Source organism: Microbacterium sp. LWO13-1.2 (assembly GCF_038397725.1).
GTDB lineage: Bacteria > Actinomycetota > Actinomycetes > Actinomycetales > Microbacteriaceae > Microbacterium.
The window spans coordinates 2,936,344-3,047,130 of the sequence record NZ_CP151634.1 but is presented as its reverse complement, the minus strand read 5'-3'; the positions used below and the strand labels follow the sequence as shown (position 1 = coordinate 3,047,130).

The 110,787-nt window shown below is 67.1% G+C and carries 111 protein-coding genes, 4 tRNA genes and 1 pseudogene (2 of these 116 cut by a window edge); 45 read left to right on the top strand and 71 right to left on the bottom strand.

All coding sequences use genetic code 11. From position 1 onward, the window contains the following. The 8 genes from MRBLWO13_RS14520 to MRBLWO13_RS14485 all read right to left on the bottom strand — a co-directional run. Positions 1-729, bottom strand: partial view of a molybdopterin oxidoreductase family protein gene (locus MRBLWO13_RS14520; protein WP_341974749.1) — the beginning only. It extends 1,380 nt beyond the left edge of the window; the window shows 729 of its 2,109 coding nt (coding positions 1-729); the start codon lies at positions 727-729; the stop codon falls past the left edge of the window. Further along, the gene (locus MRBLWO13_RS14515) at positions 726-2,348 is read right to left on the bottom strand and encodes an FAD-dependent oxidoreductase (protein WP_341974747.1); all 1,623 of its coding nucleotides are present in this window, start codon (positions 2,346-2,348) and stop codon (positions 726-728) included. The genes MRBLWO13_RS14520 and MRBLWO13_RS14515 overlap by 4 nt, the downstream gene beginning before the upstream one ends. Before the next feature lie 2 nt (positions 2,349-2,350). Continuing rightward, a complete protein-coding gene (locus MRBLWO13_RS14510) occupies positions 2,351-3,754 on the bottom strand; it encodes a nitrate/nitrite transporter (RefSeq protein WP_341974746.1) in 1,404 nt (467 codons plus the stop codon). 205 nt (positions 3,755-3,959) lie between these two features. Next, entirely contained in the window at positions 3,960-7,235 is a 3,276-nt protein-coding gene (locus MRBLWO13_RS14505; protein WP_341974744.1) for a DEAD/DEAH box helicase, read from the bottom strand. 47 nt (positions 7,236-7,282) lie between these two features. Then, positions 7,283-7,693 carry a transcription antitermination factor NusB gene (gene nusB, locus MRBLWO13_RS14500; RefSeq protein WP_341974742.1) on the bottom strand — a complete coding sequence of 137 codons (411 nt, stop codon included), beginning with the start codon at positions 7,691-7,693 and terminating at the stop codon, positions 7,283-7,285. 3 nt (positions 7,694-7,696) lie between these two features. Then, positions 7,697-8,257 carry an elongation factor P gene (gene efp / locus MRBLWO13_RS14495; protein WP_341974740.1) on the bottom strand — a complete coding sequence of 187 codons (561 nt, stop codon included), beginning with the start codon at positions 8,255-8,257 and terminating at the stop codon, positions 7,697-7,699. 221 nt (positions 8,258-8,478) lie between these two features. Further along, a complete protein-coding gene (gene aroQ, locus MRBLWO13_RS14490) occupies positions 8,479-8,913 on the bottom strand; it encodes a type II 3-dehydroquinate dehydratase (RefSeq protein WP_341978422.1) in 435 nt (144 codons plus the stop codon). 19 nt (positions 8,914-8,932) lie between these two features. After that, entirely contained in the window at positions 8,933-9,943 is a 1,011-nt protein-coding gene (locus tag MRBLWO13_RS14485) for an alpha/beta hydrolase (RefSeq protein WP_341974736.1), read from the bottom strand. A 38-nt stretch (positions 9,944-9,981) separates the two neighbouring features. Between MRBLWO13_RS14485 and MRBLWO13_RS14480 the strand changes: the two genes are divergently transcribed. Next, entirely contained in the window at positions 9,982-10,572 is a 591-nt protein-coding gene (locus MRBLWO13_RS14480) for a GNAT family N-acetyltransferase (RefSeq protein ID WP_341974735.1), read from the top strand. Beyond that, complete coding sequence (locus tag MRBLWO13_RS14475) at positions 10,569-11,357, top strand: PaaX family transcriptional regulator (protein WP_341974734.1); 789 nt, start codon at positions 10,569-10,571, stop codon at positions 11,355-11,357. Before MRBLWO13_RS14480 ends, MRBLWO13_RS14475 begins: the two co-directional genes overlap by 4 nt. Here the strand turns inward: MRBLWO13_RS14475 and MRBLWO13_RS14470 are convergent. From MRBLWO13_RS14470 to MRBLWO13_RS14415, 12 genes are all read right to left on the bottom strand, one after another. Continuing rightward, on the bottom strand, positions 11,347-12,306 hold the full coding sequence (locus MRBLWO13_RS14470) for a squalene cyclase (RefSeq protein WP_341974732.1): 960 nt from the start codon (positions 12,304-12,306) through the stop codon (positions 11,347-11,349). The genes MRBLWO13_RS14475 and MRBLWO13_RS14470 overlap by 11 nt on opposite strands. A 104-nt stretch (positions 12,307-12,410) precedes the next feature. Next, positions 12,411-12,941 (bottom strand): GNAT family N-acetyltransferase, encoded by a 531-nt coding sequence (locus tag MRBLWO13_RS14465; RefSeq protein WP_341974729.1) that lies wholly within the window; start codon positions 12,939-12,941, stop codon positions 12,411-12,413. Next, entirely contained in the window at positions 12,938-14,026 is a 1,089-nt protein-coding gene (gene aroB / locus MRBLWO13_RS14460; protein WP_341974727.1) for a 3-dehydroquinate synthase, read from the bottom strand. Before aroB ends, MRBLWO13_RS14465 begins: the two co-directional genes overlap by 4 nt. Then, positions 14,023-14,538, bottom strand: a complete 516-nt coding sequence (locus MRBLWO13_RS14455) for a shikimate kinase (RefSeq protein ID WP_341974726.1) — start codon at positions 14,536-14,538, stop codon at positions 14,023-14,025. The genes aroB and MRBLWO13_RS14455 overlap by 4 nt, the downstream gene beginning before the upstream one ends. Then, positions 14,525-15,754 carry a chorismate synthase gene (aroC, locus tag MRBLWO13_RS14450; protein WP_341974725.1) on the bottom strand — a complete coding sequence of 410 codons (1,230 nt, stop codon included), beginning with the start codon at positions 15,752-15,754 and terminating at the stop codon, positions 14,525-14,527. The genes MRBLWO13_RS14455 and aroC overlap by 14 nt, the downstream gene beginning before the upstream one ends. Before the next feature lie 60 nt (positions 15,755-15,814). Continuing rightward, on the bottom strand, positions 15,815-16,645 hold the full coding sequence (locus MRBLWO13_RS14445) for a shikimate dehydrogenase (protein ID WP_341974724.1): 831 nt from the start codon (positions 16,643-16,645) through the stop codon (positions 15,815-15,817). 15 nt (positions 16,646-16,660) lie between these two features. Further along, on the bottom strand, positions 16,661-18,064 hold the full coding sequence (mltG, locus tag MRBLWO13_RS14440; RefSeq protein ID WP_341974723.1) for an endolytic transglycosylase MltG: 1,404 nt from the start codon (positions 18,062-18,064) through the stop codon (positions 16,661-16,663). Positions 18,065-18,066: 2 nt separating this feature from the next. After that, a complete protein-coding gene (gene ruvX, locus MRBLWO13_RS14435; protein ID WP_341974720.1) occupies positions 18,067-18,540 on the bottom strand; it encodes a Holliday junction resolvase RuvX in 474 nt (157 codons plus the stop codon). Beyond that, entirely contained in the window at positions 18,537-21,197 is a 2,661-nt protein-coding gene (alaS, locus tag MRBLWO13_RS14430; RefSeq protein ID WP_341974718.1) for an alanine--tRNA ligase, read from the bottom strand. Before alaS ends, ruvX begins: the two co-directional genes overlap by 4 nt. Before the next feature lie 57 nt (positions 21,198-21,254). Beyond that, positions 21,255-21,443 (bottom strand): hypothetical protein, encoded by a 189-nt coding sequence (locus tag MRBLWO13_RS14425; RefSeq protein WP_102192160.1) that lies wholly within the window; start codon positions 21,441-21,443, stop codon positions 21,255-21,257. A 105-nt stretch (positions 21,444-21,548) separates the two neighbouring features. Then, on the bottom strand, positions 21,549-22,178 hold the full coding sequence (rpsD, locus tag MRBLWO13_RS14420) for a 30S ribosomal protein S4 (RefSeq protein WP_341974715.1): 630 nt from the start codon (positions 22,176-22,178) through the stop codon (positions 21,549-21,551). A gap of 182 nt (positions 22,179-22,360) precedes the next feature. Then, positions 22,361-23,707, bottom strand: a complete 1,347-nt coding sequence (locus MRBLWO13_RS14415) for a replication-associated recombination protein A (RefSeq protein WP_341974713.1) — start codon at positions 23,705-23,707, stop codon at positions 22,361-22,363. An 88-nt stretch (positions 23,708-23,795) separates the two neighbouring features. Here MRBLWO13_RS14415 and MRBLWO13_RS14410 point away from each other — a divergent pair, with 88 nt between their 5' ends. Both MRBLWO13_RS14410 and MRBLWO13_RS14405 read left to right on the top strand, forming a co-directional pair. Further along, a complete protein-coding gene (locus MRBLWO13_RS14410; RefSeq protein ID WP_341974712.1) occupies positions 23,796-24,101 on the top strand; it encodes a hypothetical protein in 306 nt (101 codons plus the stop codon). A gap of 144 nt (positions 24,102-24,245) precedes the next feature. Then, positions 24,246-25,160 (top strand): formate/nitrite transporter family protein, encoded by a 915-nt coding sequence (locus MRBLWO13_RS14405; protein WP_341974711.1) that lies wholly within the window; start codon positions 24,246-24,248, stop codon positions 25,158-25,160. A gap of 58 nt (positions 25,161-25,218) precedes the next feature. Here MRBLWO13_RS14405 and MRBLWO13_RS14400 read toward each other — a convergent pair whose 3' ends face one another. From MRBLWO13_RS14400 to nirB, 4 genes are read right to left on the bottom strand one after another with little or no spacing between them, the layout of a single operon-like run. Beyond that, entirely contained in the window at positions 25,219-26,358 is a 1,140-nt protein-coding gene (locus MRBLWO13_RS14400) for a uroporphyrinogen-III synthase (RefSeq protein WP_341974710.1), read from the bottom strand. Next, positions 26,355-27,590, bottom strand: a complete 1,236-nt coding sequence (gene cobA, locus MRBLWO13_RS14395; protein ID WP_341974709.1) for a uroporphyrinogen-III C-methyltransferase — start codon at positions 27,588-27,590, stop codon at positions 26,355-26,357. The genes MRBLWO13_RS14400 and cobA overlap by 4 nt, the downstream gene beginning before the upstream one ends. Then, a complete protein-coding gene (gene nirD / locus MRBLWO13_RS14390; RefSeq protein WP_341974708.1) occupies positions 27,587-27,949 on the bottom strand; it encodes a nitrite reductase small subunit NirD in 363 nt (120 codons plus the stop codon). Before nirD ends, cobA begins: the two co-directional genes overlap by 4 nt. Continuing rightward, positions 27,946-30,528: a nitrite reductase large subunit NirB gene (gene nirB / locus MRBLWO13_RS14385; RefSeq protein ID WP_341974706.1), complete on the bottom strand. Its 2,583-nt coding sequence runs from the start codon at positions 30,526-30,528 to the stop codon at positions 27,946-27,948. The genes nirD and nirB overlap by 4 nt, the downstream gene beginning before the upstream one ends. A gap of 219 nt (positions 30,529-30,747) precedes the next feature. On the opposite strand from nirB, the gene MRBLWO13_RS14380 reads away from it, so the two are divergent. Together MRBLWO13_RS14380 and MRBLWO13_RS14375 are read left to right on the top strand one after the other, a co-directional pair. Then, positions 30,748-32,100 (top strand): DUF349 domain-containing protein, encoded by a 1,353-nt coding sequence (locus MRBLWO13_RS14380; RefSeq protein ID WP_341974704.1) that lies wholly within the window; start codon positions 30,748-30,750, stop codon positions 32,098-32,100. A 62-nt stretch (positions 32,101-32,162) separates the two neighbouring features. Continuing rightward, positions 32,163-32,702, top strand: a complete 540-nt coding sequence (locus tag MRBLWO13_RS14375; RefSeq protein WP_341974702.1) for an SAM-dependent methyltransferase — start codon at positions 32,163-32,165, stop codon at positions 32,700-32,702. An 8-nt stretch (positions 32,703-32,710) separates the two neighbouring features. Here MRBLWO13_RS14375 and MRBLWO13_RS14370 read toward each other — a convergent pair whose 3' ends face one another. From MRBLWO13_RS14370 to MRBLWO13_RS14335, 8 genes are all read right to left on the bottom strand, one after another. Then, a complete protein-coding gene (locus MRBLWO13_RS14370; RefSeq protein WP_341974700.1) occupies positions 32,711-34,960 on the bottom strand; it encodes a bifunctional (p)ppGpp synthetase/guanosine-3',5'-bis(diphosphate) 3'-pyrophosphohydrolase in 2,250 nt (749 codons plus the stop codon). 69 nt (positions 34,961-35,029) lie between these two features. Further along, positions 35,030-36,019 carry a protein translocase subunit SecF gene (gene secF, locus MRBLWO13_RS14365; protein ID WP_341974698.1) on the bottom strand — a complete coding sequence of 330 codons (990 nt, stop codon included), beginning with the start codon at positions 36,017-36,019 and terminating at the stop codon, positions 35,030-35,032. Further along, entirely contained in the window at positions 36,019-37,749 is a 1,731-nt protein-coding gene (secD, locus tag MRBLWO13_RS14360; RefSeq protein ID WP_341974697.1) for a protein translocase subunit SecD, read from the bottom strand. Before secD ends, secF begins: the two co-directional genes overlap by 1 nt. A 64-nt stretch (positions 37,750-37,813) precedes the next feature. After that, positions 37,814-38,221 carry a preprotein translocase subunit YajC gene (locus MRBLWO13_RS14355; RefSeq protein ID WP_341974696.1) on the bottom strand — a complete coding sequence of 136 codons (408 nt, stop codon included), beginning with the start codon at positions 38,219-38,221 and terminating at the stop codon, positions 37,814-37,816. Between the two features lie 74 nt (positions 38,222-38,295). Further along, positions 38,296-39,324 carry a Holliday junction branch migration DNA helicase RuvB gene (gene ruvB, locus MRBLWO13_RS14350; RefSeq protein ID WP_341974694.1) on the bottom strand — a complete coding sequence of 343 codons (1,029 nt, stop codon included), beginning with the start codon at positions 39,322-39,324 and terminating at the stop codon, positions 38,296-38,298. Then, on the bottom strand, positions 39,317-39,937 hold the full coding sequence (gene ruvA, locus MRBLWO13_RS14345) for a Holliday junction branch migration protein RuvA (protein WP_341974693.1): 621 nt from the start codon (positions 39,935-39,937) through the stop codon (positions 39,317-39,319). The genes ruvB and ruvA overlap by 8 nt, the downstream gene beginning before the upstream one ends. Before the next feature lie 9 nt (positions 39,938-39,946). Further along, positions 39,947-40,531: a crossover junction endodeoxyribonuclease RuvC gene (gene ruvC, locus MRBLWO13_RS14340; RefSeq protein ID WP_341974691.1), complete on the bottom strand. Its 585-nt coding sequence runs from the start codon at positions 40,529-40,531 to the stop codon at positions 39,947-39,949. 46 nt (positions 40,532-40,577) lie between these two features. Beyond that, entirely contained in the window at positions 40,578-41,336 is a 759-nt protein-coding gene (locus MRBLWO13_RS14335) for a YebC/PmpR family DNA-binding transcriptional regulator (RefSeq protein ID WP_341978420.1), read from the bottom strand. Positions 41,337-41,461: 125 nt separating this feature from the next. Between MRBLWO13_RS14335 and MRBLWO13_RS14330 the strand changes: the two genes are divergently transcribed. Next, positions 41,462-42,826 (top strand): aminotransferase class V-fold PLP-dependent enzyme, encoded by a 1,365-nt coding sequence (locus MRBLWO13_RS14330; protein WP_341974689.1) that lies wholly within the window; start codon positions 41,462-41,464, stop codon positions 42,824-42,826. On the opposite strand, the gene pdxT is transcribed toward MRBLWO13_RS14330, so the two are convergent. Together pdxT and pdxS are read right to left on the bottom strand one after the other, a co-directional pair. Further along, a complete protein-coding gene (gene pdxT, locus MRBLWO13_RS14325; protein WP_341974687.1) occupies positions 42,823-43,440 on the bottom strand; it encodes a pyridoxal 5'-phosphate synthase glutaminase subunit PdxT in 618 nt (205 codons plus the stop codon). The two genes, MRBLWO13_RS14330 and pdxT, sit on opposite strands and share 4 nt — an antisense overlap. Next, positions 43,430-44,326: a pyridoxal 5'-phosphate synthase lyase subunit PdxS gene (gene pdxS, locus MRBLWO13_RS14320; protein WP_341974686.1), complete on the bottom strand. Its 897-nt coding sequence runs from the start codon at positions 44,324-44,326 to the stop codon at positions 43,430-43,432. The genes pdxT and pdxS overlap by 11 nt, the downstream gene beginning before the upstream one ends. Positions 44,327-44,420: 94 nt before the next feature. On the opposite strand from pdxS, the gene MRBLWO13_RS14315 reads away from it, so the two are divergent. Next, positions 44,421-45,728 (top strand): aminotransferase class I/II-fold pyridoxal phosphate-dependent enzyme, encoded by a 1,308-nt coding sequence (locus MRBLWO13_RS14315; RefSeq protein WP_341974685.1) that lies wholly within the window; start codon positions 44,421-44,423, stop codon positions 45,726-45,728. A 35-nt stretch (positions 45,729-45,763) separates the two neighbouring features. After that, positions 45,764-46,615 carry a pyridoxal kinase PdxY gene (gene pdxY / locus MRBLWO13_RS14310; protein WP_341974684.1) on the top strand — a complete coding sequence of 284 codons (852 nt, stop codon included), beginning with the start codon at positions 45,764-45,766 and terminating at the stop codon, positions 46,613-46,615. A 2-nt stretch (positions 46,616-46,617) separates the two neighbouring features. Here pdxY and MRBLWO13_RS14305 read toward each other — a convergent pair whose 3' ends face one another. The 4 genes from MRBLWO13_RS14305 to MRBLWO13_RS14290 form a co-directional block, all read right to left on the bottom strand. After that, a complete protein-coding gene (locus MRBLWO13_RS14305) occupies positions 46,618-47,166 on the bottom strand; it encodes an HIT domain-containing protein (RefSeq protein ID WP_341974683.1) in 549 nt (182 codons plus the stop codon). Further along, positions 47,163-49,088, bottom strand: a complete 1,926-nt coding sequence (thrS, locus tag MRBLWO13_RS14300) for a threonine--tRNA ligase (protein WP_341978418.1) — start codon at positions 49,086-49,088, stop codon at positions 47,163-47,165. Before thrS ends, MRBLWO13_RS14305 begins: the two co-directional genes overlap by 4 nt. A gap of 136 nt (positions 49,089-49,224) precedes the next feature. Continuing rightward, positions 49,225-49,989: a DUF2807 domain-containing protein gene (locus MRBLWO13_RS14295; protein ID WP_341974681.1), complete on the bottom strand. Its 765-nt coding sequence runs from the start codon at positions 49,987-49,989 to the stop codon at positions 49,225-49,227. A gap of 118 nt (positions 49,990-50,107) precedes the next feature. Continuing rightward, positions 50,108-50,797, bottom strand: a complete 690-nt coding sequence (locus MRBLWO13_RS14290) for an alpha/beta hydrolase (protein WP_341974680.1) — start codon at positions 50,795-50,797, stop codon at positions 50,108-50,110. 124 nt (positions 50,798-50,921) lie between these two features. Between MRBLWO13_RS14290 and MRBLWO13_RS14285 the strand changes: the two genes are divergently transcribed. From MRBLWO13_RS14285 to MRBLWO13_RS14275, 3 genes are read left to right on the top strand one after another with little or no spacing between them, the layout of a single operon-like run. Beyond that, the gene (locus MRBLWO13_RS14285) at positions 50,922-51,347 is read left to right on the top strand and encodes a hypothetical protein (RefSeq protein ID WP_341974679.1); all 426 of its coding nucleotides are present in this window, start codon (positions 50,922-50,924) and stop codon (positions 51,345-51,347) included. Continuing rightward, positions 51,344-52,693: a deoxyribodipyrimidine photo-lyase gene (locus tag MRBLWO13_RS14280; protein WP_341974678.1), complete on the top strand. Its 1,350-nt coding sequence runs from the start codon at positions 51,344-51,346 to the stop codon at positions 52,691-52,693. The genes MRBLWO13_RS14285 and MRBLWO13_RS14280 overlap by 4 nt, the downstream gene beginning before the upstream one ends. A 44-nt stretch (positions 52,694-52,737) precedes the next feature. After that, a complete protein-coding gene (locus MRBLWO13_RS14275; RefSeq protein ID WP_341974677.1) occupies positions 52,738-52,920 on the top strand; it encodes a hypothetical protein in 183 nt (60 codons plus the stop codon). Positions 52,921-52,982: 62 nt separating this feature from the next. Here the strand turns inward: MRBLWO13_RS14275 and MRBLWO13_RS14270 are convergent. The 3 genes from MRBLWO13_RS14270 to MRBLWO13_RS14260 all read right to left on the bottom strand — a co-directional run bounded on the left by MRBLWO13_RS14270 (position 52,983) and on the right by MRBLWO13_RS14260 (position 53,277). Then, positions 52,983-53,054 (bottom strand) — tRNA-Val (locus MRBLWO13_RS14270). A 27-nt stretch (positions 53,055-53,081) separates the two neighbouring features. Beyond that, positions 53,082-53,152: transfer RNA gene (locus tag MRBLWO13_RS14265), tRNA-Cys, on the bottom strand. Positions 53,153-53,205: 53 nt separating this feature from the next. After that, positions 53,206-53,277: transfer RNA gene (locus tag MRBLWO13_RS14260), tRNA-Gly, on the bottom strand. Between the two features lie 151 nt (positions 53,278-53,428). On the opposite strand from MRBLWO13_RS14260, the gene MRBLWO13_RS14255 reads away from it, so the two are divergent. Beyond that, positions 53,429-53,504: transfer RNA gene (locus MRBLWO13_RS14255), tRNA-Val, on the top strand. Positions 53,505-53,610: 106 nt separating this feature from the next. On the opposite strand, the gene MRBLWO13_RS14250 is transcribed toward MRBLWO13_RS14255, so the two are convergent. Continuing rightward, positions 53,611-53,736, bottom strand: a complete 126-nt coding sequence (locus tag MRBLWO13_RS14250) for a hypothetical protein (protein ID WP_341974676.1) — start codon at positions 53,734-53,736, stop codon at positions 53,611-53,613. A 152-nt stretch (positions 53,737-53,888) separates the two neighbouring features. Between MRBLWO13_RS14250 and MRBLWO13_RS14245 the strand changes: the two genes are divergently transcribed. From MRBLWO13_RS14245 to MRBLWO13_RS14200, 10 genes and pseudogenes are all read left to right on the top strand, one after another. Continuing rightward, positions 53,889-54,056 (top strand): hypothetical protein, encoded by a 168-nt coding sequence (locus MRBLWO13_RS14245; protein ID WP_341974675.1) that lies wholly within the window; start codon positions 53,889-53,891, stop codon positions 54,054-54,056. Between the two features lie 27 nt (positions 54,057-54,083). Next, positions 54,084-54,230, top strand: coding sequence for a hypothetical protein (locus tag MRBLWO13_RS14240; protein ID WP_341974674.1), 147 nt, complete (start codon positions 54,084-54,086; stop codon positions 54,228-54,230). A 240-nt stretch (positions 54,231-54,470) separates the two neighbouring features. Next, the gene (locus tag MRBLWO13_RS14235; protein ID WP_341974673.1) at positions 54,471-56,018 is read left to right on the top strand and encodes a right-handed parallel beta-helix repeat-containing protein; all 1,548 of its coding nucleotides are present in this window, start codon (positions 54,471-54,473) and stop codon (positions 56,016-56,018) included. Positions 56,019-56,135: 117 nt separating this feature from the next. Beyond that, positions 56,136-56,468 carry a hypothetical protein gene (locus MRBLWO13_RS14230; RefSeq protein ID WP_341974671.1) on the top strand — a complete coding sequence of 111 codons (333 nt, stop codon included), beginning with the start codon at positions 56,136-56,138 and terminating at the stop codon, positions 56,466-56,468. Between the two features lie 110 nt (positions 56,469-56,578). Continuing rightward, positions 56,579-57,376, top strand: a complete 798-nt coding sequence (locus MRBLWO13_RS14225) for a M23 family metallopeptidase (protein ID WP_341974669.1) — start codon at positions 56,579-56,581, stop codon at positions 57,374-57,376. A 63-nt stretch (positions 57,377-57,439) separates the two neighbouring features. Continuing rightward, a pseudogene (locus MRBLWO13_RS14220) lies at positions 57,440-58,147 on the top strand (SOS response-associated peptidase). A 9-nt stretch (positions 58,148-58,156) separates the two neighbouring features. Continuing rightward, positions 58,157-58,402, top strand: a complete 246-nt coding sequence (locus tag MRBLWO13_RS14215) for a hypothetical protein (RefSeq protein WP_341974668.1) — start codon at positions 58,157-58,159, stop codon at positions 58,400-58,402. A gap of 159 nt (positions 58,403-58,561) precedes the next feature. Continuing rightward, complete coding sequence (locus MRBLWO13_RS14210; RefSeq protein WP_341974667.1) at positions 58,562-58,816, top strand: hypothetical protein; 255 nt, start codon at positions 58,562-58,564, stop codon at positions 58,814-58,816. 72 nt (positions 58,817-58,888) lie between these two features. After that, positions 58,889-59,692, top strand: coding sequence for a serine protease (locus tag MRBLWO13_RS14205; protein WP_341974666.1), 804 nt, complete (start codon positions 58,889-58,891; stop codon positions 59,690-59,692). A 114-nt stretch (positions 59,693-59,806) separates the two neighbouring features. Then, positions 59,807-60,640: a hypothetical protein gene (locus tag MRBLWO13_RS14200; protein ID WP_341974665.1), complete on the top strand. Its 834-nt coding sequence runs from the start codon at positions 59,807-59,809 to the stop codon at positions 60,638-60,640. Here MRBLWO13_RS14200 and MRBLWO13_RS14195 read toward each other — a convergent pair whose 3' ends face one another. Then, entirely contained in the window at positions 60,641-60,958 is a 318-nt protein-coding gene (locus MRBLWO13_RS14195; RefSeq protein WP_341974663.1) for a hypothetical protein, read from the bottom strand. It abuts the gene before it with no gap. Next, the gene (locus MRBLWO13_RS14190; RefSeq protein WP_341974659.1) at positions 60,955-61,197 is read right to left on the bottom strand and encodes a hypothetical protein; all 243 of its coding nucleotides are present in this window, start codon (positions 61,195-61,197) and stop codon (positions 60,955-60,957) included. Before MRBLWO13_RS14190 ends, MRBLWO13_RS14195 begins: the two co-directional genes overlap by 4 nt. A gap of 100 nt (positions 61,198-61,297) precedes the next feature. On the opposite strand from MRBLWO13_RS14190, the gene MRBLWO13_RS14185 reads away from it, so the two are divergent. Beyond that, the gene (locus MRBLWO13_RS14185) at positions 61,298-61,423 is read left to right on the top strand and encodes a hypothetical protein (protein ID WP_341974658.1); all 126 of its coding nucleotides are present in this window, start codon (positions 61,298-61,300) and stop codon (positions 61,421-61,423) included. A gap of 153 nt (positions 61,424-61,576) precedes the next feature. On the opposite strand, the gene MRBLWO13_RS14180 is transcribed toward MRBLWO13_RS14185, so the two are convergent. Then, entirely contained in the window at positions 61,577-61,819 is a 243-nt protein-coding gene (locus MRBLWO13_RS14180; RefSeq protein ID WP_341974657.1) for a hypothetical protein, read from the bottom strand. 49 nt (positions 61,820-61,868) lie between these two features. On the opposite strand from MRBLWO13_RS14180, the gene MRBLWO13_RS14175 reads away from it, so the two are divergent. Further along, the gene (locus tag MRBLWO13_RS14175; RefSeq protein ID WP_341974656.1) at positions 61,869-62,081 is read left to right on the top strand and encodes a hypothetical protein; all 213 of its coding nucleotides are present in this window, start codon (positions 61,869-61,871) and stop codon (positions 62,079-62,081) included. Between the two features lie 364 nt (positions 62,082-62,445). On the opposite strand, the gene MRBLWO13_RS14170 is transcribed toward MRBLWO13_RS14175, so the two are convergent. Continuing rightward, positions 62,446-63,006 (bottom strand): hypothetical protein, encoded by a 561-nt coding sequence (locus MRBLWO13_RS14170; RefSeq protein ID WP_341974655.1) that lies wholly within the window; start codon positions 63,004-63,006, stop codon positions 62,446-62,448. Positions 63,007-63,291: 285 nt separating this feature from the next. Between MRBLWO13_RS14170 and MRBLWO13_RS14165 the strand changes: the two genes are divergently transcribed. Next, on the top strand, positions 63,292-63,579 hold the full coding sequence (locus MRBLWO13_RS14165; protein ID WP_341974654.1) for a GIY-YIG nuclease family protein: 288 nt from the start codon (positions 63,292-63,294) through the stop codon (positions 63,577-63,579). A 68-nt stretch (positions 63,580-63,647) separates the two neighbouring features. On the opposite strand, the gene MRBLWO13_RS14160 is transcribed toward MRBLWO13_RS14165, so the two are convergent. Then, entirely contained in the window at positions 63,648-64,034 is a 387-nt protein-coding gene (locus MRBLWO13_RS14160; protein ID WP_341974652.1) for an SPW repeat protein, read from the bottom strand. A 234-nt stretch (positions 64,035-64,268) separates the two neighbouring features. On the opposite strand from MRBLWO13_RS14160, the gene MRBLWO13_RS14155 reads away from it, so the two are divergent. Then, a complete protein-coding gene (locus MRBLWO13_RS14155) occupies positions 64,269-65,411 on the top strand; it encodes a DUF1611 domain-containing protein (protein ID WP_341974651.1) in 1,143 nt (380 codons plus the stop codon). A 24-nt stretch (positions 65,412-65,435) separates the two neighbouring features. On the opposite strand, the gene MRBLWO13_RS14150 is transcribed toward MRBLWO13_RS14155, so the two are convergent. The 3 genes from MRBLWO13_RS14150 to zapE all read right to left on the bottom strand — a co-directional run bounded on the left by MRBLWO13_RS14150 (position 65,436) and on the right by zapE (position 68,434). Then, complete coding sequence (locus tag MRBLWO13_RS14150; RefSeq protein ID WP_341974649.1) at positions 65,436-66,005, bottom strand: type II toxin-antitoxin system PemK/MazF family toxin; 570 nt, start codon at positions 66,003-66,005, stop codon at positions 65,436-65,438. A 20-nt stretch (positions 66,006-66,025) separates the two neighbouring features. Beyond that, positions 66,026-67,264 carry an ammonium transporter gene (locus tag MRBLWO13_RS14145; protein WP_341974648.1) on the bottom strand — a complete coding sequence of 413 codons (1,239 nt, stop codon included), beginning with the start codon at positions 67,262-67,264 and terminating at the stop codon, positions 66,026-66,028. A 114-nt stretch (positions 67,265-67,378) separates the two neighbouring features. Then, complete coding sequence (gene zapE, locus MRBLWO13_RS14140; RefSeq protein ID WP_341974647.1) at positions 67,379-68,434, bottom strand: cell division protein ZapE; 1,056 nt, start codon at positions 68,432-68,434, stop codon at positions 67,379-67,381. 147 nt (positions 68,435-68,581) lie between these two features. Here zapE and MRBLWO13_RS14135 point away from each other — a divergent pair, with 147 nt between their 5' ends. Together MRBLWO13_RS14135 and MRBLWO13_RS14130 are read left to right on the top strand one after the other, a co-directional pair. Continuing rightward, on the top strand, positions 68,582-69,475 hold the full coding sequence (locus MRBLWO13_RS14135) for a sulfurtransferase (protein ID WP_341974645.1): 894 nt from the start codon (positions 68,582-68,584) through the stop codon (positions 69,473-69,475). A 35-nt stretch (positions 69,476-69,510) separates the two neighbouring features. After that, the gene (locus MRBLWO13_RS14130; protein ID WP_341974643.1) at positions 69,511-69,942 is read left to right on the top strand and encodes a SufE family protein; all 432 of its coding nucleotides are present in this window, start codon (positions 69,511-69,513) and stop codon (positions 69,940-69,942) included. On the opposite strand, the gene MRBLWO13_RS14125 is transcribed toward MRBLWO13_RS14130, so the two are convergent. After that, positions 69,926-71,080, bottom strand: a complete 1,155-nt coding sequence (locus MRBLWO13_RS14125; protein ID WP_341974641.1) for an alpha/beta fold hydrolase — start codon at positions 71,078-71,080, stop codon at positions 69,926-69,928. The two genes, MRBLWO13_RS14130 and MRBLWO13_RS14125, sit on opposite strands and share 17 nt — an antisense overlap. 25 nt (positions 71,081-71,105) lie before the next feature. Between MRBLWO13_RS14125 and MRBLWO13_RS14120 the strand changes: the two genes are divergently transcribed. The 4 genes from MRBLWO13_RS14120 to MRBLWO13_RS14105 all read left to right on the top strand — a co-directional run bounded on the left by MRBLWO13_RS14120 (position 71,106) and on the right by MRBLWO13_RS14105 (position 76,303). Further along, positions 71,106-71,687: a DUF3000 domain-containing protein gene (locus MRBLWO13_RS14120; RefSeq protein WP_341974640.1), complete on the top strand. Its 582-nt coding sequence runs from the start codon at positions 71,106-71,108 to the stop codon at positions 71,685-71,687. After that, positions 71,680-72,873, top strand: a complete 1,194-nt coding sequence (locus tag MRBLWO13_RS14115; RefSeq protein WP_341974639.1) for a ribonuclease D — start codon at positions 71,680-71,682, stop codon at positions 72,871-72,873. Before MRBLWO13_RS14120 ends, MRBLWO13_RS14115 begins: the two co-directional genes overlap by 8 nt. A gap of 74 nt (positions 72,874-72,947) precedes the next feature. Then, positions 72,948-74,153, top strand: coding sequence for a thiolase family protein (locus tag MRBLWO13_RS14110; RefSeq protein ID WP_341974637.1), 1,206 nt, complete (start codon positions 72,948-72,950; stop codon positions 74,151-74,153). Between the two features lie 5 nt (positions 74,154-74,158). Further along, positions 74,159-76,303 (top strand): 3-hydroxyacyl-CoA dehydrogenase NAD-binding domain-containing protein, encoded by a 2,145-nt coding sequence (locus tag MRBLWO13_RS14105; RefSeq protein ID WP_341974635.1) that lies wholly within the window; start codon positions 74,159-74,161, stop codon positions 76,301-76,303. 49 nt (positions 76,304-76,352) lie between these two features. Here the strand turns inward: MRBLWO13_RS14105 and MRBLWO13_RS14100 are convergent, their stop codons facing one another. From MRBLWO13_RS14100 to MRBLWO13_RS14090, 3 genes are read right to left on the bottom strand one after another with little or no spacing between them, the layout of a single operon-like run. Continuing rightward, positions 76,353-77,975, bottom strand: a complete 1,623-nt coding sequence (locus MRBLWO13_RS14100; RefSeq protein WP_341974634.1) for a GMC family oxidoreductase — start codon at positions 77,973-77,975, stop codon at positions 76,353-76,355. Then, positions 77,972-78,883 carry a YegS/Rv2252/BmrU family lipid kinase gene (locus tag MRBLWO13_RS14095; protein ID WP_341974633.1) on the bottom strand — a complete coding sequence of 304 codons (912 nt, stop codon included), beginning with the start codon at positions 78,881-78,883 and terminating at the stop codon, positions 77,972-77,974. The genes MRBLWO13_RS14100 and MRBLWO13_RS14095 overlap by 4 nt, the downstream gene beginning before the upstream one ends. A gap of 1 nt (position 78,884) precedes the next feature. After that, a complete protein-coding gene (locus tag MRBLWO13_RS14090; protein ID WP_341974632.1) occupies positions 78,885-80,507 on the bottom strand; it encodes an FAD-binding oxidoreductase in 1,623 nt (540 codons plus the stop codon). Positions 80,508-80,527: 20 nt separating this feature from the next. On the opposite strand from MRBLWO13_RS14090, the gene MRBLWO13_RS14085 reads away from it, so the two are divergent. The 5 genes from MRBLWO13_RS14085 to MRBLWO13_RS14065 all read left to right on the top strand — a co-directional run bounded on the left by MRBLWO13_RS14085 (position 80,528) and on the right by MRBLWO13_RS14065 (position 84,694). Further along, positions 80,528-81,136 (top strand): helix-turn-helix domain-containing protein, encoded by a 609-nt coding sequence (locus tag MRBLWO13_RS14085; protein WP_341974631.1) that lies wholly within the window; start codon positions 80,528-80,530, stop codon positions 81,134-81,136. Beyond that, complete coding sequence (locus tag MRBLWO13_RS14080; RefSeq protein ID WP_341974629.1) at positions 81,133-82,581, top strand: glycerol-3-phosphate dehydrogenase/oxidase; 1,449 nt, start codon at positions 81,133-81,135, stop codon at positions 82,579-82,581. The genes MRBLWO13_RS14085 and MRBLWO13_RS14080 overlap by 4 nt, the downstream gene beginning before the upstream one ends. Positions 82,582-82,719: 138 nt before the next feature. Further along, positions 82,720-83,415, top strand: coding sequence for an SPFH domain-containing protein (locus MRBLWO13_RS14075; RefSeq protein WP_341974627.1), 696 nt, complete (start codon positions 82,720-82,722; stop codon positions 83,413-83,415). Positions 83,416-83,459: 44 nt separating this feature from the next. Next, positions 83,460-84,134 carry a TetR family transcriptional regulator gene (locus MRBLWO13_RS14070; RefSeq protein ID WP_341974626.1) on the top strand — a complete coding sequence of 225 codons (675 nt, stop codon included), beginning with the start codon at positions 83,460-83,462 and terminating at the stop codon, positions 84,132-84,134. After that, positions 84,131-84,694, top strand: a complete 564-nt coding sequence (locus MRBLWO13_RS14065) for a hypothetical protein (protein ID WP_341974624.1) — start codon at positions 84,131-84,133, stop codon at positions 84,692-84,694. The genes MRBLWO13_RS14070 and MRBLWO13_RS14065 overlap by 4 nt, the downstream gene beginning before the upstream one ends. 287 nt (positions 84,695-84,981) lie before the next feature. Here the strand turns inward: MRBLWO13_RS14065 and dxs are convergent, their stop codons facing one another. Then, positions 84,982-86,922: a 1-deoxy-D-xylulose-5-phosphate synthase gene (gene dxs / locus MRBLWO13_RS14060; RefSeq protein WP_341974623.1), complete on the bottom strand. Its 1,941-nt coding sequence runs from the start codon at positions 86,920-86,922 to the stop codon at positions 84,982-84,984. 383 nt (positions 86,923-87,305) lie between these two features. Between dxs and MRBLWO13_RS14055 the strand changes: the two genes are divergently transcribed. Then, positions 87,306-87,785: a hypothetical protein gene (locus tag MRBLWO13_RS14055; protein ID WP_341974622.1), complete on the top strand. Its 480-nt coding sequence runs from the start codon at positions 87,306-87,308 to the stop codon at positions 87,783-87,785. A gap of 395 nt (positions 87,786-88,180) precedes the next feature. Here the strand turns inward: MRBLWO13_RS14055 and MRBLWO13_RS14050 are convergent, their stop codons facing one another. The 4 genes from MRBLWO13_RS14050 to dut form a co-directional block, all read right to left on the bottom strand. Beyond that, a complete protein-coding gene (locus tag MRBLWO13_RS14050; protein WP_341978416.1) occupies positions 88,181-91,015 on the bottom strand; it encodes an aconitate hydratase in 2,835 nt (944 codons plus the stop codon). Positions 91,016-91,168: 153 nt separating this feature from the next. Then, on the bottom strand, positions 91,169-91,903 hold the full coding sequence (locus tag MRBLWO13_RS14045; protein WP_341978414.1) for a DUF3159 domain-containing protein: 735 nt from the start codon (positions 91,901-91,903) through the stop codon (positions 91,169-91,171). Between the two features lie 2 nt (positions 91,904-91,905). Further along, a complete protein-coding gene (locus tag MRBLWO13_RS14040; protein WP_341974620.1) occupies positions 91,906-92,493 on the bottom strand; it encodes a DUF3710 domain-containing protein in 588 nt (195 codons plus the stop codon). After that, positions 92,486-92,977 (bottom strand): dUTP diphosphatase, encoded by a 492-nt coding sequence (dut, locus tag MRBLWO13_RS14035; RefSeq protein ID WP_341974618.1) that lies wholly within the window; start codon positions 92,975-92,977, stop codon positions 92,486-92,488. The genes MRBLWO13_RS14040 and dut overlap by 8 nt, the downstream gene beginning before the upstream one ends. A 3-nt stretch (positions 92,978-92,980) precedes the next feature. Here dut and MRBLWO13_RS14030 point away from each other — a divergent pair, with 3 nt between their 5' ends. After that, positions 92,981-93,454, top strand: coding sequence for a DUF3093 family protein (locus tag MRBLWO13_RS14030; protein ID WP_341974617.1), 474 nt, complete (start codon positions 92,981-92,983; stop codon positions 93,452-93,454). 97 nt (positions 93,455-93,551) lie between these two features. Here MRBLWO13_RS14030 and MRBLWO13_RS14025 read toward each other — a convergent pair whose 3' ends face one another. Then, positions 93,552-93,845 carry a DUF4193 domain-containing protein gene (locus tag MRBLWO13_RS14025; protein ID WP_102192284.1) on the bottom strand — a complete coding sequence of 98 codons (294 nt, stop codon included), beginning with the start codon at positions 93,843-93,845 and terminating at the stop codon, positions 93,552-93,554. A gap of 196 nt (positions 93,846-94,041) precedes the next feature. On the opposite strand from MRBLWO13_RS14025, the gene sepH reads away from it, so the two are divergent. After that, a complete protein-coding gene (sepH, locus tag MRBLWO13_RS14020; RefSeq protein ID WP_341974615.1) occupies positions 94,042-95,106 on the top strand; it encodes a septation protein SepH in 1,065 nt (354 codons plus the stop codon). A gap of 16 nt (positions 95,107-95,122) precedes the next feature. Here sepH and MRBLWO13_RS14015 read toward each other — a convergent pair whose 3' ends face one another. Next, complete coding sequence (locus MRBLWO13_RS14015) at positions 95,123-96,250, bottom strand: nucleotide pyrophosphatase/phosphodiesterase family protein (protein WP_341974613.1); 1,128 nt, start codon at positions 96,248-96,250, stop codon at positions 95,123-95,125. A gap of 45 nt (positions 96,251-96,295) precedes the next feature. On the opposite strand from MRBLWO13_RS14015, the gene MRBLWO13_RS14010 reads away from it, so the two are divergent. Then, positions 96,296-98,737: a DNA topoisomerase IV subunit A gene (locus MRBLWO13_RS14010; protein WP_341974612.1), complete on the top strand. Its 2,442-nt coding sequence runs from the start codon at positions 96,296-96,298 to the stop codon at positions 98,735-98,737. Next, a complete protein-coding gene (locus MRBLWO13_RS14005; RefSeq protein ID WP_341974611.1) occupies positions 98,737-99,279 on the top strand; it encodes an AAA family ATPase in 543 nt (180 codons plus the stop codon). Before MRBLWO13_RS14010 ends, MRBLWO13_RS14005 begins: the two co-directional genes overlap by 1 nt. Here MRBLWO13_RS14005 and MRBLWO13_RS14000 read toward each other — a convergent pair. The 5 genes from MRBLWO13_RS14000 to MRBLWO13_RS13980 are packed head-to-tail and all read right to left on the bottom strand — an operon-like array spanning position 99,276 to position 104,223. After that, positions 99,276-100,193: an arginase family protein gene (locus tag MRBLWO13_RS14000; protein WP_341974610.1), complete on the bottom strand. Its 918-nt coding sequence runs from the start codon at positions 100,191-100,193 to the stop codon at positions 99,276-99,278. The genes MRBLWO13_RS14005 and MRBLWO13_RS14000 overlap by 4 nt on opposite strands. Positions 100,194-100,219: 26 nt before the next feature. Further along, a complete protein-coding gene (locus MRBLWO13_RS13995; RefSeq protein WP_341974609.1) occupies positions 100,220-101,155 on the bottom strand; it encodes a 3-oxoacyl-[acyl-carrier-protein] synthase III C-terminal domain-containing protein in 936 nt (311 codons plus the stop codon). After that, positions 101,139-102,443: a F390 synthetase-related protein gene (locus MRBLWO13_RS13990; RefSeq protein WP_341974607.1), complete on the bottom strand. Its 1,305-nt coding sequence runs from the start codon at positions 102,441-102,443 to the stop codon at positions 101,139-101,141. Before MRBLWO13_RS13990 ends, MRBLWO13_RS13995 begins: the two co-directional genes overlap by 17 nt. Further along, the gene (locus tag MRBLWO13_RS13985; RefSeq protein ID WP_341974605.1) at positions 102,443-103,237 is read right to left on the bottom strand and encodes an MBL fold metallo-hydrolase; all 795 of its coding nucleotides are present in this window, start codon (positions 103,235-103,237) and stop codon (positions 102,443-102,445) included. Before MRBLWO13_RS13985 ends, MRBLWO13_RS13990 begins: the two co-directional genes overlap by 1 nt. Further along, a complete protein-coding gene (locus MRBLWO13_RS13980) occupies positions 103,234-104,223 on the bottom strand; it encodes an NAD(P)-dependent oxidoreductase (protein WP_341974604.1) in 990 nt (329 codons plus the stop codon). Before MRBLWO13_RS13980 ends, MRBLWO13_RS13985 begins: the two co-directional genes overlap by 4 nt. Positions 104,224-104,297: 74 nt before the next feature. Here MRBLWO13_RS13980 and MRBLWO13_RS13975 point away from each other — a divergent pair, with 74 nt between their 5' ends. Beyond that, positions 104,298-105,560: a glycosyltransferase gene (locus tag MRBLWO13_RS13975; protein WP_341974602.1), complete on the top strand. Its 1,263-nt coding sequence runs from the start codon at positions 104,298-104,300 to the stop codon at positions 105,558-105,560. Here MRBLWO13_RS13975 and MRBLWO13_RS13970 read toward each other — a convergent pair. Next, positions 105,522-107,603 (bottom strand): DNA topoisomerase IV subunit B, encoded by a 2,082-nt coding sequence (locus tag MRBLWO13_RS13970; RefSeq protein WP_341978411.1) that lies wholly within the window; start codon positions 107,601-107,603, stop codon positions 105,522-105,524. The two genes, MRBLWO13_RS13975 and MRBLWO13_RS13970, sit on opposite strands and share 39 nt — an antisense overlap. Before the next feature lie 179 nt (positions 107,604-107,782). Between MRBLWO13_RS13970 and MRBLWO13_RS13965 the strand changes: the two genes are divergently transcribed. Next, positions 107,783-108,001: a hypothetical protein gene (locus MRBLWO13_RS13965; RefSeq protein ID WP_102192227.1), complete on the top strand. Its 219-nt coding sequence runs from the start codon at positions 107,783-107,785 to the stop codon at positions 107,999-108,001. Positions 108,002-108,005: 4 nt separating this feature from the next. Here MRBLWO13_RS13965 and MRBLWO13_RS13960 read toward each other — a convergent pair whose 3' ends face one another. The 4 genes in view from MRBLWO13_RS13960 to MRBLWO13_RS13945 are tightly spaced (at most 1 nt apart) and all read right to left on the bottom strand, a layout consistent with a single transcriptional unit that may run on beyond the window. Continuing rightward, positions 108,006-109,043 (bottom strand): alanine racemase, encoded by a 1,038-nt coding sequence (locus MRBLWO13_RS13960; protein WP_341974600.1) that lies wholly within the window; start codon positions 109,041-109,043, stop codon positions 108,006-108,008. Continuing rightward, complete coding sequence (locus MRBLWO13_RS13955) at positions 109,040-109,738, bottom strand: alanine racemase C-terminal domain-containing protein (RefSeq protein ID WP_341974599.1); 699 nt, start codon at positions 109,736-109,738, stop codon at positions 109,040-109,042. The genes MRBLWO13_RS13960 and MRBLWO13_RS13955 overlap by 4 nt, the downstream gene beginning before the upstream one ends. A 1-nt stretch (position 109,739) precedes the next feature. Next, entirely contained in the window at positions 109,740-110,498 is a 759-nt protein-coding gene (locus MRBLWO13_RS13950) for a glutamine amidotransferase (RefSeq protein WP_341974598.1), read from the bottom strand. Further along, positions 110,495-110,787, bottom strand: the 3' end of a protein-coding gene (locus MRBLWO13_RS13945; RefSeq protein ID WP_341974597.1) for a MurT ligase domain-containing protein. It continues 1,024 nt past the right edge of the window; the window shows 293 of its 1,317 coding nt (coding positions 1,025-1,317); its start codon lies off the right edge, out of view; the stop codon is at positions 110,495-110,497. Before MRBLWO13_RS13945 ends, MRBLWO13_RS13950 begins: the two co-directional genes overlap by 4 nt.

The window sequence follows — 110,787 nt, the reverse complement described above, 5'->3', positions numbered from 1 at the left end:
CCGCTCGGAGATGACGATGTGGATCAGCCCGAGCAGCAGCGGGAGATCTGTGCCGGGGGCCGGCGCGACGTGGATCCCCTGGTCGTCGTCCGTCAGACGTGCGGTGGAACTGCGGCGCGGATCCACGACGATCAGCCCGCCGGCCGCGCGCGCCCCCTCGATGTGCGACAGGAACGGCGGCATCGTCTCGGCCACGTTCGACCCCAGCATCAGGACGGTGTGCGCGGCGTCGAGATCGGTCAACGGGAACGGCAGCCCGCGATCGGCTCCGAACGCGCGATTCGATGCCGCGGCCGCAGAGGACATGCAGAAGCGGCCGTTGTAGTCGATGCGCGAGGTGCCGAGTGCGATGCGGGCGAATTTGCCGAGCTGGTAGGCCTTCTCATTGGTGAGGCCACCGCCGCCGAACACTCCGTTGGCGTCGGCGCCATGCTGTGCGCGGACGCGGCGGAGCGTCTCGGCGACGAGATCGAGGGCGTCGTCCCAGGTCGCGGGCCGCAGCTCGCCGTCGTCGTTGCGGACGAGGGGATGCATGACGCGGTCGGCCGCGTCGAGCAGGGTCGACGACGTCCAGCCCTTCTTGCAGAGCCCGCCCCTGTTCGTCGGGAACGCGCGACCTTCGACGGTCAGACGAGGATCGTGATCCGGTGTTCCCGGCAGCTTCGGCAGGAGCGTCATCGCGCACTGCAGGGCGCAGTACGGGCAGTGGGTCTCGACGCCGGCGGTCATGCGGACGGCGCCAGAAGCGGCGAATCGAAGCGCTCGATGAGCTCGGCCAGACGGCCCTTGCAGCCGCCGCATCCCGTGCCGGCGCGGGTGTCCTTGCCGACGCACGCGACCGTGGCGTTCCCTGCCTGGACGGAGGCCTCCACACGCTCGACGGTGACGCCGTTGCACCAGCAGACGGTCGCGGTCGGCGCGAATGCGTCGCCACCTGTGCTCGGGTCGTCATCGGGACCGTCGAGACGCAGCAGGAGCGAGCGGTCGGAGGGAAGCTCGCCCCCGCGCTCGTAGAGCACCGTCAGCTCTGCGGCCGTGCGCGGCATCCCCACACTGGCGAACGCCTCGAGGACTCCGTCTCGCGAGACCATCTTCACGTAGCGGCCATGCTGCGGATCAGCCCATTGCGCCACGTGCCGATGCGGTCCGGACTCCCCGTAGGGCGGGGTGTCCCAGAGTTCGATGCTGACGTCGCCGACCGCGACCACGTCGACGCCTTCGCCCTTCAGCATGACGACCGCCGGGCGCTCCACCGGCGGACCGTCCTGGAAGGATCCGCCGTCGGCTTCCGCACTGAGCTGCGCGGCCAGCCATTCGGCCTGGCGCCAGCCCGGTCCGATGAGTCCGGACGGCGCGCCGGGCAGGCGGTCCCCCGCATCGCGGACGAGCTCGGGATCGACGACATGCGCGCAGTCGCCGATGGCGTAGACGTCGGGATCGGTCCACGAGCGCAGTGAGCTGTCGACCACGACGCCGGCCGCGGTGCGGAGCCCCGCCGCCGTGGCGAGTTCTGCCCTCGCGCCCACGCCGCACGACATCACGAGCAGATCGCCGCGCACATAGTTTCCATCGGCGGTGACGAGTGCGTCGAAGCGGCGGACACCGGCCTCCTCCGCATGGAAGGCGACGGACTCGGCGACGCTGTGCGCGAGCACGGCGACACCCGCGTCGCGCAGACTTCTGGCGAGCACCGTACCGGCACCGCGGTCGAGGTTGCGCGGCATCGGGGTGGGACCGTGATGCACGACGCAGACCTGCGCCCCGGCGCGGGCGGCGAGGAGGGCGAACTCCAGGCCGAGCACGCCGGCGCCGAGGACGACGATGCGGGCGCCGGACCGGATGGCCGACCCGATCCGGTCGGCATCCGCCAGGTCGCGCAGCACCGTCACGCCCTCCGGCAGTGCGGGGTCGGCTCCGATCACGCCGGCCCCCGCACGTGCCAGTGCTGCGGCGTCGTATGCCCGGCGTTCGACGCCGACGAGCGTCGGGATGTTCGATCGCGCGCCTGTCGCGAGGACGAGCCGGTCGTACGACAGCAGTTCACCGGTCGAGAGTTCGACCTCGTGCTGCTCTCGGCCGATGCGGACGACTCGGGTTCCGGAAAGGACCCGGGCTCCCGCCTCGACGATCTCGGCCGGGTCGTGCAGCACGATGTCGTCGAACTCGGCATTTCCGACCGCCACCTCGGCGATGAGGACCCGGTTGTACGGAGCCTCCGACTCCGCACCGACGACGGTGAGTTCGATGCTCCCCGATCGCACGCCGGGCAGCAGCTCCTCGCAGAACCGTGCGCCGACCGGGCCGAATCCGACCACGACCACCCGCAGCGCTGCATCCGGCGCCGTCACAGTCAGACCTGACGCTGGGCGAGCGATGCGCGGGGCACCACGTACATGACGACCGTGAGCGTCAGCAGCAGGAGGTAGGCGATGCCGAAGCCGACGAAGGCGGGCTGGTAGCCGCCGGATGCCTGTTGCGAGGCGTTCAGCACCTGCGGGATCACGAACCCGCCGTAGGCGCCAATCGCCGAGATCAGTCCGAGGGCAGCTGCGGCCTTGCGCTGGGTCGCTCCGATGTCGGTCATGCCGGTGGCCGCGGCGCGGGCGAGGAACACGCTGGGGATCATCCGGTACGTCGCGCCGTTGCCGATCCCGGTGGCCGCGAACAGCACGAGGAAGCAGGCGAGGAACAGAGAGAACTCGTTGAGCGCGAGAACGCCGATGATTCCGAAGGCACCGGCCGCCATGACCGCGAATGCTCCGATCGTCACCCGCGCTCCGCCGAAGCGATCAGAGAGCCGGCCACCGAGCGGACGGAACAGCGAGCCGACGAGCGCGCCGAGGAAGGCGAGCGACACTCCGGCCGCGCCGATCTGAATCGCGGAGAACTCGGGGAACTGATCGGCGATCAGCTTCGGGAACACGCTCGCGAACCCGATGAACGAGCCGAACGTGCCGATGTAGAGCAGCGCGAGCAGCCACAGGTGCGGTTCGCGAAGGGCAGCGGCGGAGCCGGCGAAGTCGGCCTTGGCGGACGACAGGTTGTCCATGTACCGCCAGGCGCCCCAGATCGCGATCAGGATCAGCGGCACCCAGATCCAGCCGGCCAGCGGGAGGAGAGTCACACCGGCGACGGCGGTGACGACGATCGGCACGACGAATTGAGCGACGGAGGTGCCGAGGTTTCCGCCGGCGGCGTTGAGGCCGAGCGCCCACCCCTTCTCCTTCTGCGGGAAGAAGTAGGTGATGTTCGCCATCGAGCTCGCGAAGTTGCCGCCGCCGAAGCCGGCGAGGGCCGCGATCGCGAGCATCGCCCAGAACGGCGTCTCCGGGTTGCCGACGGCGAAACTCAGCAGAATGGCGGGGATGAGCAGCAGCGCGGCCGACACGATCGTCCAGTTGCGCCCGCCGAATTTCGGCACCATGAACGTGTACGGGAAGCGGAGCGTCGCGCCGACGAGGCTCGGCAGCGAGATCAGCCAGAACGTCTCGGCGCTGGTGAAGGCGAAGCCCGCTGCCGGGAGCATCACGACGACGATGCTCCACAGCTGCCAGACGATGAAGCCGAGGAACTCGGCGAAGATCGACCAGCCGAGGTTGCGACGGGCGATCGAGCGCCCTTCCGACTCCCAGAAGTCGGTGTTCTCGGGGTCGAATCCGTCGATCCAGCGCCCTGGACGACGCGTGAGCGTGGTCGAGGAGGCCGTTGCGATGCCGGAGGTGTCGATGGGGTGCGAGGTTTCAGTGCTGACCATGCGGGCTCCCTGTGTTGGACGAGCGGTGCGATCGAGCGGGGGTCGACCGGATGCGGGGCATCCGGGGGGCTCGAGACCGATGCTAGGGAGCGCGTGTTTCGGCACCCCGCACCGCGAGTTACCGCTGTGTCACTTCCATGTCACGCCGGTCAGCGCCGCGGCGTTAGCGTCCCGTCACATGCCGGAAACACGTCGGCTGCACGAATCAGGAGTCGAACAGACCGCGGATGTCGTCTGCCGTCAGCGCCTGCGCGAAAAGCGCTTCGTCGTCCATGACGGCGGTGAACAGCCGCGCCTTGCGCTGCTGCAGGGCCAGCACCTTCTCCTCGATGGTTCCGCTCGAGATCATCCGGTAGACCATCACCGGCCGGGTCTGACCGATCCGGTGCGTACGGTCGATCGCCTGAGCCTCGGCTGCCGGATTCCACCACGGGTCCAGCATGAACACGTAGTCGGCCTCGGTCAGCGTCAGCCCGAACCCGCCGGACTTCAAGCTGATCAGGAACACTGGCTGCTCTCCCGACCGGAACCCGTCGATGACCTGCTGTCGTTTGCGCGTGGAACCGTCGAGGTAGGCGTAAGGGATTCCGGCCTGCTCCAGACGTGCGGCGGCGAGAGCGAGGAACGAGGTGAATTGGCTGAACACCAGAGCGCGGTGCCCCTCGGCCTGCAGCTCGATGACCCGTTCCAGGAGCACGTCCAGTTTCTGCGAGCCCAGTTTCGCGTCGGCTTCGTCGACGAGACCGGGCGCGAGACTCAGCATCCGCAGCATCGTGAGCGAGCGGAAGACGATGAAGCGGTTGCGATCGAGATCTGCCAGCAGCCCCAGCACCTTCTGCCGCTCACGCTGCAGCACCACGTCGTAGAGGGCGCGATGCGCTGGACTCAATTCCACCTCGAGCAGCTGCTCCTGCTTCTCCGGCAGATCGGGTGCGACGAGTTCCTTGGTGCGGCGCAGCATGAGCGGACGGATGCGACGGCGCAGCCGCTCGATCCTCCGCTGCCGGTACTCCCCGCCCTCTTCGTTCTCCGGGACCTTGCCCTTCTCGATCGGCTGGATGTACTCCTCGCGGAACTTCCGCGCCGACGCGAAAAGACCGGGCGCCGCGAGCTTGAGCAGCGCCCACAGCTCACTGAGGCTGTTCTCCAGCGGGGTGCCGGTGACGGCATAGGTCACGTCGGCTCGGAATCCGGCGATCGAGCGATGCAGCTTCGTCTTCGGATTCTTCACGAACTGCGCCTCGTCGAGAATGAGCCCGGCCCATTCGATGTCGGCGAACTCCCTCTCGTCGAGCCGCGCGAGCGTGTACGACGTCACGACGAGGTCGGCTTCGGCCGCAGCCTCGCGGAGAGAGTCGTCGCGCTTGCCTGAGGTGCTCTCCAGGATGCGCACCCGCAACGACGGCGCGAATCGTTCGGCCTCTGCGTACCAGGTCGCGAGCACCGACGTGGGAGCAAGGACCAGGAAGGGGCGACGCTCCCCCGACTCGCGCGCATGCAGCACGAGTGTCAGCAGCTGCAGCGTCTTGCCGAGCCCCATGTCGTCGGCGAGAATACCGCCGAGCCGGTGCTGCCAGAGGAAGGCGAGCCAGTCGAACCCGGCCTTCTGGTACGGCCGCAGTTCGGCCTGGAGTCCGCTCGGGAGTGGACTCGGGGGTACCTCGGTCGCCGCCCGCAGTCCGTCCGCCGTCGCACGCCAGCTGACGGCAGGAAGAGCCTCGTCGGCGAGATCCTCGAACTCCTCCCAGAGATCGGTCTGATAGCGGCTGATCCGCGGTCCGGTCTCCCACTCGTTCAGCTCGGCTGCCTCGTCGATCAGTTCGCGCAGCTGGTCGAGGGCTCGATGGTTCAGCGAGAAATAGCTGCCGTCGACGAGCAGGAGCTTCTTCTTCCCTTTGCTGAGCGCGGTGAACAACGGCCCGAAGGGAATATTGCGTCCGTCGATCTTGACGATGACACCGAGGTCGAACCAGTCCGGATCGGTGCTCTCGACCGTCGAGACGGTGATCTCCGGATCACCGGTGAGTTCCTGATAGGTCTTGCGCTTGTCTGCGACGACGAGAACCCCGTGCGCCTCGAGCCCCGGTACGACGTGTGTGACGAATTCGGCAGCGTCGACGTCTGCGAAGGACCCTGATTCCGCGAACGGCTCGCCGTACTGCTCCTGCCAGAGCGTCTCGAGCACGCGACGGCGTTCGATCTCGAGGGTCTGGTCGCGCACCGCATCCGCCGACGGAGCGAACGGTACGCGGCCGTGCCCCTCATAGGTCCACTCGAAGGAGAACTTCACCACATCGCCGCGATGGAACGAGAGGACCAGCGTCGGCTGCGGGAGCGGCATGACCGGCAACTGCACGGCTCCGACCGCCTCAACCCGCACCCTTCGCGCCAACGCCGGGTACACGTCGTGCAGGAAAGCCGCCTCGTCGGCGGCCGGGACGGGAATGGACCCAGCTGCGTCGAGCAGGGCACGCACCGGATCGCTGAGCGGGACCTCGGCGAGAGTGACCTCGATGCGACTCCCCCGCACAGTCGCCACATAGACGCCGGAGTGCCCGATGGCGTGCACGGTCGCTGACGGAACTTCACTGCCGTCGATGACGATGTCCGCGTCGACAGCGAGACCGCCATCATCTGCGCGGGTGACGCGGGCGGAGATCGACCCGGAATCGGCGAGGGCCACCGTCGTGCTCTTCAGGCTCGGTACCAGCGGGATACCGGCGGCCGATCCTGCGCGAAGGTGCGCCCAGAGCAGATTCGATTCGATCTGATCCACGATCAGCCATTCGCCGGCGTTTCCGGAGAGCAGCGAATCGCGGGCGATGCTGAGGAGGTCGGCGAACCAGCGGGTCTGAGTCCGACCGAACTGGATCGCATCACGACGCACGACGTCCCACGCGGCATGGCCTTGGATCCAGGCGCCGGTCGAACTGCTCCGCATCAGCGGACGGATGCCGAGGAGGAGCTCCCCTTCCGCCTTCGCGACGTCTCGCGCGGTGGCGGACCTCACCGGACGCGGTGCCCAGTGGTTGTCGCCTTTGGCCGCGCGGTGACGCAGCTCGACGCCGAGGGCGAGCGGCACCGTTCGATCGACCGCCGTGCGGCCGAGGAGCGACTTCCAGGCGGGTGCGGAGGGCTGCGGAGGCTGCGACGGCGGTACCGTCAGCGCCGCAGCGCGGTCCGCGTCGGCGCCCGTGTTCGACGACAGCAGCGTCGCCACGACGTGCTTGCACCCGGAGCGCAGCGGGCAGGTGCACGACGTCGATCGGATCGCCCGCTTGCCGCCGGTCGGTGAGAAACGCACCTCTGTGCGGTACGGAGTGTCGTGGCTTCCGCGCACCTGAGCACCGAGTTGCTGGGTCTCTTCATCCCAGACGACCCGGAGCACGTTCCCCTCGCGGAAGTACGCGAGCCCGCGCTTGTAGCCGCCGGCATCCGTGATCCGCAGGAGATCTCGGAGATCGACGTGGGGTGCGGACATGGTTTCATCCTCCCCACCGCATCCGACATCCGGATTGCGGTGTCCGCTCAGGCGGCGCGAGCCACCCGGGCGAGCACACCGTGCACGAAGGCGCCGGAATCGTCGGTGGAGAACTCTTTGGCGAGCTCGACGGCCTCGTCGATGGCGACCGCGGTGGGCACCTCGGCGTTGTAGATGATCTCCCAGGTGCCGATCCGCAGCAGCGCGCGGTCGACCGCGGGCATCCGCTCGAGCTTCCAGTCACGGCTGTGCGTGGTGATCAGCTCGTCGATCTCGTCGCTGTGGTCGATGATGCCGTCGACGACCTCGCGGGCGTACAGCCACGACCCCTCGCGGGCGGGTTCGCTGACAGCGCGCTTGGCTTCGGCGGCGAGAGCCACGGCGACGTCGTCGCCTCGGACATCTGCGGAGAAGAGGATGTCGAGTGCGCGCTTGCGCGCCTTCGTACGAGCGCCCACGCCTTACTTCTCGCGACCGAGGTAGTCACCGGTGCGGGTGTCGACCTTGATCTTCGTTCCGGTCTCGACGAACAGCGGAACCTGCATCTCGTAGCCGGTCTCGACCGTGGCGGGCTTGGTGCCGGCCGAGGAGCGGTCTCCCTGGAGGCCCGGCTCGGTGTACGTCACCTCGAGGATGACGGATGCCGGCAGGTCGATGTAGAGCGGGTTGCCGTTGTTGAGCGCGATGGTCACCTGCTGGTTCTCGAGCAGGAAGTTCTTCGCGTCGCCGACTGTCGGCCCGGGGACCGTGATCTGGTCGTAGTCCGACGTGTCCATGAATACGAAGCCGTCGCCGTCGGCGTACAGGTACGTGAAGTCGCGGCGGTCGACGTTCTCGATCTCGATCTTCGCGCCGGCGTTGTAGGTGCGGTCGACGACCTTGCCGGAGATGACGTTCTTGAGCTTCGTGCGGACGAACGCGCCGCCCTTTCCGGGCTTGACGTGCTGGAACTCGATGACGTTCCACAGCTGTCCATCGATGCTGAGGACGACGCCGTTCTTGATGTCTGCGGTAGATGCCATGCGCTGAGAGTTCCGTTCGTGTGTGGTTGTCCGCGGGCCGCCCTGCAACCGGGTCAGGAAGGACCGACAGTCGATTCTACGGGATGGCTGTACGGGGGCCGACTTCTTTCGATGTCATCCGGGGTTTCCGCGCTGAGTTCAGAGGTTCGCTGGGGTGCCGGAGCCGCTTCTGTGTCGGTGCGCAACGCTCCCCCGCCGTTCTGACCTGGCGTTCCGCGGTTCTACAGCTGAGCGACCAGTTCGCGCACGGCATCCGCGTAGCCGTCGACGCCCCGACCGATCACGCGCACCGCCGCAACGTCATGCAGGTAGGAGTGATGCCGGAACTCCTCGCGCTTGTACACGTCGGAGATGTGCACCTCTGCGAATGGGCGCCCGATACCCGTGAGCGCATCGCGCAGCGCAACAGACGTGTGCGTGAGGCCGCCCGGATTGATGATGATTCCGGCGCAATCCTCGCGCGCCGCGTGGATAGCGTCGATGAGCACGCCCTCGTGGTTGCTCTGGATGGCACGCACCTCGAATCCGAGCGCGGCCGCCGCATCCGTGGTGAGTCGTTCGACATCGGCGAGGGTGGCCGTGCCGTAGACCTCGGGCTCACGCGTGCCGAGCAGGTTGAGGTTCGGGCCATTGACCAGGAGCAGGCGGTGGGGCATCGTCACGTCCGGCACACTATCAGCCGATCTCTCGCAGGAAGTCGCGGTACCCGTCGATGACGTCCGCCGCGAGGAGCGCGCGAGGCCAGAGGAGCCCGACGGTCGTGCCCACGACGGCGTTGTCTTCGACGATGGGCCTCGCCATGGAATGCGCGGAGTCGAAGGATTTCACTGTCAGCGCTGTGCCGAAAACGTCACGATAGACCTTTTCGGTCTCGCCGACGTCGACGTTCCGATCATGCAGGCCGACCATGAGGAGAACGGGGATCTCGCGCGTGGCTGCCGCGCGAAGATCGTCCGTGGCATCGGCCTTCGCGTTGCGTCCGACGAATGCCCACCGATCGGCCGACATCGGCGACTGCTCCGTCGTGACCGCCAGATACTCGTCGTAGCTCGCGCCTCTTGCGAGCAGTTCGCGCACCCGATCGCTGTCTGCGATCGCCTGGTCGCGCTCCGCCGTCGTCGCTCCTCGGCGATCAAGCTCGGCGAGGAGGTTGTAGCGTCCCTGCGACAGCCAGTTGATCGCCGTGCCCACGGCGACAACGCCATCGACGTCGTCGCGTTCGGCGACGACCTTCGGAACCACCCAGCCTGCTTGGCTCGCGCCCCAGAGAATTATGCGGTCGGTGGGCACCTGCTGCTCTCCCAGCGCCCAGTCGATCGCTGCGCTGACTTCCGCCGCACGGTCATCCATGGATTGGTCCAGCCAGTTTCCGCTGGATCCTCCGACCCCGGGTTTGCTCCACGACAACGTGGCCCATCCCGCATCCGCTGCACCTTCGAACCACGGGAAGTAGAGGCCGTCCTGTGTCGCCTCCACTGCAGCGTCGCCGTGGACGACGACGACGACGCCATTCGCGTCGCCTTGTCGCGGCGTCGTCAGTACCCCTTCGAGGTGCCCGACACCCATCGGAATCTGCACCGCGGTCTGTGTGAAGCGATAGTCATTCCCCACGGCGGCAACTCCGACAGCCGCGACGATGATCGCAGCGACGACGGCGATGGAAAAGGCGAGTCGCTTAAGGGTCATTCTGTGCACGATCGTAGCGTACATGATAGATTGATGACATGCAGGCACACCAGATCGCCCTCGGCTTCCAAGAATCCGAACGTGCTGAAGTCGGCGCTCTCTACTGGGAGGCGTTTCATCGGAAGCTCCGTCCGGCATTCACGAGCAACGACACCGGTAGACGCGTGGTGCAGGCCGCAATGCGTCCGGACCGCATGCTCGTTGCGCGCACCGAGGGCGTCATCACCGGGGTGTGCGGCTTCTTCGAGACGGGGCTCGGCGCCGCGAATCTGTCCTGGGCGCTGCTTCGCCACCTGTTGCCGACCTGGCAAGCCATTCGGGCGTCCCTCGTCCTGAGCGTGCTGGCACGAAACAGCAAAGACCACACGCTGGTTCTCGACGGGATCTGCGTCGATTCGGCGCGCCGCGGTGAGGGGACGGGAACAGCGCTGCTCGCGGCAGCCGTCGAGGCTGCACGCCAGCGCCGGTTGCGATCAGTGCAGCTGTCCGTGATCGACTCGAATGTCCGCGCCGAGGAACTGTACCGGCGTCAAGGGTTCTCGCCCACCGATACCGGTTCCCTGGGACTGCTCGGTTACGTCTACGGGTTCGAACGGTACACCGTCATGGAGAAGGCGGTACTCGCGTGAACTCGCAGATCGCACCTCGTACGATCATCGAGGCGTTCCTCCCCCTCGACGGCGACGTGAGCCTGGCCGTCATCTACGACACCGCCAACCAGCTGGGGGTCGATGACCAGCCCGTCCGCCTCGCACTTCGACGCCTCATCGGCAGCGGCGACATCGAGCAGCGGGGACGCGGACGCTCAGGGGCGATCTTCTTGACCGATGAGGGACAACGGCGCATGCATCGCGACCGAGTCGGACTCAACCTCGCCTTCGAGCAGGACGCAGGGCGGGCGCCGTGGGACGGATGCTGGCGCCTCGTGGCGATCAGTGCGCCGGAGAGCGAGCGGGCGATTCGAGATTCGCTGCGTCGAGACCTTCTCGGGCTGGGAGCCGCCCCGATCTCGACTGGGCTCTACGCCAGCCCGCACGACCTGACAGGGCTCCTGTCGTCCGATGCCATGCCGTACCTCGTCACCGCCGTTGCCGAGCAGCTGGCGATTCGGGGCCTGACCGAATCAAAAGAGATCGCTTCGTCCCTCTGGCATGCGGCGCCGACCCTCGACGCATACGGGGCACTCGCCCATGCGATCGAGGGTGATGACGACTCGTTGCCGGCGCTCGTCCGGCAGCTCCGGCTCGCCGACGCTCTCGACCGCGCCCTCCGGGACGACCCGCTCATTCCGCCAGAGCTCAGAGACACGCCATGGCCACCGACCGAGGTGCGCCGCCAGTGGCTGATCCGTTGGAACGACGCCGCCAGCCAGGCGGGCACCGCCTCGATCTACGAGGGCTGGATCATTCCTTAGTCGCCGAATCCCACCACCCGAGTACCCGCGTCGCTTGGAACGTCACCCACTTGGACGGTTCTCCGGCCGGAACGTCGACATGGAACCAGACCTCGCCCTGCAGGCGATGACCTTGGACCCAGGTCCCGTCAGCCTGCCGCTGAGAACGGATGTTCTCGATGGCCTCGGCCATCCGGGGGTCGGGTTGTATCCCATCTGCAATGCACGCCGCGCGGAAGTAATCGGCCGCAGCCAGCACGCTGTAGTAGGCGCGACGCGGATGCGCGAGGCTGTACACCCACTCGTTGAACGGCTCACCCGTCGATCGGCGACGAGACAGGGCCCTCGTCAACAGATACTCCTCGCCAGCTCTTCGTGCGGCCCTGATCCGCTCGGTATCCCCCGTGCTGCATTGAAAGTCGAGCAGCGCGATCAACGCATTGAGGGTGGAATGGAAAGACGAAACCTGCGATCCCTCGACCCATTCGCAGTTCCACCCGCCATCCCCCAGCTGATGCTCGAGAAACCAGTCGGCGATCGCGTCGACGTCCGCCCCGAGCCACAGCCCATTCGACAGAGTCCAGGAATTGATGCAGCAGTCGACCTCGCCGCCCCAATACGGAAGGTCGTCGTACTCCCATCGTGTTGCCGAGAGCTTCTCCGCCGTCCCTGTCAGCGCCGACGCGGGCATGCCCCATTCCCGGAGGTCCTTGAGGGCCCAGGTCGTCGCTGTCCATGGCTGCGGTTCCCCGCTTCCCCATTCCCACCCTGCCGGGAAGAATGGGCCGCCGGCCCACTGGCCATCGGCATCCTGGTGACGAAGCAGCTCAGCTCCGAAGCCTTCGGTGGTCACACGGGCTCGCGTCGCCTGCCAGATGTCCTCGGGAGCGCCGAGAAGGTCGCGCTCCACCTGCCATCGCAATGCCGGGTCGGCGTCAAGGAGCCATTCCGCTATCCGAGCATCGAGCATGATCGGCCTCCGGGCCTGTCGTCACACGATCGAAGACGCACTCACAGTAGATGATCTGCACGAGAGGCGCAACGCATTCATGCCGCGAGGCTTCTCCGTCCGGATCACACGAGAGCGCGTCGCATCTCCAACTCCGGGCCGATCACACCCGTGAAACGCAGACCCGTATCGACGAATCCGGCGCGCCGATACGCTCCCTGAGCGCGGGCATTGTCCACGTGCACGTCGAGGGTCAGCGCGCGGTCGCCGAAGGCGCGCACCCACTCGGCCGCCGCATCGAGCAGTGCATCGACCGTTCCGGCTCCGCGATGCCCGCGGCGCACGTACACGCCCACCACATCACCACGCGCTTCGAGCACCGCACGCGCATGATGGTCGGTCGCTCCCGGGCGCCAACGGAGAACCGTGACGGTGCCGATCCACTCCCCCTCCGCCTCCGCGACGAACTGGGCGACCGAGTCACCGGCCGCGTTGCCAGCGGTACGCTCCTGCCAGAACTCGTCCGGATGCGCAGCCTCGTCGGCATACGAATGCAGGAACGCGATCGCGGCGGCCGGATCCCGCACGGCATCCAGGCGCAGGTCGCGCACCTTCTCCCATTCGTCAGCGCGGACGCGACGAACGGTGAAGCTCACGCACCGACCTCCTGGTAGGCCGCGAACATCAGGGATTCATCCGGCGCCTGCAGGATCGTGGGCTTTGCGATGTCGTCGAGCAGGACGAAGCGGAGCATCCCGCCACGGCTCTTCTTGTCGCGCTGCATCGTGGCGAGGAGCTGCTTCCAGGCACCGGCCCGGTACGACGTCGGCAGACCGAGCGACTCGAGCACGGTGCGGTGCCGGTTCGCGGCGTCATCGGAGAGACGCCCCGCGAGCCGGGAGAGTTCGGCGGCGTACAGCATCCCGACCGAGATCGCTGCGCCGTGGCGCCACCGGTAGCGCTCGGCGTGCTCGATGGCGTGGCCGAGCGTGTGACCGTAGTTGAGGATCTCGCGCTGGCCCGCCTCTCGGAAGTCCTCGGAGACGACGCGCGCCTTCATGTCGACCGCCAGCTCGATCGCCCGCCGGAACTCCTCGGTCTTCGTGTCGACCGCGCGCCGAGGATCGGCCTCGACGATGTCGAGGATCTCGGGAGCCCAGATGAAACCGGCCTTGACCACCTCGGCGAAGCCTGCTGTCGCCTCGTTCTCGCTGAGGCTGGCGAGTTCGTCGAGATCGCCGATCACTGCACGCGGTGCCCAGAACGCGCCGACGAGATTCTTCCCCTCAGCGGTGTTGACACCGGTCTTGCCGCCGATCGATGCGTCGACGAGTCCGAGCACCGTGGTGGGCACCTGGATGAGCTGCACGCCGCGGAGCCAGGTCGCGGCGACGAAACCGGCGAGGTCGGTCACTGCTCCCCCGCCGAAACCGACGACGGCGTCGGTGCGGGTGAAGTCGGACTGTCCCATGACCTGCCAGCAGAACGCGGCGACCTCGATGCGCTTGCCCTGTTCGGCGTCCGGGATCTCGGCCAGCAGCACCTCACGGGGGCCGTTCTCGTCATCGGCGAGCAATCGGTCCCTGAGTTCCGCGGCTCGGGCGGCCAGCGTCGGCGGGTGCACGACGAGGATCTTCCGCACGGTCGGCGCGAGCGCCGCCGATACGCGATCGAGGATGCCGCGTCCGATGGTGATGTCGTAGGGATCGTTCCCGGTGACGCTGATGGTCGTCGTGGTCATCGCTGCTCTCTTCTCCATGTCACGATCTCGTCGGCAATGCGCTGCATCGGGCGACGAGAGGTGTCGAACACTGTGCTCGCCACCTCGTCGTACCAATCGCGGCGCTCCTCGAAGATCCTCGTCCAGCGCTCAAGCGGGTCGTCTCCCGCGAGCAACGGCCTGCTTCCGCCGCGGATCCGGTCGGCGACGGCCTCAGCCGACACGGTGAGGAAGACGACGGGATGCGGGCGCAGAAGCTCCCTCGTCCCGGCATCCGTCACCGCTCCGCCGCCCAGCGAGATCACTCCACCCTCATCGAGCGCCGCCGACACCGCGGCGCGCTCGAGCTCCCGGAAATGCGCTTCACCCTGTTCGGCGAAGAGCACCGGGATCGGCCCGTGCGCGGCCACGATCCGCTTGTCGGTGTCGATGAACGGCACCGCGAGCCGACGAGCGACCCGCCTGCCGATGCTGGTCTTACCCGCGGCCATCGGGCCGACGAGGACCAGCGTGAGCGGCTCAGTCTCCGACATCAGACGCGATGAGCGCTGCCTCGGAGGCCGGCGCAGTGCGCAGTTCTGCCGGGATGCCGGCGAGATAGCCGTCGAAGTTGCGCCGCGTCTCGCGGATGCTGTCGCCGCCGAACTTCTCCAGGACGGCGTTGGCCAGCTCGACCGCGACCATCGCCTCGGCGACGACTCCGGCGGCGGGCACTGCGCACACGTCCGAGCGCTGGTGGTGCGCCGTGGCGACGTCTCCGGTTGCGACGTCGATGGTGCGCAGCGAATGCGGAACGGTGGCGATCGGCTTCATGCCTGCGCGCACGCGCAGCACGGTACCGGTCGACATGCCGCCCTCGGTGCCGCCGGCACGGTCAGAGCCGCGCGTGATCCCGTCGGTCGTCGCGAAGAGTTCATCATGCGCTGCCGAGCCGCGGCGGCGGGTGGTCTCGAAGCCGTCACCGACCTCGACGCCCTTGATCGCCTGAATGCTCATCAGAGCCTGCGCGAGCCGCGCGTCGAGGCGACGGTCCCAGTGCACGTGCGAACCGAGTCCCGGCGGAAGACCGTAGGCGAGCACCTCGACGATGCCGCCGAGTGTGTCGCCCTCCTTCTTGGCATCGTCGACCTCGGCGACCATCAGTGCCGAGGTGGCCGCGTCGAAGCAGCGCAGCGGATCGGCGTCCAGGGCATCGACGTCGTCCGGCGTGGGGAGCGGCGATCCGGCCGGCACCTGGACGGGACCGATGGAGAGCGTGTGGCTGACGAGGCGGATGCCGAGTTCGCCCAGGAAGGATCGGGCGATGGCGCCGAGTGCGACGCGTGCGGCGGTCTCTCTGGCGCTCGCGCGCTCGAGGATCGGACGTGCCTCATCGAAGTCGTACTTCTGCATGCCGACGAGGTCGGCATGGCCGGGACGCGGGCGCGTCAGCGGAGCGCCACGACCACGGGACTTGTCGGTGAGCTCCACCGGCTCGGGGCTCATGACCTCCACCCACTTCGGCCACTCCGTGTTGCCGATGCGCAGGGCGATCGGGCTGCCGAGCGTCTTCCCGTGGCGGACACCGCCGGAGATCGTGAGCTCGTCCTGCTCGAACTTCATGCGCGAGCCGCGGCCGTAGCCGAGCTTGCGACGCTCGAGATCTGCCTGGATGGCCTCGGAAGACACCGGAACGCCGGAGGGCAGACCCTCCATGACGGCAATGAGTTCTGGGCCGTGGGATTCGCCGGCCGTGAGCACGCGGAGCATTGCTCTAGTCTCCCATGCGATCCGACCGGATGCTGTCCGCGTGTCGTTGCGCAGCCGGGGTTACGGCTTCGGGTGCTCGAGTGCCGCGCGCATCGCGGCCACGACGGCCGTCTCATCCGGCAGCACGTGCGCGGGGTCGCCATTCAGGAAGATGCGAATCTGCCGCACCGCCTGGTGCAGCAGCATCCCGAGGCCGGAGACGACGACGCCCTCCCCCCACGTTGTCGCCAGCGCCGACGGCCACGGTGCGTACGCGGCGTCGAACAGCGCACCACCGGCATGAGCGAGACGCGCGGCCGACTCCTCCGCGAGCACCGTCCCGCTGGGGAGGGTGGCGACGGTGATGTCGACCGCTTCCGCTGCGTCATCGAGCGGCGCGACCTGGACATCGATGCCCAGCCGCGCTCCGAGCTCGACGAGACCGGCCGCGCGCTCGGGCCTGCGGGCGCGCACGTCCACCCGAATGGCGCCGATCTCGGCGACGGCGACCAGCGCCGAGGCCGCGGTCGCGCCGGCGCCGAGGATGCGCGCCGTGCGGACTTCAGTGATGCCGCGCTCAGCCAGGGCATCGATGATGCCCCCGACATCGGTGTTGAACCCCGCAAGCTCTTCGCCCAGAAGCAGCGTGTTCACGGCTCCCGTCATCTCGGCGTGCCGGTCGTGCGTCGCCGCCGCGCGGAACGCATGCTCCTTGAGAGGCATCGTCAACGAAAGGCCGAGCCACGACTCATCCAGCGAGCCGAGCTCATCCGCGAAACCGTCTCCGGTCACCTGCAGACGCCCGTACTCCCAGTCCAGGCCGAGCACCGCATAAGCGGCGGCGTGCAGCGCCGGCGACTTCGAGTGCGCGATCGGGTCACCCCAGACGGCGAGACGGCGCTGATTCACCATGTCAGGCGCCGTGCATCAGTAGCAGCCGCCGTCAGGGTTGTCCTGGCACCACTGCTTGTACCGGGCCTCGGCCTGCTGCTGCTCCGCGTACGTCGCGGAGAAGACCGTCTCGCCGGTATCCAGATTGACGGTGACGAAATAGAACCAGGGCCCATCCGCGGGATTCTGAGCCGCGTCGATGGCGGCATCGCTGGGGGCCGAGATCGGACCGGTGGGCAGTCCCGCGTGCTTGTACGTGTTCCACGGGTTCTGATCGCCGACGACGGCGTTCCAGTCCCAGCTGGAAACGGGGCCCTCGTGTGCGAGCCCGTATCCGTACTGGGCGGTCGAGTCCATCTGCAGCAGCCCGTGGGTCTCCTGATTGCCTTCCTCGAGGCGATTCTCGATCACCCGAGACACCTTGTCGAAGTCGGCGGTGCTGCCCTCGCGCTGGATGATCGAGGCGATCGTGAGCACGCGCTGCTCGTCTCCGGCCTGGACCCCTGCCTTCGTGAGCGATTCCCGGGTGCGGTCGACCATCCGCTGGATCACCTGGGTGGCGGTGACCTCCGGGTCGAACGTGTAGACGGCTGGGAACAGCCAGCCTTCGAGAGACTCTGCGGTCACTCCGTAGGCCGAGGGGTCGGCGACGGCGGCTTCGAAATCTGCGAGCGGGATGCCGATGCTCTCCGCGATCCCCGGCAGCATCGCCTTGATCGTGCTGCCCTCGATCACGCTTGCCGAATTCTCCAGCTTGTTGGCGTCGTCGCGGAGCGCTGCCAGAGCGGCCTCGGCGGTCATCTTCTCCTGAAGGCGGTACACTCCCGGGTAGAAGGTGACGGCGATCGCTTCTTCGATGAGGTAGTCGTAGAAGACGTCCTCCGTCTTGGTCACGCCGGCCTCGTGCAGAGCGGTGGACACCGGGCGACCGGTGTCCCCGTCGCGAATCGTCACGAAGACCTCACCGGTCGCGAGGCCCGGCTCCCAGTCCTTGGGCTCACCCCAGCCCATGGCGTCGCTGATCTTGTCGCCGTAAGTGTTCCAGGCCCAGACGCCCGCGCCCGCGATGCCGCCCACGATCACGAGGACGATGATCAACGCGATCAGACATCCGCGGCGTCGCTTCTTGGGAGGTACGTGAGAATCGACGTCGTCGTGATGGGCATCGAAAAGGTCTTCGAGACGCCCTCCCTGCTTCTCCGACACGGCCACCGGCGCCGGGGCGGTGGGCGTCACGAACGGGTCTTCGGAGACGACCGGCGGGGTCGGCGATGCCGGTCGCGGTTCTGCGGCCTCTCTGGCCGCCCGGCGAGAACCGGGCACAGGGGCGCTGGTGTCGACCGTCGGCAGCTGCGCGGTCGGCTCCGGAAGGTTCCCGAACAGGGCGCCCAGACGGGCATCCGAATCATGCTGGGGGGGATGATTCTCGCGTTCAGCCATGTTCAGGCGGACTCCTCGTCAAGCGGGACGGCCACACCGGCCGGGTTTCCGGTGCTCTTCTCCGTGTCGATCGCCTGCTGCAGAAGCACCACGGCAGCGACCTGATCCACAATGCTACGAGAGTTCTTCTGGGTTCTCCCCGAAGAACGCAGAGCCGCGTGTGCGGTAACAGTGCTGAGCCGTTCGTCGACCAGGCGCACCGGGATCTTCGTGCGGGCTTGCAGGTCGGCAGCGAACGTCCGTGCATCTGCCGTCGACGGTGTGTCAGTACCCTGCATATTCACGGGCAGACCGACGACGAACTCGATGGGCTCGTACTCCTCTGCGAGCTCTGCGATCCGGCCGAGCGATGTCTCGGCACGGGGCACCGTCTCGATCGGAAAGGCGAGCATCCCGTCCGGATCGCAGCGGGCGACGCCGATTCGGGCCTTGCCGACATCGATGCCGAGCCGCACGCCCCGTCGGAAACCACTCACGCGCCGCGAAGCTCCTGGCTGATGGCCTCCAGCGCCGATGCCAGTGCCGAAGCATCCGTGCCGCCGCCCTGCGCGACGTCGTCGCGACCGCCACCGCCACCGCCGAGCACACCGGCAGCACGCTTCGCGAGCGCGCCAGCCTTCGCACCGGCAGCGCGTGCCGCGTCGTTCGTCGCAACGACGACGACCGGGCGTCCGGCCACGATCCCGCCGAGCGCGACGACAGCAGCATCCGCGCCGAGGCGCTCTCGCACGCCGAGCGCGAGCTCGCGGACGTCATCTGCCGAGGCGATCTCGCCCAGCGACAACGCCGCCACCCGATGTGCACCGACGCGCACGGCGGCCTCGGCGATCGCCGGAATCTGTCCTGCGCGTTCCTTGGCCTCGAACTGCGCGATGCGCTTCTCCGCTGCCTTCAGGTTCGCCGCGAGATCGGCGATGCGCTCGGAGAGCTGGTCACGCGGCGTCTTCAGGGCGCTGGTGAGCTGCGAGACGAGAGCGCGTTCCGCGGCCAGTTCGCGGAACGCGTCCTGACCGACCAGAGCCTCGATGCGGCGGTTGGATGCGCCCACCGAGGATTCTCCGACGACGCTGACGATGCCGATCTCGGCGCTGGTGTTCACGTGGGTGCCCGCGCACAGTTCGCGCGACCAGGGACCGCCGATGTCGACCATCCGCACGCGGTCGCCGTACTTCTCGCCGAACAGCGCCATGGCGCCGGCTTCCTTCGCCTCGTCGAGCGACATGATGCGTGTGGTGACCTCGAGCGCGTCCTGCACAGCGCGGTTCGTGATCTCCTCGATCTCGGTGCGCGTGTCTGCCGACAGCGCCTGGGACCACGCGAAGTCGAACCGCATGTACCCGGCACGGTTCAAGGAGCCGGACTGGGTCGCCGTCGGCCCGAGCGTGTCGCGGAGCGCCGCGTGCACGAGGTGCGTCGCGGAGTGCGCCTGACGGGCGGCACGACGGTTCGCGGCGTCCACCACGGTTGTGGCGGCGTCATCGACCGAGACGCTGCCGCTGGCCACCTCGATCGTGTGGCTGATCAGGCCGGCGACGGGTCGCTGCACGTCGAGGACCTCGAGCACGAAGCCCGCACCCACGATGGTGCCCTTGTCGGCGACCTGGCCGCCGGACTCCGCGTAGAGCGTGGTCTCGGACAGCACCACCTCAGCGATCTGCCCCTCACTCGCGGTGCGGACCGGCTGGCCGTCGACGAGGATGCCGAGGATACGTGACTCGACCTCGAGCTCGGTGTAGCCATCGAACCCGGTCTCGCCGAGTCCGCGGAGCTCCCGGTAGACCGAGACATCGGCCAGCTGGCGCTTGCGGTTGCGCGCGTCTTCCTTCGCGCGGGTGCGCTGCTCCAGCATGAGCGAGTCGAACGCGGCACGGTCGACGGACAGACCGGCTTCTTCGGCGACCTCGAGTGTGAGATCGATCGGGAACCCGTAGGTGTCGTGCAGCAGGAACGCCTCAGGGCCGCTGAGCGTGGCGCCGCCGCCCTTCTTCGTCTCGTCCAGCGCGAGGTCGAGGATCGTCGACCCCTGTGCGAGCGTGCGGCGGAACGTCTCCTCCTCGGCGAAGGCGGAAGCCGACAGCGTCGACCACTCCTTCGCGAGGACGGGGTACGCCGTCTGCATCGCGTCGCGCGATGCGGTGAACAGCTCGGGGAAGGTGGGCTCGTCCACGCCGAGCAGCTTCATCGCGCGGACGGTGCGGCGCATCAGACGCCGCAGGATGTAGCCGCGGCCCTCGTTGGACGGCCGTACGCCGTCGGAGAGCAGCATCAGCGACGAGCGGACGTGGTCGGCGATCACGCGGAAGCGCACGTCGTCTTCGTGCACCGCGCCATAGCGGCGACCGGAGAGTTCGACGGCACGGTCGAGAACCGGGCGCACCTGATCCGTCTCGTACATGTTCTCGACGCCCTGCTTGAGGAACGCGACGCGCTCCAGGCCCATACCGGTGTCGATGTTCTTCTGGGGCAGCTCCCCCACGATGTCGAACTCTGTCTTGCCGCGGACGTTCTCGATGAAGTCCTGCATGAAGACGAGGTTCCAGATCTCCAGGAACCGCGAGTCATCGACGGCGGGGCCGCCGTCCTTGCCATAGGCGGGGCCGCGATCGAAGAAGATCTCCGAATCGGGACCGCCCGGCCCGGGCTGTCCGGTGTTCCAGTAGTTATCGGCGCGGCCGAGACGCTGGATGCGCTCCGGCTTCAGACCGATGATGTCCCGCCAGATCGCCTCGGCCTCGTCGTCGGTCTCGTAGACCGTGACCCAGAGATCCTTCTCCTCGAAGCCGTAGCCGCCGTCGGATTCGGCACTGGTGAGCAGCTCCCAGGCATAGCGGATCGCGCCCTCTTTGAAGTAGTCGCCGAACGACCAGTTGCCCATCATCTGGAAGAACGTCCCGTGACGGGCCGTCTTGCCGACCTCTTCGATGTCGTTGGTGCGGATGCACTTCTGCACATCGGCGATCCGCGGATGCGGCGCCGGCACCACGCCGGTGAGATACGGGATGAACGGCACCATTCCCGCAACCGTGAACAGCAGTGACGGATCGTCGCTGACAAGAGAGGCCGAGGGGACGATGACGTGGTCGTTCTTCTCGAAGAAATCGAGATAGCGCTGCGCGATCTCCGCAGTATTCATAGGGGTAGTGAGTGTCCTTGCGTGAAGGGTGAAGAAGCCGCGCGTGCGCGCGCTGGATCAGTTGTTGCCGGGCTCGGTGAGCCGCGCCTGCTGCTCGCGATATGCGTCGCCGAGGATGCCGGTGAACTCGTTGATCCTCGCGTCCACATCGGCCAGGATGTCGTGGCCGCGGGGGTCCTTGTCCATGAAGTGTGCGGCGACGAACCCGCCGATCACACCGATGAGGAACCACAGCACAGTCTTCATGTCGTCATCCTTGCCCTTGGTCCGCGGAGACGCGGTGCCTCCATCGTAAGCGGAAACGCCAAGAGGCGTCGGGTTGCCCCGACGCCTCTTGGTGAATGAACTCGATCAGCGAGCTGCGTAGTACTCGACGACGAGCTGCACTTCGCAGGTCACGGGGACCTCGACGCGCTTCGGACGACGCAGCAGGCGAGCCTGGAGCTTGTCGAGCTCGACCTCGAGGTAGCCCGGAACCGGGGGCAGGACCTCGGCGTGACCGCCGGCTGCTGCCACCTGGAAGGGCTCGGTGCCCTCGCTCTTGGCCTTGACGTGGATGAGCTGACCCGGCTTCACGCGGAAGGACGGGCGGTCGACGAGCTGGCCGTCGACGAGGATGTGACGGTGCACGACGAGCTGGCGAGCCTGCGCGGTGGTGCGGGCGAAGCCCGAACGCACGACGAGAGCGTCGAGACGCATCTCGAGCAGCTCGACCAGGTTCTCACCGGTCAGGCCGTCCTGACGGCGGGCCTCGTTGAACGTGTTGCGCATCTGCTTCTCGCGGATGCCGTACTGCTCGCGGAGACGCTGCTTCTCGCGCAGACGGACGGCGTAGTCGCTGTCAGCCTTGCGCTTGGTGCGGCCGTGCTCGCCCGGAGCGTAGGGACGCTTCTCGAGGTAGCGGGCTGCCTTCGGGGTGAGCGCGATACCGAGCGCGCGGGACAGGCGGACCTTGCGGCGGTCCTGGGACTTCGTGGTCACGAAGTTTTCCTTCCGATGACGTGGTCGCGTCTTTCACGACTCACGGACGTATCTCCCCCGCCGGCCCTTCCAGGTGCACGCCGGGGCACGGAGGAAGGTGAGTGAGAGCGAGGGGATGCCCGAAAACTGTGTTTCGAGCCGATCAAGTCTAACAGATCGGGGAACCGCTCCTCAGCAGCGGGTCAGCGGTCGCCGAGGATCCGGCGGATCTTCTCGAGTCGAGCGGAGATGTCGCGTTCGGCGCCGAGCTCTTTGGGCTCGTAGTACCGGCGTCCGTCGAGCTCATCCGGAAGGTACTGCTGGGGCACGACGCCGTATTCGCTGTCGTGCGAGTAGACATAGCCCTTGCCGTGTCCGAGCCTCTTCGCGCCCGGATAGTGCGCATCGCGCAGGTGCAGCGGTACTCGGCCGAAGCCTCCGGATCGGATGTCGGCGATCGCCGCATCGATTCCCTTGTACGCGGCGTTCGACTTCGCCGTCGTCGCGAGATACACCGTCGCCTCGGCCAGAGGTATCCGCCCCTCCGGCATTCCGATGAACGCCACCGCATCGGCGGCTGCCACAGCGATCACGAGTCCCTGCGGGTCTGCGAGCCCGACGTCCTCTGAGGCCGAGATGACGAGGCGGCGGGCGATGAAACGAGGGTCCTCACCGGCCTCGATCATCCGGGCGAGGTAGTGCAGAGCGGCATCCGGATCGGAACCCCGGATCGACTTGATGAACGCGCTGATGACGTCGTAGTGCTCGTCGCCCTGCCGGTCGTAGCGCAGCAGTGCGCGATCGACCGCCTGCGCAACGTCGTCGGCGGTGACTTCTGGCGCGGACCCGGCGTCAGCGGCGTCGTCCACGCCGTGTGACAGTGCCACGGCCGCTCCCGCTTCGAGCCCCGTGAGCGCGCGTCGCGCGTCGCCGGATGCGAGTCGGATGAGCGCTCCGCGTGCCTCGTCGGAGAGCGCGACAGTGCCGTTCAGACCTCGCGGGTCGGTGACGGCGCGATCGACGAGCATGCCGATATCGTCGTCGGTGAGTGCATGCAGAGTGAGCAGCAGGGAACGCGACAGCAGCGGCGAGATCACCGAGAACGACGGATTCTCGGTGGTGGCAGCGATCAGGATGACCCAGCCGTTCTCGACGCCCGGCAGCAGTGCGTCCTGCTGAGCCTTCGTGAACCGGTGGATCTCGTCGAGGAAGAGGATCGTCGTCTGCCCGTAGAGGTCGCGCTGGGTGATCGCCTCCTGCATCACCTCACGGACGTCCTTCACCCCGGCTGTGATGGCGGAGAGTTCTACGAAGCGGCGGCCCGAGGACCGGGCGATCGCCTGCGCCAGGGTCGTCTTGCCAGTACCGGGCGGCCCCCAGAGGATGATCGAGACAGCACCGGGCGACGTCGCGTCCGGGTCGGCGAGGGCCACGATCGGAGACCCGGCGCGCAGGAGATGCTGCTGTCCGGCGACCTCTGCGAGTGCGACCGGCCGCATCCGCACGGCGAGAGGTGTCTGCCCGGAGAGCAGCGCGGCGGCGGAGGTCATCCCCCCAGGCTAATGCGGGTCTCCGACGTTCGCGGCGGTAGGCTCGCAGGCGGCGCCCAGCGGGGGTGCAGGGAGAGGTGTGAGCGGCATGGCCGGACGTGGTTCGAAGAACGATCAGCGGGCACGCGCCGCAGCGGAACGCGCCCGTCTGTACACGGCTCGCAGCGAGTGGCACCAGGGCCAGGAACGCCGACGCGTACGGGACAACATCGTCGCCGGTGTCGCCGGCGGGCTCCTCATCGCCGGCGTGATCGCCAGCCAGGTCGTGCACGCCCAGGTCACCGCCCCCGAGCCGGAGCCCACCCAGAGCATCGCCCCGACCCCGAGCGAGACTCCGGTGGAGACACCCGCTCCGATTCCGTCCGATACTCCCGCGGAGACGCCGGCTCCGTAGCCGCAGCGACGCTCACACCGCCTCGCAGGCGTTTGTGAGCCACCCGGTGCACGGGCGTAACGTGCCTGGTCCCTCCGGGAAACGCCGCTGAGTCATGCTGACCACAGCCGAACTCGTGGCTCCCTGTCCCTCTGGAGGTCTCTCATGTCCTACGTCAAGCCCGCGGAACTCGTGACCCGCATGGTCGACGCCGGCGCCTACAAGCTGCAGATGTCGACCCGGGACACGTTGATCCGCTCATTCATGGGCGCAGCTCTCCTCACGATCGCCGCCGCGTTCGCGGTCACGGTCTCAGTCAATACCGGCCAGCCACTCCTGGGTGCGCTGCTCTTCCCCGTCGGCTTCGTGATGCTCTACCTGCTCGGATACGACCTGCTCACCGGAGTCTTCACGCTCACTCCGCTCGCGCTCCTCGACAAGCGCCCAGGGGCGACCGTGGGCGGAATGCTCCGCAACTGGGGCCTGGTCTTCCTGGGCAACTTCGGCGGCGCGTTCATGGTCGCCGTCCTCATGGCGGTGTACTTCACCTACGGGTTCTCCACCGAGCCCGGTGCCGTCGGACTCGCGATCGGCGAGATCGGCCACGGACGGACCGTCGGCTACGCCGATCACGGTGCTGCCGGAATGCTCACCCTGTTCATCCGAGGCGTGCTGTGCAACTGGCTGGTATCCACCGGCGTCGTCATGGCGATGATCTCCGACAACGTGCTCGGGAAGATCGTCGCGATGTGGATGCCGATCATGCTGTTCTTCTACATGGGCTTCGAGCATTCGATCGTGAACATGTTCCTGTTCCCGTCCGGGCTGCTCCTCGGCGCCGACTTCACGATCATGGACTACCTGATCTGGAACGAGATCCCCACCGTGGTCGGCAACCTCGTCGGCGGCCTGCTGTTCGTCGGGCTCCCGCTCTACCTGACCCACGGTCGCCCGTCGGCGCGCAGGGCTCGCGCTGCGCGGGTGGACGGCTCCGCTCCCCGGGTCCGGACGCCGAAGCAGGTCGCACCGGCGGATCGTATCGTCGAGCCGGTGAATGCGGAGCCGGCGAACGTCGGCTGATCTGACGCATGACGGTGCCCGGTGAGCGTTCGCTCACCGGGCACCGTCGCGTCTGCGGTCAGTCTTCGACGGCGAGGCGATAGCCGCGCTTGACGACGGTGCGGACCAGATCGAGATCGCCGAGAGCGTCACGCAGGCGCGCGATCGCGACCTCTACCGCGTGCGGGTTGCGCTCGGCACCGGGAAGGATCCGGCCGAGTTCCTGCCGCGAGAGAACGTTCCCGCCCGCGAGGAAGAGCGCCTCGATGAGCCGGGCCGCCGTGCGCGACAAGGGAATGAACGTCTCGTCGACCAGGATGCCGCCGCTGCGCACCTCCACGCGTCCTGCCGCCGTGTGTCGGGACGGGGCCCGACCACCGCCGAAATGACCGATGACGCATCGCGCCAACGAGCCGAGGCGCCCGCGCTCGGCGACCGTCGCGCGCAGATCGGCGTCGAGCAGGGGCTGCACCGTGATCGGTCCGACCGCCGCGAGCAGCAGGCGGCCCGTGCTCGCGCGGACTCTGATCTCGTCAAGAGCGCCGACTTCCTCGGCGACGCGCAGCCATGATGCCGCGCCCGGCGCCGAGGTGAACAGCACCGCATCCGCTTCGCCGGAGCCCGCCTGCAGCGCGGATCGCCGCACGATCTCGGGGTCGGGCGGCGGTCCCCAGCGATACACCGTGATGCTGACGACGTCGGCGCCCTCGGCGGCGAGTAGCTCATCGAGACCGTCGGCGCCCGCGCCGTGGTGCTGGATGGCGATCCGTTTGCCGGCGATACGCGAGGCGAGCAGATACTCGCCCACTTCGGCGGAGGTCTCCGATTCCGCGACCCAGTCGGCGGTGAATCCGGCCTGCTGGATCGCCCCGTGCGCCTTCGGCCCCCTCGCGACGAACTGCGCATCCGCGAGAGCGGCGTCCAGACGTGCGTCGAGGCCGTGCTCATGAGCGGCATCCATCCAGCCGCGGAAGCCCACACCCGTGGTGACGACGACGATGTCGGGAGGAGACGCCACCAGCTGCTCGGTTCGGCGCAGCAGCTCAGCATCGTCCGCGTTGGGGACGATACTCAGCGCCGGGGCGCGGTGCACCTGCGCGCCACGTCGTTCCAGCGCCGTGGCGAGGTCCACCGAGCGGCGATCCGCCGCGACGATGATGGTACAACCGGCGAGTGCGGCATCGAGCACGCGCGGCCCTGTGGCTCGCGGCTTCGTCACGCGGTGCTCTCGGCGAGCTGTCCGGTGATCGGCAGCAGCAGGCCGGCCGCGGCAACGCCGCCGAAGACGATCACGGACGGGTTCTGCACCTGCGCTGCATCCGCTTCGGCGACGACGTTCATCAGTGTGCTCCGGATCGTCCGCTGGATGGGGGTATGGCCGTTCTCCACAATAGCCACAGGCTGCTGCTCGGGGATGCCGTACGCGAGCGCTGCCGCGACGATCCGCGGCAACGCCGCGACCCCCATCAGGACGACAGTGGTGACCGAGTCATCCTTCATCGCGGCGAAGGTGGCATCGGTGACGTCGCCCTGGCCGTTCACGACATGCACGGCGGATGCCACACCCCGGTGAGTGACCGGGATTCCGGCCGACTGCGGCACGGAGATCGCACTGCTCACGCCGGGCGTCACGTCCACCGGCACTCCGGCCGTGACGCAGGCGACGACCTCCTCGCCACCGCGACCGAGGACGAAGGGATCGCCGCCCTTCAGACGGACCACCCGCTTCCCGGCTCGCGCGTGCTCGACAAGCAGGGCGTTGATCTCGTGCTGGGGCACAGGGTGGTGCCCCGGACGCTTGCCGACGTCGATCACGAGCACGCCGGGGGCCAGTTCGGAGCGCAGTTCCGCCGCCGGGCCCAGCCGATCGGCGATGACGACATCGGCTTCGGCGAGCAGTCTCCGCGCCCGCACCGTCATCAGGTCAGCGGGGCCGGGGCCACCGCCGATCAGATCGACGCGTCCGAGCAGTCCCGGCCGATGACGTCGAACGGGCAGTCGACCCGAGGTGAGCAACCCGGCGACAGCGTCGCGGACCTCGACGGAACGCCGGGGGTCGACGCCGAGCTCGCCGGTCACTCCGATCACGACGTCACCGGACGACGTCTGAGCCGTCAGCCGTGCCGAGCCGATGGTGCCGTCCGAGGCGTCGATGCAGATCACACGTCGACGCTCGCACTGAGCGGCGACGGCTCGATCGACCTTCCTGTCGCCGGTGGCGGTGTGCACGATCCAGGCGCCGGCGATGTCCCCACGGCGGAAGCGCCGCGGATACCAGGTGACGGCGTTCTCCGCGATGAGATCGCGGGTCTCGTCCGAAAGTTCCGGTGCGATGACGCGCACCCGTGCACCGTCCGCGAGGAAACGGCGCAGCCGGCGGGCCGTCACCGCACCTCCGCCGACCATCAGCACCTCGCGGCCGCGCAGCGAAAGGCCGAGCATCGTCGTCATGACCGCTCCCGTCCGATCTCCAGGTGCACGGCGCCGTCGATCACCTGGACGCCCCACACCCGCAGCTCGGCGTTCGCCTTGCCCTGGGTGTCGAGGCATTTCCCGGTGCGGAGATCGAACACCTGCTTGTGCAGGGGTGAGGCGACCGTCGGCGCCTCACCCCTGCTGCCGACGATTCCCCGCGAGATCACCTGCGCACCGCTGTACGGGTCGAGGTTGTCGACCGCATGCACCGTGCCGTCTGCCAGCAGGAAGAGCGCGACCTGGTCGCCATCGATCAGGGCAGCCCTGCCGCGCTCCACCTCGAGATCGTCGAGCGTGCAGACCCGTACCATCGTCACATCGATCACCGTGCTCATCCTCGTCTGACCTCCAATGCCGTGCCCGCGATCAGGACGCCACCGGTGCGGCGCTCCTCGGTCGTCGCCGGGCGGATCTGCCCGCGCTCGGCCACATAGGCGAGCGAGGGATCCGGGGTGTCCCCCGCATTGACGAACGAGCGGAAGCGCGCCAGCTTCGCGGGGTCGCGAAGTGTGGCCGCCCACTCGTCCTCGTAGCGGTCGACGTGCCCGGCCATCGCCTCGTCGAGATCCGCGCAGATGCCGAGACTGTCGTCGAAGATCACCGCTTTCAGGCCGTCGAGTCCGCCCTCGAGCTCTTCGCACCAGGGAGCGGTGCGCTGCAGCCGGTCGGCGGTGCGGATGTAGTACATGAAGAAGCGATCGATCGCGCGGATCAGCCCTTCGTCGTCGAGATCGGTGGCGAGCAGCTCGGCATGCCGTGGTGAGAAGCCGCCGTTGCCGCCGACGTACATGTTCCACCCGGTCTCGGTTGCGATCACCCCGACGTCCTTCGAGCGCGCCTCGGCGCATTCCCTGGCGCAGCCCGATACGCCGACCTTCAGCTTGTGCGGAGCGCGCAGTCCGCGATACCTCAGCTCCAGGCGCACGGCCATCCCCACCGAGTCCAACACACCGAACCGGCACCACGTCGAGCCGACGCACGATTTCACCGTGCGCAGCGACTTCCCGTAGGCGTGCCCGGATTCGAAGCCTGCGTCGACGAGCCGGCCCCAGATCGCCGGAAGCTGCTCGATCCGCGCACCGAACATGTCGATCCGCTGCCCGCCGGTGATCTTCGTGTACAGCGCGAAGTCCTTGGCGATCTGACCGATCACGAGCAGGCCGTCCGGGGTCACTTCGCCGCCGGGCATCCGCGGCACGACCGAGTAGGTGCCGTCCTTCTGCATGTTGGCCATCACGTGGTCGTTGGTGTCCTGAAGCGTGGCATTCTCGCCGTCGAGCACGTGGGCGCCGACGAGGACCGCGAGGATGCTGGCGATGGCCGGTTTGCAGATGTCGCAGCCCCGGCCGCGGCCGAATCGCTCGACGATCGAGCTGAAGGTCGTGAGCTGAGCGACCCGCACGGCGTCGAACAGCTGACGCCGCGACATCTCGAAGTGCTCGCACAGCGCGTTCGACACGGTCTGACCGAGCTTGGTGAGTTCCTGGCCGACGACCTTCTTCACCATCAGCACGCAGGAGCCGCAGGTGGCGCCCGCCTTCGTGCACCCCTTGACCGCTGCCGCGTCGGCGCAGCCCTCCTCGTGCACGGCCTGGCGGATGCGACCAGCCGTCACATTGGAGCAGGAGCAGACGACGGCCTCGTCGGGCAGTTCGCCGCCGGGTGCCTCGACGCCGCCCTCGGGCAGCAGATAGGCGGCCGGATCCGCGCCCAACCGGGCCCCGACGAGCGGACGCAGAGAGCCGTAGGCCGCAGCATCACCAACCAGGATGCCGCCGAGCAGCGTCTGCGCATCATCGGAGAGCACGAGCTTCTTGTAGACGCCGGCGACCGGATCGGCGTAGACGACGTCGAGCGCGTTGGGGGTGGTGGCCATCGCATCGCCGAAGCTCGCCACGTCGACACCCGAGAGCTTGAGCTTCGCCGACTCGTCGTAGCCGGGGAAAGTCGCCTCACCGCCGAGCAGCCTGGTCGCCGCGACCTCGGCCATCGCATAGCCGGGAGCGACGAGACCGACGCAGCGCCCCTCGTAGTTCGCGACCTCGCCGATCGCGAGGATGTGCGCATCGGAGGTCGAGCAGCGCTCGTCGATGACGACGCCGCCGCGCGGGTGCACGGCGAGCTCCGCGCCACGGGCGAGCTCATCGCGTGGCCGCACGCCGACCGTGAACACGACCACGTCCGCGCGATGGAAAGATCCGTCCTGGAACTCGAGCGCCGTGACCGCACCGGAGTCGTCAGGATCGAGTCGCGTGGTGCGCGCCTCGGTACGTACCGAGATACCGCGCGCCTCGAGCAGGCGGCGCAGCATGCCGGCCCCGGCGGCATCCAGCTGGTTGGACATCAGCCGGTCCGAGTACTGCACGACCGTGGCGTCGACGTCCATCCCCTGAAGGGCACCCGCAGCCTCGAGGCCGAGCAGGCCGCCGCCGATCACCGCGCCACGCAGCGGGCGCCCCAGCATCCGCTCGCGCTTCTGAACGAAGTCGCGCAGCGCCTGCACGTCGTCCAACGTCCGGTACACGAAGCATCCGGGGAGGTCGGCACCGTCCACAGCCACCCTGGCCGCGTACGACCCGGTCGCGAGCACCAGCGAGTCGTAACTCAGCGTGCGCCGGGCCCTGGTGGAGACCGTCTTCGCGGCCCGATCGATGCGCAGCACCCGGTCGTCCGGGATGAGACGGACCCGAGGATCGTCGAACACGGCGCGATCCAGGACCAGATCGTCGGCGGATGCCCCCGAGAAGAAGCCGGTCAGTCCCACCCGGTCATAGGGGTGTCGTCCTTCGTCGCCCACCACGGTGACCCGCAGTGCCGCATCGGTGCGGGTGAGCAGGCTCTCCACGAAGCGGTGCGCCACCATTCCGGCTCCGACGACCAGGATCTCCTGCTGCGTGCTCGCGGTGTCGTTCATCATCGCTCCTGTCGACCGGGATGGATATGTCGTGCTGGCGACGATAGGAGCGCGGTGTTTCCCGGACGTGACGATCTGTGTTTCACCCGTCGAACGATCTCCTCACAATCCAGTGACGGTCGTGTGAACACGCGTGCCCTGTTCGTGGAGTCGTCACGTACTAGGCTGAACCTCGTCCTTTCCGCCTCCCGCGGGCTGACCGCGCAAGGAGAATTCACTGTGTCTGCCAACGAGCCTTCGAAGCCGACTCCACCCGTTCCTGCTCCCCCGGCTGCTCCTCTGCCGCGGAAGATCCCGACACCGGCGGCCGTCGCCCCGGTGACGCCGACCGCGCCCGCGACCAGCGGCGCAGCCCAGTGGGGCAGAGTCGCGGAGGACGGCACGGTCGAAGTGCGCGAGGGCGACGAGTGGCGGGTCGTCGGACAGTACCCGGACGGCACATCCGACGAGGCTCTCGCCTACTTCGTGCGCAAGTTCGATGACATCGCGTTCAAGGTGCACACGCTCGAGCAGCGCCACAAGGCCGGCGGCGCAACCGCCAGCGACCTGGTGAAGCAGGCCGGTCACCTCCTCGACGAGGCGACGGATGCGGCCGCTGTCGGCGACCTCGCCTCGCTGCGCGAGCGCCTCAACGCTCTGACTTCCTCTCTCTCGGAGGCGACCGCTCAGGAGGCGCAGCAGGCGAAGGAACTCGTCGACCAGGCCGTGGCCGAGCGCACCGCTCTGGTCGAGCGCGCCGAGGAGATCGCCGCGCGAGACCTCACCAAGGTGCAGTGGAAGCAGGTCACCGCTGAGCTCGGCGAGCTCTTCGACACCTGGCAGGCCCAGCAGCAGAATGGCCCGCGACTGTCCAAGGGCATCTCCCAGCAGCTCTGGAAGCGTTTCCGTGATGCTCGCGCCGTGGTCGACAAGCAGCGCCGCGCGTTCTACTCGGAACTCGACGACACGCACAAGGCCGCACGCGATGTGAAGGCACGTCTCGTCGAGCGCGCAGAGGCTCTGGCCCCTCGTGGTGTCGACGGCATCCCCTCCTACCGCACGCTCCTCGACGAGTGGAAGGCAGCAGGACGGGCCGGCCGCAAGGTCGATGACGCACTGTGGGCGAAGTTCAAGGCCGCCGGCGACGCCCTCTACGCCGCGCGCAGCGAGCAGGCAGCAGCCGAGGAAGCCGAATCCGCTCCCCGGATCGAGGAGCGCGAAGCGCTTCTCGAGGAGGCGAAGGCGGTTGCCGACGAGTCGAACATCAAGCGCGCCCGCGCCCTGCTCACTCGTATCCAGCGCCAGTGGGACGACGGCGGACGGATCTTCCCGCGCGAGAAGGAACGTGCCCTCGACGACCGACTGCGCGTCATCGAGCAGGCGCTCAAGGCCCGCGAGGACGTCGACTGGAAGAAGAACAACCCGACGACCACGGCCAGGGCGAACGACATGAGTTCGCAGCTGCTCGAGGCCATCGAGAAGCTCGAGGCCGAACTGGCTGCGGCGGAGAAGGCCGGCGATAAGAAGGCGGCGAAGGCCGCGGCGGATGCCCTGGAGGCGCGTCGCGCCTGGCTGAACGCCCTCGGTTCCTGACGTTATCCACAGATCCTCTGCGGAGGATCTGAGCGCGGGGTGCGCTGCGCCACACTGGCGTGATGCACCCCGCGCTCTTCTATCTGCCCGGTGACCGGCTCGCACAGCCGGAGCTGAGTGCGGCGCGACTGGACGGCCACGTCGTCGAACTCGGAGAGGGCTACATCCCGGCGGATCTTGTCGAGGGACCCGAGGTGCGGGCTGCGGGCCTCCGCTCGCTGATCATGCCGGGCATGGCGGCGTCCGGCCCTTCCGCGGCCTGGATCCACGGAGCGGGTGACGGTCCGCCGTCGCCCCATCACGCACGACGTGCCGTCGCCAGACGCCTGCGCCCTGCTGTCAGCGCACGACTGATCTTCCATGATGTGCTTCTCGCGCCCGGTGATCTCACGCAGATCGCCGGGCTGTCGGTATCGACGCCACTGCGCACCATGATCGATCTGATCCTCGGCATCCACCGGGATCCTGCCTCGGCGACCTGGGCGGCGGCCCTCGCAGAGCTCACCCCCGGGCTCGTTGCGGCCGCCGCGCACGAGGTGCGGACTCTGCACCGGGTGCCCGGAACCCGCGCCGCCCTGACGTGGATCGAACAGCGGGAATGAAGAAGCGGCTACGAGGTGGTGACCCGGTAGACGTCGTAGACCGCATCGATCCTTCGCACCGCGTTGAGCACCCGGTCCAGATGCACGGCATCGCCCATCTCGAACACGAAACGGCTGATCGCGAGACGCTCGTCGGTCGTCGAGACGGTTGCCGAGAGGATGTTCACGTGGTGCTCGCTCAGAACACGAGTGACATCCGAGAGAAGACCGGAGCGATCCAGCGCTTCGACCTGGATGTGGACCCGGAACACGCTCTTCGTCGTCGGCGCCCAGGAGACCTCGACGAATCGATCCTGCTCCCCGCTCAGCGCCTTCACGTTGACGCAGTCGGCGCGGTGCACTGATACTCCGCTGCCGCGGGTGACGAAGCCGACGATCGGGTCGCCGGGTACCGGGGTGCAGCACTTCGCGAGCTTGACCAGGATGTCGGCGGCACCGCGGACCAGAATGCCGGAGTCGCCGCTGCGCGGCTCCCTGGTCGGTACGCTGCCCGGAAGGTCGATCGCGCCCGTGGTGGTGTCGTTGTCGGCCACGAGGGCGGTGACCTTCTCGAGCACCGATTGGGTGGAGACATGGCCTTCGCCGACGGCCGCGTACAACGCCGAGACGTCTTCGTAGCGCAGCTGGTGGGCGACCTCCGCGAAGGAGTCCTGGTTCATCAGACGCTGCAGCGGCAGATTCTGCCGGCGCATCGCCCTGGCGATGGCTTCCTTGCCCTGCTCGATCGCCTCTTCGCGACGCTCCTTGGTGAACCAGCCGCGGATCTTGTTGCGCGCACGTGTGCTGCGCACGAATCCCAGCCAGTCCTGGCTCGGTCCGGCATCGGGGTTCTTCGACGTGAAGACTTCGACGACATCGCCGCTCTTCAGCTCCGACTCCAGCGGCACCAGCCGTCCGTTGACCTTCGCGCCCATGGTGCGATGGCCGATCTCGGTGTGCACGGCATACGCGAAATCGACCGGAGTCGCGCTGGCGGGCAGGCCGACGACACGCCCCTTCGGCGTGAAGACGTAGACCTCTTTCGCCCCGATCTCGAAGCGCAGCGAATCGAGGAACTCGCCGGGATCCGCCGTCTCCGCCTGCCAGTCCGAGATGTGCGCAAGCCACGCCATGTCCGCATCGGAGGCGCGGACCTCGGTCTTGCCGCCGTTCATCCGTTCCTTGTACATCCAGTGAGCGGCGACGCCGTACTCGGCCTGGTGATGCATCTCGTTGGTGCGGATCTGGATCTCGACCGTCCGGCCACCTGGGCCGATCACCGTGGTGTGCAGCGACTGGTAGAGGTTGAACTTCGGGGTGGCGATGTAATCCTTGAACCGCCCCGGCAGAGGCGTCCAGCGGGCGTGGATCGCACCGAGCACGGCGTAGCAGTCGCGCACGGAGCCGACCAGGACCCGGATGCCGATGAGGTCGTAGATGTCGTCGAACTCGCGACCGCGCACGACCATCTTCTGGTACACCGAATACAGCTGCTTGGGCCGGCCTACGACCTTGCCGCGGATGCGCAGGTCACGAAGATCCTCGTCGATCTCCTCCACGACCTTCTGCAGGTACTGCTCTCGTTGCGGCGTGCGCTGCGCGATGAGGCTGTGGATCTCGTTGTAGATCTTCGGATGCAGAACCGCGAAGGAGAGATCCTCGAGCTCCGATTTGATGGCCTGGATGCCGAGTCGATTCGCCAGGGGCGCATAGATCTCCAGCGTCTCCTTGGCCTTCTTGGCGGCTTTCTCCGGGGGGACGAAGCCCCAGGTCCGAGCGTTGTGCAGACGGTCGGCGAGCTTGATCAGCAGCACTCTGATGTCCTTGGACATCGCCACGATCATCTTGCGGACCGTCTCGGCCTGTGCGCTCTCGCCGTACTTGACCTTGTCGAGCTTGGTGACGCCGTCGACCAGCATCGCGACCTCGTCGCCGAACTCCGCCGTCAGATCGGTGAGTGCGTAGCCGGTGTCCTCGACCGTGTCATGCAGCAGGGCAGCAGCGATCGCACGCGGACCGAGGCCGAGTTCGGCGAGGATCTGGGCCACGGCGAGCGGATGAGTGATGTACGGTTCGCCGCTCTGGCGCAGTTGCCCGGAGTGCTTGTCCTTCGCGACCGCGTAGGCCCGTTCGATGACCGAGAAGTCACCGCGCGGATGGTTCGCCCTGACCGTCCTGATCAGATTGTCGAGATCATTGATCCGCGGAGCGCGCGAGAAGATACGGGGCACGAGCCGTCGCAGACTCGAGCCCTGCGCCGACGGGTTCGCCTCCGCCATCCATCACCTCCGGGTCAGATCATCCTACGCGCGCTGGCGGGGACTCAGCCCCGCCAGCGAAAGCACTGTCTAGGCGTCGACCGTGGCACGGCTCCGCGCGTCGAGGATCCTCGCGTCGCGCTCGGCGATCTGCGGTTCCTTCTCGCGGAACAGCGAGTACAACGGGGCCGCGACGAACAGCGTCGAGTAGGTCGCGACGATGATGCCGACGAAGATCGACAGCGAGATGTCGGTGAGGGTCTCGGCCCCCAGCCAGAACGCGCCGATGAAGAGGATCGCGCCGACCGGAAGGGCCGCGACGACAGACGTGTTGATCGAGCGGATCAGCGTCTGGTTGACGGCCAGGTTCACGGACTCGCCGAACAGACGCGACGTACGCTCGCCGTCCTCCAGCGTGTTCTCGCGGATCTTGTCGAAGACCACGGTGGTGTCGTAGAGCGAGTACGCGAGGATCGTCAGGAATCCGATCACGGCGGCCGGCGAGATCTCGAAGCCTGCCAGCGCGTACACGCCCACGGTGATGACCAGCACATCGAGCAGGCCGATGATGGCCGCAGCCGACATCTTCCAGGTGCGGAAGTAGATCGCGAGGATCAGGAACGTCAGGGCGAGGAAGATCGCCAGGCCCCACAGCGACTGCTTCGTGACGTTCTCACCCCAGGCCGGGCCGATGAACGAGGAGGTGACGCTCTCGGCCTCCACCTTGTAGGCGTCGGCGAGAGCGCTCGCGACCTGCTGCGTCTCTTCCGCGCTCATCTGGTCGGTCTGCACGCGCACGTCGGCTCCGCCGACGATGACGACCTTGGTCGTGGCCTCGGGTGCCACGGAACGGACCGCATCGGTGGCGCGCGCCTGGTCGGTGCTCTCCGGAGCGACGATCGTGAACTGCGATCCGCCGGTGAACTCGATCGAGAACTGGATCGGGCGGAACACCGGCACGAGGGCCGCGCCGACGACGAGAGCGATCGCGATGATGAACCACAACCGCCGCTTGCCGACGAACGGGAAAGAGGTCTTTCCCGAGTACAGGTTGTTGCCGAACTCACTCATGGAAGCCATCAGGCGTCTCCCTCATTTCCGGAGCTCGTGGTTCTATCGCCGGCGAGGGCGTCGGCGCGTTTGCGCTCGGCGATGGTCTGCCGACGATCCGCCTCCCCGCGTGAGCGGGCGTTCTTGGCGGCGCGACCGGCGGTCGACGTGGCCACCTCGCGGTACTGCGAGCGAGTGCGGTACACAGAGCCGAGCGCCTCCGGATCGAGACCAGACAGGCGATGGCCACCTCCGAAGAAGCGGGTGCGCGCGAGCAGCTGCATCACCGGGTGCGTGAAGATCACGAAGATGAAGACGTCGATCAGGGTGGTGAGGCCGAGCGTGAACGCGAAGCCCTTCACCGTGGCATCGGCGAGGATGTACAGAACGACGGCGGCGAGGATGTTGATCGACTTCGAGATGTAGATCGTGCGCTTGGCACGCCCCCATCCGTCTTCGACCGCCGACGTGATCGACTTGCCGTCGCGGAGCTCATCACGGATGCGCTCGAAGTAGACGATGAACGAGTCGGCCGTGAATCCGATCGACACGATAAGTCCCGCGACGCCAGCGAGCGAGAGCCGGAAGCCGAGACGCCACGCGAGGATGCAGATGATCACATAGGTGAGCACGGCCATCACGGCGATCGAGGCGATGATCACGGTGCCGAGTGCTCGATAGCTGATCAGCGAGTACACCGCGACCAGCGCGAGTCCGATGAGACCGGCAATGAGACCGATCTGCAGCTGCTGGGTGCCGAGGGTCGCCGAGATCGTGTCGGAGCTCTCCACGGTGAAGCTCAGCGGCAGTGCACCGTACTTGAGCTGGTCGGCGAGCGTCTTGGAGGTCTCCAGGGTGAAACTGCCCGAGATGCTGGGGCGGCCGTCCTGGATGAGGCCGTTCATCCGCGGTGCGGAGATCACATCGCCGTCGAGCACGAAAGCGAACTGGTCACGAGGCGAGAGACCGGCGATCCGGTTCTCGTTCAGACGCTGGCTGACCTTGCCGAAGGCCTCGGTGCCCTTGTCGTCCATCGTCAACTGCACGAGCCATGCCCCGGTCTTCGGGTCACGACCGTTGGTCGCGTCCTCGATCACATCACCGGTGAGTTCGACCGGGCCGAGGAGGTACTTGAACTGCTTGGTCTCGTCGCAGGTGATCAGCGGCTGATCCTCCGGCGCATTGGCCGGGTCTCCGGTGGGGTTGGCGCAGTCGTAGGCGAGGAACTCAGCCGTCAGCTTCGGCGTGGCCCAGGCCATGTCGCTCGCGTCCGTGGGCTCCGGCGTCGGAACGGCGTTGAGCGAGGGGTCCGGTGTCGGATACGGCGTGTTCTTGCCGTCCTCGCCGACGAACTCGTTCGTGCCTGCGTTCGTGGCGATCACCGCACGGAACTCGAGCTGGGCGCTGGCCTGGATCCGGGCACGCGTCTGCTCGTCGGCCACCCCGGGGATCTGGACGACGATGTTGCGTCCGCCCTCGGTGGTGATGTCGGCCTCGGCGACACCGGCGGCGTCGACGCGCTGCCGGATGATGGATGCCGCCTGGTCCATCTGCTCCTGGGTCGGAGCCGAGCCGTCTCCGGTGGCTGCTCCCAGAACGATCTGCGTGCCGCCCTGCAGGTCGAGTGCCAGTTCAGGTGTCCAGGAGCTCTTCTGGAATCCGTACACGCCGAGCGCGTTGACACCGAAGAGGGCCGCCGTCACGAGAAGCAGGCCGAGGAGGACCCGCCACGCATGGCGGACCGGAGAGGATGAAGCCACGTGAGTTCAGCTTTCTGAGTAGCCGGTTGTGCGGTGCAAGAATTGGCCGGGCGCGGCGCCGCGACTACTTCTTGTCGTCGGAGTCGTTGTCCAGGCGGGCGCGAGTCTCTTCGACGGTCTCGACGTCCGATGCCGCTGCATCCGCGACGACGGCATCGCCATCGAGCTCGGCCTCGACGTCTTCGACGACGACGTCCTTCGGCTCGACGATCCGGAGGATCGCCTGGCTGTGCACCTCGATGACCGTTCCGGGAGCGATCTCGACCAGCGCCGGAGCATCGAGGTCCTCAGCGTCGTACGCGACGATCGTGCCGAAGATGCCGCCCTGAAGGAGCACCTTCACGCCGGGAACCGTCTTGGTGGCCTTCTCTTCCTGCTCTGCCTTCATCTGCTTCGTGCGCTTGCGCGTGTTGAAGATCATGAAGACCAGGAGGACGGCAAGAAGGCCGAAGAGGAGGAATTCCATGGGCATGGAGAAGCGCCTTTCTCAGGTGCACGCGCCAGCCTTTGGGCGCACAAGGGGTATCGGGGGGAAGTCTTCAGCGATTATAGGTCATCGAGGCGAAGCGCCCCGTCCGGGTGAGACACCCCGAGGTGCGCGTATGCCTCCGGCATCGCGATTCGCCCGCGCGGAGTCCTCCCGAGAAAACCGATCCGGACGAGGTAGGGTTCGACGACGCTTTCGACCGTCTCGCCTTCCTCGCCGACGGCGACCGCGAGCGTGCTGAGCCCGACCGGCCCCCCTCGGAAGCGACGCACCAGGGCTTCGAGCACCGCCCGGTCGAGGCGGTCCAGACCGATCGAGTCGACGTCGTAGAGCTCGAGTGCCGCACGCACGTCGCCGAGCGAGGCCGATGCGCCTTTGCCGTGCACGAGGGCGTAGTCGCGCACGCGGCGCAGCAGGCGATTGGCGATGCGGGGCGTTCCGCGCGAGCGACGGGCGATCTCGGACAGCGAATCCGACGGCAGATCGACCCCGAGCACGAGCGCCGAGCGCGCGATCACCCGCTCGAGCTCCGACTCGTCGTAGAACTCGAGGTGGCCGGTGAAACCGAAACGGTCACGCAACGGGTTCGGCAGCAGACCGGACCGCGTGGTCGCACCGACGAGGGTGAACGGCGACAGCTCCAGGGGGATGCTGGTCGCCCCGGCGCCCTTTCCGACCATGATGTCGATACGGAAGTCCTCCATCGCGAGATAGAGCATCTCTTCGGCGGAGCGGGCCATCCGATGGATCTCGTCGATGAAGAGAACCTCGCCCGGGATCAGGCTGGACAGCAGCGCGGCAAGATCACCTGCGTGCTGGATCGCCGGGCCGCTGGAGAGCCGCAACGGTCGCTGGCTCTCATGCGCGACGATCATCGCGAGCGTGGTCTTCCCGAGACCGGGCGGGCCCGCGAGCAGGATGTGATCGGCCGTGCGGTTCTGGATGCGCGCGGCCTCGAGCAGCAGTTCGAGCTGGCCGCGCACCTTCTGCTGTCCGACGAATTCACTGAGGCTGGTCGGGCGCAGAGCGCCTTCGATCGCGAGCTCGACGTCGTCGACCGGCTCCGCGGCCTCGCGGCCGTCAGCCACGCGTCTGACCGCCCTGTGCGGGCCCGAGCAGCGCCAGCGTGCGTCGGAGCAGAGCCGCGACAGAGCCGCGCTCGGCATCCGTGGAGTCTGCGGCCGTCTGCGCTGCCGCCTCGGCGGCCACTCTCTCCGACCAGCCGAGGCCGACAAGAGCCGCAGCCACCTGGGTGACCACGTCTGCACCTGCGGCGGCAGCCGGCTTCGAGGTGAATCCCACCGCTCTCACCTTGCCCGCGAGCTGCAGCACGATGAGCTTCGCCGTCTTCGGCCCGATGCCGGAGACACGGCGGAACGGGGCGTCGTCTTCGGCGGTCACCGCCTCGGCGATCTGGTCGACGGTGAGGTGGGAGAGCACGCCGAGTGCCGATTTCGGTCCGACGCCGGTGACGCTGATGAGGAGTCCGAAGACCTCGAGTTCGCTCCGGTCGGCGAATCCGAAAAGCGACAGCGCATCCTCGCGGACGATGAGGCTGGTGTGCAGGAGAAGTCGCTCCCCGACCGTCGCGGTGTGCGCGACATCGCCGGGCACGGCGACGGCGAATCCGACGCCACCGACATCGAGGACGACCTGATCGGGCGTCGTGTGCAGGACGACACCGTGCAGCGAGGAGATCATTGCTTCAGCCTATGGCGCGGATCGTAGATATGTTCGAGCGACACGCTCCGCGTCGGCCCAGGCGCGCTGCGCAGGCGTGAGCACCCCCTGCGTCGAGCCGGCACCGCTCCCCCGCCGCCAGGCGTGGCAGAGGGCGATCGCCAGGGCATCGGCGGCGTCAGCAGGCTGCGGTGGGGCATCGAGACGAAGGATGCGGGCGATCATCGACTGCACCTGTCGCTTGTCGGCGGAGCCGTAGCCGGTCACAGCGGCCTTGACCTCGCTCGGCGTGTGCGTGGCGGCGGGGAGACCCGCTTCGGCGGCGAGGAGGAGCGCCACGCCGCTCGCCTGCGCCGTGCCCATCACGGTGTGGCTGTTCTGCTGCGCGAAGACGCGCTCCACCGCCACCGCATCCGGCTCATGCGCTGCGATGACCTCGCGGATGCCGGCCGCGATGATCGCGAGACGCTCACCGATCGGCGCATCCGGCGAGGAGCGGATCACGCCGACGTGCACGAGCGTGCCGCGGCGCGCCGGGTCGACGTCGACGACGCCGACACCGCACCGGGTGAGGCCGGGGTCGATGCCGAGCACCCGCAGCGAGGAGGAGGTCACTCCCCCAGGCTAGGTGCGACGGCGGACATCGAGCGTGCGGCTCGCCTTACTCGTCGTTCTCGAGCTCGGCCTGCACCTCGGCGGTCAGATCGAAATTGCTGAACACGTTCTGCACGTCGTCGCTGTCTTCGAGGGCGTCGATGAGCCGGAAGATCTTGCGCGCGGTGTCGGCGTCGACCTCGACCTTGAGGTTCGGCACGAACTCGACATCGGCCGATTCGTACTCGATGCCCGCGTCCTGCAGCGCGGTGCGCACCGCGACCAGGTCGGATGCCTCGGTGATGACGGCGAAGCCGTCGCCGTGCGGCTCGACTTCCTCGGCACCCGCCTCGAGGACCGCCATCATGATGTCGTCTTCCGTGGTGCCCTCGGAGCCGACCACGATGACGCCCTTGCGGGTGAAGTTGTACGCGACGCTGCCGGGGTCGGCGAGATTGCCGCCGTTGCGGCTGAGTGCGGTGCGCACCTCGGCGGCGGCACGGTTCTTGTTGTCGGTCAGACACTCGATCATGAGGGCGACGCCGTTCGGCCCGTAGCCCTCGTACATGATCGACAGATACTCGACGGATTCGCCGCCGATTCCGGCACCGCGCTTGACTGCACGGTCGATGTTGTCCTTCGGGACGGAGGTCTTCTTCGCCTTGAGGATGGCGTCGAACAGCGTCGGGTTGCCCTGAAGATCGGCACCGCCCAGCTTCGCCGCGACTTCGATGTTCTTGATGAGCTTGGCCCACGACTTCGCACGGCGAGAGTCGATGATCGCCTTCTTGTGCTTGGTCGTCGCCCACTTGGAATGCCCGGACATAGTTCTCCGCTCGTCGTCACGCCCGGGAGCAGTGCCCAGGGCGTCGTCCATTCTAACGAACCCGTCCGCCCGCCTCGCATGGATCGGTCTTGTCGGGCCGTTCGCCCGGTGGAAGACTTGCGCCCATGGATGAACGAGAGCGTGCTCTCGATGCCGCCCACGATCGCGCGACGGAGTTCTTCCGCACGCTCGATGACAGGCCCGTCTGGCCGCGCGCGAGCCTCGACGACATGCTGGAGGCGTTCGGCGGCCCCTTGGCAGCGCAGGGCGCCGACCCTGCTGCGGTGATCGAGGAGATCGCTCGACGCGCCGACCCGGGACTGGTCGCGATTCCCGGTGGGCGCTTCTTCGGTTTCGTGATCGGATCGACCCTTCCGGCTGCTCTTGCGGCCGACTGGCTCGTGTCGGCGTGGGATCAGAATTCCGGCTCGTCCACGCTGACGCCGGCGACCGTCGCGATGGAGCGCGTCGCCGGACAGTGGATGCTCGCTCTCTTCGGACTTCCGGAATCGGCCAGCGTCGGGTTCGTGACCGGCGGACAGGTGGCCAACTTCACCGGCCTCGCGGCTGCGCGCAACGAAGTCCTGCGTCGCGCAGGGTGGGACCTCGCCGAGGACGGTCTGCGCTCCGCCCCACCGTTGCGCTTCGTCGTCGGGGCCCATCGACATGGCTCGGTGGACCGCGCGGCACGCTTCCTCGGGATCGGACGCGCCGAGATGATCGTCGTCGATTCCGACGCCCAAGGCCGAATGCGGGCGGATGCGCTGGAGCGGATGCTCCACGGCGGCGAGGGTCCGCTGATCGTCTGCCTGCAGGCGGGCGAGGTGCACACCGGCGCGTTCGATGACTTCGCGACCCTGATCCCGATCGCGCGGGACCATGGCGCATGGGTGCACGTCGACGGCGCTTTCGGGCTCTGGGCAGCGGCATCCCCGTCTCTTCGATCGCTGACTGCCGGTATCGAACAGGCGGACTCCTGGGCGACGGATGCGCACAAGACGCTCAACGTCCCCTATGACTGCGGCATGGCGATCGTCCGCGATCCGGCCCACTCGATCGCCGCGTTCCGTACCGGCGGCGACTACCTGATCTACTCCGGGTTGGATCCGTGGGACGTCACGCCGGAGCTCTCGCGCCGCGCCCGCGGGGTACCCGCCTGGGCGGCGATGCGCAGCCTCGGTCGCACGGGAATCGCAGAGCTCATCGAAAGGCTGCACGCCAACGCCGTGTCGATGGCCGCCGGCCTCGCGGCCATCGAGGGCGTGGAGGTGCGCAACGACGTCGACTACACGCAGGTGATGTTCGGCCTCGGATCGGATGAGGCGACCCGTGATCTGGGCGCGGCGATTCTCCGCGACGGCACGGCGGTCGTCACCGGTGCGGAATGGCGCGGACGCGCGGCGCTGCGCTGCTCGATGTCATCGTGGGTGACCACCGCAGAGGACGTCGATCGCACCGTCGCCGCGATCCGCAGGCTCGTGACGGACTAGGCGGCCGCGCGAACGCGTGCGAGGAACCGCTCATGGAAACGGGTCTCGCCGGTGATCTCCGGGTGAAAGCTGATGCCGAGCAGGTTTCCCTGTTCGACCGCGACCACCCGGCCGTCGTCGAGACTCGCCAGAACCGAGGCGGCGTCGCCGACGGCTTCGACGACCGGACCCCGGATGAACGCGGCTCGCACCGGCTCCGCGCCCAGCGCAGGAACGTCGAGCTGAGCCTCGAACGACTCCGTCTGCCGCCCGAACGCGTTCCGGCGCACGGTGACGTCCAGTCCCCCGAAGGATTCCTGACCGTCGATCGCGTCGACGAGTCGATCGGCGAGCATGATGAGCCCGGCGCAGGTGCCGAGCATCGGCATCCCCTCCGCGATCGCAGCGCGGATCGGCTCCTGCATCCCGAAGATCCGGGAGAGCTTGTCGATGACGCTCGATTCCCCGCCGGGGATCACGAGGCCGTCGACGAGCGCGAGTTCTTCGGGTCGGCGAACCAGACGCACCTCGGCACCGAGCCGGGTGAGCAGGGTGGCGTGCTCGCGCACGTCACCCTGCAATGCCAGAACGCCGGCCCTCAGGCCTTTCGACGCGCTCAGCGGGTCACCAGCCACGCTCGGACAGGCGGTGCGGCGCCGGGAGATCGGTCACGTTGATGCCGACCATCGCCTCACCGAGTCCACGGGAGACCTCGGCGACGATCTTGGCGTCGTCGAAGAACGTCGTGGCCTTGACGATCGCCTTCGCCCGCTCCGCGGGGTTACCCGACTTGAAGATGCCGGAACCGACGAACACGCCGTCCGCGCCCAGCTGCATCATCATCGCGGCATCCGCCGGGGTGGCGACTCCGCCGGCGACGAACAGGACGACGGGGAGCTTGCCGGTCTCGGCGATCTCGGCGACGAGCTCGTACGGCGCCTGCAGTTCCTTGGCCGCGACGAACAGTTCGTCCTTCGTCATCGAGCGGAGCACGTTGATCTCGCTCTTGATCTTGCGGATGTGCTTCGTGGCCTCGGAGACGTCACCGGTGCCGGCCTCGCCCTTCGAACGGATCATCGCCGCGCCCTCGTTGATGCGACGCAGCGCCTCGCCCAGGTTGGTGGCACCGCAGACGAAAGGCACGGTGAAGCCGAACTTGTCGATGTGGTTGACGTAGTCGGCCGGCGACAGCACCTCGGACTCGTCGATGTAGTCGACACCGAGCTCCTGCAGCACCTGCGCCTCGACGAAGTGTCCGATGCGGGCCTTGGCCATCACCGGGATGGAGACCGAGGCGATGATGCTGTCGATCATGTCGGGGTCGCTCATCCGCGAGACGCCGCCCTGGGCGCGGATGTCTGCGGGCACACGCTCGAGGGCCATGACGGCGACAGCGCCGGCATCCTCGGCGATCTTGGCCTGATCCGCGGTGACGACGTCCATGATGACGCCGCCCTTGAGCATCTCTGCAAGGCCGCGCTTCACGCGTGCGGAACCGGTGGTGGGGGCAGTGTCAGTCATTGCGGTCCTCTCGGGTGAACCAATGATGGTGTTTGATCTATGTCAAAAGATAGCACCGGTCCGGACAATCTAGAATCGGATGACGAGGGGTGACATGAACCACGAGATCACAGGCTCGACTGCGGCCGATATCGCCGCCAGCGTGCGCGGGCTCAGGGAGCGCGGGGCGCTGCGTCCGGGGAGCCCGCTGCCGCCGGTTCGGGAGCTCGCCGCCACGCTCGGAGTCAATCGCAACACCGCCGTCGCCGCGTATCGACAGCTGGCGCAAGCCGGGCTGGTCATCTCGCGCGGACGCGCAGGCACCGTGATCGCCGGCGTCGACGCCGTCGCCCAGGAGGGCTACGCCGCGGACAACGTGCTGCGCGATGTCGGCACCGGCAACCCGGATGCCCGGCTCATCCCCGATCCCTCCCCCGCCCTGGCCACCGTCACCGGCCGCCCCGTGCTCTACGGTGAACCGGTCATCGACGGCGCGCTCGAGACGTGGGCGCGGAACTGGGTGGCGTCCGACCTCGGCGAGTCCGACTTCCGCATCACGATCACCAGCGGGGCGGTGGATGCCGTCGAACGACTTCTCGCGCAGGCGTTGATGCGCGACGACGCCGTGGCACTGGAGGATCCCTGCTTCCTGGCCAGCATCCACACCGTGCGCCTCGGCGGCTACCGGGCGATCGCCGTGCCGGTGGACGATGAGGGGATGACGGTCGACGGTCTGCGCGCGGCACTGGATGCCGGAATCCGTGCGGTGATCTGCACGCCACGCGCGCAGAATCCGACCGGGGCGAGCATGTCCGCGCAGCGTGCGGCCGACCTGCGCGCCGTGCTGGCGGATCACCCCTACGTCCTGATCATCGAGGACGATCATTTCTCGATGCTGTCGCAGCGCCCGCATGAATCCTTGATCGGCCCCGGTCACCGTCGATATGCACTGGTGCGGTCGGTATCGAAGTTCCTCGGCCCCGACATGTGCCTCGCCGTCGCCGCGACCGACCCCGAGACGGCCGAACGGCTGGCCATGCGGCTGAGCCCCGGCACCACGTGGGTGAGTCATCTGCTGCAGCGGCTGACTCTGGCTCAGGTGACCGATCCGGAGGTGATGGCCCGCATCGCCGTTGCCGGACGCCACTACGCCGAGCGCAACGAAGCATTCGCGGCGCGGCTGCGTGAGCTCGGCCTCCGCGTCCCGTCGACGGACGGGCTGAGTCTCTGGGTGGAGCTTCCCCAGCCGGCCCGGCTCGTGTCGGAACGGCTGATGCGCCGTGGGTGGCTGGTGCGCACCGGCGACGACTTCGCTCTCGACGACCGGGCAGAACCGTCTCACCATATTCGTCTGACCGTGCATGACCTGTCGGACGACGACACGGCCACGCTCGTGTCCGATCTGGCAGCGGCGATCCGCTGACGTCATCCGGCACCGTCTGATGGCAGGATCGAAGGATGAAGATCCTCTCCATCCAGTCGGCCGTCGCCTACGGCCACGTCGGCAACTCGGCCGCGGTCTTCCCGCTGCAGCGCATCGGCGTGGAGGTGCTGCCGGTCTACACGGTGAACTTCTCGAACCACACCGGCTACGGCGCCTGGCGGGGTCCTCTGATCGCGCCGGATGACGTTCGTGAGGTCATCACCGGCATCGAGGAGCGCGGCGTCTTCGGCGAGATCGATGCGGTGCTTTCCGGGTATCAGGGCGGCGAGGGCATCGGAGACGTGATCATCGACGCCGTGTCTCGCGTGAAGTCCGCGAATCCGAAGGCCGTCTACGCGTGCGATCCGGTGATGGGGAACGCGAAGTCGGGGTGCTTCGTGGCACCGGCGATCCCCGTTCTGCTCCGTGAGCGCGTCGTGCCGGTCGCCGACATCATCACGCCGAACCAGTTCGAACTCGGCTTCCTCACCGGCACCGAGCCGGACACGCTCGAATCCACCCTTGCCTCGGTGGACGTCGCGCGGGCGATGGGGCCGCGGACCGTCCTCGTGACGAGCGTCGAGCGTCCCGATCGAGAAGAGGGCACCATCGAGATGCTCGCGGTCGACGATGAGGGCGCCTGGATCGTGCAGACACCGCATCTGCCGATGAAGGCGAATGGGTCAGGTGACGTCACCGCAGCGCTGTTCACAGCGCACTACGTGCAGACCGGCAGTGCCCAGACAGCGCTTGAGCGCACGGCATCCAGCGTCTACGATCTGCTCAAGGCGACCCTCGAATCCGGCGAACGGGAACTCCAGCTCATCGAAGCGCAGGAGTTCTACGCGAACCCGCAGATGCAGTTCACCGCCCGCCAGGTGCGCTGAGGCTACTGCGGCCAGGCCGCAGCCACCGCGTGCCGCACTTCGCCGAGCAGCTGGGGCAGCGCCTTGGTCTTCGCGATGATCGGGAAGAAATTGGCATCGGATGTCCACCGCGGCACCACGTGCTGGTGCAGATGACCGTCGACTCCGGCGCCGGCGACCGCGCCCTGATTCATGCCGAGGTTGAATCCATCGCAACGCGAGACCTCGCGGAGGACCCGCATCGCCGTCTGCGTCAGCGCGCCAATCTCGGCGACCTCTTCCGCCGTGGCCTGGTCGTACGTCGCGATGTGCCGGTACGGGCACACCAGCAGATGACCTGAGTTGTACGGGAAGAGGTTCAGCAGCACGTACGCCGTCTCTCCGCGGGCCACGATGAGCCGGTCGACATCGTCGTGCTTCGGGGCCTCGCAGAACGGGCACTCCTCGCGCAACGGCTCGGGCCCCGCCTGGATGTACGCCATCCGGTGCGGGGTCCACAGCCGCTGGAACTCGTCCGGGACACCGGCGAGGTGCCCGGACGCCTCCAGCGGCTGCTCCGGCGTATCTGTCACGCCAGATCCCCTACTGTCTGCACGAGCGTGTGCGCGTCGATGGCGGCACGGATGCGAGCCACGGCGTCCGCGATGGGCACGCCGTTCTCCTGGGTGCCGTCACGGTAGCGGAACGAGACGGTCCCCGCGTTCCGGTCCTGCTCCCCCGCGATCAGCAGCAGCGGGACCTTGCCGGTGGTGTGCGTGCGGATCTTCTTCTGCATCCGGTCGTCGGAGACGTCGAGTTCCGCACGGACGCCGTGGGATCGCAGGGTATCGATGACCTCGCCGAGGTAGTCGGCGTAGTCGTCTGCGATCGGGATGCCGACCACCTGCAGCGGCGAGAGCCACACCGGGAAGTCACCGGCGTAGTGCTCGAGCAGGATGGCGAAGAATCGCTCGATCGAGCCGAACAGCGCACGGTGGATCATGATCGGGCGCTTCCTCTGCCCGTCCTTGTCCATGAACTCGAGGTCGAAGCGCTCCGGCAGGTTCGGGTCGACCTGAACCGTCGAGAGCTGCCACACACGACCGATGGCGTCGCGCGTCTTCAGGTCGATCTTCGGGCCGTAGAAGGCGGCCTCACCGGGAACTTCTGTCAGCTTCAGCCCGGATGCCACGGCGACGCGTCGCAGTGCATCCGTCGAGCTCTCCCAGAACTCGTCGGAGCCGATCCACTTCGACTTCTCGTCGTCCTTCATGGACAGCTCGAGCTCGAAATCGGTGAGGCCGAAGTCGCGCAGCATCGAGAGGATGAACTCGAGAACCTTGGCGACCTCGTCCTCCAGCTGATCCGGGGTGACGAAGAGGTGCGAGTCGTCCTGGGTGAAACCGCGCACGCGGGTCAGACCGTGCAGCGCCCCGGAGAGCTCGTTGCGGTAGACGGTGCCGTTCTCCGCGAAACGCAGGGGCAGGTCACGGTAGCTGCGCGCGCGCTCCTTGTAGATCAGGATGTGCATCGGGCAGTTCATCGGCTTCAGGTAGTAGTCCTGGCCCTGCTTGGTGATCTCACCGTTCTCGTCGCGTTCCTCGTCCATGACGATCGGCGGGAACATGCCCTCCTTGTACGTGACGAGGTGGTTCGAGGTCAGGAAGAGGTCTTCCTTCGAGATGTGCGGCGTGTAGACGTAGGTGTAGCCGCCCTCGATGTGGCGCTTCCGTGCGTGCTGCTCCATCTCGCCGCGGATCATGCCGCCACGCGGATGCCAGACGCTCAGGCCGGAACCGATCTCCTCGGGGAAGGAGAACAGGTCGAGTTCCTTGCCCAGGCGACGGTGATCGCGCTTGGCGGCCTCCTCCAGCCGGTGCTGGTAGGCGCGCAGCTCGTCCTTCGACGGCCAGGCCGTGCCGTAGATGCGCTGCAGCTGCGGGTTCTTCTCGCTGCCGCGCCAGTAGGCGGCGGCGATGCGGGTGAGGTCCCAACCGTTGCCGATCATGCGGGTGTTCGGCAGGTGCGGGCCGCGGCAGAGATCCTTCCAGACGACCTCGCCATCGCGGGTGGTGTTGTCGTAGATCGTGAGTTCGCCCTCGCCGACCTCGACGGAGGCGCCTTCTGCCGCTTCCTTACCGCCCTTGAGTCCGATCAACTCGAGCTTGAAGGGCTCATCGGCGAGTTCCGCGCGGGCCTCGTCGTCCGTGACGACGCGACGGACGAACCGCTGTCCCTCGCGGACGATGCGCTGCATCTCCTTGGTGACGGCCTTGAGATCTTCCGGGGTGAACGGATGCTCGACGCCGAAGTCGTAGTAGAAGCCGTCGGTGATGGGCGGGCCGATGCCGAGATTCGCCTGCGGGTTGATCCGCTGCACCGCCTGCGCGAGCACGTGCGCCGCCGAGTGACGGAGGATGTTCAGTCCGTCTGGGCTGTCGATCGTGACCGGCTCGACTTCGTCGCCGTCGGTCAGTGTCGTCGCGAGGTCCTTGAGAGTGCCGTTGACGCGCATGGCGACGACGGATCGATCAGAGAACAGGGCGAAGCCGTCTTTCGGCTGGGCATCTTCAGGCACAGAGAATCTCCATCTAGAGGGTCATCTCCAGGTTACTCGCCCGCGCGGTGCCGGCTCGCCTCGCGAACCCGCCTCAGCGCTGCACGAGGTCGCCCGAGCCGGAGATGCTCTTCGTCACGCGCGGATCGCCGGAGTACTCGACGTCGCCGCTCCCGTCGATGATCACGTCGAGCGTGTCGGAGACGAGGAGCTCGGCATCGCCGGCGCCGCGCGTGACGATCCGCGTATTGGCGCTCTGCAGCTCGAGGGCCTCGTAACCGCCTGACCCGCGGATCTCGACGATCTGATCCGTGGTGCTGCCGTTGATGCTGATGCCGCCGGAGCCGTCGATCCGCGCGGTGAGTGCTCTGACCGCCGCATCCGCGGTTATCGAACCCGAACCGTCGACGGTGAGCGAGGCAGTCTGTCCGTCGATTCCGGTGGCATCGACGCTCCCTGATCCTTTGACGAGGATGATCGGGTCGGATGCCCCGGCGAAGTCGGCCGTGGCGTCGCCCGAGCCCAGCACGGAGAGTGAGGTCAGCGAGGTCACGGTGAGGTCGTAACGGATCTCGCCGAGGTACTCGAAGAACTCCCCGTGCGTGCCGAGGCGCAGCACACCGGCGGACACTTCCGCGGTGAGCAGATCGATCACCTTCGCTCCGGCAGTCACCGTCAGCGATGGTGCGTTCCCCAGCGTGATGTGAAGGCTGCCGCCCGTATCCAGCTCGACAGCGGACACATCGTCGATCGTCAGGCTCTCGGTGACTCTGGGGCCTGCGCCGAACGACGTGCATCCGGTGAGCGCCGAACCGATGAGAAGGGCGGCAGCAGAGAGGACGAGAAGACGTGATCGCATGGGCGTCAGCCTAGGCTCGCGCTCCGATGCCTCGACAGCTACGCGGGTATCAAATCTCCGTCCTACCCGGGTATGGGGGCGACTGCGCAGCGACGATGCCCGCCGGGAACTCCGACGCCTACTCTCGTCGTTCCGATACCCGCTCCAGTGCGTCGGCCACGTCTTCAGGGTTGCTCAGCGGAGCGCAATGGCTTCCAGGAATCTCCTCCGGCTCGATACCCAATCGGTCCCGCACCATGCGACCCATGAAAGCGGCAGGGAAGAACCGGTCATCGCGACAGAGGAGAAAGGCCGTCGGCAGGTCCGGTAGCGCATCCCGTGGCCACGGCGTCGACATGGCCGCCACCGAAGGATGCGCCCGCTCGCGCGACATCGCCTCTTCGGCAAGCACACGAGGAACGTCGTGATAGAAGCTGATGAACGGATCGCTGTTGCCCGTGAGCCCGCCATCGACGGCGGCTTGCGCGGTCACCGCCTCGGCGGAGCCGGTGTTCCCCCACCACTCCTCCGGCGATTCGCCGGGCCGCGGCACCATGCCCGCGAGGAAGACGATCTGCTCCACCGGGCGCAGTGCGGCCACCAGCGGAGCGGTGAAGCCTCCGAACGAGTGCCCCACGACAACCAGGCTCGTTCCTTCTTCGATGTCGGCGACGGCTGCCTCGGCGTAGTCATCCAGCGTCAGCGCGTCATCGTCGCCCGGCAGGTCAGGGGCGAAGACCCGGTGCCCTCGTGCCTCGAGAGCGGCTTGCACGCGATGCCATGCCCACCCGGTGTCGCCTCCCCCGTGAATGAGCAGGAATGTCGTCATGATGCAGCCTCCTCGATGTTCGCCCCGCTGATGCGCGGCGAACTTCGCTCCGTTGTGACGATGCTAGGCAACACCGCTCATGAAGTGAAGGAGTGGCTCCAGGTGTCACATGTAGCGTGAAGAGATGAGCAGAGCAATCGCACGATGGGCGCTGGCGATCGCGCTGGGAGCGAACGGGATCGGGCATTTCGTCTCCACTCGCGGGTTCCGCGTCGTCGTGCCCGACTGGGCGACGCGGATGTCTCGGCTCGACAAGGATGCGATCGTCATCGCCTCGGGTGCCGCGGAGGTCGCACTGGCCGCTGGCCTGCTCGCTCTGCCGAAGGAACGACGACGAATCGGATGGGCGACCGCCGCCTTCTTCGTGGCCGTGTTCCCCGGCAACGTCCATCAGTGGCGCACCCAGCGCTCAACGCCCGGGCTCGACACCGATGCCAAGCGACTCGGCCGGCTGTTCCTGCAGCCGCTGCTCGTGCTCTGGGCCCTCTGGGCCACCGGCGAACAGACGACCTCGACCGCGAGGCGTCGCCGGATGAGGAGTCCGCGGTGACCTCCCCGTCGCTCGTCTGGTTCCGCGATGATCTGCGGATCACCGACAACCCCGCGCTGCACGCAGCGATCGAGCGCGGCGAGCCTGTCGTGGCGCTCTACGTCCTCGACGAGCAGTCGCCGGGAATGCGGCCGCTGGGCGGCGCCGCGCGATGGTGGCTTCATCACTCGCTCGCATCCCTCGCGGAGCGGCTGCGCGAACGCGGCGCACAGCTGATCCTGCGTCGGGGACCGGCAGACCGCATCCTGCGTGAAGTCGTGAGCGACGTCGGCGCCGCTGCGGTGTTCTGGAACCGACGCTACGGGGGCGCCGAACGTGCCGTCGATGCGCACCTGAAGTCGTCGCTACGGGCGGATGGGATCGAGGTCGCGTCGTTCGCCGCCTCCCTGCTCCACGAGCCGTGGACCGTGACGACCGGCGGCGGGACGCACTATTCGGTGTTCACCCCCTTCTGGCGCGCGTGCCTCGCCCTGCCGACGCCCCGTATGCCCCTTGCGGAGCCGCGCGAGATCGGCGGACGGCGATCGGATGCGTCATCCGACGCGCTTGACGACTGGGACCTGCTGCCCGCACGACCCGACTGGGCAGAAGGGCTTCGGGAGACGTGGGAGCCCGGCGAGCCAGCCGCTCGACGACGACTTCGCGAGTTCCTCGAGGAGGACCTCCCCGCGTACGACCGCGCTCGGGACGAGCCGTCGGCAGGTGCGACATCGCTGCTGTCCCCACGGCTGAGGTGGGGCGAGCTGAGCCCCTTCACGGTCTGGCATGAGGCGACCGCCGTCGACGGGGCTGGAGGCTTCCTGTCGGAGCTCGGGTGGCGTGAGTTCGCCTGGCACACGCTGTACCACTTCCCGGGCCTTGCCACGGAGAATCTGCGTCGGGAGTTCGATGCGTTTCCGTGGCCGCGCCTCGACCAGGCGCATCTGGAGTCCTGGCAGCGCGGTCGCACCGGCGCCCCCCTCGTCGACGCCGGAATGAGAGAGCTCTGGCGCACCGGCTACATGCACAACCGCGTGCGCATGGTCACCGCGTCGTTCCTCGTGAAGAACCTTCTCGTCGATTGGCGACGCGGCGAAGAGTGGTTCTGGGACACCTTGGTCGACGCCGATGGCGCGAACAACCCGTTCAATTGGCAGTGGGTGGCCGGTTCCGGCGCGGATGCCGCACCGTACTTCCGCATCTTCAACCCCGAGCTGCAGGCCAAGAAGTTCGACGCCCAGGGCCTGTATGTCTCCCGATGGGCTCCGGACTCCGGCGCTGAGGCGATCGTGGATCTGCGCGAGACGCGAAATGCGGCGCTCGACGCCTACGACGTCGTGAAACGGGTGGCGCGCGACAGCGGGTGACCGGCGCGGCGTGCATCGTTCAGTCGCGGGTTTACTCTGGGCGCATGGACAACGGGTCGTTTCTCTTCGCGTTCATCGCCGTGCCGTTCTGGCTCGGCCTGGCCGCCGGCGCAGTGGTCGCGGTGTTTGGCCTCGCATTCGGCCTTGTGTTCGCCATCAACTCGTTGATCGGCGCGGTGATCTCGGGTCTCATCGCATCTCATCGGGCGCGCCGCGCGAACCGCTAGGACTCGAAGGTGGTCTCTCGCCGGAAACGCAAAAACCCCCGGAAAACCGGGGGTTTTGTCTGTGCGCGATACTGGGATCGAACCAGTGACCTCTTCCGTGTCAGGGAAGCGCGCTACCGCTGCGCCAATCGCGCCCGTTTGGGCTATTCATTTTTGCGACGAGGTGGCGACGGGATTCGAACCCGTGTAAACGGCTTTGCAGGCCGGTGCCTAGCCGCTCGGCCACGCCACCGTGTGGATTGACCCCACGTGCTTCGAGTCTCCAAGAGAAACTCACTGCACTCGAGCGGATGACGAGATTCGAACTCGCGACCCTCACCTTGGCAAGGTGATGCGCTACCACTGCGCTACATCCGCATTTCGTTCCCGGTTGTCCCGGGCACTTATGAAACATTAGCCGAAGATCGCCGCATGGCCAAACCGGCCGCGTATCTCGCGCGTGTCTCCCAGAGTGGTCAGCGAGACGAGTTCGAGTCAGGTAATATCGGTTGTCGACCCCCTGGGTCATGGGCGATTGGCGCAGTTGGTAGCGCGCTTCCTTCACACGGAAGAGGTCATCGGTTCGAGTCCGGTATCGCCCACCAAAAAGAAGCCCCATCAGGAACTAAATCCTGATGGGGCTTCGTCGTTCTCTCTGCGCCGCGTGGGGCAAACGTGGAGCAGACTGCGGATTCTCGGTCACGCTCCCCCTTAGTCGAAGTCGTCCGACGAAGGGTCTTCGTCCGGCCCCGCCGAGAAGCCGATCCTCTCCCCCATGCGGCACGCGATGGCGTCCTCCGGGAGTACGAGTTCGCCGGCCGGAATGTGGTCGATCATGTCCATCCCCGTCGCCGGGTGCTCGGTCCCAGCTCACGGCCATCCTTGCGCTTCATGCGGATCTCCTCTCTCGTTCAGGTGCACGTCGAGTCAATTGCATCCTCTCCGCCGCCACCGACATTGCCGCCACAACGCGTGAATACGATGAGCGCATGCGTAGAGCAGCAGCGGGCACCATCGCCCTCCTGATGGCCGTGGGACTCACCGGATGCTTCCCATCCACCCGCGCGCCAAGCGCCGCCGCATCGACGTCGGCGCCTACGTCAGAGGTCTCTACGCCCTCGCGCACCGAAGTGGACTGGAAGAACTACAGCTCCTAGTATCAGCGCATCGTTGACGAGGAGACCGTGGAGAAGGACTGCACCGCGCTCCAAGACATGTTCGACGTTGCCGACACTCAGGATGACGACCAGCGCGATCGCACGGGCGACGGAAATGCCGACCTCATGGGGTACATCGACGAAGCGCTGACGTTCGCTGGATGCTGCGAGTAGCAATGGTCCTCCTCGAAGGCGCCCAACCCCGCTGCCCTCACTGCGGGACGGTGATGCGCGACGACCCGGCCGGGTTTCGGTGCGGAGGTTGCGGGCACCTCGAGGACTACCTGGCCGAGCTCGATGCCGTGGTGCTCCCGCCCGAGTTCGATGGACCACATATCCAGGGCGGATGAGACCGAAGTCGTATCGGGGACGAAGATCGTGGCCCTTGGCTTGGCTTATCGGTATGGTTTGCCCGTGAATCCGAATTCCGGCGGTCGTCGCCTTGTCTCCCGTCGTGTCTTGATCGGTGCCGCGGTTTCTGCACCACTCCTCGCCGCAGGCGGGGCGTCTCCCGCGGCCGCCTCAACCGTTCAATCAGTCGTCGTCGACACCGACTATGTGTCTCTTGAAGCCGCCTTCGCAGCTACGCCCGCCGGCGGTGTTCTTGAAGTGCGGAGTGCCCATTCCAGAGGTGACACGTTGTTGATCGACAAGCCGGCCACAATCCACTTCATCGAAGCGGGATCGATCACAACGACGTCGGCCACCATCGCCGCTATCACCGTCCAGGCATCGAACGTGCGCATCACCGACGCTCTACTCATCGGCACCGGTGGGAGCACCATGAGCTCGGGAGACGGGATCCGCTCGACGGGCACACTGGCAGCACCGGTCCTGGGCCTTTACGTCGAGCGACCCCGAATCAGCGAGTTCTCCAGGTACGGAGTGGTCCTGGAGCATGTCCACGGGTTCGCTATCTCAGACGTCGACATTCGCCGATGCGCCTACGCGGGAATCATGCTCCTGTCCGCCGTCAACGGTCGTGTCCACGGCGGCTTGATCAAAGACATCCTCCAGCCCTCCGGCAACAACTCATATGGAGTCGCCGTCAGCCGCAAATCCCCCGAAAGCATCACGGGCGACGGGCCACGATCAAGAAACATCACGGTGGAGAATGTCACGATCGACGGTGTGCCCAACTGGGAAGCCCTCGACACGCACGCGGGCGAGAACATCACCTTCCAAAACAACACCATCTACAACGCTCGCGTCGGCATCGCAGTCATCGGGTCCAAGGACGAGTCTGGGAGCGGTACCGCTTACGGTCCGATCGGGTGCAAAGTGCTCGGCAACGTCATTAACTCCGGGAAGACCGACGGCACCGCCGGGATCGGCATCATCTTCGCTGGCGCGGCGGATGACCTCGGCGCCCCCGACGAACTGGCGACTGGGTGCGTCGCTGGAAATATCATCAGCAACTACGGCACTCAGGGCACAGCGACCAGTTCCAGTATCCAGGTGTATGCCAGCGCGGGTGTCTCCATCACAGACAACACGATCATCAACTCCGGCTTCAGCGGTATCGACTTCTACCACGACAACTACGGTGCAAAGGCTTCGGGTAACACGATCGTGGATGTGTGGACCGACACGGCGAGCTCGTGTTACGCCATCCAACTAAGATCGTTTTACAACCGAGTATCGATCTCGGGCACCACAATCGTGCGGATGTCGAAAACTGCCACGAAGGTCAACGACCGCGGACTCAACATCAGCGCCTCAACGACCAACTTGGTCCGAGACGGCGGAGGCAACGACTGGGCTGCAGCGACTACGCTCGCGACGGCCGGAGACGCGCTGACCAGCGAATCACGCAACTACGCCAAGAAAGTCGGGCTCTACGGGGTAGCTCCAGTCACACGCGCACCAGCGGTAGCTTCCCCCAGCACAGACCCCGCCTCCTTGAAGACGGCCGTGGACGCTATCCGAGCGGCTCTTGCAGGCATCGGCGTCACAGGTTGATCGCTCGAGGCCGCGTCTGATTCCTCCCCCTCCAACGGGCCAACCTGCCGTTCTCACTGACGTCGGCGTCGCGACGTAGAATCGTTCCTCTCGGCCGGAGGAAGGACATGCCGGGCGATGGGAAGACCGAGCGAACGACTGCAGATCGCGTACGACCTAAGGTCCCAGGCGCAGTCGATCCTCGCAGCGGCGAAGCACGGCCCGTTGCAGTCCCTCACGGACCGCGAACTCGCGCTGGACAAGCAGCCGGTCACCGTCTACCCGCATGCGCTGCAGCGCCCCGTGAAAGCGTGCGTGCGGTTCGGCCCCGAGTCGGTCCGTGTGGACGCGAAGCTGATGCGGTCGGCGCCCCTCGCGGCCGGGATCGAGTTCCACGCCGAGGAGCAGATCTTCCGGTGCTGGGTGTGGGGTAACGCCGTCACCCTCGACGAGGTCGACGGTCGGGCGTAGGCAGCCCCTACAAGGCACACGCCGTCCCAACGTATTGGCTGTCTCAGCGCGTTGTCTGTAGGCCAAAGAGGGGACAGCGGTGAAGAGGAATTTGTCCATATGGTGTGCGTATGAGTCCACCTCTCCCACCAGAACCAGACGGCGGTTCCGCCATACATTTCGATCGACGCGGCCTGTTTCGCGGACTAGGCCTGGCAGGTGTCGCAGTCGCCGTAGGCGTCGAAAGCACAATCCTCAACGCAGCACCTGCCGCTGCCGCCTCGGCCACCGTGTGGCCGAACGGCACGACAACCCGACCAACCATCTCAGACGACTACGGCACACCCCGCCCCGACGGGCGCGTGCACCGCGGCACCGACTTCGTCGGTTTCAGCCAGGTGAGGGCCGTGTCAGCGGGAACGGTGAAAGTCACCGGAACGCCTTCAGGTTGGGGCGCGGGCGGAATTCAAGTCTGGATTGAGCACGACGACGGCTATCTCACGCGATCCCTGCACCTCGCGTCGTACTCGATCGGGAACGAACAGCGCGTCGCCGCTGGTCAACAGATCGGAGTGATGGGGAACACTCCCCCCGAGTACGGCTACGGCGTCCATCTCCACCTCGAGGTCGTCGTCAACGGCGTCCAGATCGACCCGGTCCCATTTCTAACCAACCGCGTCAGCGGACTCGAACCACCACTTGACAACTCTCGAATTCACCAAAGGAACAACAACATGGCATCTCTGTACTACTCGACGATCAATGGCGTCACCACCTTCGCGCTCGCTGGCGACGGCGTAGGAAACGCTGCTTGGCTCGAAACTACCGACCAGGCCTTGGCTAATCAGCTCGCCGCTCAGCATGGCAACGCGGCCTACCTCACCCCTGGATCCTTCAACCAGTGGAAGGGCTTCTACAAGGGGCAGTAGCCGAAGCCTGAAGCGCCCTCACCCAGAACACGTCTCTCGGTGAGGGCGCTTCGCGTTCGGAGTATGGTCGCTTTCATGTGCGGTCGATTCGCGAACGATGCCAAGACGGACGAGCGGATCCGGGAGTACGTCGCCGAGGGCGGCAAGCCTGAGGAGTGGTGGAAGTCCTGGGCCGGTGCCTACTCGATCGCGCCGACGATGGATGCGCCGATCGTGCGCGATCGCGGTGAGGGTCGCATCCTCGAACTCGTGCACTGGGACTGGCAGAAGCCCGCGAATCGGCCCAAGGGTGCGCCGATCATCAACGCACGGATGGAGAAGCTCGCTACTGGGTTCTGGGCGCCGGCGTTCTCTGCGGCCCGGTGCGTGGTCCCGATGCGTGGCTACTTCGAATGAACAGGCGAGAAGGGTGACAAGACCCCGCATCTCCTTCACGGTGACCGGCTGCTCTCCGCCGCCGGACTCACCTGGTCGATGGAGCTCCCACACGGGGAACGGTCCCGCTGCTTCGTTGTCATCACCCGGGAGGCGCGCGACGCCAGTGGAGAAGTCCACGACCGGATGCCCGCGTTCCTCACCCGCGACACCCTCGACGCGTGGCTGAGCCCGGAGAAGGTCACCGGAGACGCGAAGACAGAGTTGCTCGCGATGCTTGACCACACCTCCGCCGACGTCGCCACCACGATCACAGGGCACATCGTCGACCGGAAGGTCAACAACTCCCGCACCGCCGACGCCGCCGACGCGTCGCTGATCGAACCCGCGGCCTAGGCAGGTCTGATGCTCGTCGCACTCATCCGCCCCCGCGAATCCCACAACGTCACCGTGCAGGGCACGAACGTCACCGAGTTGCGTGCGGAGCTCGCCGCGCAGGTGCCCGCTGGATGGGAACTCGTCTCGGCTCACGCGACGATGAAGGCCGGCGGCATCCGTACCGTTGAGGGACGATACGAGCGACGCGACGGCATCCAAGAGATCGAAGCCGAGGACACTACCGTGCTCGAGGCGAGGGGGCCCGGCGGGTAGCAGATGCTCTCCGTGCGCGCGACATGACGTTCACCGGCTCGTAACGATCTCTCGGCGTGTCGCCTAGTCCGCGCCTCGCTGCCTGGTCGCTACAGTTGTGTTCCCGCTGCCCGCACCGGGAAAGCCTACGGCTGGCACTAGCCGACGAAGGAAGATCCTATGACCGATCTCGACCCCTACCTCGAAGAGTTCCAGCGGGAGTTCATCGACCCGGACAACGCCGCCTTTATGATCGATCGCGAATCAGATTCGGGTTACGCATGGATCGGCGACCGCATCAGCGCTGAAGACGCGGTCAACGAACTATTCGAGCACCGACTCTCAGACGCCGATCGGCAAGAGCTCATCGACGACCTCAACGGTTCCTACCCCAACTGGGCTCGACGCTCCGACCTCAGGGACATCAACGAGTAGCGGGAACGACCAAGACCCCCACCCGGCCCGAAGGCTAGGTGGGGGGCTTTGTCGTTGCGCTACTTTGACGTCATGAAGCACTTTGAGTTGCCGTCAGCCATGTCTGCATACCTGCATACCAGCCGTCTCCTGTTCGAGAGCGACGAGCGTGCTTCGCTAGGCACTGGGACAGGCTTCATGCTCAATCACCACGGCAAAGCGATCTTGGCAACCAACTGGCACGTACTCACTGGCCGAGAGCCGCTGACCGACGAGCCAACTGGCGAATGTTCGGCAAAACCCGATCATGTCGTCGCGAATGTGCTGATTCAAGCATCAGTGCCGGGGATGGTGGCTTCGGCACAGATCCCGCTCGACCTCTACGACGAGCACGGCAAGTCGCTATGGTGGGTTCACCCGCAGAAGGGACGCGCGTACGACGTCGCTCTACTGCCCATCAAAGCCCCTTCAGATGCCGTTTTCTTTGGGTACTCGGCCAACGAACCCGACGACCCAGCGACGCTTTCAGTGACATCTGACGTGAGCATCGTTGGCTACCCGTACGATCTCGGCGAACGCATGCCCTTCGCAGTCTGGACACGTGGAACGATCGCCACAGATCCAGAAACCGACTTCGAATCCGATCCTTGTTTCCTGGTCGATGCTCGGGCTCGTCCCGGCCAATCTGGCTCTCCAGTAATACTTCACTGGATGCCACACAAGCCCAAGACCGCGCGCCACAAGCTCAGCCCCGCGGCATCAGATCCCGAAACCGAACTACTCGGCATCTACTCAGGACGTATCAACGACCAATCGGATCTCGGCCGGGTCTGGCGACGCTCCGTCATCCGCGAGATCCTTGCAGGCGAGACGCGAGACGACTACACGTGGGATTGAAGCAGTCGCGTCACCCTCACTCAGCGGGAGGCGTGCCTCAGGATCGGATGCCTGGAGGGGGTGACGCCCCTCCCCTCGTCCATGGGTGTAAGAGGGTTCGGTACGCTCATCGTCATGGAACCGTGGAGACCTTGGGACGCGTCCGATGATGAGTACGAGGATCTGCTCGTTGTCCGGGAGTTGATCCCGCCCACACTGCGGGAACCCCTGATGGCATGGCTTGCAGGAGCCCTGACTAGCGACCGCTGGGTGAGCGAGGCGCGATACCACTTCATTCAATCGAGCCTGAGAAGAAGACTTGACGCTAGCAGCCTGCATGTGGATGCAGTCACGCACGCAATTGAGGAGCAGGGAGACCGCTTCCTCTTGCAGGTCGTAGATCTACTCCTCGCGAATGGGACCTCGACAGAGGATGTCCGGGACGCGTTGGTGCTCGAAGCTCACATGAGACTGAATGCATCCGCGCTTAAGGTCGACAACTCTTCAGGAGTTAACAGGCTAAGGCGACGCATGGTCGAGGGGGTCGAGGAGTCAATGCAGATCGCCGTAGATGCGGCGCTTTCCTTGCCGGCCGTGCATTTGGCCAATGCAGTGCGCCAGATCCAATCTCTGGAACCGAACACCAGCGAGGCGATGGCTGAGGCTATTCGCGCTGTTGAGCAAGCCGCGCGCGCGGTTGTGACCCCGAAGGACAAGCAGGCTCGGCTTGGCAAGATCGTCGCGGCACTCCGGGAGAAGCAAGGGTGGTCGCTGGCCCTTCAGCAAAGGGATGACGGCGAGCCGAATCATCAGGAAGTGCTCATAGGGATGCTCGAAACCCTAGCCTTCGCACAGCAAAACAGGCACGGTGGTGCAGCGCCGGGTGCTGACGAGGCCACCGCGCACGTCTTGCTCGCGTCTACACTTGTGGGTTGGTTTTCTACAGGAGCTGTTCGCATGCCCGCCTGATCACCAGTTGCGGCTGAGGATGCCGAGCCCTGGGAGCGGTGCGTCTGCCCCTCGCCCGGTGTTGCACTCCGCGTGGGAGTGGCGGGAGTTCGCGGGGTCGTGCTGCAGTTCGGGGTAGTCCCTGACAGGGTAGAAGTGGTCGAGGTTGTGGGAGTCTGGTGTGCTGTTCGCGGGGACGGTGTAGTTGATGCGCATGCCGAAGAGCCAGCAGTTCGCCTGGTGCCGTGTGTCGGGGTAGGCGTCGAGTCGCTTGCCTTCCTCGAAGTACTCGAGGCGGAAGACGGACCAGGCACGGGTTGATACGCGGTGACTACTCATGCGCGGTCGATGACGGCGCGGATGTCGGCTTTCAGCTTCGCTCGTGCGAGATCGATGCCTCGCTCCTCCGCGTGTGCCTTGAGCTCGGCGACTGTCATTTCTGCGATGGCGGGCGGAGATGGCTCTGCAGGGGCAGACGTACCGGGGTACACCCACCCCTGCGAGAGATACGACTCTGCGACAGCGTCGGGCACGGTGCTCGTGCGATGCGTGTCAGGGTCGCGGAGCGTCGTTGCCATGATGCCTTCTCCTTCGCGTGTCGAGACCAGTCCATGTCGGAGTGTGAATGCATACTGGCGACCCCGAAGCGCTGGGCTTAGGGGATGAAAGGGGACGCACATGACCATTGGACGCGATGAGGACGAGCCGCTCGATGCCGAGACTGAGCAGCAGCTCGCCGAGGGGATGAAGCCTCTCGACGACGCCCTGGATGATCTGCAAGCGACGTTCGACAAGCTCGGCTGATCCCGTGCGGGCGGTCGGTCGGGACAGCACCGACCGCCCTGCTGGGGATGCGGCACGACACGACGAAGGCCCCGGACCATTGAGGTCGGGGCCTTCCATCAGTTCTGCTTACTCTTACGATGCGGTATGACAGCACTTGCCGCCAAGCATTGATCATTCGGCGTGTCGCGTGTCGGCTTCGATTCTCACCTTGCGTAGCCGGTACTGGTGGGTGGGCCAGGCGGTGAGTCGTTCTCGCCACCACTTCAGGAGGATGTCTTCGCGGACGACCCGGAATCTCTGGCCGTCTCGCTTCTGCCACTCCATCGGCATGCCACCTCTGCGCCACCGGTTAATGGTGCGGATGCTGCGTCGGGTGCGGGTGGCCGCTTCTCGGTAGGTGAGGTACTTAGCCATCGGGTGGTCGATCTGTTTGGGCGGGGGTGCGGGTCGCTAGCATGTCCGCATGGTCCGATTCCTGTCCGTTGTGAGCCTCACCCTCGCGGCTGTGGCCGCACTCTCGGGGTTCGCCGCTCTGTTCGGAGTCTTCGCCCTGATTCAGGGGACGGGTTCGCAGGACACGTGGATGTGGGTTGCGGGGTACGGGGGCGCTGCTCTCGTGGCGGGGATACTCTCTCGCATCACCCAGCGTGTGGCTGAGGAGTCGGCGACCGACTAGGCCTGCCTCAACAGGCGTCAATCGCTTCCTTCCTGCTTCACCGGCACCCACTGGCCAGCCTTCCGGCGACGCACGATCGCATCTCCGGGCTCTGGGGTGACCTGATCGCAGAGCCAGTCAGGATCATCGGTCATCGGTCTCTCCCATTCCCTCGGGCGCATACGTTGCGCCGCAGAGTCGGCATTCCGCTTCCCCTGCATCTCCCGGCCCCCATGCAGTTGCTACGGCTGTCTCTCCGCAGCCGGTGCAGGGGCGCCCGCGTGAGGGGCGTTCGATCGGTGGCACGATGTTTCGGGCTTGCAGCTTCCGCATCAGCGAGAACAGGTGATCTTCGGAGTCGCGGAGGCTGAGCCAGTGGACCTTCTCAGCCCGGTCGATTGCCCACGCCACCCTCGAGCATCCCCTTCGGTCGAGTGCGCTCCGGCGTGACCAGCGCGTGATCTTCGCCCGTCGCGGTGATCGGATGCGTCGGCTCCGATACGGGCGTGTTGAGGTGCTCCTGGCTGCCACGCGAACCGTACATTCGCGACAGGAACGCGCCCGGAGGGACTGTCAGCCCGTGATGGCTTCCCGCGGCAGTGATCGCCGACAACGCCGCGTTCTCTACACCTCGGACGGTGCCAGTGCTGTAGAGCTCAGCGATGTACGGCGGGATCAGGAGGTTGTGGTGCGCACCGCCCGCTGTAATTACGCCCAGTGGCGAGGAAGCGGGGTCGCTGTTGCGCCGCTCCGACCCGGCCTGTTCGCCGTACTGGTGCGGCAGGGTCGGCGGGAACTCGAGACCATCGCCAATCTTCGTCGAGCGTGTCGGCAGCGGACCAGACGTGAGTTCGCGGGCACGGGCGTCGCCGTCGTGATTGACGGCGAACGGGTACGGCGGAACCACCGCGACACCATCGCCCGTGCCACCCGCCTGGCGCGCCATGAGCGGTGAGAGAGAATCCCACGCACGGTAGTTCGAGTCCGGTATCGCCCACCATTACCCCCGAGATCATCGATCTTCGGGGGTTTTCGCTGTCCAGGACCCTGTCTGGCCAACGCAGCGTCGCAACCCGCGCGTACCGTCGACCCCGTGGTGACGAACAGCCGACTACCCGGTCCCTGCAATCTCTGCGCCAACGAGTACGGGGCGCGGATCGGCGGGGCCTGGATATGCGCAGTATGCGGCTGGCGATACGGCGACGTTCCCGACCACGATCTCCCCCGACCCGTGATCGAGGTCGTCTACTACATCCGCTACGACCGCAGAGTGAAGATCGGAACGAGTCGACGTCCCCGTCAGCGACTGGCGAGCATCCGGCATGAAGAGCTGCTCGCGTTCGAGCGCGGGGGTCGTCCTGTCGAACAGCGGCGGCATCGGGAGTTCGCGGCGGCTCGCGAAGGCGGCGAGTGGTTCACGCTCACCGCCGACCTCCGTGCCCACATCCGTACCCTTCGGAAACACGGCGACCCCTGGTCGCTCTACGCACGGTGGTTGAGCGAAGCGCTGCGATCGTGATCCTCACCGCCCAGAGATCACGTGAAAGGACGGCTCCCCAGGGCCGTGAGGCCCCGGGGAAGCCACCCTCAGGCGGTAGCGACGCGCGCGCGAGCACCTGCCGGCTGCGGCTGTGAGAACAGCACGACGACGATGACGGCGGCGCCGACGACCACGTGCGGCAGCCAGACGTTCAATGCTTCGCCGGCGAACCCGAAGATCCACGGCGAAAGAGCGAGAAACAGACTGGCAGCGACGTCGAAGACGAGGTGCACCGGCATCGGGATGAACCCGAACGGTCCCCACTCGTACTTCGTGAACAGGCTGTAGACGATGAGGCCGACGCCGAGGACGATCGGGATGACGACGGCCGCGCCGCCGACGGACGCGAATCCGAAGACCCAGGGGGCGGCGATGAGAGCGACGCCGACGATGTAGTCGAGAATGCCGTGGACCTTGGTCGGGATGAAACGCATGATTCCTCCTTGGGATGCGGCCGCGGAAGCGACTCACAGAGAGTTCGGCGTGCGAGGCCCATCGGATTGGATCGCGATCGTGCGTCCGTGATTCACAGCCGCTGCGGATACGCGCCTGCTACGGTGCAGTAGTCGGCATTTTGCCGATCATCAGGGAAGACTTCTCGTCGACCGACAGCTTTCAACGGCCCTCCGTTTCTTGTCGCCTCCTCTGTGCGACCGTTGAGGAACCCGATGAATTCGTCGTCCCCAGTCCATACGACCGTGCTCAGTGACGCGGCAATCCTTCCCGTCGGCGCCACCGCAGTGGTCTACTGCGAAGGCCAGTTCGGCGAGCAGGACGGCAAGACCGCGAACGGTCTCATCCGCCACTCCGAGAAGTACGACATCCTCAGCGTGATCGACAGCACGCGGGCAGGCGCCGACGCCGGGATGTTCCTCGACGGCACCCCCAACGGCATCCCGATCCTCGCGAACCTCGCACAGTCCGTCGTTCACGCCGACCGCGTCCCGGACTACCTGATCTGCGGCGTTGCCCCGGCCGACGGTCTCCTCTCGCCCGCGCAGCGCGTCGTCCTGCTCGACGGGATCGCCCGCGGCATGCACATCATCAACGGGCTGCATGAGTTCCTGAACGATGACGCCGAGTTCGCTGCCGCCGCATTGCTGGCCGGCGTCACCATCACCGACGTCCGTCGACCGCGCAGCATGCACGAACTCCACCTGTTCTCCGGTCGAATCTTCGATGTCACCTGCCCGCGCATCGCGGTGCTCGGCACAGACGGCGCGATCGGCAAGCGCACGACCTCGACTCTCCTGGTGCAGGCGCTGAATGCGCGCGGCATCCACGCCGTGATGGTCGGCACCGGGCAGACGACGATCATCCAGGGCGGCAAGTACGGCGTGGCCCTCGACGCACTCGTGCCGCAGTACTGCTCGGGTGAGGTGGAGAACCAGGTCGTCGCCGCGTTCGAAGGCGAGAATCCCGACATCATCATCGTCGAGGGCCAGGGCGCGCTCAGCCACCCCGCTTACATCACTTCGGCACACATCCTCCGCGGCAGCCAGCCCGCAGGCGTCATCGTTCAGCACGCCCCGAAACGGCGCATGCTCGGCGACTTCCCCATGGTCAAGATGCCCACAGTCGCCAGCGAGGTCGCATTGATCGAGGCGTTCGCCGACACGAAGGTCATCGGCATCACCGTCAATCACGAGGGGATGGCCGCCGACGAGATCGGCGAGGCCATCGACGCCATCGAACTCGAACTCGGCCTTCCGGCCACCGATCCGCTGACCAGGCCCCTGAACGATCTCGTCGAGATGGTGCTGCAGGCCTTCCCGCAGCTCGCGCACGCGCCGCTTGCGACGCGCGGCTGAGCGCCGGCGCCAGGGGCGAGGCCCCTACTCCCCCTCTCGCCACCCGTAGCGATCCCTGAGCGCTGCGGTCACACGACCGTAGCGCTGGGGGTTGAGCACGGCGGCCTCTCGGCGCAACCCGTCCTCGTGCACGCTGTACAGCTGCTCGATGTCGATCCAGGATTCGCGACCCTGCGCGTCCCAGGAACCTGAACCGATGGACAGGTAGTCGCGGTCGCCGTCATGCGAGCGGCTGGTCATGCGGACGGCGTACACGCGGTCCGCTGACGCACGAGCGATCACCAGCACAGGCCGGTCCTTGCCGCGACCGTCATTCTCCTCGTAGGGCACCCAGGTCCAGACGATCTCTCCGGCATCCGGGGCGCCGTCCTGGTCCGGCGCATAGGCGATCCGCAGATCACGGACGCCGTCGGGGTCGACGCGTGCCGTCGCGGTGTCGCCGTCACGTCCGCGATCAGCGCCCTCCTCGCCGACCGGCCGCAGACGCGCATCCGGCCGTCTCGGACGCACAGGCGTCCGAGACGGCCGCTCAGATCCGAGTGCCTTGAGCAGGATCTCGGCGAGGGTGGCCAGGATGCTCTTCGAGGAAGTCACCCGGCCACCCTAGCCGCACGTCACTGCTCGGCGAGGGCGTAGCCCTCTTCGCCGTGCACGACCAGGTCGACGCCCGCGATCTCGTCCTCGTTCGTGACGCGGAAGCCGATCGTCTTCTCGATGGCGAAGCCGATGATGAAGGAGACGATGAACGAGTAGAGCAGTACTCCGCCGGCTGCGATCGCCTGCACCGTGAGCAGCCGCAGATCACCGCCGGTGAACAGGCCTTGCTCCGTGGCGAAGAATCCCAGGTAGAGCGTCCCGAGAAGACCGCCGACGAGGTGGATGCCGACGACGTCGAGCGAGTCGTCGAAGCCGAGACGGAACTTCAGTTCGACCGCCAGAGCGCAGGCGATACCGGAGAGCGCGCCGAGCAGCAGCGCCCAGCCGGGGCTGAGGTTCGCGCAGGCAGGCGTGATCGCGACCAGACCCGCGACCGCACCGGAGGCGGCACCGACCGAGGTGGCCTTGCCGTCCTTGATGCGCTCGACCAGGATCCAGCCGAGGATCGCGGCCGCCGTGGCACCCAGGGTGTTGATCCCGATCAGCCCGACCTTGCCCATGTCCTCGGAGAGCCATTCGGCGCCCGCATTGAACCCGAACCAGCCGAACCAGAGGAGCGCGGCACCGAGCAGCGTCAGCGGGACGTTGTGCGGCTTGAGGATGCCCTTCTGGAACCCGATGCGCTTGCCGAGCACGAGCGCGAGCGCCAGAGCGGCGGCACCGGCATTGATGTGCACCGCGGTGCCACCGGCGTAGTCGATCACGGCGATGCCGCTGTCCTCACCGAACAGGGTGGTGCCGAGGTTCATGATCCAGCCGCCGCCCCAGACCCATGCGGCGACCGGGAAGTAGCCGACAGTGGCGAACACGCCGGCGAAGATGAGCCACGGGCCGAAGCGTGCGCGGTCCGCGATGGCGCCCGAGATCAGGGCGACCGTGATGATCGCGAAGGTCGCGCCGTACGCGACGCCGATGAGTGCGACGTTGGAGCCTTCACCGCTGGCGAGGCCGTTCAGCCCGAAGTCGGCGAAGGGATTGCCCGCGAACTGGCCGGGGCTCTCGACCGCGCTCATCGAGAATCCGAAGAGCACCCAGAGCACGGCCACCAGCCCGATCGAGCCGAAGCTCATCATCATCATGCTGACGACACTCTTCGCCTTGACCAGGCCGCCGTAGAAGAACGCGACGCCGGGCGTCATCAGCAGGACAAGGGCGGTCGCGGTGATCGCCCAGGAGATGTTGCCGGGTGAATCCATGTCAAACCTCACATTCGGGTAACTGAGAGCTTCAGTGTGGAGATGCCCGGTTACCGATGTGAGCGAGGTGTGTTTCGGGGACGTTACGCCGTGCGGCGGCGTGTGAACTTCGTGTTACGCGGGGCTGCTGTCCTGCGCAGAATGCGTCAACGCGTTGAGGCGGGAGATAGCGCGCAGGTACTTCTTGCGGTAACCACCACCGAGCATCTCGTCCGCGAACACCTGCTCCAGGCTGACCCCCGTCGCGACGATCGGGATCTGCGCGTCGTATACGCGGTCCACGAAGGCCACGAAACGCAGCGCCTCGGACTGATCGGTGAGCACATGCACGTCACGCAGCCCGACGAGGTCGAGCCCGTCGATCACCCGCAGGTACCGCGACGGGTGCACGCGAGCGAGGTGGCGGATGACATCACCGAACACGTCGTCGGATGCGGTCCCCGCGCTGCCGGCATCCGTCACCGCGCGGGCGTACTGCTCCTGATCGCTGACTACGGCATGTCCGTCGAGGGCGCGCTGGCGGAAGTCCACGCCGTCGATGCGCAGCGTCTGGAAGCTGTCCGACATCGCATGGATCTCGCGGAGGAAGTCCTGTGCGGCGAAGCGCCCTTCACCGAGGGCATTGGGCGGGGTGTTCGAGGTCGCCGCGAGCCGGGTGCCGGTCGGAACGAGCTCGCCGAGCAGCCGGGTCATCACCATCGTGTCGCCCGGATCGTCGAGCTCGAATTCGTCGATGCAGATCAGGTCTGCGCCCTTGAGGAGGTCGACGGTGTTCTTGTAGCCGAGAGCTCCGACCAGCGCGGTGTACTCGATGAAGGATCCGAAATACTTCCGGCGGGCCGGCATCGCGTGATAGATCGATGCGAGGAGGTGAGTCTTTCCGACCCCGAACCCGCCGTCCAGGTAGACGCCGGGCTTCAGTTCCGGTTCCTTCTTCGCCCGGCTGAAGAAGCCGCCTCGCTTCGCAGGCGTTCCACGCCCCGCGAAGCGGGCCAGGGTTTCCTTCGCCTCTTCCTGGGAGGGGTAGGCAGCATCGACACGGTAGCTGTCGAACGTCGCGGTATCGAACTGCGGGGGCGGCACGAGGCTCGCCAGCATCTCGGGACCCGTCACATTGGGCTGGCGCTCGGTCAGGTGCACGATGCCTGGGCGGCTCGTCGTCTCAGTCATTCGGTTCCTGAATCGGGGGCTGGCTGTGTCGAAGTCTTACGAATCGGGTGCAGCGCACACAGCGGGGATCTATCGTCGAAGGGACGGCTCCAACCTTACGCCGTCGGCATCCGCACCATCGCTCGCCCACCCTTTGAGGAGACCCCCGTGGCCATCGAGTTCGATACGACTTCCGCCAAGTTCGCCGAATACGCCGAACCCGGCCGACTCGTGACCACCGAGTGGCTCGCGGAGCGCCTCGGAACACCCGGCCTCGTCGTGGTCGAGTCCGATGAAGACGTCCTTCTCTATGAGACCGGCCACATTCCCGGTGCGGTGAAGGTCGACTGGCACACCGAACTCAACGACCCCGTCGTGCGCGACTACGTCGACGGCGAGGGCTTTGCCGCCCTCCTCAGCCGCAAGGGCATCTCACGCGACGACACGGTCGTGATCTACGGCGACAAGAACAATTGGTGGGCGGCATACGCGCTCTGGGTCTTCTCCCTCTTCGGACACGAGGATGTGCGACTGCTCGACGGTGGCCGCGACCGCTGGATCTCGGAGGGACGGGAGATCACGCGCGACAACCCGACCCCGCCGGCGACCGTCTACCCGGTGGTCGAACGCGACGATTCGATCATCCGCGCCTACAAGGAAGACGTTCTCGCGCACATCGGCAATCCCCTGATCGATGTGCGCTCGCCCGAGGAGTACAGCGGTGAGCGCACCACGGCTCCCGCCTACCCCGACGAGGGAGCACTGCGTGCCGGTCACATCCCCACCGCGCAGAGCGTCCCCTGGGCGAAGGCAGTGGCCGAGGACGGCGGTTTCAAGAACCGCGCCGAACTCGACGCCATCTACCGCGACGGTGCCGGCCTCCGCGATGGGGACGACGTGGTGGCGTACTGCCGTATCGGTGAGCGCTCGAGCCACACGTGGTTCGTACTCACGCACCTCCTCGGCTTCGAGAACGTCCGCAACTACGACGGCTCCTGGACGGAGTGGGGCAGTGCCGTGCGCGTGCCGATCGTCACTGGCACGGAGCCGGGCGCACTCTGAGCACGTGAGTCGCTGGCCGTGGGAGAATGTCAGGGATGAGTACCACCGCCGTTCCTGACTCTCTCGCGGAGATCCGCGACGCGTTCCTGGAGACCCCGGAGACCGATCGCCTGCTGCTCCTGCTGGAGTTCTCCGACGAGCTCCCACCGGTCTCGGACGAGGTCGCGCAGCATCCCGAGATGTACGAGCGCGTGGCCGAATGCCAGTCCCCCGTGTATATCTACGTGGAGGTCACTGACGACGTCGTGACCATGCACGCGACCGCACCGCCAGAGGCGCCGACGACACGGGGCTTCGCCAGCATCCTCGTGCAGGGCCTCACCGGTCTGACAGCCGACGAGGTGCTCGCGATCCCCGACGACTACCCGCAGTCCATCGGCCTGACCAAGGCCGTGTCCCCGCTTCGGATCGGCGGCATGACCGGGATGCTCATGCGGGCGAAGAAGCAGGTCAGGCAGAAGCGCTGAAGCCCTGCTCGGTCACCCAGTCGGTGATCGCCCTGGTCCAGCTCACCTGGTCGTAGTTCCACAGCTTCGTGTGCCTGGCGACGGAGAAGTGCGGCATCGTGACGAGGTCCGGCCGCGCCTCCTGCAGGGCGTGGGAAGCGTCGGAGGGCACGAAACCGTCGTCATCGCTGTGCAGGATCAGGATCGGCATGGTGAGCTCATCGGCACGGGCCACCATGTCGAGGCGGTCGAAGGGAATCGCCTCCTCCGCACCGCTCAGGCGCGCCGTCAGCGGAAGCGACAGCGCACTCATCGCGAGGTCGGGCAGCGGCGCACGCATCCCCGCCTCTCGTGCCTGGAATCGCAGCACGGTGCGCCAGTCGATCACCGGGGAATCCAGGATGAGGCCGGCGATGCGATCGCGATTGCCGGAGTTCACCGCTGCCTGAAGAGAAACCGCGCCGCCCATCGACCAGCCCATCAGCAGCACGCGGTCAGCGCCGTGACGCAGTGCGTAGCCGATTGCCGCGTCGACGTCACGCCATTCAGCGGCGCCCAGGGCATAGGCTCCTCCGCGGCTGCGCGGAGCCTCGCCGTCGTTCCGGTAGGAGACGACGAGATTCGGCAGCCCGAGAGCGTGCAGCACCGGAACGGCGCGCAGGCATTCGGCACGGGTGACGCCGCGACCGTGCACCTGGATCACCCAGGTCGACGACGTCGCGGGGAAGAACCACGCAGGGCACGGACCGGCCGGTGAACCGATGAGCACGCTCTCCCAGCGCAGGTGCAGTTCGCTCGGCGACGAGTAGTACCACCCGCTGAACCCTGCATCGCGGTCGACCCGCGCGCCGGACTCGATCTGCGTGAGCAACTTGCGACGCACAGTGGTCGCGTCGGCACTGAGGACCGCGCCGAGTTTCACATAGCCGTAGGTGCCGGTCGTGAACAGGCCGTAGCGGCCGGGGAGCTCGGTGTCGGGGGTGCGGGTGAGTTCGATCGTCTGCGCTCCGGTGTCGACGGCGAGGATCGCGGTGTCGGGAGCGCGGCGAGTGGGCGTGACGACACGTCGGGCCACACCGAACACGATGAACGCCAGCGCCGCCCCGAGCGCAAGGAGAGCGGGGACAAGGAGCGCAACGGCGTGCCTGAGACTCTTCATCGCTTCCTGACTCTAGCCTGTCGCTGTGACCGCACATCCCGATGCCGGGGCCCTTTTCGAAGCGGCGACGACCGAACTGCGTGAGACCGTCTTCCGTGCCGACATCACCGTGCGCGAGATTCCCACTCCGCAAGGACTCGCGCCGTTCGCGATCGCGCTCGCCGCGGACGTGCGACCGGGCAGCGATGGTGAATCGGTGTACGGCACCGGCCGCTTCGTGCTGCTGCACGACCCTGACGCTCCAGATGCGTGGGGCGGCGCCTGGCGCATCGTCACGTTCGCGCAGGCTCCGCTGGAGACGGAGATCGGCACAGACCCGCTGTTGGCCGACGTCACCTGGTCGTGGCTGGTCGATGCGCTCGACTCGAGGGATGCGATCTACCATTCGGCATCCGGCACGTCCACCAAGACCCTCTCTAAGGGTTTCGGCGGCCTCGCGGTCGAAGGAGACGGTGCACAGATAGAATTGCGGGCGTCCTGGACACCGGATGGCCCGTTCCGACCGCACGTCGAAGCATGGGCCGAGTTGGTCGGGATGCTGGCGGGACTTCCGCCCGGTTCCGAGGACATCGCCGTGATCGGCGCGCGAAAGGCTGCACGTGACTGATTACTCCGTGATCACGGATGCCGGGGAGTTCCGTGCGGCCTGTTCCGCACTCGCCGCAGGCACCGGACCGGTTGCAGTCGACGTGGAGCGCGCCTCCGGCTTCCGTTACTCTCAGCGCGCCTACCTGGTTCAGGTCTTCCGCCGAGATGCGGGTGTGTTCCTCTTCGACCCGCCGCCGCTCGGCGACTTCGCGCCGCTGCAAGAGGCGATCGGCGAGGAGGAGTGGGTCTTCCACGCTGCCAGTCAGGATCTCCCCTCCCTCCGGGAACTCGAACTCTCCCCCGCCTCGATCTTCGATACGGAGCTCGCCGCTCGCCTGCTCGGCCACGAGCGGGTAGGACTCGCCGCTGTCGTCGAATCCACGCTCGGCATCACGCTGAAGAAGGAGCATTCGGCCGCGGACTGGTCGACGAGGCCGCTCCCCGCTTCGTGGCTCGAGTACGCCGCACTCGATGTCCTGCACCTGGTCGATGTGCGTGATGCCCTCGCTGCCGAACTCGCGGAGCAGAGCAAGACGGAGTTCGCTGCCGAGGAGTTCGCGGCGACGCTCACCCGCCTTCCGAAGCCGCCGCGGGAAGATCCGTGGCGCCGGCTGAGCGGTCTGCACCAGGTCCGTGGAGCGCGCAACCTCGCCGTCGCGCGGGAGCTCTGGGTCGCGCGCGAGACGTTCGCGCAGGATCAGGATGTCTCCCCTGGCCGCCTCGTTCCTGACCGTTCCCTCGTCGCAGCCGTGATGGCGAACCCGCAGAGCAAACAGGCACTCGCCGCGCTCAAGGATTTCCAGGGGCGCGCAAGCCGCTCTCAGCTCGATCGCTGGTGGCAAGCCATCACGACGGGGCGGGAGACGACCGAGATCCCCCGTGAGCGCGTGCCCAGCGATGCCCTGCCCCCGCCTCGCGCGTGGTCGGATCGCAATCCGGAAGCCGATGCTCGGCTGAAGGCTGCACGACCCGTCGTCGAGGCCGTCGCCGAGGAACTCGGAATGCCCACCGAGAACCTGTTGACCCCGGAGTTCCTCCGTCGGGTGGCATGGGAGCCGCCGGGATCCAGCGCCGAGGAGATCGGCGAAGCGCTCACAGCGCTCGGCGCTCGCCCCTGGCAGATTGCACAGACTGCACAGAAGATCGCGGCTGCCTTTGTAGAAGCTGCGCAACCGGCCCCCGAACCCGACGCACCCGCTTCGTAGGTTCGATCCAAGCGATTCCTCCCGGTTTTTCGGGCCTCCATAGACTGAGGGCTCCGCACAAACTTGGAGGCAGAGTGGCCGAGATCTCGGACGTCTTCTTCGTCGATGGAATGCGCACGCCCTTCGGGCGCGCCGGCGAAAAAGGCATGTACTGGAACACCCGCGCTGATGACCTCGCCGTCAAGGCGACCATCGGCCTGTTGGAGCGGAACGCGGCGGTTCCGACCGACCGCATCGATGATGTGGCGATCGCCGCGACCTCGCAGACCGGAGACCAGGGCCTCACGCTCGGGCGCTCGGTGGCACTGCTCGCCGGGCTCCCGCAGACCGTTCCCGGCCTCGCCGTCGAGCGCATGTGCGCCGGCGCGATGACCAGCGTCACGACGATGGGCGCATCGATCGGCATCGGCATGTACGACTTCGCCCTCGCCGGCGGTGTCGAGCACATGGGACACCACCCGATCGGCGGCAATGCCGACCCCAACCCCCGCTTCGTCGCGGAGAAGATGGTCGACCCCGGCGCCCTCAACATGGGAGTCACCGCTGAGCGCATCTTCGACCGCTTCCCGCACCTCACCAAGGAGCGTTCCGACCGCTTCGGAATGCTCAGCCAGCACAAGGTGCAGGCCGCATACGACGCCGGGAAGATCCAGCCGGATCTCGTCTCGGTCGCGACGAAGACAGCCGACGGCGCCTGGGGCCTCGCCACCGAGGACGAGGGCCGCCGCCCGCAGACCACGATGGACGACCTCGCCGCGCTGAAGACACCGTTCCGTCCGCATGGACGCGTCACCGCCGGTACCTCCTCGCCGCTCACGGACGGCGCGACGATGTCGCTGCTGGCCGGCGGCGGCGCCGTCAAGGAGTTCGGCCTGGCACCGAAGATGCGCATGGTCTCGTTCGCATTCGCGGGCGTTCAGCCGGAGATCATGGGCATAGGCCCGATCCCCTCCACAGAGAAGGCTCTGAAGAAGGCCGGCCTCGACATCTCCGACATCGGCCTCTTCGAACTGAACGAGGCTTTCGCGATTCAGGTCATCTCGCTCCTCGACCACTTCGGGATCGCAGACGATGACCCCCGCGTGAACCAGTGGGGTGGGGCGATCGCGCTCGGACATCCGCTCGCCGCGTCCGGCGTGCGTCTGATGATCCAGCTCGCCGCGCAGTTCGCCGAGCGTCCGGACGTCCGGTACGGCCTGACCGCGATGTGCGTCGGACTCGGCCAGGGCGGCTCGGTCATCTGGGAGAACCCGCACTACAACGGCAAGAAGAGGAAGTAGTCGCGATGACGAATTACGAAGAGATCGACTTCTCCCCCATCCAGGCCCTCACCGAGGGCGAGGTCGTCACGCACTCTCCCGTGCGCGACGTCCGTCTCGCCTCCGGCAAGGTTCTTGCACTGGTCACGCTCGACAACGGCCGCGATCACAACCGCCCGAACACCCTCGGCCCGGCGACCCTTACCGAGCTCGGCGAGACGCTGGACGCTCTCAAGGTGCGCGCCGCCGCTGGCGAGATCCAGGCGGTCGGCGTCACCGGAAAGCAGTACATCCTCGCCGCCGGCGCCGATCTGTCCGACATCAGCAAGGTCGGCTCGCGCGACAACGCACGCCTGATCGCGCAGCTCGGTCACAAGGTTCTCGGCAAGCTGTCGGATCTGGGTATTCCCTCCTTCGCCTTCGTCAACGGGCTGGCCCTCGGCGGAGGTTTGGAGATCGCGCTGAACTCGACCTACCGCACGGTCGATTCCTCGGCGGCCGCAATCGCGCTGCCCGAGGTCTTCCTCGGCATCATCCCCGGATGGGGCGGCGCGTACCTGCTGCCGAACCTGATCGGCATCGAGAACGCTCTCGAGGTCGTCATCTCGAACCCTCTCAAGCAGAACCGGATGCTCAAGCCGCAGCAGGCATTCGACCTCGGGATCGTCGACGCGATCTTCCCCGCGGCGAACTACCTCGAGAACTCGCTCGCCTGGGCGGACGCCGTCCTCGGCGGCAAGAAGGTCGATCGCAAGAACGAGCCAGGCAAGATCGAGCGGCTGACGAAGTGGCCGATCGCGATCAAGATGGCACGCGGCATGCTGGAGTCGAAGATCGGCACCGTGCCGAAGTCCCCCTACGTCGCCCTCGACCTTCTGGACAAGGCGAAGAGCGGAACGAAGGCGGACGGGTTCGCACGTGAAGACGAAGCGCTCGCCGATCTCGTCGCCGGCGATCAGTTCGCGGCATCCATGTACGCCTTCGATCTCGTGCAGAAGCGGGCGAAGCGCCCTGTCGGTGCTCCGCCGAAGGAACTGGCGAAGAAGGTCGCCAAGGTCGGCATCATCGGCGCCGGTCTCATGGCGAGCCAGTTCGCTCTGCTGTTCGTGCGCAAGCTGCAGGTGCCGGTTCTGATCACTGACCTGGATCAGGCCCGCGTCGACAAGGGGGTGGCATACATCCACGAGGAGATCGGCAAGCTCGAGGCGAAGGGTCGTCTGGACGCCGACGCCGCGAACAAGCTGCGTGCGCTGGTCACCGGCACGACCGACAAGAGCCTCTACGCGGACTGCGACTTCGTCATCGAAGCCGTGTTCGAAGAGGTGGGCGTCAAGCAGCAGGTGTTCGGTGAGATCGAGAAGATCATCGCGGAGGACGCCATCCTCGCGACCAACACCTCGTCGCTGTCCGTCGAGGAGATCGGCTCGAAGCTCGCTCACCCCGAGCGTCTGGTCGGGTTCCATTTCTTCAACCCGGTCGCGGTGATGCCGTTGATCGAGATCGTGAAGACGCCGGCGACCTCGGAGGCCGCGCTCGCCACTGCGTTCGTCGTCGCGAAGAACCTCGGAAAGAACGCCGTGCTCACGGCCGACGCTCCCGGATTCGTCGTGAACCGCCTGCTGGCCAAGGTCATGGGCGAGGCTGCGCGCGCCGTCTACGAGGGCACGCCGGTGGCCGACGTCGAGAAGGCGTTCGCGCCGCTCGGCCTGCCGATGGGTCCGTTCCAGCTCATCGACCTCGTCGGCTGGAAGGTCGCCGCTCACGTGCAGGACACCATGGTGCACGCGTTCCCGGATCGCTTCTACGCCAACGAGAACTTCCATGCCCTCGCCCAGCTCGATGCGGTCGTCGAGAAGGACAAGGGCGGTCGAGTGACCGGTTGGACCAAGCAGGCCGAGAAGGTCATCAAGCCGGCTGTGGGCTCCACCCCCGCATCCGCCGCGACGATCCTCGGCCGCGTGCAGGATGGGCTCGCGCAGGAGATCAAGCTGATGCTGGACGAGGGCGTCGTACCCGAGGTCGAAGACATCGACCTCTGCCTGATCCTCGGAGCAGGCTGGCCGTTCATCGACGGTGGTGCATCGCCGTACCTGGACCGCGAGGGCGCGTCGGAGAGGGCCTTCGGCGGCTCCTTCCACACTCCGCAGATCCGCGGGATCGATCACCGCTGATCGCTTGAGAAGAAGGGGGCCGCGCTGAGCGCGGCCCCCTTCTGTGCGTCTACTGCGCGGGGCGCTCGTCCTCTACACCGGAGCGCGGCCAGAAGGACATCGCCGTCTCCGCGAGCGCGGTGATCGTCAACGAAGGATTCACTCCCGGGTTCGCCGGCACAGCGGCACCGTCGACGACGTGCAGCCTCGGATGACCCCACACGCGGTGGTAGCGGTCGACGACCCCGGTCTCCGGCGTCTCCGAGATCACCGCACCACCCAGAAAATGGGCGGTCATCGGGATGCCGAAGACCTCCGGCCATGACCCTCTGGCCTCCGTGGGCACGCCACCTTCCTGCTGCACCCGCGCGGCGATCGCTGCTGCGGCGCGATGCGCTTGCGGCAGATAGCTCGGGTTCGGCTCGCCGTGTCCCTGCGCACTCGTCATCACCAACCGCCCGAACCGTCGCCGCAGCGACAACGTGAGCGAATTGTCTGCAGTCTGCATGACCAGCGCGATGATCCCGCGTTCACTCCAGCGGTGAAGTGATCCCAGCCGGAACTGACGGATCGGCGCACGAAGAACCCGCCCGGCGAGGCTGAGAAGACGTCGTCCGAGTCGCCGGTCACCAGGCACCATGACCGATGCGAGCGCGCCCATCAGGTTCGATCCGGGGCCATACCGCACGTTCTCGACATGGGTGCGTTCGTCGACGTGGAACGATGTCGTGATCGCCACACCGCGAGCGAGCTCGAGGGATTCCGGTACGGCGACCGCGACCGCTCCATCGAGGGCCTCGGAGTTCGTCCTCGTCAGACGTCCGACGGCATCCGAGACTCCCGGGAGAGCACCGGATTGCTTCATCCGGTGCAGAAGCTGCTGGGTACCCCACGTGCCCGCTGCCAGCACCACCTGGCGGGCGTGCACTGTCCGCCGCCCGCGGCGCAGCCAGGCACCGCTGCGCTGCGTCGTGACGGCGAATCCGCCGTCCGCGAGCTCGCAAACGTCCGTCACCGTTCGCAACGGCTCGATGACCGCACCTCGGCGCTCGGCGAGAGCGAGGTAGTTCTTCATGAGCGTGTTCTTCGCGCCCACCCGGCATCCGACCATGCAGTTGCCGCAGAGCGTGCAGCCGGTGCGCGCCGGGCCCTCACCGCCGAAGTACGGATCAGCCGTGAGTTCTCCCGGCCTGCCGAACCACACGCCGACCGGTGCGTGGCGGAAAGTGCTCCCCACACCGAGATCCTCGGCGGCACCGGCCATGATGCGCTCGACAGGACCCGTGTGCGGGTAGCGCTCGACCACGCCGAGCATCCTCTTCGCCGTCGCGTAGTGCGGGGCGAGTTCCGTCTCCCAATCCGCCAGCGAGCCCCACTGCGGATCCGCGAAGAACGCGCGGCCGGGCTGGTACAGGGTGTTGGCGTAGTTCAACGATCCGCCGCCCACGCCGGCGCCCGCGAGGATCATCACGTGCGGGAGGCGATGGATGCGCTGGATCCCGAAGCAGCCGAGCGCAGGCGCCCACAGGTAGCGACGTACGTTCCAATTGGTCTTGGCGAAGTCGTCGTCCTCGAAGCGCCGCCCCGCCTCGTACACCAGGACGCGGTAGCCCTTCTCGACGAGTCGGAGAGCCGCGACCGAGCCGCCGAAACCCGATCCGATGACAACGACGTCTTCGTCGTACTCGATCATGCGGAAACCTCCGGTGCCGCCGGCACCATCACGGTCAGCGCGGCCGGACGCACACTGATGGTGCATGCATCCTCGCCGATGCGCTCGCCGTCGGCGTAGACGACGAGTCCGGGGGCGCTCACGGTGACCTCGCGCACGCGGTCGTGTCGTACCTCCGGGCGTGTGAAGTGCGTCCCGCGCAGGAGCAGGGGGAAGAGAGTCAGGAGACGGATGCGCGAGAGCGGCGCGACCCTGACGACGTCGAGCATTCCGTCATCGGGTGCTGCCCCGGCGCAGACAGGCATCCCACCTCCGTAACTGGCGGTGTTGCCGACGGCGATCAGTGTCCCGGCGGCGTTCGTGGGAGCGGAGCCGTCGAATCCGACCGAGAACTCCATCGGACGCAGCCGCGCGAGCTCGATGAGCAACGCCACGTAGTACCGCAGCGCGCCATGCGGCCAACGGAGCCGATTCGTGCGGTCGCTGACCTTCGCGTCGAACCCGAGAGCCGCGATTGTGAGGAAAGAGGCAGTGCGCTCCGCCGTGCGGATCGTGCCGACGTCGACAGCTCTGCGCACACCGGTCCGCGCAAGTTCCGCCGCGGCGATCGGGTCGTGTCGTGGCAGGCCGAGAGCCCGCGCCAGGTCGTTGCCGGTCCCGGCCGGCACCAGCGCGACGGGGACGGAAGCGGCGCAGACGAGGTCGAGGATGCCGGACAGGGTTCCGTCGCCGCCCACGACCACGAGCACCCGGGGATTCGCGCCGAGCGCCTGCGCCGCCAGCACCAGGCTCGACGCCGCCGAATCCCCCGTGTAGACCTTCACTTCGGCGCCACCAGCTCGAAGGTGGGCAACGGCGGCGTCGGCCTCTCTGCGCCCTCGCCCCTTGCCCGCGAACGGATTCGACAGCACCGCGATGTGCTCGGCCACGTCAGCGCGCTCGATCCATCGAGATAACGGCACCGGGGTTGAGGATCCCAGAGGGGTCGAGTTCGCGCTTGATCGCGGCGAGGATCCGCACCCCCGTCTCACCGATCTCCTGTTCGAGCCACGGCGCGTGATCGCGTCCGACGGCGTGATGGTGGCTTATGGTGCCGCCCGTCGCGATGATCGCATCGTTCACACGCCCCTTGATCACCTCCCAGGCTTCGAGAGGATCCGATCGGATGCTGGCCAGGACCGTGAAGTACAGCGACGCGCCCGTCGGGTAGATGTGCGAGACGTGGCACATCACGTACGGCCTCGCACCTGCATCCGTGATTCCTTCGTGCAGGGAGGCGGTCACCGCCGACCGCAACGCGTGCAGGTTCGACCACGTGGTCGCCGTTTCCAGCGTCTCGCAGAAGACGCCCGCGTCCAGCAGCGCGTCACGCAGGTAGGGACCGTCGAAGCGTCCATCCAGCCACTCCTCGGCCGCCCCCTCACCGGATGACGTTCCTCCTGCGGCGGTGAGCAGTGCTGACGTACGAGCGCGACGATCGGAGATGCCCTCCCCCTCGTATACCGTGACGATGCTGGCGCCCTTCGCGAGCGCCTTCCCGATCCTGCCCACCTGCGCGAGACTGACAGCGGTCTCCGCTTCGTCGGACAGGCGGATGACCGTCGGTCCTCCGCCGTGCTGTGCGACCTGCCTCAGTCCGTCGGCGCCTCGGGCGAAGTCCGGAAAGCTCCAGGACTCGAGAATACGATCACGAGGTACCGGATGCACGCGCACGCGGACTTCCGTGATCACCCCGAAGATGCCCTCCGACCCGAGGAACACGCGGATGAGATCCGGGCCTGCTGCCGACCCCGGTGAACGACCGAGTTCGATGTCGCCGGTCGGGGTGGCCACGCGGATCCCCGTGACCATCGCGTCGAATCGCCCGAGGCCCGCAGAGTTCTGCCCCGATGAGCGCGCAGCCGCGAATCCGCCGATCGTGGCATAGCGGAAACTCTGGGGGTAGTGACCCAGTTCGTATCCGCGTGCGGTCAGCAGAGCCTCGGCGTCCGGGCCCGTCGTACCGGCGGCCAGGAGCGCCTCTCCGCTGACCTCATCGAGATGGATGAGACCAGTGAGCCGCCGCAGATCGAGGCTGATGACGCCCCGATGCGCGCCGCGCTCAGGTGCGAGAGCTCCCACGACGCTCGTTCCGCCACCGAACGGGATCACTGCGACGCCACGCTCGGCCGCGACGCCGAGCACGGCAGCGACCTCGGTGTGACTGCCCGGGAGGATCACGGCATCCGGCGCGGCCTGGTGCTGTCTGCGTCGCCTCAGCAGGTCGGGAGTCGAGCGCCCCCCGGCGTGACGGATCCGCGCCTCTGCGGAGTCATCCACGTGCGCGATCCCGACGACCGCGACGAACGCCTCGAGATCGTCCGACTGAAGCGCCGAGGGTTCGAGGTGCACATCGCCCAGGACGACCGGTGCATCCGGCTTGCGGATCCGCCCGAGCAGCAACGGAAGAAGAGCGCGCACCGCTCGCGGGAGTTCCTGCGCCTTGACCGGGTCGCCCCAACCGTTCCACCGCATCTCCGACTGTGCGGCGTCGCTGCCGTTCTCCTGCGTCATGCGTTACAGTGTGACACATCATGGAAGAACGTCAAGTCATCGCCGATCCGCCGATCGTGCCGTCGCCGCAATGGGATGCCACGCAATCGCGCATCCTCGACGCGGCCGACGCGCTGATCAGCCGCCGCGGGGTCCACGGCGTCACCATCGCAGAGTTGGCACGGCGAGCAGGCCATAGCCGACCGACCATCTATCGAAGCTGGAGCGATGCCGACGACGTGGTCCGCGCGGCTCTGCTCCGGCGCGTGGCGGGAATCGTCGAGCAGTTCCCCACCCAGGCCGGGTCGCGTCAGAACCTGGTCGACGACGTGCTTCGGTTCTCTTCGCTCTTTCGCAACGATGCCGTCTACGGGCGACTGCTCGAGGACGAGCCCGAGGTCTTCACCCGCTACACGTTGCAGCGCGTCGGATCGAGTCAGCGGATGATCCTGCAGTGGCTGACGATCGCCATCCGCGAGGCGCAACAGGGTGGCACCGTTCGTGATGGCGAGCCGAACGAGATCGCAGTGATGCTGCTTCTCATCGCGCAATCGGCAGTGCTGTCGCACGGCACCGTGTCCGAGCTGATCTCCCCGGAGGCGTGGGAGCGCGAGCTTCGCGCCGCGCTCGATGGGCTGCTCCGACCATGACCTCTCCCTCCCCCGACCTCAATGTCGCGCGTCGGGCCGAAGAACTCCGCCGCTCGGCTCAGGAGACGGTCGACGTGCTCGTGATCGGAGGCGGCATCACGGGCGTCGGAGTCGCGCTCGACGCCGCGTCACGTGGACTGAGCGTCACTCTTCTCGAAGCGGACGACCTGGCGTTCGGCACCAGCAGATTCAGCTCCAAGCTCGTGCACGGCGGTCTTCGCTACCTCGCGACTGGCGACATCGCCACCGCGAAGGAGAGCGCGTTCGAACGCCACCTGCTGATGACGGTCATCGCACCGCATCTCATCCGGCCCCTCGGTCAGCTTCTCCCCTTCGCTCCCGGTGTAACGGCGCGACAGCGCGCGGCGGGCATAGCGGGCATGGGCATGGGCGACCTGCTTCGGATGCGGGCACGCACCCCACGAAAGGCACTGCCTGCGCCACGTCTCGTCTCGGCCCGCACCGCCAACGCTCTCGTTCCCGCCCTCAACCCGCGCGGTCTTCGAGGAGGGATGCTGTCGTACGACGGTCAGCTCGTGGATGACGCCAGGCTGGTCGTGACGGTGGCGCGCACCGCCGCAGGTCTCGGTGCCCGCATCCTCACTCGGGTGAGGGCACTCGAGCTCCACGGTGGCGGGGCGAAGGCCGAGGATGCGCTGACCGGCGAACGCCTCGAGATCCGAGCGCGCAGCGTCGTCAATGCCACCGGCGTCTGGGCGGGCACTCTGGACGAGTCGATCACGGTCCGTCCCAGCCGGGGAACCCACATCGTGCTCGATGCCGCCGACCTCGGTCACCCGTCCGCGGCGCTCACCATCCCGCACGAGGGCTCGATCAGTCGCTACGTCTTCGCCTTGCCACAGGTGAATGGGCGCGTCATCGTCGGGCTCACGGACGAAGACGCTCCGGGCCCAGTGCCTCGGGTCGCCGTTCCGACGGAGGGCGAGATCACGTTTCTGCTGTCGAATCTCAACCGGGTGCTGTCTGTCCCCATCCGCAGGAATCAGGTCCACGGCGCTTTCGCCGGACTCCGCCCGCTGGTGGACTCAGGCGCAGACTCGACAGCGGACATCTCCCGCCGCCATCTCGTCGCCGTCTCGGAATCCGGCTTCGTCAATGTGCTGGGCGGCAAACTGACGACATACCGCCGGATGGCCGAGGACGCCGTCGACCTCGCCTCGAGCACCGGCGCACTCGGCGCACCTCCGAGCCGGACGGCATCACTCCGACTCGTCGACAGCGCCGTGATTCCGGCGTCGGGCACGGCCTCCCAAGCTGAACTCACACGTGCAGAGATCGAGTTCGCCGTCCGCGCCGAAGGCGCCATGACGGTCGATGACATCCTCGATCGACGTTCCCGTGTGGGTCTCGTCGCCGTTGATCGAGTCCGCGCGACTGCGACGGTGGAAGCCGTGCTCGCCGAGACTCTCGCGCAGCTATCCTGAACGATCGAGCACCGGCGCCTGTCGTTGCGTTTCCACCGCACGACTCAGCAGGGAACAGCCACGGAACAGCGTGTGAACACCACCGCTGTGGTGCCCCAAGACGCCGCGCGCGGGCGGCGGAGCGTGCACAGTGGTGTCATGGACATGCTCCTCTCGATGCTGGGCGGCAAGGGAATATCGGGTCTGTTCAAGACAGGCACCGCGATCCTCACGATTCTGCTGGTCGTTCCGGCTCTCCTGAAGATCTTCATCGTGACCGTCGACGAGGGCTGGGCGGCGATCCGCACACGAAACGGCAAGCCGATCATCCGTAACCGTCCGCAGCGACGTCCGACGAACCGCGGCGGCGCAGTCGGAGAGGTCGTCGTCCTCGATCCGGGGTCGCACGGCGCCTTCCCGCTCTTCTACTGGTACCGGCTCATCGACGTGCGGTGCCGGGCGACTGACCTCCCCGCACGCGAGATGAGCGGCGCCACCGGGCGACAGTTCCGGGTGCATGCCTCCTTCGAGTGGCGACCCATTCCGACCGGCCGTGATCTGCGCGTCTTCGAACTCGATGTCGTCAACGTCAAAGAGCGCGCGTCGAACATCGTCGGCGCAGCCCTGAGAGACGTGATCCGCGGATTCGACGACGCAGAGCTCCCGCACAACGACGAGATCAACACCCGGGTGATCGCCGCCAGCGCTGAGGAAGTGCGCCGCGCCTGCGGCGTGGAGCTCGTCCGCGTGATGGTCACCGGCGACTCGCTGACGGACGGCTACCTGCTGTCGACGGCCCTGCGCGACACCGACCGCGGCGCCCAGGCGGTCGCATCGCTGCACGCCCTGAACTGAACCGGCGCTGTCCGGCACACCTTCACGGGTGTAGTGTTTTGAACATGTTCGAAACTGAGATTCCGGAGAGTAAGAGCGCCCGTACCCGAGCCCGAATCAGCGAGGCTGCAATCGCCTCCTTCATCGAGCGCGGGTACGCCGACACCACGATGCGGTTGATCGCCGATCGTGCCGGTGTCTCGGTTGGAAATGCGTACTACTACTTCCCGTCGAAGAATCATCTCGTTCAGGACCTCTACGAGCGCGTGCAGCGCGAACACGCGGGGGCTGCGGTTCCGCTCCTGGCAGAGGAACGGGGACTAGTGGATCGACTGCGCATCGTCTTCGAGTCGGGGCTCGACACTCTCGTTCCCTATCAGCGCAGCGCTCCCGGATTCCTGAGCGCGATGATCGCGCCCGACTCCCCTATCAACCCTCTGTCCGCCGATTCCGGCCCCGCGCGCGAGATGACGGTGTCACTCTTCCGTGAGGCCGTCAGCGGTGCGCAGCACCGGCTCCCGACCGACGTGGCAGCCCTCCTACCGGAAGCGCTGTTCGTCGCCTACCTGGGCTTGGTGCTCCGCTGGACCTATGACAGTTCTGCCGGCCAGGAGAAGACCAGGCGGATGCTCGATGCCGGACTTCGCCTGCTTGCCGTTTCTTTGCCGTTCGTGCGGATGCCGGGGCTGCATCAGACGACGCGCGAACTCCTCACGCTCGTCGTGGAGATGCGATCGTGAGTGAGGACGATTCTGCTGATGGCCGCAGCGGGGCAATGGATTTCGCGAGGCCGTATTTCGGTCGCGCGGTGCGCACCACCTGGGTTCTGTTCGTCGTCCTCGTCACCGTCGCGTTCATCGTCCAACGGCTCCAGCCCGTGCCCGGCCTTGTTTATGAAGAGGTCAATGGAATGACAGGCGCTTCGCTGTTCGTATTTCGAATCGCCGTCGTCACGGTCGTTGTGACAATCGCCTCCGGCATAGGAGCCATCCTCCTCTCACCCCTCGGCTGGCTTCTGTGTCGACTGCTCCTTCCGATTCGTTCGTTCGCAGTGCATTTCGTCGCGTATGCCGCACTCGGTGCAGGGATCGGACTCGTGTTGATGGTGCTCTTCCCAGCAGCAGCGCAGTACTGGTCGGCGGTGTTCGGAATCCACACTGTCGGCGCACTGACGCTATCCGTACCGTTGGGGTGGTGGCTCACGGCGCGCAGAGCGCTCCGTGAGGATCCCGGACTGATACGCAGACGAGAAGTGCCTGGACTGGGGACGCCTCTATCCCCACAAGCCGATGAGTTCTGACGCACTACAGAAACCCCCACTCCGGCGCATCGGAGTTAACTACACCGGGCAGGGAGTTCGGTAAGGGTCGCTGGGCGCTCGGGCACATGCTCGCCGGAACCGACCGGTTCTTGATCCACACGTAGCGCACTGCGCGCTCGGTGCCGTCATCGGCATCGTCGTCATCGTGCTCGATTCCTCAACAGGATCCGGCATCGACACTCGGTCGGCCGCCGTAGTCGTAGGCGCGTCTGCGATGTCCGTCTCGACGGATGGTCCAGCCGCGATCTGTACCCAACTGGCTGAGTTCAGCGCCGTTCGTGCAGCGGGAGGTCGATCGCGCCGGTCTCGCCGGCGTTGCGCGCGACCGGGATCCGGGTGCCGAGGACCTGAGACACGACGTCCTGCGCGATCTTCGAGGCTGTGAGGCCGGCATCCGCGAGGATCTGCTCGCGCGACGCGTGGTCGATGAACTGATCCGGGAGGCCCAGTTCATCGACGGCCGTATCGATGCCGGATTCCCGGAGCACCTGCCGAACGCGAGTGCCGATTCCGCCGACGCGAATGCCATCCTCGAGCGTGATCACCAGACGATGCCGAGCGGCCAGGGTCACGACGGATGCTTGCACCGGAATCGCCCAGCGCGGATCGATCACGGTCGCCCCGATCCCCTGCGCGCGCAATCGTGCAGCGACGTCCATCGCCAATGCGGCGAAGGGGCCGATCCCGACCAGAAGCACATCCTCGGACTCGCCACGGGCGAGCACATCGACGCCGTCATCGAGACGCTCTATCGCGGGAAGTTCCGGGGCCACCTCGCCCTTCGGGAAGCGGATGACGGTGGGACCGTCGTCGATGGTGACGGCCTCGTCCAGCGCCTCGCGCAGCCGGGCACCGTCACGGGGAGCCGCGATGCGGATGTTCGGGACGATCTGCAGCATCGCCAGATCCCACATGCCGTGATGACTCGGCCCGTCGGGACCGGTGACGCCGGCCCGATCAAGAACGAACGTGACGCCTGCGCGGTGCAGGGCGACATCCATCAGCACCTGGTCGAAAGCTCGACCCATGAACGTGGCGTAGACGGCGACAACCGGGTGCAAGCCGCCATAGGCGAGACCGGCAGCAGAGGCCACCGCGTGCTGCTCGGCGATCCCCACGTCGTAGACCCGGTCCGGGAAGCGTTCGGCGAACGGCGCGAGTCCGGTCGGGCGGAGCATGGCTGCCGTCATCGCGATGATCTTCGGATCACGCTGACCTGCGTCGACGAGCGCATCGGAGAAGACATCCGTCCACCCCTGGCCACCGCTGGACAGGGTTTCGCCTGTGGTCGGGTCGATGCGCCCGACAGCATGGAACTGGTCGGCCTCATCGTCGCGCGCCGGCTGGTACCCGCGCCCCTTCTCGGTGATCGCGTGAACGATCACCGGAGCGCCGTAGGACTTCGCGAGCTCAAGTGTCTCCAGGAGCGCGCCCAGGTCATGCCCGTCGACCGGCCCGAGATACTTGATGTCGAGATTCGAGTACAGCGCCTCGTTGTTCGTGAAGCGCGAGAGGAACCCATGCGTTCCGCCACGCACGCCCCGGAAAACGGCACGTCCGACGGGTCCGAATGCTCGGAACAGGCGATCCGACTTGCGGTGCAGATCCTTGTACGCGGCGGCGGTGCGCACCCTGTTCAGGTACCGCGACATGCCGCCGATCGTCGGCGCGTAGGATCGGCCGTTGTCATTCACGATGATGACGAGGTTGCGGTCATTGTCATCGGAGATGTTGTTCAACGCCTCCCACGTCATCCCGCCGGTGAGCGCCCCATCGCCGACGACGGCCACGACATGACGGTCCGAACGGCCGGTCGCAGTCAGCGCACGTGAGATCCCGTCCGCCCAGCTGAGCGAGCTCGAGGCGTGCGAAGACTCGACCACGTCGTGCGGGCTCTCGCTGCGCTGCGGGTAACCGGCGAGGCCCCCGCGCACACGCAGATCAGAGAAGTCCTGACGCCCGGTGAGCAGCTTGTGCACATACGACTGATGCCCGGTGTCGAAGATGAAGGGGTCGTCCGGCGAGGAGAAGACCCGGTGAAGGGCGATGGTCAGCTCGACGACACCCAGGTTCGGGCCGAGATGGCCGCCCGTCCGCGAAACGTTCTCGACAAGGAAAGCGCGGATCTCCTCAGCCAGTTCCACCAACTGCTCGGTAGACAGCGCGTCCAGATCCCGGGGTCCTGAGATGCTCGGAAGAATGGGCATCTGCACCTCCTCACAGGCGTTGTGCGGCTCGTCCGATCGGACGGACGAGAACCCCTCGATCCTATCGCGGCTCTCCGGGAATCCCCGGAGAGCGAAGCCGCTTCTGCAGGGCGGCCGCATCCGCCAGCTGTCATTCGCCTACGAGGTCCTCGACGCTGCCAAGGTCAGGCTCAGGGACGGCCGGACGGCATACGAGCTGCGCGACCTCGACGTACACGAGTTCTCGTTCGTGCTCGTCAGCGCCAACCGTGACACGTCCATCGCGGCGGTGAAGTCAGCACTGGCACGTCGCCCATGGCTCACCAAAGTCCTTTCACGGGGCGGCGGTGCTCTTTGCTTCCTGCCTGTGGCATTTACTGGCGTTCGGTGCCAAGGTGAGACGGATGAACCGCTCTCAGAAGGTCGCCGCTACCGTGTCGGTGCTCGTCGTCGCGGGCCTCGCCGCTGTGGCTGCTCCCGCTGTCGCGTCGGTCGCGTCGGATATAGGCGGCTGGGCGCTGTTCAACCAGCCCGCAGCTGCTGCTCCGACTGATGCCGCTACTGCTCCGGCTGATGAGCCGGTCGCGTCTCATGCGCCGACCCTGGATGGCATGCACGGCGACTGCGCTCTCCTGTATTACCCGAACGATCCGTCGATCACTCCGCGGCTCGACGCACCCGTCGACAACGGTCCGCGCGAATTCGCGGTCGGCGAGGTCGGCCTCGTTGACGGTATCCCGACGACGTACACCGTCGCGCCGGGCGATGCGATCCAGGGAATCGGTGCCCGCTTCTGCGTGTTCGGGACGGGCCTGTTCTACTTCAACGACGTTCACCTGCAGGGCACCATCCAGCCGGGCGACGTGCTGCGCCTGCGCCCGTAGCACTCGATCCTCCGAAGGCTCCGCTTCCCGTCCGGGGAGCGCGGGCCTTCGCTGTTCGTTGGATGCTGCCAGAGTGTCAGCTCATCCCGCCGTGCACCCAGTCCTGCGCCCGCCAGATGACGTTCTACAGGTTCCATGGCGCAACGTCGCATGTGTCCCGCCGCTGCCCCATGCGGGCGGTCCAGGAGGCGATGCGGCCGCAGCAGATGCGGCGTCCGGTGAACTGGTAGACAGCGTTGCAGAGCGCGCTGCGCATGGAGGTGTCCCCTCGTCGGTCGCGGCCCCGGAGCGGGGCTAGCGTTGGCAGCGGCTCACGCCGTCATTTCTATGGCGCGTTCTTCAACGCAAAGCGCCCCGCCCGGCTGATGCCGGACGGGGCGCTACTCACTTCAGAACTACACCAGCGAACGCAGCACGTACTGCAGAATGCCGCCGTTGCGGTAGTAGTCCGCCTCACCGGGGGTGTCGATGCGCACGACCGCGTCGAACTCGATCGGCTGCTTGCCCTCGGCCGAGTTCTCGCTCGGGGTCGCCGTGACGCGCACCGTCTTGGGGGTCACGCCCGAGTTCAGCTCTTCGAGGCCTGCGATCGACACGATCTCGGTGCCGTCGAGTCCGAGCGACTCCCAGCTCTCCCCAGCCGGGAACTGCAGGGGAACGACGCCCATGCCGATCAGGTTGGAGCGGTGGATGCGCTCGAAGCTCTCGGTGATGACCGCCTTGACGCCCAGCAGGCTGGTGCCCTTGGCCGCCCAGTCACGCGACGACCCGGAACCGTACTCCTTGCCGCCGAACACGACGAGCGGGGTGCCCTGCTCGGCGTAATTCATGCAGGCGTCGTAGATGTACGACTGCGGTCCGCCCTGCTTCGTGAAGTCGCGCGTGAAGCCGCCTTCGACGACCTGACCGTCATTGACGGCCGAGACCATGACGTTCTTCAGACGGATGTTCGCGAACGTGCCGCGGATCATCACCTCGTGGTTGCCGCGGCGCGAGCCGAAGGAGTTGAAGTCCTTGCGGTCCACACCGTGCGCGGTGAGGTACTCCGCGGCCGGCGTGCCCGTCTTGATGTTTCCGGCCGGCGAGATGTGGTCGGTGGTGACCGAATCGCCGAGCGTCGCCATCACGCGCGCGCCCTGGATGTCGCGCACCGGGGTGAGCTCCATCGTCATACCGTCGAAGTACGGAGCCTTGCGGACGTACGTCGAGTTCTCATCCCACTGGAAGATCGCGTCATCCGGAGTCGGCAGGCTCTTCCAGCGCTCGTCGCCCTCGAAGACGGTCGAGTACTGCTTGATGAACTGCTCACGGGAGATCGACGAGTCGACGAGGTTCTGCACCTCGTCGGGCGTCGGCCAGATGTCCCGCAGGAAGACGTCTTCGCCGTCGGTGCCCTTGCCGAGCGCATCGTTCTCGAAGTCGAAGTGCATCGAACCTGCCAGCGCGTACGCGATGACCAGCGGCGGGCTGGCAAGGTAGTTCATCTTCACGTCGGGGCTGATGCGACCCTCGAAGTTGCGGTTACCGGAGAGGACTGCGGTGACGGCGAGATCGTGAGAGTTGATCGCCTCGGACACCTCCTCGATCAGCGGACCGGAGTTGCCGATGCAGATCGTGCAGCCGTAGCCGACGGTGTAGAAGCCGAGGCCTTCGAGATCCTTGTCGAGACCGGACTTCTCGTAGTAGTCGGTGACGACCTTCGACCCCGGGCCGAGCGTGGTCTTCACCCACGGCTTCTGCTTCAGACCCTTCTGGAGGGCCTTCCGCGCGACGAGTCCGGCGGCGATCATCACCGACGGGTTCGAGGTGTTCGTGCACGACGTGATCGCGGCAAGCGTGACAGCGCCGTTGTCGAGGATGTACTTCTCCCCCGACGGCGTGGTCACCGGCACCGGCTTCGAGGCATTCGCCGGTGCACCGCTGTTGATGTGCACGGGACGGGTGGTCGTCTCCTCCTCACCGGGGACGGAGCCGGGGTCGGATGCCGGGAACGAGTGCTTCGAGTCGAGATCGACGATGTCATCCGACGTCGATGCCGACGCATAGCTGAGGATGTCCTGCTCGAACTGCGCCTTCGCCTCGGAGAGGAGAATGCGGTCCTGCGGGCGCTTCGGTCCGGCGATCGATGGCACGACGGTTCCGAGATCGAGCTCGAGGTACTCGCTGAAGGTCGGCTCGTGCGAGGCGTCGTGCCAGAGCTTCTGCTCCTTGGCGTAAGCCTCGACGAGCGCGACGGCCTCGTCGCTGCGGCCGGTGAGGCGAAGGTAGTCGAGCGTGACGTCGTCGATCGGGAAGATCGCTGCCGTGGAGCCGAACTCCGGGCTCATGTTGCCGATGGTGGCGCGGTTCGCGAGCGGGACCGATGCCACGCCGGCGCCGTAGAACTCGACGAACTTTCCGACGACCCCGTGCTTGCGCAGCAGGTCGGTGATCGTGAGGACGACGTCGGTCGCCGTCACACCGGCCGGGATCTCACCGGAGAGCTTGAAGCCGACGACGCGCGGGATGAGCATCGACACGGGCTGGCCGAGCATCGCAGCCTCGGCTTCGATGCCGCCGACGCCCCAGCCGAGCACGCCGAGGCCGTTGACCATCGTCGTGTGCGAGTCGGTGCCGACGCAGGTGTCCGGGTAGGCACGGAGGACACCGTTGACATCGCGGTCGTAGATGACCTTGGCCAGGTGCTCGATGTTGACCTGGTGCACGATGCCGGTGCCAGGGGGGACGACCTTGAAGTCGCTGAACGCCGTCTGGCCCCAGCGCAGGAACTGGTAACGCTCACCGTTGCGCTCGTACTCGATCTCGACGTTGCGCTCGAGCGCGTTCTCGCTGCCGAAGAGGTCGGCGATCACCGAGTGGTCGATGACCATCTCGGCGGGAGAGAGCGGGTTGATCTTGTTCGCGTCGCCGCCGAGAGCCGTGACAGCCTCACGCATGGTGGCGAGGTCGACGATGCACGGCACGCCGGTGAAGTCCTGCATGACCACGCGCGCCGGCGTGAACTGGATCTCGGTGTTCGGCTCAGCGGCGGCATCCCACGATCCGAGCGCCTCGATCTGCGCCTTCGTCACGTTCGCGCCGTCTTCGGTGCGAAGCAGGTTCTCCAGGAGGACCTTGAGACTGAAGGGGAGGTTGTCGAAACCGGGCACCGTGTCGATGCGGAAGATCTCGTAGTCGGTGCTGCCGACCGTCAGGGTGCTCTTGGCACCGAAGCTGTTCACCGTCGACACGAGTGCGTCTCCTTCTGATCGGATGGGAGCGGCAGGCGTCTCCATCTTGCTCGCCTCTGAGGTCCGGCGGCTAGCAAGGCGGACCTAACCAGTCTGCGCGTTTCGGCCTCTCGGCAGAAGCTTTCAATTTATCTTGACGTCAAGATAAATCTATCACGATTCGACGGCGACGTCCTCCGACGGCGTGCGGGGATAGAGTGCCCGCACCACGAGCCAGGTGACAGCGATCATCGGCGCGAACAGCGGCAATCCCATGATCAACTTCAACGTGCCGAGCGCGGTGACGTCACCGGCGAAGTACAACGGCAGCTGCACGCCGAGACGCGCGAAGAACAGCGCGGCCCATGCGATGCCCAGCCAGAAGAACGCCCGACGCTTGCGCCGATCGCTGCGCCACGCCGTGCCCTCCCCCATCAGGAAGCCGACGGCGAGCCCGATCAGCGACCACCCGACGAGCGCGGAGATGAGGAGAACCGAGCCGTACAACGAGTTCGTGATGAATCCGGGAACGAAGTTGTCCTCGCCACGCCCCGTCCACAGCGCGAGGGCAGCCGCGGCGCCGGCTGCGACGAGCCCGCCCAGTGCGGCAGCCGGCGGCGACTTCTGCAGCAGCCGCACGATCGTGAACACCGCAGCGATGCCGACGGAGACGCCGAGCGCCAGGATCAGTGGATCCGGCTTCACCGTGAAGAGGACGACGAAGGCGAGGCTGGGCAGGACGGATTCCAGGATGCCGCGCCATCCGCCCATCGCTGACCACACGACCTTGTGGGTCGACGAGCTGTCTGCGGGATCGAGCCCCGCGCGACGTGCAGCACCGCCGAGCGCCGCGCCGAAGATCTCCGTCGCGCTCTGCTCGCGCTCGGCGTCGGGATCGGGTGCGCTCACGCTCACGCGGAACCCGGCGTGGCCGGCATCTTCAGGGGAATCAGGTCGCGCGGAGGCATCGGCGAACCGCCGCGGACGACGACGATCGAACGGAAGAGGTCCTCGACCTTCTCCGCCGCTTCCGGGTCGGATGCGGCGGCTCCGCCGATGACGCCGCGGAGGAACCAGCGCGGACCGTCGATGCCAATGAATCGGGCGAGCCGGAGTCCGGAGCCCTCGCTCGCCGGGGCGGGGACCTCAGCGAGAAGCTCCTTGCCCAGTGGGCCGTCGCGCTCCTCGACACGGCCACCCTGCGTGCGGACCTGGTCGCGCAGCTGCACGCGGGTCTCGTCCCAGAGCCCCCCGGAGCGGGGAGCGGCGAACGGCTGCACCTGGAGCGACGAGTCGGCGTAGTCGAGTCCGACCGCGACGATCCGCTTGGTCTGCTCCTCGACCTCGAGGCGCAGGTTCAGGCCCTCCCTCGGGAGGATCTTGATGCCGCCGAGATCGATGTACGGGCGAACCGGGTTCGCCTCGGAGCCGTCGAAGGGGCCGTCGGTGGCCCGGTTCAGCGGTGCCGACTTCTGAGTGTGGGGGGTGTTGTCAGTCATTGCCCTGCCCTGCTGGGGTTTGGTTTTGTTCTGCCTGGTAGCCGGTGGATCCGAATCCGCCATCGCCGCGGACGCTGTCCGACAGCTCTTCGACCGGAAGGAAGACGGCGCGCGTCACCGGCATGACGATCAATTGTGCGATGCGGTCTCCGACGGCCACATCGTACGCGCTGTGGATATCGGTGTTGATCAGACTCACCTTGATCTCACCGCGGTAGCCGGCATCGACGGTCCCCGGCGAGTTCACGATCGAGATTCCGTGCTTCGCGGCGAGTCCGCTGCGCGGGACGACGAATGCTGCGAAACCCTCGGGGAGGGCGATCCGCAGGCCGGTGCCGACCAGCGCCCGCTCGCCCGGGGCGAGGTGAACAGCCTCGGCCGCGACGAGATCCGCACCGGCGTCTCCCGGGTGGGCGTATCCGGGCATCACGACGTCGCCGGCCAAGACAGGAGCGATAATGGGGACATCAACGGAATCGGTCACCCCATGAGGCTAATGCAGAACCCCCGCACAGACGCACGTCCGCTCTACCGCGAACGCCTGGCGCCGAGTCTGCGGCTGCTCGCCACGGTGGCCCTCGCCGGCCCCATGGTCTCGCTGATCTTCGTTCCGGTCGGATCGACCGTCGCACTCGTGATCGGCGGCGCCGTCTCGGCCATCCTCGTCCTGGGTTTCATCGCGATGACACCCGTCGTCCTCGTGGAGGGAACCGTGCTCCGCGCCGGCCGCGCGCACATCGATGCCCACCACCTGGGCGAGCCGGTCGCGTTGACGGGCGAAGAGGCGAGACACGCGCGCGGGCCAGGACTTCCGGCGAACGGCTGGCACCTCATCCGCGGAGGAATCGACGGCATCGTCGTGGTTCCGAACATCGACCCGGATGATCCGGTCGAAACCTGGACGATCTCTTCACGCACGCCCGACCGTCTGGCCGCCGCCATCCGCGCCGCCCGCCCCTGACGACGATTCGACGCCGACGTTCGACGCCGACGCCGGCCTTGACGACAACGCGCCCCCGACCATGCGGTCGGGGGCGCGTTGTATCGCGAAGCTGCGCTCAGGCAGCGCACTCCTTGCAGATCGGACCCGAAGCGTCCTCGTGGTCCAACTGCGAGCGGTGCTTCACCAGGAAGCAGCTCATGCAGGTGAACTCGTCCTGCTGCGCTGGCAGCACGACGACGTCGAGGTCGAGGTCGGAAAGGTCGGCACCCGGGAGGTCGAAGCTCGACGGGTTGTCGGCGTCCTCGTCCCCGGTGGAGCCGGAGAGCTTGTCCGGCACACGCTCCTTGAGGGCTTCGATCGACTCGGAGTCGTCTTCACTCTTGCGCGGAGCGTCGTAATCGGTGGCCATGCTGTAGATCTCCACTTTCATGGTGCGAGTGGGTGGTGTGCCGCAGGGATCGGCGGCCATAGTTTGCACGACGTGGGAGCAATAAGCAAATGCCGTGGCGTGCGACAGAGCAAACTCACGGCACGCCCAGGGTATTCCCGGCTCTGAGGGGTGACGCGTGACACCATGAATCCACACCCATCAGAGGGGCATTCGCATGGAAAACGTCACCATCGTCGGCACCGAAGCAGGAGTCCTCGTGCTCGCGACCGAGTCGGGCGAGCGCTTCGCGCTCTCCATCGACGACGTGCTGCAGCGGGAGATCCGTCGTGCCACCCGGCAGAGCGAACCCGCCGCGCAGCGCCTCGCGGCCAGTCCCCGCGACATCCAGGCGCAGATCCGCGCCGGTCTCACCGCCGCAGAGGTCGCCGAGCTCCTCGGCATCAGCCTCGAAGACGTCGCACGCTTCGAAAGTCCTGTACTCGCCGAACGCGAGCACATCATCGACCAGGCCCTCGCCGTGCCCGTGCTCATCGGCAGCGAGGTGGAGCCGGACGCGCAGCCGACCTTCGGCGTCGCCATCCGCGCGAAGCTGGCCGAGGTGTCCGCCACGGCGGAGCGCTGGGCGAGCTGGAAGGACGAGTCCGGCTGGATCGTGAAGCTGGAGTTCTCCGCCAGCGATGTCGAGCACGACGCGCGATGGAGCTTCGACCCGCGTCGCAGTGCGCTGTCGCCGCTCAATGCCGACGCCACCCAGCTCTCCCGCCAGGGCTCGCTGCCCGAGGGCCTGATCCCCCGACTGCGTGCTGTGGAGGCGGATCGTCCCGCATCGCCGTACAAGGACGAGAGTCGCTTCGACTCGGGAGCATTCGGGCCTCGGCTGCTGCCGGCACCGGCTGCGGATGCCGACGCCGACACCGACCACACGGCTCCCCAGCGCTCGAATGCCGCGGCGCAGGCTGCCGCCATCAATCGTGCACCGGAGACGTCGACGACCAATCCCGAGACCGCCGACCTGCTCGAGGCGCTGCGCCGCCGTCGCGGTCAGCGTGAGACCGCACCCCTCATCGATGCCGACGACGTCGTTATCGACGCACAGGAACGCGGCTCGAGTCCGATCGCGCTGTTCGACGCGTTCGAGCAGGACACCGAAGCGCGCGAACAGGGCTCGGACACACCCCCGGCAGTCGAACCGCCCGCTGACAGCCCGGCGCGCCGACGACGTCGCAACGCGATGCCCTCCTGGGACGAGATCGTATTCGGAGCGCGTACGGACGAGTGAGCGCGCGCTGTGCCACTCAGCGCGCGAACGTTCCGAGTCTGATCAGCGGCACGTTCTGCTCCTCCGGCGTGAGCGCACCGTGCTGGCCGACCATCGTGCGGCCCCGCTGATCGGCGGCCGTGCCGTCGTACACTGCCCAGACGCCGCGGGCGATCACCATCAGATCGCCGATGCGAGCGGCAGCGGCATCCGTCACAGACGGCCCGAACAACCCGGCAGCCATCGCCTCCGCCTTCGACACGACGTCTGCCGTGCCCTCCAGTTCGCTCCGCCAGCGGGCGAGAACACCGGCGGCATCGGCATCCGACTCCAGATAGACGTGCAGCATCCGCGGCTCCCCGCCGATATGCCGGACCCCCGCGTAGCGCCCGCCGGTGTCGTCCAGCACGACCTGCCGGTGCGGCGGCACATCGACCATCCCATGATCCGACGTCACCAGCACGCCGACGCCTGGCGGCACCCGCACCGACAGTGCGGCGTCGATGTCCTCCAGCGCAGAAACCCATTCCCCGGACGCGACGCCGTGCTTGTGGCCGGCCTTGTCCGCTTCGGGCAGGTAGCAGTACACGAATGATCCCGGATGCCGTACGGCGAGCTCGTACGCGGCGGCGACCCTTTCGGCAGGCGTGGCTGCAGCGACGAACTGCGCTCCGCGCAGGGTTGCCCTGGTGAACCCGCTGTTCGCGTAGGCGGCGACGCCGATGGCGAAGCTCTCCCTGCTCGCGGCGCTGGCCTGCTCGAAGATGGTGGGCGACGCCTGCCAGCTCTCCGGGTCGACTCCTTCGGATTCCCATCCGGTCAGCTGGTTCACGAGCATATCCCGCGTCGGGTCGAGCACTCGATATCCGACGAGTCCGTGCTCCCCCGGCCAGACGCCGGTGAGGATGCTGGTCAGCGCCGCGGCCGTGGTCGACGGGAAGACGGAGCGAGCGACATCCTTCTTCGCCATGCTCCCGGTGAGCGTGCGGGCATGACCGGCGTGAGCGCGCAGATTGATGGTGCCCAGTCCGTCGACGAGGACGAGCACGACGGATTCCGCGCGAGGCAGCGTGAGCGATTCACCGCGAAGTGAGGAGAACAGGTCATCCGCCACCCCGACGACGCTCCGGGCTGTCGCGGAGCCGGACGGTAACATGAGGGACATCCGAGCCAGTCTGACACAGGCCACCAGCACGCCCTCAGGAAGTACATGCCGAAAACCCCGCCGCCCGAGCCCGTCGAGGAGCGCATCCAGGACATAGACCTGTCCCATGAGATGCAGGGCTCGTTCCTCGAGTACGCGTACTCGGTCATCTACTCGCGCGCGCTTCCCGACGCGCGCGACGGGCTCAAGCCCGTACAACGACGCATCCTCTACCAGATGGCCGAGATGGGGCTGCGCCCCGACCGCGGACATGTGAAGAGCGCCCGCGTCGTCGGCGAGGTGATGGGTAAACTGCACCCCCACGGCGACACTGCGATCTACGACGCCCTGGTGCGACTGTCGCAGGACTTCGCACTGCGCGTCCCGCTGATCGACGGCCACGGAAACTTCGGCTCGCTCGACGACGGCCCGGCCGCCGCGCGTTACACCGAGGTACGACTCGCGCCGGCCGCGCTCGCGCTGACCGAGAACCTCGACGAGGACGTCGTGGACTTCGTCCCGAACTACGACGGCCAATTCCAGCAGCCGTCCGTGCTGCCAGCCGCGTTCCCGAACCTCCTGGTGAACGGTGCCAGCGGCATCGCCGTCGGCATGGCGACGAACATGGCGCCGCACAACCTCATCGAGGTCGTCGCCGCCGCGACGCATCTCCTTGAGAACCCGGATGCCACCACCGAAGAGCTCATGGAGTTCGTCCCTGGTCCGGACTTCCCTTCCGGTGCCGTGATCATGGGGCTGGACGGCGTCAAGGACGCGTACACGACCGGGCGCGGAGCCTTCAAGGTGCGCGGCAAGGTCTCGGTCGAACCGCTCGGCCCCCGCCGCACCGGCATCATCGTCTCCGAGCTCCCGTACATGGTCGGTCCTGAGCGGCTCATCGAGAAGATCCGCGACGCCGTGCAGGCCAAGAAGCTGCAGGGCATCAGCGACGTCACCGACCTCACCGACCGCAACCACGGGCTGCGCGTCGCGATCGGCATCAAGACCGGATTCGACCCGAACGCGGTGCTGGAGCAGCTGTACCGGCTGACTCCGCTGGAGGATTCCTTCAGCATCAACAACGTCGCCCTCGTCGATGGCCAGCCGCGCACCCTCGGCCTCAAGGAGATGCTGCGCGTGTACGTCGCGCACCGCCTCGAGGTCATCACGCGCCGTAGCCGGTACCGCCTGGCCCGTCGTGAGGAGAGACTGCACCTCGTCGAGGGACTGCTCATCGCGATCCTCGACATCGACGAGGTCATCCAGGTCATCCGCTCCTCCGACGACTCGGAGCAGGCGCGCATGCGCCTGCGCGAGGTGTTCGATCTCAGCGAGCTGCAGGCCGAGTACATCCTCGAACTGCGCCTGCGCCGCCTGACGCGGTTCTCCCGCATCGAGCTCGAGACCGAGCGCGATGCGTTGAAGGCCGAGATCGCTGCCCTCCGCGAACTGCTCGGCAGCCCGGTGCTGCTGCGAGCCGTCGTCGCAAAGGAGCTGGACGCCGCAGCAGACGCCTACGGCACGCCGCGGCGCACGCTGCTGATGAACGCTGCTCCCCCGAAGCCGCGCGCCACGAAGGGCGCCGTCGACCTGCAGATCGCGGACGCGCCGACCGTGCTGGTGCTGTCGACGACGGGACGCGCCGTGCGCGTGGACCTCGCCGAAGGGCAGGAACTGACTGTTCCGGCCCGGCGCAGCAAGCACGATGCGATCCTCACGACTATCGAGGCGACGGTGCGCGCCGAGATCGGCGCCCTCACCAGCACCGGCCGCGTCGTGCGCTTCTCCCCTGTCGATCTCCCCTCGGTGCCGGCGAGCTCGGTGCAGCTCGCCGCGGGCACGCCGCTGCGCGACTACCTCGGCATCACGACCCGCGGCGAACGGATCGTCGCGTTCGTCCGCTTCGACAGTGAGATCCCGATCGCGCTCGGCACCGCTCAGGGCACCGTGAAGCGCATCATCCCCACGGCTCTCCCCGTCCGACCCGACCTCGAGGTCATCGGCATGAAGCCGGGCGATGCGGTCATCGGCGCCGCCGAGGCAGCCGACGACGCCGAGCTCGTCTTCGTGACGACCGACGCCCAGCTGCTGCGGTTCTCGGCCTCTTCCGTGCGTCCGCAGGGTGCGGCGGCCGGCGGTATGGCGGGTATCAAGCTCGGCGCCGGAGCATCCGTGCTGTTCTTCAGTGCGGTGCCCGCCGACTCGGATGCGGTGGTCGCCACAGTGTCGGGCGCCGAGAGCATCCTGCCGGGAACCGACGCTGGCCGGGCCAAGATCAGCGCCTTCTCCGAGTACCCGGCCAAGGGCCGCGCGACCGGCGGCGTGCGCGCCCACTCGTTCCTGAAGGGCGAGGATCGTCTCACCGTCGCCTGGGTCGGCCCCGCTCCCGCACAGGCCGTCGATCCGACCGGAGCGGTACGCAAGCTGCCGGAACCCGGCGCGCGCCGTGACGCTTCCGGTCAGCCGGTCGACGCGGTGATCGGCTCCATCGGCCGAACCCTGATCTGATGACCGGGTCTGTCACGCTCGTCTCCGGGCTCCCCGGGGTGGGGAAGACGACGGTGGCCAGAGCGCTGGCCTCGACGTTCCCCCGCGGAGTGCACCTCGACACGGACGATATCGGCGAGAACTTCATCGTCTCGGGGCTCGTGCTCCCCGGCGGGAAGCCAGAGCACGAGTCCGAACGGCAGCTCGTCCTCCGGCGCGACAACATCATCGCCCTCGCGCGGAACTTCGTCGCGGCGGATTTCGACGTCGTGATCTCCGACGTCGTGCTCTGGGCGGACCTGCTGGACCGCTACGCCGCGGGCCTGGCGACCGGGCTGCGATTCGTCCTTCTCACCGCGTCGCCAGAGACGATCGCCTCCCGCGACGGCGACCGTGACAAGCACGTCGCGGAATCCTGGTCGCATCTGCGTGCCGATCAGGATTCCTGGGATTCCCCAGGACTGCGCCTCGATACCAGCACCTTGTCCCTGGACGAGACGCTGTCCGCCATCTGGGAAGGCTGGTCGGACGCTCTCCTTCCGACCGACCAGGCATCCGCTTAGTCAGCAGCCGGGTCCGAGGCATCCTCCCCGAGGCGAACCAGACCCTGTGAAACGATGTCCGAGACGGTCCGAGCGTGGGTCCCGTCCGGATCGAGGTCCGGATCGAAGACCGTGATCGACGCGCCCCAGGCGCGCGGCGCGACGATCTCGAGGAACACCGTCAGCTCCTCCGGCGACAATCCACCCGAATGCGGGCTGTCGACAGCGGGCATGTGTGCCGGATCGAGCACATCCACGTCCACCTGGAGCCAGAATCCTCGATCGAGGCCGGCAGTGGCGAGCACCCGGGCGGCAGCGCGAGACGCTCCGTGCAGGATGATCTGATCTGCCGGGACGGCGAGAGCGATCGCCTGATCGACCTCCGCCAGATGCGGGTCGTCGTAGCGGCAGCCGACGTGCGCAGTCGCGGCGGCGTCGAAGTACGGACCGAGCCCGTCGATGTCAGCGACCTCGGGGATGTGACGGCCGATCGCGGCGGCGAGGTCCTCGCCTGCCAGTGCACCGATGGACGCACTGTTGCCGGGATGCCGGAAGTCGGTGTGGCCGTCCACGTGCACGAGGCCGCCACCGCCGGTGACCCTGGTGGCCAGGCCCGCGGCGATCACGAGGCTGCAGTCTCCGCCGAGAACAAGCGGTGAATCACCCGCAGTGCGGAGCGCGACCAAGCGGTGCGCCAGACGCCTGGCGTGGGCGATGATCGCGTCCTGGTTGCGCACCCTACCCTCGCGACGGCGAACGTCATCGATGTATCGCCCGGGGAGGACCACTCCGCCGTCGACGGCCCCACGCGCATGGAAGGCCTCGTAGAGGCCGGCTTCACGAAGCGCCTCCGGCGCCTTGGCCGTGCCGGGAACCGCCCCGGCGATCGGTGGTTGCAGACCCAGGTTCGACGGTGCGGAAACGAGCGCGATCATCGATCCATCATCGCAGTCGGGCGTGCTCAGAGCCGGAGCGCCAGCACGTTCGCCGTGAGTCCGGCCGCCGTGCCGCACAGGACGACCGTGTCACCGCGAGCCACCCTGCCGGAATCCAGCGCCCTGGCGAGCATGAACGGTACGGATGCCGACACCATGTTCCCGAAGGCGGCGACCTCATCGATGCGCCGGTCGGCGGGGATCCCGAGTCGGTCGAGCATCGGGCCGAGGGCGGCGGACGCCTGGTGCGGGATCCACAGCGCGACATCGTCACGAGAGAGCCCGAAACGCCGGTGGAAGCGGTCGAAGAAGTCGGGGAGCACCCGCATCATTCCGAGCAGCGCGCGCCGCCCGTTCATGTCGAAGAGGTAGTCGGCGGGGTCGGATGCGGCATATACCTGCGCGGGAGAGCGCGACAGCCCGCCGCGGATCTCGGTGTCGTGCGCGTACGCCGGCCAGGTCTGCTGCAGGCTGCCGATCACGCCGCGGTCCGGGTCCTTCGAACGGCGAAGAACGACGGCCGCCGCGGCATCGCTGAAAAGCTCGTAGCTCTCACGCTGCTCCGAGTTCAGGAACCGGGTGCCGACATCGCCGGAGAACACCAGGATCGTCTCGTAATCTCCGGCGTCGAGATAGCGGGAAGCGACGTCGACGGCGGTGATGAAGCTCGTGCAGGTGGAGTTCACGTCGAAGGCCGCGGCGTGTCCGGTCAGAGTCAGCCGTTCGAGCACGAGGGCTGCCGTGCACGGAATGGGCTGGATGCCGGCCGCAGAGGCACCGAGCACGAGATCCACGTCGTCAGCAGTGAGACCCGCGTGCGCCAGCGCCCGTTCGCACGCTCCCGTGAGCATGTCGAGGTGAGAGACGCCATCCTCGATTCGGTAACGCACCTCATCACCGAAACGCACGACCTGCGCCGACAGCACCGTGCCCCAGCCCGCGATCTCACAGCTTCTCGTCATCAGGTCCCCTCCAGGTCCGCGTCACGCGGCGCAGCTTCACCGTTCCGTCGTGCCGATAGGCCGTGAAGAAGACCTCCGGCCGCAGACTCCCCACCCGATCCGCCAGCGTGTGCAGTTCCTCGGTCACGCTCTGCTTGGTGTGCGCATCGAGGACATCGAGCGACACCTCGAGTCTCATCGGGCCCGTCTGCGCGACGCGGTACTCGTCGAAACCGTCCGCGTACAGCAGCGCACGGGTGACGACGTCGGCGAACACCGGCACCGGGAGGCCCTCGGCCGTACGGAAGACGAGTGTGTCCCCTTCCCGGCCCTCGATCCGCTCGATGGCGGCGAGGGCGCTCCCGCAAGGGCACGGCTCGGCACGTTCGAGAAGGACATCCCCCAGTCGATACCGCACGATCGGCTGCGCACGGCGCCGAAGGTCGGTGATGATCGGGGTGAATCGTCCGTCGCCGAGCGGCTCGCGCTCGACGAGGATGTTGTCCTCATTCAGGTGCAAGGTGCCGCGCTCGCAGGTGTGCGCGAGGAACCCCTCGGTGCACTGGTAGAGCTGATGCAGCAGCGGCTGGCGCAGCGACGCCTGGATGCGCTGGGAGTCCGAGATCTCCAGCACCTCGGCGACTCCGTAGACCTTCTCCGGCAGCGCGTCGTAGTGTCCGTCATCCGCGGCGCGTGCGATCAGGCGCAGCACTGACGGCGGGGCCACCAGGATCGTCGGCCGATATTGCTGCAGGCGGGCGATGTTCGCGGCCATGTCGGCGTGCACATCGAAATATGAGAACGACACCGCTTTCGAGCCGACCGACTCGTAGAGAGTGTTGTCGGCGCGCAGGAACAGCGCGATGCGGTGGCCGAAGAGGCGGCCCTTGGGAAGGGTGCGGGCGAGGACCGTGCCGACCCAGGCGTCCCGTTCTTCAGCGCTGACGACGAACAGTCCGCGATGACCACTGGTGCCGCTGGAGAGTCCGACCGAGTTCGTCCCGAGATCGGCGTCGAACTCCCGTGAACGTTCGTTCGCGATCGCCAATGCCAGGGCCTCGTCACGGTGCGCGCCGACGGTGTTGATCTCGTCGAATCGCCCCATCATGACGCTCTTGTCCATGAGCGGGAGGTCCGCGAAGCCGCCGTGCGCCGCGAGGAGATCGCGGAAGTACCCGGAATGCCTGCGCAGGAATCGGAGGTGCCGCCTCAACAGGCGGCGCTGACGCCGCTCGACGGCGCGGCGGTTGCGCAACGGCCGGAACCACCGCACGGCGGCGAACTCGCCGATGATTCGAATCTTCGACATCAGGTCAGCAGCTCCGTCTCTCCGACCGCATCGTGGCTGCAGACGACGCGGATGCCGGCGGCCGCCAGCCGAGACAGGACCTCGCCCGTGCGTCGGTACGCATCGAAGTCGTACTGCACGGCCCGCGGCAGCGCCTTCATGCGCGGTGCGGCGTCGAGGAGGTCGCGCCCCCACGCCCCGTCGCCGGCCAGCAGCACCTGGCCCTCGACGAGGGCCCCGATATGACCGTCGGCGTGACCGGGCAGATCGATCACGAGGTAGGAGCCGTCGTCGAAGAGGTCGACCGTGCGCAGCACGGTGCCCGCATGCGCCACCTGTTCGAAATCGTCATCGCGGATGATGCGCGCCGCCCCCGGGAACCACGCGGGCAGCAGCCCGGTCAGGACGCCAGCGCTCAGACGCGGTGCGGCGAGCGTGCGCAGGTGTCCGGCGGTGAGGACGAGGGTTGCGCCAGGAAAGCGGCGGACTCCGCCGACGTGGTCCGGATGCAGGTGCGAGAGGACGACATGGGTGACGGATGCCGGATCCACACCGTCTTCGCGAAGGCGCGCAGCAATGTCATCCTCGTCGGACACGTGTGGCGGGAGCAAGCGCCGGTACGCGGCGCCTCGCCAGCCGGTGTCCCAGTGCCCGGTCGCGTATCCGGTATCGAACAGCACGCGTCGCCCCTCGCCGCCGTCGTAGAGGAAGGCTCCTGACGGAAAGGTGCGGACACCCGGCTGCGCACCGCGGAACATCCGGGCGGCGTCGTGCGTCGTGCTGCCGCACCCGTAGTGGCGGAGCCGCCCGCTCACGCGGCCACCCGCAGATGCTCGGCGACACGGCGGAGGGCATCATCCAGGGCGACCTCGGGGCGGTAACCGAGCTCCGCCTTCGCCCGCGTCACGTCGAGCGTCTGCGAGTAGGCGATGGTGCTGAGGGTGTAGCGGGTGAACGGGGGCTCCGGTTGTCCGGGAATGGCTTTGCACGCGCCTTCGAGCGCAGCCGCCAGAACCCATGCCGCGCGCCGGTTCATCGGCCGCAGCCGCGGGGTCTCCCCCAGCAGCTGCAGCAAGGTGCCGAGCAACTCCCGGAACGGTCGAGGGTCGTCATTGGTGATGTTGTAGACGCCGCCGGCGGGATCCCCCGCTGTCAGCGCGAGCCGCAGCGCCGTCGCCACGTTCTCGACCGCGGTGACGTCGATGACGTTCTCGCCACCGTCGAACAGCGGCACGCCGACACGGCGGTGCACGTCCAGCAGCCGCGGCATCAGACTCGGGTCGCCGACTCCGATCAGACCGCGCGGACGGATGATGATCAGCTCGTCGACGGCTCCTTCACGCCGGGCGCGCTGCAACAGCTCCTCGGCGGCGATCTTCGAGCGGATGTATCCGTTGAGCCGGTTCTTCGAGTCGACGTCGTCCTCGCTGATCTTCAGCCGATCCCGTGCAGCCGAATAGATGCTCGGCGACGAGACGTGCACGATCCGTCGCACGCCGTTGCGGCGCGCGAACTTCACCACGTGCCCGGTACCGTCGATGTTCGCCTCCTGAAAGGCCCGCCACCGTCCCCAGGGCGTGGAGAGCGCGGCGCAATGGATCACGGCATCCACGTCCAGACGCAGATCGGCGAACGACGCGAGGTCGCCGATCACACGGTGCTCGGAATCGGCCACTGCGGCGAGGGCCTTCGCGTTGCGCCCCGCGGCGAAGACCTCGTGTCCGTTGGCGCGGAGATCGCGCACGACATACCCGCCGAGGAACCCGCTGGCCCCCGTCACGAGCACGCGGGAGGCGGCCATCGACATATCCCCGATGCTAGGGCACGGTTCGGCGTCGGCCGGGCAGCACGAGCCTCTCCCCCTAATGTGGTGGGGTGCGCATTGCAATGGTCACCGACTACTACCTGCCGACTCTGGGCGGCGTGCAGACGGTGATCAAGGCCCACAAGGAGGCTCTGGAACACGCCGGCCACGAGGTGACCGTGTTCTCACCGCTGACATCGCCGAGCAGCGACCCCACCGTGGTGGGATTGCCGACCGCGCGCGGCTTCGCACCCGATGGATACCCGTTCACGTGGACCCCGTCCGCGGCGGCGACGACCCTCCGGACCGAGCTGAGAGTGCGCGGCATCGAGCTGGTGCACGTGCACTCCGAGATGTTCGCTGCGCTCGCCGGATTCCGCGCGGCCAAGGATCTCGGCATCCCGATCGTGCAGACCATGCACGGCCGCGTCGACGTCTACACGCGCTCCGTGCTCCCGGTGCCGGCGGTGACGACGGCGCTGCTGGCCGCTCTGCACCGACGACAGCTGAGCCACGGCGAGGTGCGGATCGGTGCGGACACCTCGTACACCCAGACCCGGATGGCTCGCCGGATCTGGCGGTTGATGGTCAGTCAGGCCAACTACGCGGATCAGGTGATCGTGCCCTCGGGGCACTTCGCCGCGAAACTGCTCGCACAAGGCGTGACCACACCCGTCACCGTGATCTCGAACGGGCTGGAGGATTCCGTGCTGGATGCGGTCGGCGATCCGATGCCCCGATCCGTCACACCGGGAGAGGCGCTGCGCGTCATGTGGTGCGGTCGAGTGTCGCCCGAGAAGAGGCCCGACGTGTTCGTCGACGCCGTGGCAGAGGTGCCGGGAATCGTCGCCGGCATGTTCGGCGACGGCATCGCACGCGCGGCGATCGCGAAACGCGTCGATGCGCTGCCCCGTGAGCGGCTCACCGTGCACGGCGCCGTGCCGCAGTCCGCGGTCCTGCAGGCGATGCGCGACGCGCATGTCCTGGTCTCGAGTTCGCTCGATTTCGACAACCAGCCGATGGTGCTGCTCGAGGCGATCGCGTCCGGGCTCCCTGTGGTGGTCACGGACCCCGATCTGGCCGAGACGCTCCCGGAACACGGATGCATCGTCACTGACACCCCGGATGCCGCCGGTGTGGCGTCCGCCCTGTCGCAGCTGCGAGACTCCCCCGCCCGCATCCGAGAGATGAGCGCCGCTGCGATCGCGCACCGCGCGCTGGTCACCCAGAACACGCATCTCGAGGCCCTGCTCGCGGTCTACGAGGCAGCGGCTCGCCCCGGGCCGTCGGACGGGTCAGGCGTCGATCGCCTCGCGGGAGAGCCGATCGGATGACTCGATGATGAACTCACGGCGCGGGGCGACCTCGTTGCCCATCAGCAGTTCGAAGACCCGCCCTGCCGCCTCGGCGTCCTCCATGCGCACCCGGCGGAGCAGACGCCCGCCGCGGTCCATGGTCGTGTTCGCCAGCTGCTCGGCATCCATCTCGCCGAGGCCCTTGTAGCGCTGAAGCGGCTCGTGCCACCGCTTGCCCGCCTTGCGGAGCTTCGCCAGCAGCGCGTGCATCTCCTGCTCGCTGTACGTGTAGATCGTCTCGTTCGGCTTCGAGCCGGGATTCATCACGATCACACGATGCAGCGGCGGAACCGCGGCATAGACGCGGCCGTCCTCGATGAGGGGCCGCATGTAGCGGAAGAACAGGGTGAGCAGCAGCGTGCGGATGTGCGCGCCGTCGACATCGGCGTCGCTCATCAGGATGACTTTGCCGTAGCGCGCGGCGCTGATGTCGAAGCTGCGCCCTGAGCCCGCGCCGATCACCTGGATGATCGACGCACACTCGGTGTTGTTGAGCATGTCGCCGACAGAGGCCTTCTGCACGTTGAGGATCTTGCCCCGGATCGGAAGCAGTGCCTGGAACTCGCTGTTGCGGGCATTCTTCGCCGTGCCGAGCGCCGAGTCGCCCTCGACGATGAAGAGTTCGCTGCGATCGACCTCGTTCGTACGGCAGTCGACGAGCTTGGTGGGCAGCGTCGACGATTCGAGCGCGTTCTTGCGGCGCTGCGTCTCCTTATGGGCCCGCGCAGAGACGCGGGCCTTCATCTCGGCGACGATCTTGTCGAGCAGCTGCGTCGCCTGGCTCTTGTCATCGCGCTTGGTCGAGCTGAAACGCTCGCCCAGCTCCTTGCGCACCACCTGCGCGACGATCTGGCGCACGGCCGGAGTTCCGAGGATCTCCTTGGTCTGCCCCTCGAACTGCGGCTCAGGCACGTTCACCGTCAGCACCGCCGTGAGACCGGCGAGGACGTCGTCCTTCTCCAGCTTGTCGTTGCCGACCTTGAGCCGGCGCGCGTTCTGCTCGACCTGCGCGCGAAGCACCTTGAGCATCTCCTGCTCGAAGCCCTGCTGATGAGTGCCGCCCTTGGGCGTGGCGATGATGTTGACGAACGAGCGGAACGTGGTGTCGTAGCCGGTTCCCCAGCGCAGCGCGATGTCGACGACGCATGCGCGCTCGACCTCGGTGGCGATCATGTGACCATCGGCCTGCAGTACCGGCACGGTCTCTTTGAAGGAGCCCTCACCTTGGATCCGCCAGGTGTCGGTCACCGGCGCATCCGTGGCCAGGTACTCGACGAACTCCGCGATGCCGCCGTCGTAGCGGTACGAGGTCTCGTTCGATCCCTCGCCGCGCTCGTCCTTGATGACGATTTCGAGACCGGGAACGAGGAACGCCGTCTGACGGGCGCGAGTCTCGAGATCGGCGAGCTGGAACGCGGCATCCTTCGTGAAGATCTGGCGATCCGCCCAGTAGCGCACACGCGTGCCGGTGACACCGCGCGGCGCCTTGCCGGCGATCCGCAACTCGCTCTTCTCCTCGAACGGCGAGAAAGGAGCATCCGGACGCTTCTCGCCGGTGTCCTTGAAGTTGCCGGGCTCGCCGCGATGGAAGGACATCGCATAGGTCTTGCCGCCGCGATCGACCTCGACGTCCAGACGCTCCGAGAGCGCGTTCACGACGGAGGCGCCGACACCGTGCAGTCCTCCGGATGCCGCATACGAGCCACCGCCGAATTTGCCGCCGGCATGCAGCTTGGTGAAGACGACCTCGACACCGCTGAGACCGGTGCGCGGTTCGACATCGACCGGGATGCCGCGGCCGCGGTCGTGCACCTCGACGCTGCCGTCCGCATGCAGGATGATGTCGATCCGATTGCCGTTGCCGTCGACGGCCTCGTCGACGGCGTTGTCGATGATCTCCCAGAGGCAGTGCATGAGCCCGGGCGAGCCGTTCGACCCGATGTACATACCGGGGCGCTTGCGGACCGCTTCGAGCCCTTCGAGCACCTGGAGATGATGGGCGGAATACTCGGCGGTCACAATCGACAATTCTATTCCCGGGGCGCCCCGCAGCCCCGCAGACACTCCCCATCGTGATGCGGCCGAGCCCATCGCCGTACGCGCTGAGCGAAACACGCCGTGATCCGGGCATGCATACAGCTGTGGCGTGGTTGTATTGAGCACACTCAAGCAATGAGCCTGACACCCGAGGAGGCACCGAGATGAACGCTACGACCGAACGTGAGGCCTCCGTTATCGAGTTCCGACTGACCGCGATGGATCGATGCGATTCATGCGGCGCTCAGGCCTACATCGCTGCCGAGGTCAACGGTTCCGAACTGCTCTTCTGCGCCCACCACGGCCGCAAGTACGAAGAGAAGCTGCGCAGCATCGCGACCAGCTGGCACGACGAGACCGCTCGCCTGATCGACGCGGTCTGACCGCTCAGACGATCGTTCGCCGTACGCGCGGCGTGAGTCGGGTGAGGATCTCCTCGCCGACCGTGCCGATGCGCTCGGCGAGCGTCGTCGCACTCTGCTCCCCCTGGTCCCCCGGTCCCAACACTCGGACCTGATCACCCGGCTGCATTCCCGGCCACCCCGCGACGATGGACGTCGTCGCATCGACTTCGCGCAGAAGCCGGAGACCGGCAGGGGTTCCGACCTCGATGCCGGCGAGCGTTGAGGGCAGGCCGTCGAAACTGCCGATCGCGATCACGGCGTCGCCGTCGTCGACGTGAACCACCGGCACGCTCAGGGTGGCGATCGGACGGATGCCGTCGAGCTCCGGGCCGTCTGCAGATCGGATGCCATAGCAGAACGCGCCGACCCGAGACAGTGAGCCGCGCAGCTCCGGCCGCCACCACGACGCGGCTGACGCCGTCAGATGCAACAGCTCCGGTGAACTCCCGGCGCGACGAACCGCGTCGACCGCGGCGAGGAACACCTGCTGCGCCTCATCGTCCTCCGGGTCACTCGCCTCGGCGAGATGGCTCCACACGCCGACGACCTCCAGCGTGCCGGCGCCCTCCGCCGCGCGGGCTTCGGCGACGAAGCCGTCCCACTCCGTGGGGAGCACGCCGTTGCGGCGCAGCCCGGTGTCGATCTTCAGATGCACGTGCGCCCGTCGACCCAGCGATTGCGCCTGGGCGATCACTCGGCGAAGGTACTCGGACGTGCCGATGCCGAGGTCGATATCGTGCAGAAGCGCTTCGGCGATCTCCTCGTCGGTGGACGTCGCCCACGCCAGAACCCGTTGCGAGCCGACCAACAGCCGGCGGATACGCAGCGCCGTGCGGATGTCGTAGCCGCCGAACCAGGTCACGCCTGCGTCGGCGGCTTCCTCCACTGCCCAGCCCAGACCGTGGCCATAGGCGTCGTCCTTCATGACGAGCATCAGCGCGGAGGGGGCGATCCGCCGTTCCACTGCCGCGATGTTCGTACGGAACTGGTCACGCGAGATCTGCAGGGTCGGTCGAATCATGCTTCCCACTCCCGCTCGGCGTGCATCCCCGTCACGGCCACGAGCTCAGCGACGGTGAACCCGGTCACTGCGGCCCATCGGGCCAGGGCAGGCGCGGCGGATCCGGATCCGCCGAAGTAGGTCACCTCGGCGCCGACCGGCACATCGCGGCCCCCGAGGTCGACGACGCAGACATCCATTGCGACCCGCCCGACGATCGGCCGCTGCTCCCCATCGACCGCGACATGGACCTGATTGCCCAGCGCGCGCACGATCCCCTGCGCGTACCCGCCCGAGACCAGTGCGACGGTCGTGTCGGTCGTGGCGCGGTGCGTGTACCCGTAGGAGACGGCCTCACCCGCGAGGAGGCGCTTGGTGGAGAGCACCCGTCCGACCAGACGCAGCACCGGAGCCGTGCTCAGCTGCCCGTCCGCATCCGGCAGGCCGTACAGGATGCGCGAGTCGATGTCTGCCTCCGCATCCGCGGTCGCCGTGATCCCCTCGGCTCCGAGAGCGTCCACCTCGTCCGACGAGTCGACGAGAACGGCCTCTGCGCCCGCCGCCAGGGCGACGTGTGCGACCGACAGGATCCCGTGGCCCCAGGCGTCACGCCGGAGATCCGCGATGCTCCCGCCGGCGGCAACGGCCGCCGCGGCTGCAGCGGTGAGAGCGGAGCGTGAGATCACCGCCCGCGGAAGCGCACTGCTGCCCGTCACCTCAGAGTCCGATCGAGCTGATGTCCTTGCCGTGCACGAGCCGCTCGATCGCGGCGCGGGCGCCGTCCGCGTGCTCGTCCAGCGGCGCATGCGCCGTGCCAGGAGCCCAATCGATGCCGCGACGGTTCGTCACGGCGGTGAGCATCGCATCGGTCCAGCGTGGATTCAACGGCAGCACCGGACCCTGCACGTTGGTCGCGAAGGCCTGGCCACGACGGACGATCTCGCCGCGCGAACCGGCATGCTCGAAGCTGCCGCGGCCGGCGGCCACCGTTCCGTACGGGAGTGCGCCGTTGTCCAGCGACCACTGGGACGCGTGATCCTCGAACCCGATGACCCGGCCGTCCGGCGTATCGACGATGATGTATCCCACCTTGCGCTCGCGCGTGCGCACGACGCGGAAGGGGAAGATGCCGAGTCCCGTGAGGGGCGCGCCCTCGAGCGGTTCCACACCCTCGCTCAGAAGTTCGGCCGAGCCGCCGACGGCGAGCAGCGTACCGCCGCCATCGACGAAGGTCTCCAGCTCTGCGGCACGACCGCGCAGGTCGTCGATCACGCCGCGCATCGCCGACAGCGGACCGTTTCCGAGAACCAGGACGTCGGTGTCGGCAGGAATCGCCTCTCCGATGCCCACCGTCTGCACGTCCGTGGCGACGCCGCCGCGCTCCAGGCGCACCTGCAGGGCGCGCACGTTCCCGCGATCTCCGGTGATGCCGAGCTCCACCGGATACAGCTGGACGATTCGCACTGACTCGCTCATCGGCGTGCAACCTCCTGGTCTCCGTGACCGAGCAGCTTGCGGCCGATCATCATCAGCTCGTAGTTGACGAACCAGGTCTGACGTCCGGACGCCGCCGGGTCCAGCGCGCGCATCAGCGCGACAGCCTTCTCCATGTCCGGTTCGACGACGCCGATCTCGACGCCGGCGTGCTCGAGGCTCAACGCGAGTTGACTGGCCTTCTCGCCGGTGACGACATCCACCCGCGGGAGCGCATCGAAATCGACATCGTAGAGCCAGGAGACGTCAGGAGTTCCCTCGTCGATCGCCA

What these genes read in the sequence shown, in the direction of transcription:
- MRBLWO13_RS14510 (WP_341974746.1), bottom strand. Translation starts at nt 3,754, where the DNA reads ATGGTCAGCACTGAAACCTCGCACCCCATCGACACCTCCGGCATCGCA.
- MRBLWO13_RS14505 (WP_341974744.1), bottom strand. Translation starts at nt 7,235, where the DNA reads ATGTCCGCACCCCACGTCGATCTCCGAGATCTCCTGCGGATCACGGAT.
- efp (WP_341974740.1), bottom strand. Translation starts at nt 8,257, where the DNA reads ATGGCATCTACCGCAGACATCAAGAACGGCGTCGTCCTCAGCATCGAT.
- aroQ (WP_341978422.1), bottom strand. Translation starts at nt 8,913, where the DNA reads ATGCCCCACCGCCTGCTCCTGGTCAATGGCCCGAACCTCAACCTGCTC.
- MRBLWO13_RS14485 (WP_341974736.1), bottom strand. Translation starts at nt 9,943, where the DNA reads ATGACCCTTAAGCGACTCGCCTTTTCCATCGCCGTCGTCGCTGCGATC.
- MRBLWO13_RS14480 (WP_341974735.1), top strand. Translation starts at nt 9,982, where the DNA reads ATGCAGGCACACCAGATCGCCCTCGGCTTCCAAGAATCCGAACGTGCT.
- MRBLWO13_RS14470 (WP_341974732.1), bottom strand. Translation starts at nt 12,306, where the DNA reads ATGCTCGATGCTCGGATAGCGGAATGGCTCCTTGACGCCGACCCGGCA.
- aroB (WP_341974727.1), bottom strand. Translation starts at nt 14,026, where the DNA reads ATGACCACGACGACCATCAGCGTCACCGGGAACGATCCCTACGACATC.
- MRBLWO13_RS14455 (WP_341974726.1), bottom strand. Translation starts at nt 14,538, where the DNA reads ATGTCGGAGACTGAGCCGCTCACGCTGGTCCTCGTCGGCCCGATGGCC.
- aroC (WP_341974725.1), bottom strand. Translation starts at nt 15,754, where the DNA reads ATGCTCCGCGTGCTCACGGCCGGCGAATCCCACGGCCCAGAACTCATT.
- MRBLWO13_RS14445 (WP_341974724.1), bottom strand. Translation starts at nt 16,645, where the DNA reads ATGGTGAATCAGCGCCGTCTCGCCGTCTGGGGTGACCCGATCGCGCAC.
- mltG (WP_341974723.1), bottom strand. Translation starts at nt 18,064, where the DNA reads ATGGCTGAACGCGAGAATCATCCCCCCCAGCATGATTCGGATGCCCGT.
- alaS (WP_341974718.1), bottom strand. Translation starts at nt 21,197, where the DNA reads ATGAATACTGCGGAGATCGCGCAGCGCTATCTCGATTTCTTCGAGAAG.
- MRBLWO13_RS14425 (WP_102192160.1), bottom strand. Translation starts at nt 21,443, where the DNA reads ATGAAGACTGTGCTGTGGTTCCTCATCGGTGTGATCGGCGGGTTCGTC.
- MRBLWO13_RS14415 (WP_341974713.1), bottom strand. Translation starts at nt 23,707, where the DNA reads ATGACCTCCGCCGCCGCGCTGCTCTCCGGGCAGACACCTCTCGCCGTG.
- MRBLWO13_RS14410 (WP_341974712.1), top strand. Translation starts at nt 23,796, where the DNA reads ATGGCCGGACGTGGTTCGAAGAACGATCAGCGGGCACGCGCCGCAGCG.
- MRBLWO13_RS14405 (WP_341974711.1), top strand. Translation starts at nt 24,246, where the DNA reads ATGTCCTACGTCAAGCCCGCGGAACTCGTGACCCGCATGGTCGACGCC.
- cobA (WP_341974709.1), bottom strand. Translation starts at nt 27,590, where the DNA reads ATGACGACGATGCTCGGCCTTTCGCTGCGCGGCCGCGAGGTGCTGATG.
- nirD (WP_341974708.1), bottom strand. Translation starts at nt 27,949, where the DNA reads ATGAGCACGGTGATCGATGTGACGATGGTACGGGTCTGCACGCTCGAC.
- nirB (WP_341974706.1), bottom strand. Translation starts at nt 30,528, where the DNA reads ATGAACGACACCGCGAGCACGCAGCAGGAGATCCTGGTCGTCGGAGCC.
- MRBLWO13_RS14375 (WP_341974702.1), top strand. Translation starts at nt 32,163, where the DNA reads ATGCACCCCGCGCTCTTCTATCTGCCCGGTGACCGGCTCGCACAGCCG.
- MRBLWO13_RS14370 (WP_341974700.1), bottom strand. Translation starts at nt 34,960, where the DNA reads ATGGCGGAGGCGAACCCGTCGGCGCAGGGCTCGAGTCTGCGACGGCTC.
- secF (WP_341974698.1), bottom strand. Translation starts at nt 36,019, where the DNA reads ATGGCTTCCATGAGTGAGTTCGGCAACAACCTGTACTCGGGAAAGACC.
- MRBLWO13_RS14355 (WP_341974696.1), bottom strand. Translation starts at nt 38,221, where the DNA reads ATGCCCATGGAATTCCTCCTCTTCGGCCTTCTTGCCGTCCTCCTGGTC.
- ruvA (WP_341974693.1), bottom strand. Translation starts at nt 39,937, where the DNA reads ATGATCTCCTCGCTGCACGGTGTCGTCCTGCACACGACGCCCGATCAG.
- MRBLWO13_RS14335 (WP_341978420.1), bottom strand. Translation starts at nt 41,336, where the DNA reads ATGTCCGGGCATTCCAAGTGGGCGACGACCAAGCACAAGAAGGCGATC.
- MRBLWO13_RS14330 (WP_341974689.1), top strand. Translation starts at nt 41,462, where the DNA reads ATGGATGAACGAGAGCGTGCTCTCGATGCCGCCCACGATCGCGCGACG.
- pdxS (WP_341974686.1), bottom strand. Translation starts at nt 44,326, where the DNA reads ATGACTGACACTGCCCCCACCACCGGTTCCGCACGCGTGAAGCGCGGC.
- MRBLWO13_RS14315 (WP_341974685.1), top strand. Translation starts at nt 44,421, where the DNA reads ATGAACCACGAGATCACAGGCTCGACTGCGGCCGATATCGCCGCCAGC.
- pdxY (WP_341974684.1), top strand. Translation starts at nt 45,764, where the DNA reads ATGAAGATCCTCTCCATCCAGTCGGCCGTCGCCTACGGCCACGTCGGC.
- thrS (WP_341978418.1), bottom strand. Translation starts at nt 49,088, where the DNA reads ATGCGCGTCAACGGCACTCTCAAGGACCTCGCGACGACACTGACCGAC.
- MRBLWO13_RS14295 (WP_341974681.1), bottom strand. Translation starts at nt 49,989, where the DNA reads ATGCGATCACGTCTTCTCGTCCTCTCTGCTGCCGCCCTTCTCATCGGT.
- MRBLWO13_RS14290 (WP_341974680.1), bottom strand. Translation starts at nt 50,797, where the DNA reads ATGACGACATTCCTGCTCATTCACGGGGGAGGCGACACCGGGTGGGCA.
- MRBLWO13_RS14285 (WP_341974679.1), top strand. Translation starts at nt 50,922, where the DNA reads ATGAGCAGAGCAATCGCACGATGGGCGCTGGCGATCGCGCTGGGAGCG.
- MRBLWO13_RS14275 (WP_341974677.1), top strand. Translation starts at nt 52,738, where the DNA reads ATGGACAACGGGTCGTTTCTCTTCGCGTTCATCGCCGTGCCGTTCTGG.
- MRBLWO13_RS14250 (WP_341974676.1), bottom strand. Translation starts at nt 53,736, where the DNA reads ATGATCGACCACATTCCGGCCGGCGAACTCGTACTCCCGGAGGACGCC.
- MRBLWO13_RS14245 (WP_341974675.1), top strand. Translation starts at nt 53,889, where the DNA reads ATGCGTAGAGCAGCAGCGGGCACCATCGCCCTCCTGATGGCCGTGGGA.
- MRBLWO13_RS14230 (WP_341974671.1), top strand. Translation starts at nt 56,136, where the DNA reads ATGGGAAGACCGAGCGAACGACTGCAGATCGCGTACGACCTAAGGTCC.
- MRBLWO13_RS14225 (WP_341974669.1), top strand. Translation starts at nt 56,579, where the DNA reads ATGAGTCCACCTCTCCCACCAGAACCAGACGGCGGTTCCGCCATACAT.
- MRBLWO13_RS14215 (WP_341974668.1), top strand. Translation starts at nt 58,157, where the DNA reads ATGCTCGTCGCACTCATCCGCCCCCGCGAATCCCACAACGTCACCGTG.
- MRBLWO13_RS14210 (WP_341974667.1), top strand. Translation starts at nt 58,562, where the DNA reads ATGACCGATCTCGACCCCTACCTCGAAGAGTTCCAGCGGGAGTTCATC.
- MRBLWO13_RS14205 (WP_341974666.1), top strand. Translation starts at nt 58,889, where the DNA reads ATGAAGCACTTTGAGTTGCCGTCAGCCATGTCTGCATACCTGCATACC.
- MRBLWO13_RS14200 (WP_341974665.1), top strand. Translation starts at nt 59,807, where the DNA reads ATGGAACCGTGGAGACCTTGGGACGCGTCCGATGATGAGTACGAGGAT.
- MRBLWO13_RS14195 (WP_341974663.1), bottom strand. Translation starts at nt 60,958, where the DNA reads ATGAGTAGTCACCGCGTATCAACCCGTGCCTGGTCCGTCTTCCGCCTC.
- MRBLWO13_RS14190 (WP_341974659.1), bottom strand. Translation starts at nt 61,197, where the DNA reads ATGGCAACGACGCTCCGCGACCCTGACACGCATCGCACGAGCACCGTG.
- MRBLWO13_RS14185 (WP_341974658.1), top strand. Translation starts at nt 61,298, where the DNA reads ATGACCATTGGACGCGATGAGGACGAGCCGCTCGATGCCGAGACTGAG.
- MRBLWO13_RS14180 (WP_341974657.1), bottom strand. Translation starts at nt 61,819, where the DNA reads ATGGCTAAGTACCTCACCTACCGAGAAGCGGCCACCCGCACCCGACGC.
- MRBLWO13_RS14175 (WP_341974656.1), top strand. Translation starts at nt 61,869, where the DNA reads ATGGTCCGATTCCTGTCCGTTGTGAGCCTCACCCTCGCGGCTGTGGCC.
- MRBLWO13_RS14170 (WP_341974655.1), bottom strand. Translation starts at nt 63,006, where the DNA reads ATGGCGCGCCAGGCGGGTGGCACGGGCGATGGTGTCGCGGTGGTTCCG.
- MRBLWO13_RS14160 (WP_341974652.1), bottom strand. Translation starts at nt 64,034, where the DNA reads ATGCGTTTCATCCCGACCAAGGTCCACGGCATTCTCGACTACATCGTC.
- MRBLWO13_RS14155 (WP_341974651.1), top strand. Translation starts at nt 64,269, where the DNA reads ATGAATTCGTCGTCCCCAGTCCATACGACCGTGCTCAGTGACGCGGCA.
- MRBLWO13_RS14145 (WP_341974648.1), bottom strand. Translation starts at nt 67,264, where the DNA reads ATGGATTCACCCGGCAACATCTCCTGGGCGATCACCGCGACCGCCCTT.
- zapE (WP_341974647.1), bottom strand. Translation starts at nt 68,434, where the DNA reads ATGACTGAGACGACGAGCCGCCCAGGCATCGTGCACCTGACCGAGCGC.
- MRBLWO13_RS14130 (WP_341974643.1), top strand. Translation starts at nt 69,511, where the DNA reads ATGAGTACCACCGCCGTTCCTGACTCTCTCGCGGAGATCCGCGACGCG.
- MRBLWO13_RS14125 (WP_341974641.1), bottom strand. Translation starts at nt 71,080, where the DNA reads ATGAAGAGTCTCAGGCACGCCGTTGCGCTCCTTGTCCCCGCTCTCCTT.
- MRBLWO13_RS14105 (WP_341974635.1), top strand. Translation starts at nt 74,159, where the DNA reads ATGACGAATTACGAAGAGATCGACTTCTCCCCCATCCAGGCCCTCACC.
- MRBLWO13_RS14100 (WP_341974634.1), bottom strand. Translation starts at nt 77,975, where the DNA reads ATGATCGAGTACGACGAAGACGTCGTTGTCATCGGATCGGGTTTCGGC.
- MRBLWO13_RS14090 (WP_341974632.1), bottom strand. Translation starts at nt 80,507, where the DNA reads ATGACGCAGGAGAACGGCAGCGACGCCGCACAGTCGGAGATGCGGTGG.
- MRBLWO13_RS14085 (WP_341974631.1), top strand. Translation starts at nt 80,528, where the DNA reads ATGGAAGAACGTCAAGTCATCGCCGATCCGCCGATCGTGCCGTCGCCG.
- MRBLWO13_RS14080 (WP_341974629.1), top strand. Translation starts at nt 81,133, where the DNA reads ATGACCTCTCCCTCCCCCGACCTCAATGTCGCGCGTCGGGCCGAAGAA.
- MRBLWO13_RS14075 (WP_341974627.1), top strand. Translation starts at nt 82,720, where the DNA reads ATGGACATGCTCCTCTCGATGCTGGGCGGCAAGGGAATATCGGGTCTG.
- MRBLWO13_RS14070 (WP_341974626.1), top strand. Translation starts at nt 83,460, where the DNA reads ATGTTCGAAACTGAGATTCCGGAGAGTAAGAGCGCCCGTACCCGAGCC.
- dxs (WP_341974623.1), bottom strand. Translation starts at nt 86,922, where the DNA reads ATGCCCATTCTTCCGAGCATCTCAGGACCCCGGGATCTGGACGCGCTG.
- MRBLWO13_RS14055 (WP_341974622.1), top strand. Translation starts at nt 87,306, where the DNA reads ATGAACCGCTCTCAGAAGGTCGCCGCTACCGTGTCGGTGCTCGTCGTC.
- MRBLWO13_RS14040 (WP_341974620.1), bottom strand. Translation starts at nt 92,493, where the DNA reads ATGACTGACAACACCCCCCACACTCAGAAGTCGGCACCGCTGAACCGG.
- MRBLWO13_RS14030 (WP_341974617.1), top strand. Translation starts at nt 92,981, where the DNA reads ATGAGGCTAATGCAGAACCCCCGCACAGACGCACGTCCGCTCTACCGC.
- MRBLWO13_RS14025 (WP_102192284.1), bottom strand. Translation starts at nt 93,845, where the DNA reads ATGGCCACCGATTACGACGCTCCGCGCAAGAGTGAAGACGACTCCGAG.
- sepH (WP_341974615.1), top strand. Translation starts at nt 94,042, where the DNA reads ATGGAAAACGTCACCATCGTCGGCACCGAAGCAGGAGTCCTCGTGCTC.
- MRBLWO13_RS14015 (WP_341974613.1), bottom strand. Translation starts at nt 96,250, where the DNA reads ATGTCCCTCATGTTACCGTCCGGCTCCGCGACAGCCCGGAGCGTCGTC.
- MRBLWO13_RS14010 (WP_341974612.1), top strand. Translation starts at nt 96,296, where the DNA reads ATGCCGAAAACCCCGCCGCCCGAGCCCGTCGAGGAGCGCATCCAGGAC.
- MRBLWO13_RS14005 (WP_341974611.1), top strand. Translation starts at nt 98,737, where the DNA reads ATGACCGGGTCTGTCACGCTCGTCTCCGGGCTCCCCGGGGTGGGGAAG.
- MRBLWO13_RS14000 (WP_341974610.1), bottom strand. Translation starts at nt 100,193, where the DNA reads ATGATCGCGCTCGTTTCCGCACCGTCGAACCTGGGTCTGCAACCACCG.
- MRBLWO13_RS13995 (WP_341974609.1), bottom strand. Translation starts at nt 101,155, where the DNA reads ATGACGAGAAGCTGTGAGATCGCGGGCTGGGGCACGGTGCTGTCGGCG.
- MRBLWO13_RS13990 (WP_341974607.1), bottom strand. Translation starts at nt 102,443, where the DNA reads ATGTCGAAGATTCGAATCATCGGCGAGTTCGCCGCCGTGCGGTGGTTC.
- MRBLWO13_RS13980 (WP_341974604.1), bottom strand. Translation starts at nt 104,223, where the DNA reads ATGGCCGCCTCCCGCGTGCTCGTGACGGGGGCCAGCGGGTTCCTCGGC.
- MRBLWO13_RS13965 (WP_102192227.1), top strand. Translation starts at nt 107,783, where the DNA reads ATGAACGCTACGACCGAACGTGAGGCCTCCGTTATCGAGTTCCGACTG.
- MRBLWO13_RS13960 (WP_341974600.1), bottom strand. Translation starts at nt 109,043, where the DNA reads ATGATTCGACCGACCCTGCAGATCTCGCGTGACCAGTTCCGTACGAAC.
- MRBLWO13_RS13950 (WP_341974598.1), bottom strand. Translation starts at nt 110,498, where the DNA reads ATGAGCGAGTCAGTGCGAATCGTCCAGCTGTATCCGGTGGAGCTCGGC.